Source organism: Sphingopyxis sp. LC363, from assembly GCF_000756385.1.
In the GTDB taxonomy this organism is placed as follows: domain Bacteria; phylum Pseudomonadota; class Alphaproteobacteria; order Sphingomonadales; family Sphingomonadaceae; genus Sphingopyxis.
Genome location: NZ_JNFC01000045.1, coordinates 114,078 through 210,812, shown reverse-complemented (window position 1 = coordinate 210,812; position 96,735 = coordinate 114,078). Strand labels below are relative to the sequence as shown.

Here is a 96,735-nt window from a genome sequence, read left to right as displayed (position 1 = left end):
GGGCAAGGGGGAAGGGGGATGATGGGTTTCGACCGGTTGCTGCCATTGAGAGAAGAAGGCCCCTCCCCTGAAGGGGAGGGGCTAAATTGCCGCAACGGCAGCTCCCCACCCAAAAGCCGACATCATTCTCCGCCCAGCCGTGCGAACCGCATATCGCCCTCGGCGCGGTGGAGCGTCAGGCCGCGCTCGGTCTTCTCCGCGCACGCGCCGTCGAAATCGACCACACCGATATCATTGGGCACGATGATCACGTGCAGCTTGCCGCCGTCGGCTTCGGTGAGCTCGTAGCGCGGCGCGATGATGCCGTAGATCGGCTCGCGCAGCTCGACCCAGCGCGGTATGCGCTTGTCGTCGTCGGGCATCGTCCAGCCATAATATTGGGTATAATCCTCGGTAGGATCGCCGCTGTCGAAGCCGATCGTGAAATCGACTCCGGGTACGCCTTCGCCGTCCGGCCAGGTGACGAGCAGCGTGGGGACGGCACCTTCGACCTCGATCAGCGGGGCCTTCTCCATCGCCGGCGGCACCGGCTTGGGATCGGTGGTGAGGCAGATGGCCTCGCCGCGGATCTCCCACCGGCCCTCGGCGCGTTCGTCGAGCGCGCCCGCAGCGAGCATATATTGAAAGCGACCGTCGTTCCGGATGAGGAGGCCGCCGCCGACATCGGGCCCTTCGGCGAGGCCATACTCGCCTACCCATGGCGATTCCTGTGCGGCGGCGGGAATGGCGGGCGCAGCGAGCAGGGCGGCGGCGAGGAGCAGGGTTCGCATGGCGCGATCATGCGTCCGCCGCGATCCCTGCGCCAGCCCCTTTCCACATCTCGCGCCACCTGCTAGGCGCCCGCGCCATGTCCAAGCACCCAGATCGCCGTACCTTCGCCATCATCTCGCATCCCGACGCGGGCAAGACGACGCTGACCGAGAAATTGCTCGTCGCGGGCGGCGCGATTCATATCGCGGGCGAGGTCAAGGCGCGCGGCGCCGCCCGGCGCGCCCGCTCCGACTGGATGAAGATCGAGCAGCAGCGCGGGATTTCGGTGACCTCGTCGGTGATGACCTTCGAACATGCGGGGCTGATCTTCAACCTGCTCGACACCCCGGGGCACGAGGATTTCAGCGAAGACACCTATCGCACGCTCACGGCGGTCGACAGCGCGGTGATGGTGATCGACGCCGCGAAGGGCATCGAACCCCAGACGCTGAAGCTGTTCGAGGTATGCCGCCTGCGTTCGGTGCCGATCATTACCTTTATCAATAAGGTCGACCGTGAGGGGCAGACGCCGTTCGAGCTGCTCGACGAGGTTGCCGACCGGCTCGCGCTCGACGTCTGCCCGATGAACTGGCCGGCGGGCATGGGGGGCCAGTTCGAGGGCATCTACGACCTCGTCGACCCGGCGCTGATGGTGCCCGGCGGCGACGCGTCGCGCATGTATGAGGGCGACCGGATCGCGGTCGAGGGTCTCGAAGACCCGCGACTTGCCGCGAAGCTCAGCGCGCCGGCGCTCGCCTTGCTCAAGGAAGAGACCGAGCTGGCATCGGCCTGCTACGCGCCCTTCGACGGTGCGGCCTACCGCAATGGCGACCTGACCCCGGTCTTTTTCGGTTCGGCGCTCAAGGAATTCGGCGTCGTCGACCTGCTCGCGGGGCTTGCGAGCCACGCGCCCGGGCCGCAGCCGCAGCCCGCCGAACCCGCGCCGGTCCGGCCCGATGACGATGCCGTCACCGGCTTCGTATTCAAGGTACAGGCCAATATGAACCCCGCGCACCGCGACCGCATCGCCTTCATGCGCCTCTGCTCGGGCAAGTTCGAGCGCGGGATGCGGCTGATGCAGGGCGGCACGGGCAAGGCGATCGCGATCAGCCGCCCGATGCTTTTCCTCGCGCAGGATCGCGAGATGGCCGAAGAGGCCTTCCCCGGCGACATCATTGGCATTCCGAACCACGGCATGCTGCGCGTCGGCGACACGCTGTCCGAACGCAGCGACATCATGATCACCGGGCTGCCGAATTTCGCGCCCGAAATCCTGCGCCGCGTCGCGCTGGTCGATCCGACCAAGACCAAGCAGCTGAGGAAAGCGCTCGACGACATGGCCGAGGAGGGGATCATCCAGGTCTTCTATCCCGAAATCGGCGCGAACATGATCGTCGGTGTCGTCGGGCAGCTGCAATTGGACGTGCTGATCAGCCGATTGGAGGCCGAATATAAGGTCGAGGCGAAGCTCGAGCAGTCGCCGTGGGACACCGCGCGCTGGATCGCGAGCGACGATGCCGCGGCGCTGAAGGCGTTCCAGGCCGACAATCGCGGCGCCGCGGCGACCGACCGCGACGGCGCGCCGGTGTTCATGGCGAAGGACGCGTGGGAGGTCGGCTATGTGACCCAGCGCAACCCGTCGATCCGCTTTACAGCGACGAAGGAGCGCGTGTTCGCCGACGCGGGTTGATCGAACCGCGCATCTGCTTCACCATGGCTGCCGGCTCGATGATTGTGGGGGTATCGATGCGCACATGGATTTTGGCGCTTGCGGCGATGGCGAGCAGCGTACCGGCGGCAGCACAGACGATTGCGATGCCGATCGACAGCGGCTTCTGGACGAACGACACCGAGAAATGCGCGACCGTTCATCACGGTTACGTCTTTGACGGCAAACGCTGGGGCGCCCTCTATTATTACGGGCCGGGCGGCAATATGGGACCGGCCGCCGAACTCGAGCCGATCACGCAAACGCGCGCGGTCGATGACGGCTTTACCCAGATGCAGTTCGGCGGCTACGACGGCGCAGGTTATTTCCGGGTGAAACCGGCGGGGACCGACCGCGCCCTCTACCGCGTCGGCGCGCCGTTCCGCGAAGAGATGCAGGTCTCCGACGAGCCGCTGATCCGCTGCGATTTCAAGACGCTGTCGCCGAAAATGCAGGCGGCGCTGCGGCGTCATGCGCCGGGGCTGGCGGTTAGATAAGGCTGAGCAGGTCGGCGGGCGGCGCGGCGCCCTCTTCGTCTTCATCCTCTTCGCCTTCGAACTTGCTCAGCGTCACGCCGAGCAAGCGGATGCCCTGTTCGGTAGGAAGCAGGGGGGCCAGGATCGCCTCGCCCGCGGCGAGCAGCGAATTGCCGTCGAGGATGGGTGCGGTGACCGATCTGGCGCGCGTGATCGTGCGGAAATCGGCGTAGCGGAGCTTGAGCGTCACCGTACGCCCGCGCGCGCCCTTCTTCGCGGCGCGGTCCCAGACGACGGTGCAGACATGCGCGAGCGCCTCGCGGATTTCGGTGTCGGTGATCAGGTCGTTGAAGAAGGTGCGCTCGCCGCCCAAGGACTTCAGCGGCCGGTTCGACTTGACGCGGCGATGGTCGATTCCGCGCGCCAGATTATAGAGCCATTCGGCGCTATTGCCGAAATTCTCGGCGAGCCACATCGGGTCTTTGGCGGCGAGATCGGCGCCCGAGAAGATGCCGAGCCCTTCCATCTTCGCCGCGGTCACCGGACCGATGCCGTGAAAGCGGCGGATCGACAGCGTCTGGACGAAGGCGGCGCCCTTGCCCGGAGGGATGATGGTGAGGCCATCGGGCTTGTTTTGGTCCGACGCGAGCTTGGCGATAAACTTGTTATAGGAAACGCCGGCGGAAGCCGTGAGGCCGGTTTCGGCGCGAATGCGCTGACGGATCAACTTCGCCGCCGCGGTCGCGCTGCCCAGCCCCGCCTTGTCAGCGCTGACGTCGAGATAGGCCTCGTCGAGCGACAGCGGCTCGACCTCGTCGGCGTAGTCGCGGAAGATCGCGCGGATCTGGTGCGAAATGTCGCGATAGACCTCGAAGCGCGGCGGCACGAAGATAAGGGCGGGACACTGGCGCTTCGCGGTGACGCTCGGCATCGCCGAGCGGACGCCGAACTTGCGCGCCTCATAGCTTGCTGCTGCGACCACCCCGCGCCGCGATGAGCCGCCGACCGCGACGGGTTTTCCACGCAAGCCCGGGTCGTCGCGCTGTTCGACCGAAGCGTAGAAGGCATCCATGTCGACATGGATGATCTTGCGGCCCACCGGCGTCGTATCGGGATCCACGGACAATCGCTTACCTCTGGGTCGAGATTAGCCGAGGATCGCGCGCAGCGCCAGCGAGAAGAAGAACAAACAGAGAATTTGCGTCGCTGCAAAATCGCCGCTCAAGCCTCGGTCTGGCCGGGCGCGAGACCGCGAGTTGTCGGACGCAGCGCAGCATATCGGGGCAGTCCGTCGATCGGAATCGCCCATTTGGGGGCCAAGTCCGCGTAAAGGTGAAAAGCCGGGGCGATCGCGTCAGGATCGTCGAGCGAGGCCGCGGCGATGTCGATTTCGCCGGGCTGATGCCGGACATGGATGGTGAGCGGCGAGCCGCAGTCGCGGCAATAGCCGCGTTCGCCGAACGGCGTCGATGCGAATTTCCCCAGACGCTCCTCGCCCTGTTCGATATGGAAGTGACGGAGTGCCGCCGTGGTGAACACCATGCCGCCCGATCCCGACACCCGACACCCGCTGGCAGATCCGGCAATGGCACCAGCCGGTGTCATAGGGTTCGGCGTCGATCCGGTAGCGGATCGTCCCGCATGCACAACTGCCCGTCAACATCGTCGCGTCCTTTCGTTTTTGCCCTTCGGCCTTTCGTCCGCCAGTTCGATCCATGCGGGCGCATGGTCGCTACTCTTTTCCCAGCCGCGCGGCCGCGTGTCGACTCCCGCCGCCTTCAGGCGTTTGGCGGCGGCCTTGTTGAGCAGCAGATGGTCGATGCGGATGCCCGCGTTGCGCTCATACGAGCGGCGCCAATAATCCCAGAAGCTGTAGATGCGCTCATCGGGATGGAGATGGCGGATCGCGTCGGTCCAGCCTTGGTCGAGGATGCCCTGAAAGGCGGCGCGGGCCTCGGGCGAAAACAGCGCGTCATCCTTCCAATTTTCGGGCTTGTAGACATCGAGGTCGGTCGGGATGACGTTATAATCACCGCACGCCACGACGGGCGCTTTCAGGTCGAACAGCGTTTCGAGATGCGTGTCGAGACGCGCCATCCATTGGAGCTTGTAATCATATTTTGGGCCCGGCCACGGGTTGCCATTGGGTAGATAGAGACCGGCGACGAGGATGCCGCCGACCGCCGCCTCGATATAGCGGCTTTGTTCGTCGCGCGGATCGCCGGGAAGGCCGCGGCGCGTTTCGTGGAGTTCGCCGATGCGGCTGAGCATCGCGACGCCGTTCCAGCGGCTCTGGCCGTGCCAGATGACGTCGTAGCCCGCGTCGCGGATCGGGGTTTCCGGAAATTTCTCTTGCGGCGCCTTGAGTTCCTGGAGGCAGACGATGTCGGGCTGCGCGAGCGCGAGCCATTTGAGCAGCACAGGCAAGCGGCCGTTGATGCCGTTCACATTATAAGTCGCGATCTTCACCGCAGGCTCCGGAAGGTGATCGACCAGCGCGCGGTTTCCATCGGCGCGATGCTATGCTCCCATTCGTGCCGGACTTCGCCCGTAAGATGATAGATCGAACGCGGCGCGAGTGGGAGCGCCGCGCGCTCGAACTTGGGGCCGGCGCGGCGGCGCAGGCGCAGCGTTGCGGGTGCGCCGAGCGACAGGCCGATCACATGGTCGAAGACCGGACGGTCGCGGTGCCAGCCGATCCCGGCGCCCGGCGCATAGGCGATGAGGAGCGCCTGGACGAGCTGTTCGCCCGCGATGCCGGCGAACTGTGCGGCCCGCTCGCGGCACCCGGTCAGCCACGCGGGGATGGGATCGGCCGGGGCGAAGCGGCCGGTGGTGAAATCATAGGTCCAGCCGAAGGAGCGCGTCCGGCGCTTGCCCGTCCACTGCTGGAAGCGGAAGGGCGCGAGGTCGGTTTGGCCGATATGGTGGATTAGGCGTTCTTCTTCCCCAAACCCGATCGCGTCCTCGGCATAGGCGAGCCCTGGCGGAAGCCAGGGGCCAAAAAGGCTCCGCTGCCCGGTCAATGCGCGGCCTCCGGCAAAATCTGGCGGATCATCGCCTTCAACGTCAGTGCGTCGTCGGTCGCGGCCGCTTCGGTATCGTTGTTGAAATAGGCCCAGACCGACCGTCCTGCGCGGGCTTGCTCCGCGATCCAGCCGGCCCAGTCCTGCAGCCGCTTTTCGGAATAGCGGCCGACATATTTGCCGGTGCCGCCGTGGAAACGGATATAGACGATGCCGCCCGAAACCCAGCGGGGCGAAGCTTTTTTGGGGAAATCATGCGTGACGAAGCCGGCGCCGAAACGGTCGAGCATGTCGAGCGTCGCGTCGATATACCAGCTGGTGTCGCGAAATTCGAAGACGTGCGACAGGTCATCGGGCAACAGCTTCAGAAAGGCTTCGAGCCGGTCGAGGTTCAGGTGCAGAGATGGAGGCAATTGATAGAGGATCGGCCCGAGCACCGGTCGCAGGTGGCGGGTCGGCGCGATCATGCGCGCGAGCGGCTCTTCACAATCCTTGAGCTTCTTCGCCTGCGTGATGAAGCGGTTGGCCTTGACAGCATAGCAGAAACCGGCGCGCGCCTGCTCGCGCCACGCGTCGAAGGTTTCGGGCTTGGGCAGGCGATAGAAGCTGTTGTTGATCTCGACCGTGTCGAATTGTTCGGCATAAAAGGCGAACCAACGTTTCGCCGGCAGGTCTTCGGGATAGAAGGCGCCGCGCCAGTCGCGATAGTTCCAGCCGGAACAGCCGATATGGACGCGGGAGAGGGACACATTCTTGGTCATGGGATCATGCAGAGCAACGCGCGGGCCGGGTCTTTGCTGCATAATCATTCCCGTCGTGGCCTCGGTATCCTTTGCCGGGGCGCCGATTTCCTATCCTGCGTCAATTTTCAGGCCATTCCATCAAACTCCGGTGGAACATCCGGACCTGTCTGGCGTCAGCTGGGGACAGTCCATGATGGAGATGTCCCATGTCGCGTCTTTCCTTGCCGATATTTCCCGCCGCCCGTCTTCAAGCTGCTTGTAGCGTTGCGCCCAGCCGGCCAGCACGACATGCAGCTTTTCCGGAACGGCGCCCTCGCGGACGAGATCGTCGTTTCGCGCATAATCGCGCGCATGGCGGACGAGGCTGGCTTCCCACCGCATGCGCTCGGCGGGCGGCGCCAGCCCGTTCAGCAGCTCGAAAAAAGGCATGGGCCTCTCCTCCGCGCGAAGCGGGTCCGCATGGCGTCCCGGGCCGTGATGTTTGCCTCAAACGGCAAGGGCCGGAGCTTTCGCTGTTCGAAGAAGCGGTGCCGTGCCGGCGACCCAAAAGGTTTCGGTCATCGCCTGATGGGCCAGATGAAAGGCAAGGATCGACTCGGCGCCGCAGTTGAGGTTGACGCCGCGCGGCGTAAGGCCGTCGAGGCAGCGTCCGCTCCGGACATCGCCGAGCGCGAGGCCGCGATCATTGTCGCCGAGAAACCAGCGCCACGCGATCTCGGCGCGCGCGCGCCAGACGGACAGACCGCTGAAGGCAAAGGCCGTCGCGCATGCGGCGATCGTCGCCCACGCCTCGATCGGTTGCTGATCGAAAGGCAGATATTCGCCCTGGCGCCCGAAACCTTCCGATCCCATCGGCCGGAAATGCCCGGCGGCCGCGGTCTGCTTGGCGCACAGCCAGTCGAGCGCGGCGAGCCCCGCCTCTTCGTGCGGAAGCGAGGGGAGGCGGCGGCCGGCGCGGATCAATGCTTCGGCCAGCCGGGCATTGTCATAGGCGAGCCCGGTCTCGAACCAGTCCCAGTCGGCGCGGCGGGCACTTTTCCAGAGTGCGGAAAGGAAAGCAGCGCCGCGCTCGACGATCGCGCGCGCCGCGGCGTTCCCGGGATCGCTTTCGAGCAGATGATCGGCGCCCAGCAGTGCGAAGGCGATGGCGCGCGGGCTCTTGAATTTCTGCGCCATCGGGGCGGCGCGCTCGAACCATCCGGCGGCCCAGCGGCGGAAATTGGCGTCGTGCGCCTTGGCCGCGCTGTGCCCGAGCGCCCACAGCGTGCGCCCGTTGCTGTCCTCTGAGCCCGCCTCTTCGAGCCAGCGGCGGTCATAACCCATGAAATTGCGAAAGCAGCCGTGCTCGGGGTTCCACGCATGCTGAACGAAGCTCGCAAAGGTCAGCATCCGCTGCTCGGCTTCGCCGCCGCCGGCGCGCAGACCGTGCACGAACATCAGCGCGCGGGCATTATCGTCGATGCAATAGCCGTGATTGCGGTCGGGCACGATCTCGATGCCGTGCTGGAGGATGCCGACGTCGTCGCACATCGCCCACAGTCCGGCGAGCGCCGGTCCGCGGCGCGTCGCTGGGACAGCCGAAGTCCGAGCGATCGTCTCTGAAATGAGCGCGGCGAAGCGGTCGGCGACGACGCTCCAAGTGGTCTGCCGGCCCCGCGCATAGGCCCGCTGTTGCAGCGCACGTCGTTCCTCGGGGACGGCGAGAAGCAGCAGCACCGCTTCGGCGATCGCGTTGCTGTCGCAGCCGGGCAGGAGGATGCCGACATCGCTCTGGAGAAGTTCGCGGGCGTGGACGAACGGCGTCGAAACGACCGCGCGGCCGAGCGCAACCGCATAAGCCAGCGTGCCCGAGGTGATCTGCTGAAGATTGGGATAGGGCGCGAGGTAGATGTCGCAAAGCTCGATCTGGTCGAGCAGGTCGCCGCTGCCGAGGAAACGGTTGTCCCACGCGATATTTCCGGTAACGCCAAGCTCCTCGGCCAGCGCTTTCAGGCTGTCGCGATACGCTTCGCCCTCGGCGGCGATCAGATTGGGATGCGTCGCGCCGACGATGCGGTAGAGGATGTCGGGATATTGGGCGACGATCGCGGGCAGCGCGCGGATGGCGGTTTCCAGTCCCTTGCCTGGCCCGATCAGCCCGAACGTCGACAATATCGGCCGGTCGCCGATCTTCAGCGTATCGCGTAGCGGCGACCGCGGGACGAACGGACGATCGGGCGTGCCATGCTCGATGACTTCGATCTGGGCGGCCTCTGCGCCATAAATGTCCATCAGCGCTCCGCGCCCGAATTCGCTCATCACGACCAGCTTCGACGCGCGAGCGACTAGCCGCGCCATCACGGCCCGCTGGTCGGCGCCGGGTTCTTCCAGCACCGTGTGAAGCGTGACGATCAGCGGCGCCGCGATCCGTTCGACGAGCTCGAGGATCATGTCGCCGGCCGGGCCGCCGAAAATGCCGAACTCGTGCTGCAACCAGACCGCGTCCGCTCCGCTTCCGTTGATGGCCTCGGCGGCGGCGCGATAGTTGGCGGCGTCCTGCTCGTCGATCGCCAGCCGCACATCGGGGTCGTCGGCGTCGCCGGCGCGGCCGCGCATCGCATAAATGTCGATGGCAAGGCCGGGCGTAGCGGTGCGAAGATGATCGAAGCTGTCGGCGGTGAACGTCGCGATGCCGCATTGGCGAGGGCGGAAGCAGCCGATCAGCGCCAGACGCCGCGCCTGAGGGGGCGTCTGGGTTTCGGCGGGAGGGGGAGGGATATCTTCTTCGGAAAGCTGGAAGAAAAACCGGTCTTCGCTGTCGTGCTTCATCGTCGATCCTTTAGTTACGTGCACGTCCGCTTGCTCGCACGGGTGCCCGCGCGGCCGGTTGGAGCCGAAAATCTGATCTTCACTTAGTCTTGCCAACGCGGACCGATGGCGCGAGTTGCCCGCCGCGCGTGTCCAGCAGCTCAAAATTCATCCAGGGTTAACCTAGGTTGCGAAATCGGCGCTCGCGCTTATTATTCAATCGAAGCTAGTCTACGACGAGCTGCCCGATTTCCCGCAGAACGGCGCCGGTGCTGAACGGTTTCGTCAGCCGAGGTACCGAACGAAAGCGTTCGGGCAGCGTGGCGCGATCGTAGCCGGTGAGGAAGAGGAAGGGCACGGCCCGATCCTCGAGCAGCTCGGCAACGGAATAGCAGTGTTCGCCGTTGAGATTGACGTCGAGCAGGGCGAGGTCGATGTGGTTTTCGCGCGCGGCTTTCATCGCCAGGACCAGATCGCAGAACGGACCCAATATCGTCGCACCCTCGGCTTCGAGCGCGCGGGCGAGATCGGCCGCGATGAAATATTCGTCCTCGACGATCAGAATATATTGTCCGACTAGCGAGCGCCCCATTGAACGACTTTCATCCCGCTGACGCCGCTCCGTCCTGCTCCCGTAGCGGTAAGGAAACAGAACAGCGCATCCCGCCGCCCAGAAATTCGACCTGGGTCTCTGCCCCTAGTCGATAGGGCAGCGCATCCATGATCAATTCCATTCCGAACCCGCGATAGGCGGGCCGAACGGGAACGGCGGGAACGCCCCGTTCGGTCCATGTAAGGTCGAGCAGGCGATCGCCGCTATAACCTATGTTGGTGGTCCAGCTTATGTTCAAATGGCCGCCCTGAACGCGAAGCGCCCCAAATTTGAGGGAATTCGTCGTGAGCTCGTGAAAGGCGAGCGCGAGCAATTCCGCCTGGACCGGGGTGAGCCCCACATCGGGGCCCTCGATCGAAAGCAGCGGGCCGTCCTGCACACCGGCGCTGAGCAATTCGTCGCGGATCAGATTCTGCAGGTCGATCGACCCCGCGGAATGCTGCGTCAGGATCACCTGCGCGCGCGCCAGCGAGTCGAGCCGTCCGCGGAAATGTTCGGCGATTTCCTCGATCGGGCGCTCGCCTTCGACGGTTCGGGAGAAGACCGACCGTACCACCGTCAATATATTGCGCGCGCGGTGCTTCAGTTCGCCCACGAGCGTCCGCAACTGCGCCTCGCTTTCGCGTAGCGCTTGCTCGGCCTTCTTGCGCACCTCGATGTCCATGCTCATGCCGGTCCAGTTGCGGATGCTTCCATCCGCGGCGCGGAGCGGCACGGCGTACAGACGGCTCCAACGATATTCGCCTCCGTCGACCTGGAGACGCGCTTCGATGTCGATGCTGGATCCGCGCGCTACGGCGGCGCGCCACTGGCGCCGGACATCGCGGCGCTGGTCGGGATGGATCGCCCCGACCCACCCATGCTCCAGAAATTCCGCCAGCGATTGACCGGTGTGGCGGCGCCAGGCGGGGCTGTCGGAAACGACGATGCCGCGCGCATCGGTCTCCCACACGGCCCGCGCGATCCCGTCGACCAGCGCCTTCGCGGCGGCGGCCGATTTGCAAGCCATGTCGCGATCGAAAGCATGTTCGGTCATGATCGCATAACCCGTTTCCAGAATAATATCGCGAACACCATGGGAGCGGGCTTTGTCGGTCGCGGCTAGGCGCCTGTCCTTGCGCCGCGATCGTGCATTACGGCATCCTGAGAGTGAAGATAGAGGTCGCTGAAGTCGGCGAGATCGCGAAGACGGTCGAGATTGCCGATGCGAATGCGCCGCCCCGACCGTGCGACGGCCCCCGCGCGCTCCAGTTCCTTCAGCGTTCGGTTGATATGCACGGGGGTGAGGCCGAGCAGGTCGGCGAGTTGTTCCTGCGTGACCGGAAGGTCGCTTTCGACCAGATTCGTGGCGCTGATCGCAAGGCGGTAATGGATTTCGCAGATGAGGTGGGCGAGCCGGGCGAGCGCGTTGCGCCGTCCGATGTTGAGCAACCATTCGCGGCCGATCGACGCTTCGACCAATATGTCGGTGACGATCGCCCGCGAGAGCGACGGACGCGCCACGATCAACCGCTCGATCTCCCGGTTGGGAACGACCGCCAGTTCGACCGGGTTGAGCGCCTGAACCGTGTGGTCGGCCTGGGTGAGAAAAAGCGACTGGAAATCTAGCGGGTCGCCCGGAAGCTTGAGCGCGACGATCTGCCGGCCGCCGTCGCCGGTCATCTTGTGCCGATAGGCGAAACCCGACAGGAGGATCGGGCAAATGTCGCATCGCTCGCCTTCGCGAATGATGAAGCCGCCCGCGTCAAAACGGCGCAGCGTGAAGGGAAGCGCGGCGATCGCATTCTGATCGTCGGTCGACAGAAGGCTGTGGCTTAAAAGCTTCCTCAGCAGGAGGTCGAGGGCGCGGGGGGCAAGTTCGGGCGGCATCACAGAATCCCGGCTCGCAGGCCGGAGGGGTTGCTTAAGGCTTCGCTGCCCGATCGATGGCTTCTCATGATGTGTCCTTCGCGCGTTACAGCCAAAGGACGCACGCGCTCGCGCGAGAGTTGCGGTGGACCGACGGGGGCGGCCGACTTTTTCGGCCGCGCTAATCCCAGATCATATTCCAGCGGCTTTCGCAGCAGACCCGGCCGCCATGATCGCCGCGACCTTCTTTCGCAGCGCTCGTTCGGACGTCGCTGCGCTCCACAGGCGGCCATTCCGGTAGCGCACTCCGCCCCGCAGGAGCCGCTGCCCGATCGCGATCCACGCCGTGACGGCGCGCTCCGCAACCCAGAGCGGCGCCCAGAGCGAAGCGGCGGGGGCGAAATATTTTCGGCCGCCACTCCTTCGCCGACCAATTTCAGCGGCCACGATCGCCGCAGCGGCCAGCGCGAATGCCAGCGGAATGCCGCAGATGACCAGCGCGGGCGCGATGGCGAGCTGCGCTGCGAAGCGCCGGGCGCGCGCCCATTCGTCATAGGCCTGACGAACGCGCTGCGAAAGAAAATGGCGGGCGTCTGGCGGACGGCGCGTGATGAACAGGCCGAGCGGCACCGCCTCTTGACCCTCCGCGGCCCTCACAGTGCGCACCAGTTCGAGATTTTCGAAAAGCACATCGCCCGAATAGCCGCCCGCGCTTCGCAGGACCGAGCGCCGGACGCCGAGCGTGCCCGGCCAGTCCCCCCCGGCGACGCGGCTGAGCAGGCTGCGCGCTGTGTCCCACTGCGCGTGCCAGGGCAGGGGATGGAAGTAGTTTTGCGGGCGCACGACGGCATGATCGTCGAGGAGGTCGAGCATCTGCTTCAGCTCAGCGCGGCGGTAGCGGACATCGTCGTCGGCAATGATGACCCGTTCGTGGGCCGCTTCATCGACGCCCGTCATCACGCCGCCGACCTTTCCGTTCGGCGTTCGCGCGGCGGGCGGGATGTGGCGGACGAAATCGCCCCATGCGCGGGCATGATCGGCAAAGACCTGCGGCGGCGAGCCGTCGACGACGATGACCTCATCGATCGTGCGTGACATGCGGGCGAGATAGCCGGCAAGAGCGCGCGCCTGCGACGTCTCGGCGGCGATCGGCAGAACATAACTGCCCGGTAGACCGGCGTCGCGAAGCGCGAAGGCGCGCGCAGCCGCGCTCATGGTTCAGCAGCCTCGATGGCGTAGTGGATCGGCTTGAACGTCCCGCCGCAACTGTCATAGGCCGAGCAGGCGGTGAGGCCGACGATCAGATCGGCGAGCGCGCGCAGCCGAATGAAATCCCCCGGCGCCGTCGTCGGCGGGTCCACCTTGATCCGGCCGTCGGCGCCGACGGGCACATTCATGAAGATATTGAACGCGGTCGGGATCGCGTCGGGCGCGATGCCATGCGGCATCAAGGCTTCGACCAGATTGCCGTGGCAGCCCCGATGAACGGGCTTTTCGGGATAGAAGTGGCGAAAGGTCGCCTCGCTGCACGGCGTCAGCAGGAAGTCGTGTACGCCCACGCTGTCCTCCACGATTTCGAGCATCGGACGCGAGCGGTTCGACCAGAGGCGATGGCCCGCGGTCAGCCGGATCGTCTCCTCATAATCGAAGGTCCGGCCGTTCGACAGCGCCTCGCACGGGTCGGCCGCCATGAAGGCGACCATGTCGCTGACCTGGCCGCCTTTGGGGTCGATGACCTTCAGAATGTCGCCGTGGCGCATGGTCAGCGCGGCACCGCTGCGCGGAGGAATTTCGACCGTCATGGGTCGGCCCTTGGATCGCGGAACGGGCATGTCCAGCCCTCTTCGACCATGCGGCCGCTATATTGCGCGGCTTCGCTCGCCTCGCCATGACGCGCGAGCATCGGATTGATGCTGCCCGCCAGTTCGAGGTCGCGGGCAAGGATGCGCTCCCGCATCCGTTCATACCGTCCTTCGGCCCGCAGCTTCTCGAACTGGTTGTGCAGATTGAAGACGAGCGCCGGCCTGTCGAAGCGGCGGGCGGGTCGCGACGCCCGCGGGTGGAGGCCGATGACGAAAAAGGCCTCGCCACCGAAACTCAGCGAAAAATGGGCGTTGTCAGGCTCCGCGCAAACGCGCGAGTCATAGGGCATCCCCTTCCAGGCATCCTTGTCCGCCAGACTCTGAATCCGGGCCCATAGCGCCTCCTCGAAGGCCAGTTCGTCGAGGCCGCCGGGTTCGCGAAAGACGACCACGAGGCTTCGCAGCCCCGTGGGGTCGGCCTTGTAGGCGCGAGCCCAGCCCAGCAGCTCGCGGTGGATCTCCAGATCATCCCATCCGCTCGTAAGATCGCGAGCCTCCACCACCCGCAACATGTCGTTCGCGAGCGCCGACTTCGCGCCCACGCAGGGGAAACCGCGATCGCCAATGAATCGCTGAAGCTGGTCGCGGAGGGAGATAGAAGATCCGGTTTCGGGTAGCGTACTGACCATAGGCGAGCGAACGCGCGCGCTTTCACAATCGCTCCGTGGCGATTTCGCGGAAACTCATGTGCATCAATATTTCGGAATGTTTTCCGCTCTCCTGGTCGTCGATGGGGCGCTCGGGGATGCGGTCGATGGTCGGAACTTCCGAAGGCGCGGGGCGCTTGTCGCACATGCAGGTCTGCCGTTTCGACACCTCCTCGATCATCGACCGCGCCGGCTATGACGATGAGACGCGTCTTTTGTGCCTGCGCTTCCTCGATACCGGCTGCTATTTCTATTTCGAAGTTCCGCGCAGCCTGTTCGACGCGCTGTGCGCGGCGGACTCGGCCGGGCAGTTTTTCAACGAACATATCAAGGGGCGCTTCCGCTTCGAACGCGACCCGGACCAAAAGCGCTTCGGCCCTAGACGCCGCGCATGAGCCCAGGCACGAGCGGAGGAAGCTCGCGCGCGAGAAAGCCGATCGGGCCCATCATCTCCGACAGGCGGCGACCCGCTTCGCCGTGCAGCCAGATGCCCCAGGCGGCGGCTTGAAGCGGCGGCAGGCCCTGCGCGCCGAGCGAGGCGATCAGCCCGGCGAGAATATCGCCCGAGCCGCTAACCGCGAGGCCGAGACCGCCCCCGGCATAGCCGAGGCGCGTATCGCCCGCCATCAGATGGCTGGTCGCGCCCTTGACCATCACCGTGCAGCCGAAGCGCTCCACGGCGACCGCAAGGGCGCTCGCGGGGTCGCGGGCGACCTCCTCGCGGTCGAGGCCGAGGAGCCCCGCCAGTTCGCCTTCGTGCGGGGTGAGCACGACATGATCGCGGCGCGCGCGAATCGCCTCGGCATGATCAGCGGCGGCGCGTAGCGCAAAGGCGTCGAGCAGCAGAAACATCTCCGGGGGCAGAGACGGTAGCATCGCCGCGAGCAACTCGCGGACGATTTGCTGGTCGATCATTGCGGGACCGAAGAGGATCGCGTCGTGGTCCGCCATTTCATCAAGGATCAACTCGGCGCTCGCGGGCGAAATCTCGCCGCCCGGCGTTTCGGGAAGCGCAAGGACCGCGCAGGCCGGAAAGGCGACGCCGATCGGAATCGCGGCGGACTCGATCGTTGCGATGGTCACCTTGCCCGCGCCGGCGCGGAACGCGGCTTCGGCGGTCAGCAACATGCCGCCGGGCACGCGCCGGCATCCGCCGATAACCAGCACGCGGCCGCGGCCATTCTTGTCGACATGGTCGTGATGACCGGGTAGCGGGTTCGCCTTCAGCCAGGCGCTGTCGAGCGGAACGGTTTCAGCCACGCGCGGCGACCATCGCATCGGGCTCGCGCGTTACCGGAACGTCGTCCTTCATCGGCGCGGTGACGTTATAGCGCGAGAGGACGAGATTGCCGTCGCGGCCCGCCTCGGGATCGAAACGATATTCAGTGATCGCGCAGTTGGCGACGTCGGCTTCGCGGTCGATCGCCAATATTTCGGATTCGTCCAGATTCTCGATGATCGTGCGCAGACACAGGACGACAACCTGATGCGCGACGATCATCACGCGCCGTCCGCCATAGTGAAGTGAAACGGTGTCGAGCAGCGAACGCAGGCGGAGGATCACGTCGCACCAGCTCTCGCCGCCCGGCGGGCGGTGGTAGAATTTGCCGAGCAGCTTGCGGAACTCGGCCTGTTCGGGATGCGCGGCCTCGATGCCGAAACGGGTCAGGCCGTCGAGGATGCCGAACTCCTTTTCGCGAAGCCGCTCGTCGATGCAGATGCGCTCATCGGCGTCGCAGCCGCCCGCGGCCCGAAAGATTCTGGCGGTCTCAACCGCGCGAACATAGGGCGAAGCGAGCATGATCTGGGGGCGACCATGCTCTTGCCCCTCTGCAAACCATTCGCCGAGCGCGCGCGCCTGTTCGCGGCCAAGATTTGACAGCGGGACATCGACGTCGCGGTGGTCGAGCGCGATGCGAAGGTCGCGCGCGGCGTCGGCCGCATCGCGGGCGACGTTGCCGGCGCTTTGTCCATGGCGGACGATCCAGAGCGTCGAGGGCCAGCGCGGGGTCATGATCCGCTAACGCAACGGGGGCGCGGCGGGTTGCTTCGACCGTGCGGGCCCGGTGCAATCGGTGCAAATATATAGGACGACATAATCAGTGACTTGCCCGCCGCCGCGGACTTTCCTTCGCGATTCATGACCTAGGTTAGGGCATTGTTCCGGAGACCATATATGATGACAATCGACATCTGCGGTTCCACCCAGATCGGCTTTCCTGGCTCCGGCACTAGCCGCAGTTTCCCGTTGTTACGGCCGGCCGATCGATGACATGCCGAGAGCCGGGTCGCACCTGCTCCCGACAATGAGGAGCAGAGCCATGCGTCCTTTTCATATGATTTTGCAGGATGCGGGCGGTGCCGAACTGCGGCGGATCGATTTCAACGCCGAGGGCCCCGATCACGCCTTCCAAATCGCCCGCAACGAGGGTGAGGGCGTTCATGTCGAACTGTGGCAGGGGGCGACCCTGCTGGCGCGGATGACCAAATCGGGCGCCAATATCTGGAAGCTGTTGCCGACCGTGGACGTGCTCGTCGGAAACGACCGGGCCGCGCCTCCGGGCGCACGCGTGGGCCTGTGAGGCCGGGACGTTTCCTAACCTGCATCAGATAATCGCGAAAAAGCCCGGCGCCGCTCGATCGGCGGGGAACTTCGCATCATTCCGGACGTCGCCGATGAGGGGGGCATAACCCCGCGTGGCGTGTGCCGGCGGGCAATAGGGAGCCCGAAATGATCGACGAACAGGATGCCCATACCGAACGGCCGAACCTCGACGGCCGCAAAGCGATCGTCACCGGCGGCACGACGGGCATCGGGCGCGCGATCGCAGTGCTTCTGGCAAGCTATGGCGTCCGCGTCTTCGTCTGCGGCCGGACGCCCGAACATCTGGACGATGCGCTCAAGCGCATCGACGAGGTCGGCGAGGGCGACGGCATCAATGTCGACCTGTCACTCGCCGAGGATGTCGACCGCTTTTTCGAAGCCGCGAGGGCCTATCTCGGCGAGATCGACATCGCGATCATCAACGCCGCGATTCCGGCCTCGGCCTTAGCCGACAGCGGCGAGAGCGAGGCGCGCTACCAGCTCGACACCGACCTCACCGCCTATCTGATCTGCGCGCAGGAAGCCGCGCGCTGCATGTCGGCCGGAAGCGACATCATCTTCATTGGATCGATGTCGGCGGTGTCGAAAGGGCCGGGCAGCTCGATCTATGTCGCGGCTAAATCGGGCATCCAAGGGTTCGTGCCGTCCTTTCGCAAGGAACTCGCCGAGCAGGACATCAAGGTCGGGCTGATCGAACCCGGATTTACCGGCGCCGATTTCCAGTATCCCGAATTTCCACCCGAAAAGCAGCGCGAACTGATCAACGCGCACAAGATGCTGCGCGCCGAGGACATCGCGGTCGCCACGCATTTCATGCTCACCCAGCCGCGCCGCACGGCGGTGTCGCTGATGCGCGTCGAGACGCGGCTGGAGCATCCGGGATGATGCGCATGGCCCCGACCGGCGCAAATACTGATCTATGTTTGCTTCCCGATAAATCCGCGCCGGGGCTGCGCCGAGCCGCGGAACTTTGGATAGGGGACCTCGTTGCTTGGTCGAGCGGGCGGGCAGGATTGGGAGACGTTCGTTGAAAAAAATCATTCTTCTGGCCGCCACCGCCATGCTTTCGGCTTGCGGCACCGGCGACACCGAGGCGCCCCCGGCCGATACCACCACGACCGACACCACGATGGCAACCCCCGCACCCGCGGTTGCGGCCGCAACGCCGACCGACGCGGCCGGCTATGTCGCCAAGGCGGGTGCGGGCGATATGTGGGAGATCGAATCCTCGAAGGCGTTGCGCGCCAAATCGCAGCGCGACGATGTGAAGGCCTTTGCGCAGATGATGATCGACAATCATGGCGAGTCGACGGCCAAGGTGAAGGCGGCGGCGGATGCCGCCTCGATCACCGTGCCGCCTCCCGCGCTCGATCCCGAACAGCAAAGGATGCTCGACGAGATCAAGGCGGCCGATGCGGCGAGTATCGATGCCGTCTATATTCGTAACCAGCAGGCGGCGCATGACGCGGCCCTCGCGCTGCATCGCGCCTATGCCACCGGCGGCGACACGCCTGGCCTGAAGGCGGCGGCCGGCGAGATCGTGCCGGTGATCGAAAAGCATATCGCCGAGCTGCAGAAGCTGGCGCAAGCGGAGCCGGACGATGCCGGGTGACGCGACCCCGCGTGGCCCGCTCGGTGATGCGCGCCCGGATGCTCAGGAGCGCCCGGCCGCGCCAACGCCGGGGTCGCTGAAACCCGAGAAGGTCGAAGACCGCGACAATGTCGGCATGGTCAGCCCCGAGGATTATCCCGAGGATCAGCGCGCCAAGCTCGATGAAGGCCAAGCGAACCGCGGCCATCGGCCGGGCAAGGGAAGCGGGCCCGTCACCGGAAGCGGTGCGGGTGCGGGCGGAAAGGGCAATCCCGAGGATTTCGATGCCGACCCGCAGGGCGGCGGCGGCCACGCGCCGACCCGCACCGACCGCGGTCCGAAGGAGGGCGCGGATGCGCCCATCGGCGGCAGCCGGTAGCGGCGTTTCGTCTCGCGCTTGGCTCGCCCTGTGCGGCCAGCGCGGAACGATCGAAGTTCGGGCACGTCGGTGACGCAATAGGGTTGGCATGATTGACGCGCCCGATCCCTAAGCGAGCGGCCCGATATGGGCGGCCATCAACGACGTCCGGCGCTCGCCGGGCGAGAGGAAGTCATGACTTATTTCAATGATCGATCGAACCCGGACCCGTTTCTGCTCGCCGCGGCGTGCGTCGGGCTGGCGGCGGCCGGAATCGGCCTCGCGCTTTGGCAGCGGCACCGGAATGCGGAAAAGTCCGCCTTTCCGACCGACGCGCCGCACTGGACGAAGGAGCGAAAGTCCGACCGCGCGCTTTTCGGCAAATCTTTGCTCGTCAACCGCCCGCGCGAAGAGCTGTTCGCCGCGTGGAATGTGAGGCGCTTCCCCGAGTTCATGGAGAATGTCGTCGCGGTCGAAGAAGCGGGCGACGGCGTTTCCAGATGGACGATCAAGGGACCCGCGGGACGCGAAGTCACGCTCGTTAACCGGATTACCGAGAAGGTGCCGGGCGAATCGATCTACTGGCAAAGCACTCCCGATTCCGACATCGCCAACAGCGGCGAGGTGCGCTTTGCCGACGCCGCCAACGGGCGGGGGACCTATGTCAGCCTGATCCTCGCCTATGAGCCGCCGGGCGGAACGCTCGGCCGTCTCGGTGCGAAATTGCTCCAGCGCGAGCCCGAGGTGCAGGCGCGGCGCGACCTCCACCGCTTCAAGCAGCTCATGGAAACGGGCGAGGTGACGAGCAACGCGTCGCCTTCGGCCCGCTCGTCCGAAAATCCTACACAGCCTCATATCTAAGGAGAAGGCCATGCGCGCCGTAACCTGGCAGGGACGCCACAAGATCAGCGTCGAAACCGTCCCAGATCCCGAAATCGTCAACCCGCGCGACGCGATCCTGCGCGTCACCTCGACCGCGATCTGCGGTTCGGACCTCCATCTCTACGACGGCTATATTCCGGGCATGCGTGCGGGCGATATCGTCGGGCACGAATTCATGGGCGAGGTTGTCGAAACCGGCGCCGGGTCGACATTGAAGAAAGGGCAACGCGTCGTCGTTCCCTTCACGATCAGCTGCGGCCAATGCTTCTTTTGCGAGCGGCAGCAATATAGCGCCTGCGACAACAGCAACCCGAGCGAGACGCGCGATGCGTCCGAACTGATGATGGGCCACGCAATGGGCGCCGCCTTCGGCTATGCGCATCTCACCGGCGGCTATGCCGGCGGACAGGCCGAATATGTGCGCGTGCCCTATTCGGACGTCGGTCCGGTCGTGATTCCCGACGGCCTGCCCGACGACGACGTCCTCTTCCTTTCCGACATTCTTCCCACCGGTTGGCAGGCGGCGGTCAACGCCGACATCGAGCCCGGCGATACGGTCGCGGTGTGGGGCTGCGGCCCGGTCGGGCTCTTCACCATCCAGTCGGCGCTGCTGCTCGGCGCCGGGCGCGTGATCGCGATCGATCATTACCCGACCCGCCTCGCACTCGCGCGCAAATATGGCGCCGAGGTGCTCGATTACACCGAGGTCAATGTGCGCGAGGCGCTCGACGAGATGACCGGCGGGATCGGGCCCGACGCCTGCATCGATTGCGTTGGCATGGAAAGCCATGGCTTCGCGCTCGACAATATGCTCGATCATGTGAAGGCGAAGCTATATCTCGGGACCGAGCGCCCGCACGCGCTGCGCCAGGCGATCCTCGCGTGCCGCAAGGGCGGGCGGCTTTCGATTCCCGGCGTCTATGGCGGCTTCGCCGACAAGTTTCCGCTCGGTCAGCTGATGGAGAAGGGCCTGACCGTGAAGAGCGGGCAGACGCATGTGCAGCGCTATACGGGCGAGCTTCTGGACATGATCCGCGACGGAAAGTTCGACACCGTCTCGCTGATTTCGCATCACGCCCCGCTCGAGGATGCCGCCGAAATGTACCGGCACTGGCACGACGAGCAGAACAGCTACACCAAGATCGTCCTCAAGCCCGGCCTTCAGAAAGGCACGATCGAGGCGGTGCAGGCGATGGAACATGCCTGAGCGCAAGCTGGCGATCGTCACTGGTGCATCGAGCGGCATGGGCCGCGAAATCGCAATGCTCGCGGCGACTGAGGGATATGATCTGGTCCTCGCCGCCGACGAACCGCTCGTCGATGCCGCCGCGGGCCTGCGCCGCAACGGCATCGAGGTCGAGGCGATCGAGGCCGACCTGTCGACCCCGACAGGTGTCGAGCGGCTGCTCGCGGCGGCGGACGGGCGCGACATCGATGTGCTCGTCGCCAATGCCGGGCACGGCCTCGGCCGTGCTTTTCTCGATCAGGATGTCGCCGCTTGGCGCCATGTGATCGACACCAACATCACCGGCACGCTGCTGCTGCTTCAAGCTGTTTTGAAGCGAATGGTCGCGCGCGGCGAGGGCAAGGTGCTGATCACCGGCTCGATCGCGGGGCATGTCGCGGGCTCGTTTCAGGCGGTCTATAACGGCAGCAAGGCCTTCGTCGACAGCTTCGCAGCCGCCATCGGCAACGAGCTCAAGGACAGCGGAGTCACCATCACCTGCCTGAAACCCGGCCCAACCGATACGCGCTTCTTCGAACGCGCGGGCATGCTCGACACCAAGGTCGGACAGGCGCCGAAGGACGATCCCGCCGACGTCGCGGTGACGGGATGGCAGGCGATGAAGGAGGGCGAGCATTCGGTCGTCCACGGCCTCAAGAACAAGGCGCAGCTGCTCGCCTCGGCGGTGCTGAGCGAAGCGGCGACCGCGGAAATGCACCGGAAACAGGCCGAGCCGGGCTCGGGCTAGCATAGCCGCCATCCCATGCTTTCAGGCCCCCGGTTGGGTTTTGGCTTGCTTATCCGCGCGCGGCAAAACATTCTGGGCTCCGGGGGGGGCAGATCAGGATTTCGCAGTCGCCCATGCTCAATTGCCGACCCGACCAAACACCGCTCCGAATCCTTGGCGAGAAGCTGACGGCGGACCCCTCGCGCGTCGTGCTGCGGCCGTTCCACCTCGCATGGCAGTCGAGGGTGTCGGAACCGTCGCGCTCGGCGCAACTCGTCCAGGATCTGTTGCGGCTCAACGAGGATCAGGCCGAACTCGAACTCGGCCTCGTCTGGAAGGATTTTTCGGAGCGGCACTGGCAGATCGGCCGCATTTTCGACGAACGCTTTGCCGAGATCGCCGAAGATCTGGGGTTGGACGCGGGCGCGATTTCGCCGATCAAGCGCCGGCTGATCGGCGCCTATTTCTGCCACGAATATAGCTATGCCGCGGCCGCACTGATGAATCCCAGCATCGTGCTGCACCCCGACCAGAGCGGGCTCGGGGGCGACGAGTTGCGCTTCGTCATGTCGATGCGCGCGGTGGGCGAGGGGCATATCAGCTCGATCGCATTCCGCGAGGGCATCGTCGGCCCCAACGGCGATTTCCGCCTCTGGCCGCAGTCGGGGCCCGCGATGGCCGCGGTCCCCGACGATCGCCATCATCTGGAGGCCTGGGATGCGGTGGCCGTTCACCGCCAGCCCGACAGCCCGATTTCGAACAGCGTGCTGTTTCCGGTCACCGAAGCGCAGCGCAACGGGCTCGAGGATCTGCGGCTGGTCCGCTTCGCGCACGACGACGGCAGCACCGAATATCTCGGCACCTATACCGCCTATTCGGGTCATTCGATCCGTTCAGAACTGCTGCGCACCAATGATTTCGCGAGCTTCTGCCTCGAACCGCTTTCGGGCCGCGCTGCGCGCAACAAGGGCATGGCGCTGTTTCCGCGAAAGGTCGGCGGCCGCTATCTGACGGTCGGGCGGCAGGACGGCAAGAATATCACCTTGCTCGCGTCCGACAGCCTGACCGATTGGGACGACGAGGGACAGCCGCTGCTGAGCCCCGCCTTTCCATGGGAATTCGTCCAGATGGGCAATTGCGGCAGCCCGATCGAGTGCGACGAGGGGTGGATATTGCTAACCCACGGCGTTGGCGCGATGCGCAAATACAGCCTCGGCGCGGCGCTGCTCGACAAGGATGACCCTTCGAAGATTTTGGGACGCACCGCTTGTCCGATCCTTTCGGCCGCCGAAAGCGATCGCGAGGGCTATGTCCCCAATGTCGTCTATACCTGCGGCGCGCTCGCGATCGGGAATGAGCTTTTCATTCCCTATGGCATATCGGACAGCGCGATCGGCTTCGCGACGACGACGGTGCCCGACCTGCTCCGGTTGATGGTTTAGCGGGGGCACATCGCCCTAATATTGCCGCAAGTTATAAAAGCCGATGGAAAAGCTTTACCGGGCTTCGATTTCGGCAACTTCCCGAAACGGCGGCGCGTTGAACGGCGGGGGCTGTTTCGACAGGAGACCATCATGCCGCAAGATACCGACGCCACTCATATTCTCGCCGCCGACCATCGCTCGGTCGAAGCCTTGTTCGAGGAATTCGAGAAAGCCAGCGGCGCCGATCGCAAGGCGAAGATCGCCGAGCAAATCTGCACCGAACTCAAGATCCACGCGCAGATCGAGGAAGAGGTCTTCTATCCGGCGCTGAAGGGCAAGGTCGACGACGATCTTCTGAAGGAAGCCTATGTCGAACATGACGGTGCGAAGGTGCTGATCAACGACATTCTGGCGTCGGGGCCCACTGACGAATATTTCGAAGCCAAGGTCACGGTGCTGTCCGAAGAGATCAAGCACCATGTGAAGGAAGAGGAAAAGCAGCACGACAATATGTTCCAGCAGGCGCGCGCGGCCGAGGTCGATCTCGACGCGCTCGGCGAACAATTGCTCGCGCGCAAGGAGGAACTGAAGCGCCAGGCCGAAACGGCGGGGCTGCCGCCCGCCGCGCTCGTGACGATGTAGCCATGAGTTCCGATCCCATCGGCGCGCGCCTTGCAGAACTGGCCGGGCGCGTTGCCGACGGCGATATTCGTTTCGCGACGGCGGAAAGCTGCACCGGCGGCCAGCTTGCTGCGGCGCTCGCCGGCCACAGTGCGCTCGGATCGCATCTAGAGCGCGGCTACGTCGTTTATTCGGTCGACGCCAAGTGCGAGATGCTCGGTATATCGCGCGCCTTGGCCGAACGGTCGCAGGGCGTTGGCACCAGTGTGACGGCGGCGCTGGCCGAGGCCGCGCTCGACAAGAGCCGCGCCGACGTCGCGATCGCGATCACCGGCTTTTGCGGCCCGCAGGAGGACGACGAGGAAGTCGGCCTCGTCCATCTCGCCTGCGCGGTACATGGGCGAGGGATCCTCAGCCGCACATGCCATTTCGGCGAGATCGGCCGCCGTGCCGTGCTCGACGTCGCGGTCGCCGAGGCGCTGACGATGCTGTGTGAAGCGGTGCCGAACGCGACTGTCGCCGACTGATGGATGAGTCGCCCGTCGATGCGTTGGTGATCGGCGCTGGACCCGCGGGCTTGACCGCCGCCCTGTATCTGACCCGGTTCAAGCGGCGGGTCCGCGTCGTCCATGACGGGACGGCACGCGCTTTGTGGGTGCCGCGCACGCGCAATGTCCCGGGCTTTCCCGACGGTATCGTCGGCAAGAAACTGATCGAGCGGATGACTGACCATGCGCTCCGCTATGGCGCCGAGATCGTCTTCGGCCGCGTCGCGGCGCTCGAGCGCGCGACGGGTCATTATCGCGCGACGCTTGAAGACGGCGCGGCCATCGCCGCCCGCGGCGTGATTCTGGCCACCGGCGTCGATACCAATCTCGCCCGGCTCGACGAGGGCGATCACATGACGGCGGTGCGTGATGGTGTGCTGCGCTATTGCCCGATCTGCGACGGTTTCGAGCATCGGGACGAGCGGATCGCGGTGCTCGGATCGGACCTCCACGGCGCCGCCGAAGCGATGTTCCTGCGGCAATTTTCGCGGCATGTGACGCTGATCCCGAAATGGCGGGTGGCGCTCAGCGACGCGCAACGCGAGGAGCTTGCTCAAAGCGACGTGATCGTTCTGGAGAGGCACGTCGAACGGCTCGTCGCCCACAGCCGCGATATCGCCGTCCAGATGCGCGGTGAGCCGGTCGCGCGCCGCTTCGATATTCTCTATCCGGCCTTTGGATCGCGCCCGCGCAACGAACTGGCAGCAGCCCTCGGCCTCTTGGCGGACGACGCGGACGCCGGGTGCATGCCCTTCCATGCCTTTTCCGACGGGCTTCTTCCCGGCCTTTATGCCGCCGGCGATGTCGTCGCCGGGCTTGACCAGATCAGCGTCGCGATGGGACAGGGCGCGATGGCGGCGACGCGGCTTCACAACTGGCTGCGCGAAGCCGAAGGCCATCTGATGGCGGATCAGGACTGAAGCCGGGAACATTGCCGCGGTTCGGGGCTTGATTCCGCATCGGTCCAGCCGAGGAGAAGGTCATGGATTTCGCAGTCGACCGGCTGGTGTTCGGTCCCGACGACGTCGATCTGTCGCGGTCGCCGCTCGCCGGCCATCTCGATGCCGAAACCTTCGTCCTCGGCGCCTTCAATCCGGGATTGGCGCGCCTGCCGAGCGGCAATCTGCTGATGCTCGTGCGCGTCGCGGAAGCGCTTCGCGAGCCGGTGGCGGACGGCCATGTCCACAGCATCCGCTGGGACGAGGGACGCTATGTCCGCGATGCCTGGCCGCTCGAATTGTGCGATACCGCCGACCCCCGCAAGTTCCTCGTACACGGCGGCAGCTGGCAGGTCATGGCGCTGACCTCGCTTTCCTGGCTGCTGCCGATCGAGCTGACTCCCGACGGGCTGGAGCTGGTCGCGGTGCATTATGACCGCGCCGTCGCGCCGCACGCTTCCTTTCAATGCTATGGCGTCGAGGATGCGCGGATCAGCCGGGTCGAAGACCGCTGGCTGATGACGAGCTGCTCGGTCAGCCCCGAGCGTCATTCGACGACGCTCTACAGATCCGACGACGGCCTCCGCTGGCGCTTCGAGGACATCGTGCTCGATCATCAGAACAAGGATATGCTGATCTTCGAAGGAAAGATCGCCGGCCATTATTGGGCGCAGACGCGGCCGCTCGGCGCGCTCTATTTCACCTATCCGCCGGGGAGCCAATGGCGCGCGGGTCCGTCAATCAATCTCGCTTCCTCGCCCGACACGCTGCATTGGAAGCCGCGGCGCGAGCCGGGGCTGCGACCGCATGCCGACACCGTCGCGACCGCAAGGATGGGCGGTGGAACCCCGCCGATCCTGACCGAGCGCGGCTGGCTGACCTTATGGCACGGCGTCGAGCCGAAGGAGATCGTCGGCATCTATCGCACTTATTGGTCGCTGCTCGATCCCGACGACCCGTCGCGCTGTCTCTACAGCGCGCATCAGCCGCTGCTCGAGGCAAACCCCGATCTCACGCGGTCGCTCGAAGATAAGATGTATGTGCGCGACGTCGTCTTCACGACCGGCATCGCCGACGCGGGCGACTATTTTATCGTCGCGTCGGGCGAGGCTGACCTAGCCTGCCGCATCACCCATATCCCCAAGTCGTATTTTGGTCTTTGAGACAAGAGGGCAATTGGTGGACTGAAACGTCGCCCCCTTTAATCCGTCATCCCGGCCGGAAGGTGTTCATGCACGTGACTCTGGAAGAGTATCTCGCCGCTGGGTCAGGTTGAAACGGCGAGATCCCGGCCTTCGCCGGGATGAAGATTCAGCGAGATTTGATCAGGCTTTGGGTTTCTTCCCGGCACGTCGGAGGAAGTGCAGGGGCAATCGTCCATGTCCCCCCGTTGTGCCCCACGCGGCAGACCGGTTGGCCGTCGCAAGCAAGCAGCGCCCAGCGGCCGTCGCATTCCCGCTCGGCGATTTCGAGCGCGACGCTCGCGCTCGCGGCTTCGAACTCCATCCGCTTGGCAAGGCCGACGCCGTCGTCCTCAAATTGAAGGCTGTAGCTGGTCCTCGGGGAAGCGTCCGGCATCGCCGCCGCCTCAATAGGTCGCCGGCGGGTCGCTTGCGGGAAAGGATTCATCTGACGCCTGATCGACGCTTTCCCACGGGCGCTTGACGTCGTCGCGCATGCCGTCCGGACCCGCCGAGCGCGTCTGGTCGAAATTCTCCGATTGGGTTTCGCCGTCGGCAAACGCCGCGCTATGCCGTTCTCCCTTAGCCGTCTGGGACGCGGATTTGCGGGTAAACCAGAAGAGCGCGCCGAGCGTCCCCAGCGCCAGAATCTTTCCCAATCCCGAATGTCTTTGTGCTGCGCTTGCCATGGTTTCATCCTTCGCTGTTCTTCCGGATCGACGCTTTCCGCCGCGCGGAGTTGCATGGCCGGATCGTAAACGCGCGGTTGATTTGGCAGCGCTTATCCCAGGTTAAGCGAACGGCGCCGCCTTCGCGGCGGCGCCGTCCTTCAATCCAGTTTTGGACTGACCACCCCCGATGTGTAGCGCAGATTATTCTGCACATGCTTCACGCCCGAAATCGCATCGACGCAGTCTTCGGCACGGCGCTTGGCGCGGCGGTCCTCGACGGTGCCCGACAGCGTGACCTCGCCCTGCTCGACCGCAACGTCGATTTCGGAGGCGTTGAGCCAGACGTCTTCGGTGAGGCGGTCGTTCACATCCTCGCGGATGCGCTCGTCCGACCGGGCATAATTTTTGGGGCCGCGACCACGATGATCCTGCTCGCGGCGGCGCCGCGCGTCACGGTCGCCGAACCACGACATGACTTCGTCTTCGGCGCGTTCGAAAAAGCCGCGATCGTCGTCGTCATAGTCGGCGCGGCGCGACCTTGGGCCCTCACCATAGGGCGAGTAGCCGCGGGCTGCGGGATAGCCGAACTCGCTCGGCCACAGCGAGCCGGGGCGTTCGCCGCGCCCGCCGCGCGCTTCACCGACCGCGTCGTAATAGCGCGAGCGGCCGCCGTCGCTTTCATAGGTGGGCCGGGCGCTTTCGCGGCCACCATAGGAGGGATGCCGATCGCCCGCGTGGCGATCATCCCATTCGTCGCGTCGATAGGGTTGTTCGCGGCGGGCTTCTCGTCCGCGTCCGCCACGACGTTCCTCCTCCTCGATCGCGGTATAGCCGCGCGCAGTATCCTCAGCGCGGCCGCGGTTCCAACCCGCTGTACCGCCACCGTCGTCGGGAATGCTGTTGTCGCGATAATCCCAGAGGGGCGTTCGGTCGTCGAACCTGTCCATTTTCCATCTCCATTGTCGGTCGGGCGGTCAGGCTGCCGCAAAGGTCGACAGCCCCCCGGCACCAGAGTGACGTCCGGAAGCGGGGGAAGTTCCGGCGTGTCCACGCGCGGTCTTGACGCAGGTTAGCGTTTCGGCCCGGCACATTCGGCGCGGCTGGCGCGTCTTTTCCTCGCCCGGTTCATCGGGCGAAGAGGAAGAGGATAAAGACATGCAGAATCAGCAGGACGACGGCCAGGGCCGCGCTCCCGGGCAAGCCCAGCAGCAGGACGGAACCCAGCAAGGCGGCGGCGGTCAGCAGAACCGCCAACAGGAGCAGCAGGACCAGGAGCAGCAGGACAAGCTCGACAATAATCGCGGCGGCGCCGATCCGACCGGCGGCCAGGCGATCGATCAAGGCCGCGGCCCCGGTGAAAATATCGCGCCGCTCTCCGGCGAAGGCATGGAAGAGGATGACGAGACAGCTGCCGGCGAAAGCCAGCAGGACGCGCAGCCCGGCAGCATGGGCCAGTCCGCCGAACAGCCTGCCGAAGGATGGCAAGACGAAGAGGATCTGGCGCGCCAGAACCCGGACTGACCGGCGCCCCGATACGCCCGAGGAGGTCCGCCATTCTGGCGGACCCCTTGTTGCGAAAAGCGGTGCGGCGCTGGGCGCAACTTGCGCCCGCTCCGTTCGTTCGTCGGGCGAGGGGCCGACACTGAGGACATGTTCACCAATGGGAAGGACGATCGCCGGCTGGAAAATCGACGCCGCAGAGCGCGACCGGCTGCTTGCGCGCTTTCCGCCGAGTTATGAACGTCCTATCGCGGATCATGTCACGTTCCGCTTCGGTACCGACGCGGACACGTCGCTTCCCACCGAAACCGAGGCCTATATCGTCGGCGAAGCCGATGACGGCGCGGGCGTCCAGGCGCTCGTCGTCGAAATCGACGGCACGACCGCGCGCGGCGACGGCAGCCATTTCCATATCACCTGGTCGCTCGGCGAAGGGCGCGCGGCGAAGGAAAGCAACGACGTGATCGCCGCGTCCGGCTGGATCGCCGTCGATCGCGTCCGGATCGCGCTCCAGCCGGCGCGCTGGAAGGGGTGACGGGTGCAACTCTATCTCGATTGCGACGGCGTATTGGCCGATTTCGACCGCGGCGCAACGAAGCTGCTCGACATGCCGCCGCGCATCTATGAAAAGCGCCACGGCATCGCGGCCTTCTGGCGCGAGATCGCGCGCCATCCCGATTTCTACGGCACGCTGCCGCTGATGCCCGATGCGAAAGAGTTGTTCGCCGCGGTTCGCCACCTCATCCCCGTGATCCTGACTGGCCTGCCGCGCGGCGCCTGGGCGGCGCCGCAGAAGATCCGCTGGGCGGCCCGGCATTTCCCCGGCACGCAGATTCTGACCGTGATGGCGGTCGACAAGCGCAACCATGCGCAGCGCGGCGATATTCTCGTCGACGATCAGATAAAGCACGCGCGCCTCTGGGAAGGCGCGGGCGGCATCTTCGTCCACCACCGCGACGCGGAAAGCACCATCGCGAAGCTGCGCGAACTGATTCCGGAAGAGATGGCGGCCAAGGCGTGAGCAACCTGTAGTGGGTAGCCGTCAGGCCGGCGACCCGCCGGCATATTGGACGACCGCATCCTCGCGCTTCTCGGGCCGGATATAGATCGAGCTGATCAGCGGCGACGCTGCCTTCAACTCGCCCTCGATCACTTCGATCAGCGCCTCGGCCCGTCCCATCCGCAGTGCATCCTCGAAATCGGCGCTGACCGCGACGAAGATGGAATCGGGGGCGGTGTGGATCGTGCGGACATGGTTGATCGCGCTGATTTCGGGATGGGCTTCGACGATGCGCCGGATCGTATCGATCAGCGCCGGATCGGCGGCCTCGCCGATCAGCAGCTCCTTCGCCTCGCGCGCGAGCAATATCGCGACGGCGGCGAGGATCAGGCCGATCGCGATCGACGCGATGCCGTCGATGCGGGCGTCGCCGGTGGCGTGGCTCAGCCAGATACCGACGGCGGCGATGATCAGCCCCGCGAGTGCCGCGCTGTCTTCGAACAGCACGATGAAGCCGGCGGGGTCCTTCGAGCGCCGGACCGCCTGCCACCAGCCAAGCTCGCCGCGCCCCGCGTCAAATTCGCGCACGGCAATCGCCCATGAGGTGCCCTCGAGCAGAAATGCGACCGCAAGCACGATATAGTTGATCGTCGGGTCGCGCAGCGGTTCGGGATCGTGGATATGAATCCACCCTTGATAGACCGAAATGCCCGCGCCGATCGCGAAGATCAGGATCGCGACGACAAAGGCCCAGAAATAAAGCTCGCGCCCGTAACCGAAGGGATGGCGGCTGTCGGGAGCGCGTTTCGCGCGCGCTTGGCCATAGAGCAGCAGCAGCTGGTTGCCGCTGTCGACGAGCGAGTGCACGCCCTCCGACAGCATCGACGACGATCCGCTGACCGCCGCGGCGATGAATTTCGCGACGGCGATGCCGAGGTTGGCGAACAGGGCGCCGTAAAGGACGATATTGCCCTTGATATGGCCGATGCGCTTGCTTCCGGCCATGTCGTTCACGGGAGCGCGTAGGCGATCACTTCATCGCCGATCGGCGTCTCCATGAAATGATGGCCGCCGGCATAGATGACGACATATTGCTTGCCGTTCGCCTCATAGATCATCGGCGTCGCCTGTCCCCCCGCGGGCAGAACGTCGGACCAGATCGTCTTTCCCGTTCTGAGGTCGATCGCGCGGATCAGATTGTCGGTCGCCGCGGCGATGAAGATCAGCCCGCTCGCCGTCACCACCGCGCCGCCATTGTTGGGCGTGCCGATGGTGACCGGCAGCATCGAGGGGATGCCGAACGGCCCGTTGGTGCGCGCGGTACCGAACGGGCGGTCCCAGATCGTCTTGCCGGTCGCGATGTCGATCGCGCGGATTCCGCCATAGGGCGGCTGCTTGCAGAGCAGGCCGGTGAAGGGCAGGCGCCAGCCCGCGTTGACGTCTATCGCATAGGGGGTGCCGGCCTGCGGATCGCCCGCGCCCTCGGCGCCGCCGATCTCGCCGCGCGCCTGATCGCGCGGCGCCCAACCCTGCTTGTTCGCTTCGGCGCGCGGCACGAGGCGGACATAATTGGGCATGTCGTTGTAATTGGCGACGATCACGCCGCGGACCGGGTCGACCGCTATGCCGCCCCAGTCGGTCCCGCCATTATAGCCCGGATATTCGATCGAGCGGCGCTCGCTCGTCGGGGGGGTGTAGAAACCCTTGTAACTCGCCTTGCGGAACTGGATGCGGCAGATCATCTGGTCGATCGGCGACATGCCCCACATGTCGCGCTCGGTGAGGTCGGGCATGCGGAGACTATGCCACAGCGAAACGATCTGCGTCGGCGACCGCTCGGCCGGCTCGACCCCGCCGCCCGGGACCTCGATCGTGCCCACCGGGGTGAGCGGACGCCCGGTGCGCCGGTCGAGAATATAGATGTCGCCCTGCTTGCTCGGCAGCACGAGCGCGGGGATCGCGCCCTCGGGGCCCGGATAGTCGATCAGCGTCGCCTGCGCGCCGAAATCATAATCCCAGACGTCCTTCTTCACCGCCTGAAAATGCCAGCGCGGCTTGCCGGTCGTCACGTCGAGTGCGACGAGCGAGGTCGCATATTCATTCTCGGCCGGGCGGCGCAGGCTCGAATAATAGTCGGCGGCGGCGTTGCCCATCGGCAGATAGACGAGGCCCAGCGCTTCATCGCCCGAGGCGATCGTCCACATGTTCGGCGTCCCGCGCGCCCATGCCTCTCCCGGCGGCGGATAGCCGCTCCAGTCGGGGTTCATCATGTCCCATGCCCAGGCGAGCTTGCCGGTGACCGCGTCATAGCCGCGGATCACCCCCGACGGCGCCCAGCGGCTCTGTCCGTCGAGCACCTGATGCCCGGTGACGACGATGCCGCGAACGATCGTCGGCGGCGAATTGATCGAAACATAGCCCGGCGAGGTCTTGCCCATGCCGATCTTGGTATCGACCTGTCCATTGGTGCCGAAATCCTGACACGGCCGTCCGGTCGCCGCATCGATCGCGAACAGCCGCGCGTCGAGCGTGCCGAAGATGATCCGCCGCGCACAGGCCTGATCCGCAGCGGCGCCGGGCAACGCATAATAGCTCACCCCGCGGCAGGCGGCTGTATAGGGGATCGCCTCGTCGGACACTTTGGGGTCGAAGCGCCAGCGCTGCCCCCCGGTCGCCGGATCGAGCGCGAGGACGATATTCTTGGGCGTGCAGACATAGAGGCTGTCGCCGATCTTCAGCGGCGTATTTTCGGCCCCATAGGTGCCATGCGCCGCCTTCGAAGGCAGATCGCCGGTTTGGATCAGCCACGCGCGCTCCAGCTTGCCGACATTGGCCGGCGTGATCTGGGTCAGCGGCGAATAGCGGCGGGCGCTGTAGGTGCCGCCATAGGCCGGCCAGTCGCTGCCCGCTCGCATCAGCGCGGGATCGGCCATCGCCCAGCGGCTCGCCGGAAGCTTCTCCAGGGGCCGGGGGCTGTTGAGCAAGCCGAGCATAGTGCCGCTCGCCACGGCGACGAGGACGACAAGGCCGCTCCCTGCGAGCGCCAGCCGCCAGCGGCGCGGCCGGGCGGAGAGCGCGGCCATCGCGAAAATCACGAGGAGGAGGAGTATGAGCGGCGCGACGACGCGCGGAACGAGCGCCCAGCCATTTCCGCCGACTTCCCACAATGCCCAAATCAGCGTGCAAAATACGACCGCGACGTAAATCCAGCCGCCCAATATCCGGCCGCGCATCAGCAGCAGGCCGGCCGCCAGCATCGCACCGCCGGCGATCAGATAATAGGCCGACCCGCCGAGCGCCGTCAGCCAGATGCCGCCGATCAGCAGGATGAGGCCGATCGCCGCCACCATCAGTCCGGTGATCAGGGGGAGGAGAGGGGCGGGGAAAATCTGGCGCAGTCGGCGCATCGGGGGCCTCCTTTTGATGCAGCGATTGTTCCTGCGAGCGCTGCCGCACCCCTGTTTCAAGGCATCGGGCGACGTCCGTCGAACGCCCTCCTTCGTATCGTTACCTGCCGGTGCGCGAAGGGGCCGGTCACTGCCTCCAACGCATAGCTCGGAAGAATGATGCGTCGGGTCCGTGTGGGCTAGGACACGGAACGGAATGGCAATGGCGCGCTTGACGGCGGCCGATCAAAATGGCAATCGCCGCCGGCCTTGGCGATGCGGGTATAGCATAGTGGTAATGCTCTAGCCTTCCAAGCTAGCTAGGCGGGTTCGATTCCCGCTACCCGCTCCAGGCCTTTCCCTGAAAATCAGCCCGCGGGCTCGATGCCGAGCAGTTCGACCGAGAACAGCAGCGTCGCGCCGCCCGGAATCGGGCCCTTTCCGTCGGGGCCATAGGCGAGCTGCCAGGGGATCGCGAATTCGACCTTGTCACCGACGCCCATAAGCTGGACGCCTTCCTGCCAGCCTTCGATCACGCGATTGAGCGGAAAGGTGGCGGGTTCGCCGCGCGCGACCGAGCTGTCGAACTCGCGGCCGTCGACGAAGGTGCCGACATAATGGACGGTGACTTCATCGGTCGGGCCGGGGTGGGCGCCGCTGCCGTCGCCTGCAACGCGCCGCCAGCGCAGCCCGCTTGGGGTCACGCGCCATCCGTCGGCGCCATGGCGTTCGGCGAGCGCTGTCATTTGCAGGTTAAGATATGCTGTGCCCTGTATCGGCGCAGCGTCGGTCGGCTGGGCGTGGGCTGCGGCGGATAGACACAAGGTGGCGGCGGCGGCGGCAAACAGCCGGTGCGGCGATGACATAGGCGTGAAACTCCCTCGAACGATGCCAGCATAAATGCATCGCGGGCTGGGTAGGCAAGGGGCTATCTGCCGGATGGCAGGAACTTTCGCGCGCCGCCGTCGTTCTGCATTCGTATCGACTATCAGATATTTGAGGCGCGGCCACCGGCCGTTTCCCCCTCGAAAGCCTTGCGCTTTCGAAGCCGGTGGCGCGCGCGAATGCAACGAATGCAAGGAGACGACAGATGTTCAAATGGGCTTTGATCTTCGCCGTGATCGCGCTGATCGCCGCGGTGCTCGGCTTTGGCGGCGTCGCGGGTGCGGCGGCGGGTGTCGCCAAGATCCTGTTCTTCGTCGGCCTCGCGCTCGTCGTGCTGTTCCTGATCCTCGGCTCGGCCGCGGCGCGCAAGATAAGTTAAAAAGATTCGGCGCGGCGGGAACCATCCGGGATCCGCCGCGTTTCATTTACCTGCTCGATCGAAAGAAAGAGTGGAATTTGACTTCTGTCTTCGGACGAAGTCTAGGGAAGCCCCGCCGCAGAAATGCGACGGGGCTTACTCTTTTCTAGGCCGGAAAGGCGGCAAGGACGCGGCGTTCGAGCACCGCGAGCGGGATACGCCCGGCGCCCAAGACCACATCGTGGAACCGCTTGATGTCATAGCCGGGGCGCTTCGACACCGCGTCGCGCGCGCGGCTGATCGCGATCTGCCCGACCTTGTACGAACAGGCTTGCCCCGGATAGACGATATAGCGGTCGATCTCGGTGCGCGACGCGCTCGGCGAGTTCGACGAATTTTCGACCATATAGTCGATCGCCTGCTCGCGGCTCCACCCCATCGAATGAAGACCGGTGTCGACGACGAGACGCGACGCACGAAAGGCATAGGAAGCGAGATAGCCGATCTTGCCGAGCGGATCGTCGTCATACATCCCAAGCTCGTCGGCGACCTGTTCGGCATAGAGACCCCAGCCTTCGCCATAGGCGGTGACCGATGCCGCCTGGCGATAGAGCGGCAACTCGCTGTCCTCGAACTTCAGCGCCCCTTCGAACAAATGCCCCGGCGCGCCTTCATGATAGGCGAGGGTGGGCAGCGTGTAGCGCGGCCATTCCGCGGTATCGCGCAGGTTGATGAAAAAGATGCCCGGGCGCGAACCGTCGGGGGTTCCCGCCTGCGCCGACCCGCCGGGCGCGCCGATCTCGATCTCGGGCGGGACGCGGCGGATTTCATAGGGCGCCTTGGGCATATGGCTGAACACCTGCGGTAGCCGCTCGCGCACCTTGACGAGCAAGCCGTTGAGATAGGCGAGCATTTCGGCGCGCCCCTCGTCGCTATTGGAGAACAGCTGCCCCTCGGCTTTGGCCAGTGCGTTCAGCCGGTCGCGGATGCTGCCTTTCGTATAACCTTGCGATTTGAGCAGTTCGTCCATCCGCGAGGTAAGGTCGGCGACCTGCTCGCGGCCGATGCGGTGGATTTCGGCGGCGCCGAGGCTGGTCGTCGTATGCTGCGCGAGCGTCGCGGCATAATAGGCCTCGCCGTCGGGCAGGCGCGCGACGCCGGCGGCGGTCCCCGCGCGGGGAAGCAGCGCGGTCAGGGCGTCGATCTGGCGGGTGAGTGCGGCGCGGATCGGGCCTGCGAAGACCGCGGCGGCGCGCTCGCCATAGCCCGAAAGGCCGATTTCCGTGCTGCGCTTCGCGATCGACGCGATGAGCGTCTTGCCCGCGACGTCGCCGTCGCGCAGGCGGCCAAGCTGCTGCAGCGCCTGGTCGATGATGAAGTGCGGCGCGATGACGCCCATCGCGGCGTTCGTCTTGACGATTTCGGTGTCGGCGTCGAACAGCGCCGGGATCGCCTGCAGCCGCACCATATAGGCGTCGGCGTCGGCCTTTGTCGCGACGGGGTGCTGGCTGTCGAGGAAGGTGCTGACCCCGGTGTAGAAGCCGCCGAGCTGGGTGACGCCATAGGGGCCGGGCCGATGCCCGAAGCCGCCGGTATGATAGGTGAAGCGCGCCAGCCGCTGGCGCGCCACAAGGTCGAATTCGGCGCTCTCGTGCGCGATTCGTGCCGCGTCGCCGAGCGTGTCGGCGTTGATCGCGCGGACTGCGGCGAGGTCGCGGTCGATCTGGCGCGCCCGCGCCGCGCGGGCGGCGGACGACCAGTCGGGAAATTGGGCCCGAAGCGCGGCGCGGGTGCCGGTATCGATCCCGAGCGAAGTTGCGCGCGTCGGCTCGTCGCGCAGTCCCTGTTCGAACTGTGCTGAGAGCAGCGCATCGAGGCGCGCGTCGGCGCTCGCTTCGGCCGCCGCGGGGCGGACGATGCCGACGACGGCAAGGCCGCCCATCGCGGCAAGGATGGTCCGCCTATCGGGCGTCGTGTCGGTCATGCGAGTCTCCCTCCTGTCATGCGACGGGAGCGTAGAGATGTGAGGTTGCTGCCGCAACATGCTGACGCGATTGTGAAACTTTCCGCTGCCGCGACGCGGCCTCGGCCGGTCGACCCGTCCGACTTCCACGATGAATGGCCTCTGGACGCGGATCAATGGCGGTCGCTCGGTCGTTACTCGGGGGGTAGGGACATGTCGAGCGACGGAGAATGAGATGAATATATTCAAGAAAACGGCGATATCTTTTGCGGCCCTGTCGGTCGTCGCAGCCCCGGTCGCGGCGTCGGCCGCAGCGAGCGCCCCGCGCGCGGCTTCGGTCGTCGACGGCGCGAGCGAGCTTGAGGGCAATTCGAGCTGGATCATCGGCTTGGTCGGCCTGCTGGTCGGCGTCGGCGCGATCATCCTCGTTGCCGATAATGACGAGGATTCGCCTGTCAGTCCCTGACAAGCCGGGAATTGAGCACCAGATCGGGGCCGGTCGCGCTTGGCGCGGCCGGCCCCTTCTGCTTGCGCCCTCATGAACGGCGCGCCCGTTCTGCGACATTTTGCGACATTTTTTCGGTCATCCGGCACCGGGCTGGGACAAATCGCGCCTAAAACGCCTTCATTGGGACGCGGCTCTCCCCGCAAAGGTCCCTCGAAGGAGTTCATTGCATGAACAGGAAGATCACGATTTTGACGCTGGGTGCGGCCTTGATCGCCGTGCCCGTCCTTGCCGCTCCCGGCAGCGGCGATCGGAACGCGACGCAGACCCGCGCCGAGGTGCAGACCAGGGCGGCGGAGATGTTCGCCAAGCTCGATGCCAACAAGGACGGCAAGCTCGACGCGACCGACCGCGCCGCCAAGCGCGCCGAGCGGCAGGCGAAGATGTTCGCCAAGCTCGACGCGGACGGCAATGGCAGCATCAGCAAGGCCGAATGGGACCAGCATGGTGCCGACCGTGCGGCCAAACGCGCCGAGCGCGGCGAAAAGCGCGCCGCGGCGGGCGAAGCCGGCGACGGCAAGCGCCACGCCATGCGCGGTCACCATGGCAAGCGCAGCGGCCATCGTAGCATGATGATGATGATGGGCAAGGTCGATACCGACGGCGACAAGGCGATCAGCCAGGCCGAACTCCAGACGGCGGCGCTCGCCCGCTTCGATGCCGCCGATGCGAACAAGGACGGTCAGGTGACGCCCGAGGAACGCAAGGCGCAGCGCGGTGCATGGCGCGCCAAGCGCGGCGCGGCGCCGGCGGCTCCCGCCGGCGAATAAGCGATTTGGCAGGGGTCTTTTTGGTAACGACAGGCCATCCCCCCTCCCGGCATTGCCTTTGCCGCCGGTCCCTGCCAGCTATCGCCCACCGGCCCCCACGGGCCGGTGGGCGAACTAGCATTTGACGGAAAAGAGATGACCGATAGCGATACGCCACGCATCCTGCTGATCGACGACGAACCGTCGATCCGCGAGCCGCTCGCCGAATATCTGACCGCGCAGGGCTTTACCGTCGTCGACGCGGCCGGCGCCGCCGAGGCGCGCTCGGTGCTGCGTGCGCAGACAGTCGATCTCGTGGTGAGCGATATCATGATGCCCGGCGAGGACGGATTATCGCTGACCCGCCATCTGCGCGAGACGAGCAGCATTCCCGTCATCCTGCTCACCGCGCGCGCCGAGGATACCGAACGCATCATCGGGCTAGAGATCGGCGCCGACGATTATGTCGTCAAACCCTTCAACCCGCGCGAACTGGTCGCGCGTATCCGCACCGTGCTGCGCCGGACGCAGGCGGGCGGGCGGGCGCTCGACAGCAACGGCACCAGCTATGCCTTTGGGCCATGGGTGCTGCGCGAGGTCGAGCGCGTGCTCGTCGACGAAGCCGGCGAGGAAGTCGCGCTGTCGTCGGGCGAATATCATTTGCTCCATGCACTGGTCCGGCATCCGCGCCAGGTGATGAGCCGCGACCGGCTGCTCGACCTCGTCCGCGGGCGCGAGGCCGACATCTTCGACCGCGCGATCGACAATCTGGTCAGCCGACTGCGCAAGAAGATCGAAATCGACGCCGCGCATCCGCAGATCGTCAAGACCGTGTGGGGCGGCGGCTATACGCTCGCCTGCGAGGTCAAGCGCATGGGTCCCGCCACATGAAATTCCGCCTGTGGCCGAGAAGTCTTGTCGGCCAGCTCGTCTTTGCCGTAGCGGTGATGCTGTTCGTCGCGCAGGCGATCAACTTTGCGCTGCTCGTGCGCGGGCAGAGGCAGCAGTTCCTTGCACATGGCGGCGGGATGGCGGTCGCACGGATCGTCGACGCCGTCGAGCGCGACCGGCGCGGCGAACTGCGGGGACGCCGCGACGACCGGGACGACGAACGGCGCGGCCGCGAGCGAAATCCCAAACAGGTGATTTCAGACATCCCGATCCCGGTTCCGGCCGGCGCGAAGCCGATTCCCGACCTTGCCGATTATGTATCGAGCCTGCTGCACGATGCCGATGTCCGGGCCGAGGCGGTCCATGCCTGGGCCTTGCCCGCCCGGCCGCGCGTGCCCCGTGCCGGCATTCGCGGGAGATCGGGTTTCCCGGGCCGGATCGTCGTCGTCTCGGCAAAGATCGACGGCCGCTATGTCGCTGTGCGCAGCCGGATTCAGGTCGGCGGCGACCGGTTGCAGGGCTTTCTCGTCTGGCAGACGCTCTCGCTCTACCTCCTTCTTCTCGTCCCGATCCTGCTGATCGCGTGGCGCGTCGCACGGCCTTTGCGCGACCTGACGCGCGCCGCGCGCACCAACCCCGCGCTACGCGACGCCACCCCGCTCGAAGAGGAGGGGCCGTCGGACATGCGCGACCTCATCGCCGCCTTCAACGCCTATCGCGCGCGGATCGCGACGATGCTATCCGACAAGGACCGGATGCTCGGTGCCGTCGGACACGACCTGCGCACCCCGCTCGCAAGCTTGCGGGTGCGCGTCGAGCAGATCGAGGACGCGGCCTTGCGGGGCAAGATGATCGTAAGCATCGAGGAAATGACCGCGATGCTGAGCGACATTTTGGCGCTCGCGCGCTCGGGTGCGGGAACCGAAGCGCAGGAGCGCATTCCGCTTCGCGAATTGATCGGCGAACTGGCGGCGGACTATCAGGAACGCGGTCAGGACGTCGCGATCGCCGACGTTGCCGATGTCGCCGTGCTGACGCGGCCGATGCTGCTCAAGCGCGCGTTGCGCAACCTCGCCGACAATGCCGTGGCTTATGGCGGGCGGGCGCGCCTGTCGGTTCGCGTCGAAGGAGAGACCGCGCGGATCGTGGTCTCCGACGACGGCCCCGGCCTGACCGACGAACAGATCCGGACGCTGATCGAGCCCTTTGCCCGCGGTGAACAGTCGCGCAATCGCGCGACCGGCGGCGCGGGGCTGGGTCTGTCGATCGCGCGCGACATCGCGGAAGGCGAAGGCGGCTCGCTGACCTTGTCCAACCGCCCCGGTGGCGGACTCGATGCAGTGATTGCATTGCCCGTTCAGGCGTAGATCGCGATCGCCTGGCTGCCGCTGAGGACCGGTTCGCCGGCGCGGTTCCACAGCATCATGTCCTGCACCGACAGGCCGTGGCGGGCATAGCCGGTCTTTGCCGACAGCAGCCACCAACCATCGTCGGTTTTCGGCGCGCCGGTGAGCATGTTGACCGTCCAGTTCATCGAACTGATCGGTCCGAACTGGCTGAACAGCGCCATCGCGGCGGGCGGCAGCGCGTCGCCCATCGCGAGCAGCGCGACCGCGGGATGGCACGCGGGCTCCTCGACGAAGCGCACCCAGGTCAGATATTCGCCGACCTCGCTTTTCCACGCAAAGCGCGGGCCGGTCGTCGGGCGCATGTCGAAATGGCGCGTGAAGGACGGGCGCGCATGATGTTCGGGCACCGGCGCCAGCGTTGCGGGCTCGGGCGCATCGGGCATCGCCAGCCGATTGTGATCGAGATGGCTTTGGCGATCGCCTGAAAAGGCGAAGACCGCGGCGGTGCCGAAGCCCTGATCGCTCGACACCCCCGCGTCGATGAACAGCGAGGATTTCGACTGGCGCAGCACGCGCGTCTCGACGGTGCAGTCGCCGCCGACGGGACCGATGAAGCTGATCTGCGCATAGCGAAGCGGCGTCTCGGTCGGGTGGAGCGCCATCGCGCCGGCTAGCGCGACCGCCGAGCTGATCCCGCCATAGGCGGTGCGCCCCTGCATCCATCCTTCGTCGATATGCGCGGTTGCGACATCGCCATCGACGCGCAGCGTGGAGAGCAGCGCGTCGAGCGCGCTGGGAGAGCTTGTCATCTCGTCTTCAGTCCTCGATCTGGAACGTCAGGCCTGCATTCGCGGTCAGCCGCGCGATCAGCGCATCGCCAAGCAGCGCGCCCGGAGTCCACACACCGCCCGCGCCCTTGTTTTCGAGCAGCGCCATCCCCGTTTCGGCGAGCATCTTCGAGGTCGAGCCATAGCCGGGGTCGCGGTCGCCCTGAACGCTCGCGCGAACGGTGGTGCCATCGGGATATTCGCCGATGAAGAGGATGTCGTAGAAGCCCTTCTCGCGCTCTTCCTTGCTCGGGCCCTCGCCGGGCTGGAGCGTCGACTCGCCAAAAGGATTCGCCTTCGCCATCGCTTCGGCCATCGCCTTTCCAGCGTCGCCGATCGTCGTCATCACCATCTCGTCATAGACCAGATCTTCGCCCCATTTGTGGCCGACCAAGAAATTGGTGCGGTGGACATTCTTGGTGTTGATCGGCGCCATGACGAAGGGCGCGGTCCATGTGCCGGTCGCGCCGTCATATTCGGGGATCAGCCCGGTTGGCTGCGAGGGTCCCTCGAAGCCGGGAGTCAGCGCGAAGCTCGACTTGAGCAGCAGCGCAAGCGAGGGCTTCTTGGCGATCGCCTTCAATGTTTCGGTGAGGCTCGCGATCGTGCCGCCCGAGGCGCCGCCCGCCATCTTGCGGACGCGGCCCTTGACGCGCGGTGCGGGTTTGCCGTGGCGCTTTACCGCTTCGGCCTGAAGGAAGAGGACACCGAGGTCGAAGGGGATCGAGTCGAAACCGCAACTGAAGGTGATGCGCGCGCCCGATGCCTTGGCCGCGGCTTCATGTTCGTCGATCATTTCGCGCATCCAGCCGGGTTCGCCGCAAAGATCGGCATAGGCGGTGCCCGCGCGGACGCAGGCGGCGACGAGTTCGCTGCCGTAAAGCTGGTAAGGGCCGACCGTCGTCAGCACGACTTTCGTGCTTTGCGCCATCTTGTCGAGGCTCGCGGGATCGCTCGCGTCGGCGACGATCAGGGGCGTTTCGGGGCTTGCGCCGATAAGGCCGCGAACCTCGGCCAGCTTGTCGAGGCTGCGGCCCGCCATCGCCCATTTGGGCGCGTCCTTGCGGCCCTTGTAGTGGTGCGCGAGATATTCGGCGACGAGGCGGCCGGTAAAGCCCGTCGCGCCGTAGACGACGATGTCGAAATCGCGGGACGCCATGGCAAAACCCTCCCTTTACGTAAACGTTAAGTGAAGGCTAGCGCAGACGCGCGGCGATGCCAAGCGCGAAGGTCTAGCGGCGCCAGAAGGGGCGACGCTTTTCGACGACCACCGGCGCTCCCGCTGCTTCGGCGCGACCTTCGGCGCGCGCGGCGCGCAGTTCGGCGTCGGTCGCGTGCTGCTGTGCGCGCTGCGTCGCCAGTTCGTCGCGGCGGCGCTGGCGCAGCGCATCATAGCTCCAGCGCGTGTTGCCATAGCCGAAGAGGCAGAGCAGGCCGCCCGCGATCGCGAGATTCTTCATCGCCGCCATCGCCTGCATCGGGTCGGTGAACTCGCGGTGGAAAAAGAGGATGGTCAGGAGAACGAACACCGCGAGCAGGATCGACCACAGCCGCGTCGCGATGCCGAGCGCAAGGCAGACGCCCGCGACAAGTTCGAAAAGGCCGGTCGGAATCGCGAGCCCGGCGGGCAGGCCAGCGGCGGAAATCATCGCGTCGGTATCGTTGACATGGATCAGCTTGTTGATCCCCGACACGATGAAAATCACCGCGATGAACAGGCGGCCGAAAAATACGGCGATCATGGACATGAGACATCCTCCACTGCACGCCCCTCCGCTTGTGCAAAGAGGACGCACATGGGAGCATTGGGTTCCGGCCATCGCGGCGTGAAGACGATCTCGGCGATCTCGCAGTCGCTGCAATCGAACGCGCGCAGCGTCGCGGTGCCGGGCCCGGCGGGCAGGTCGGCATCGGCGAGCGTTATGGTCTGCCATGCCGTCCCGTGCGGGATCGCGACGCCGCGTTCGTCGATGCCGATGCGGCCGCCCTTGGCCGAGCGCGCGCGTGCGCTGACGGTCCAGCGCCCCGCGCGGGCGACGTCGGCGCTGTAGCGCATATATTCGCCGCTGACGAAATCGGTGACATAGGGTGTACCATCGGGTTCGCGCGCGATGTCGACGCCGTCGTTGCGATAGGTCGTACCGTTGTTCCACGGCGTCCGCTCGCCGCCGGTCGCGACATGATAATTGGCGTCGACACTATCGTGATAGGCGGCGCCCGGCGGGCCGAGATCATAGTCGGCGGCGGCGATGGTCAGCGGCTTTGCGCCGAGCGTGCGGGACTTGAAAGCGCGATGGGCCGGGTCGTGCGGTTGACGGAGCATCGCGTCGATGACGTCGGGCTTGGGGATGTTGTTGTCGAAGCGGGTGTTTTCGGCGAGCTGCATCATCGCGGCGAAGGCTTCATCGGCGGCCGGCTTCGAGCCCTTGGCCGTCATCCATTGGACGATCTTCATCCAGCTATCGCCGGGCGTGATCTCGAGCGGCTGGTTGAAACCGATTTTCTTGAGCGGCCAGAAATTCCAGCCAATGCCCGCGCCCTCGACGAGCGCGATCGCGCCCTGATACCAACCATTGCTGTTCTCGCCCGACTCGCCGAGCCAGATCGGGCGGTTCGTGCGGGTGCGCAGCGCCTTGATCTCAGCGATGCTCGCCGCGTCGTTGCGGTTCCAATATTTGTGGAAGCTCAGCACCATATTGGCGTCCCATGCGGGCGGCAGGCCCTTGTAATTATTGCCCCAGCAATTGCCCTCGATGATCACGATATGCTCTGGGTCGACGTCGCGGATCGCCTTGGTGATGCGCTGCTGCAGCGCCCACACCGCCTTATTCTCGGTCTCGTCGCAGCCATTGCCTTTGCCGGGGGTCGCGAAGCTCCAGTTGGGCTCGTTGATCAGGTCATAGGCGCCGATCCACGGCTCGTCCTTGTATCGGGAAGCGAGCTTACTCCACAGCGCGACGGTCTTGCGCTGATTCTCCGCGCTCTCCCACAGCGACGGCTTCGCCGGATCGCGGTCGGAAATGGCGAGATCATTGCCCTGCCCGCCGGGCGCGGCGTGGAGGTCGAGGATCAGCCAGATGCGGTTCGCCTTGCTCCATTCGAGCAGGCGGTCGATGCGCTGGAAACCTTCTTCATGCCATGTATCCTCACCGGGCTTGGGTTCCTTGTCGGCGGGCAGGGTGAGCTGGTCGAAATGGATCGGCAGGCGTACCGAGTTGAAACCCCACTTCGCCATCTGGTCGATGTCGGCCTTGGTCGTGTGATTGTCGAGCCAGGCGCGGTAAAAGGCCGCGGTGCGCTCCTCGCCGACCAGTTCGACGAGCTTGGCACGGATTTTGTGCTGCTGCCCGACCTCGCCGAGCTTCAGCATATAGCCTTCCTGCAACATCCAGCCGCCAAGCCCCATGCCGCGCAGGATTACCGGTTTGCCCGATCCGTCGACGATCTGCGTGCCCTCGACCTTGAGGAAGCCTTCGGCGTGCGCGGTGGCGGAGGAGAGCAGCGCGGTGAGAGCGAGCGTGACCGTTCGGAATTTCATGACCTCATCCCCATTTTTTGATTTTTGGGAACGTTATCATTTTTCGCCGCGAGGACAAGCGCGATAGCGAAGCCGCGATATCAAAGCTTGGGAAGCGTCACGCCTTTCTGCCCCATATATTTGCCCGCGCGGTCGGCGTAGCTCGTCTCGCACGGCTCGTTGCCCTTGAGGAAGAGGAATTGGCACGCGCCCTCATTGGCGTAAATTTTGGCGGGCAGGGGGGTGGTGTTCGAAAACTCGAGCGTCACATGGCCTTCCCAGCCGGGTTCGAGCGGGGTGACGTTCACGATGATACCGCAGCGCGCATAGGTCGACTTGCCGAGGCAGATGACGAGCACATCGCGCGGGATACGGAAATATTCGACTGTGCGAGCGAGCGCAAAACTGTTCGGCGGGATGATGCAGACGTCGGTTTCGCGGTCGACGAAGCTGTTCGACGCGAAATCCTTGGGATCGACGACCGCGCTGTCGACATTGGTGAAAATCTTGAATTCGGGGGCGACGCGCGCGTCATAGCCGTAGGAGGAGAGGCCATAGCTGATGCACCCGTCGCGGCGCTGGGCCTCCACGAACGGCTCGATCATGCCCTGCGTCCGGGCGGCTTCGCGAATCCATTTGTCGGAAAGAATGCTCATGGCTTGTCTTGTCGGTCCTGCGGGTATTGCGCAAGCGGTCAGTCGATGAGCCCCAAATCCTTCGGCCCGAAAGCGGCGGGAAGCAGTTCGGAGAGTCTATAGCTCTTTACCGTCTTGCCATCGCCCGAGGCGCAATGGACGAGAATGTCGGTCTTCGACCGTTCGGCCGCCTCGTTGAGGATTTGGCGGCAGCGGCCGCACGGATGGACCGGATCGCTGCCGATCAGCGCGTCGCCGTCGGGACGGCCGCCAACGATCGCGACCTCGGCGAGTTCGCCGATCCAGCCTTCGTTGGCGATCTTGGCGACCGCCGCGTTTTCGGCGCAGAGGGTCAGGCCATAGCTCGCATTCTCGACATTAGCGCCCGTCACCACATCGCCATTCTTGAGCAGCAGCGCTGCACCGACATGGAAACCCGAATAAGGCGCATAGGCTCGGTTTGCCGCATCGCGCGCCGCGTCGATCAAGGTGTCGCGGGTCTCGGTCATTGCATCTCTCCTTGCGGGCGCAGCACGTTCCAGCCGACGGTGCCCTTGGCGCCCGACAGGCGGACATAGTCGTTCGCCTGCCACATAGCCCAGGGGTGCGCGCCGTAATCGGGTTCGAAAAAGTCGCGGCGCAGCCAGGTCGTGCGCGCGATCCCCCCCGTCACCCTGTAATCGCTCTCGAACGCCGGCCCGGGCGCGATCAGGCTCTGCTTGCCCATATGCGCCTCGATCTGGGCGAGGAAGGTCGCAAGTTCGGACAGCAGGAGCGCGCGCGTCGGCCGGTCGGGACAGCGATCGTCATAATCGAGCCAGACCACTGCGGGCAGCATATCGGCGCGGCGCGGGACATGGCGGATGAAATTGGCGGCCTGATCGGTCGCGAGTTGGCAGAGGCTATAGCGGTGGATCGCGCCCGCCTGCACCCCAGCGTCGCGCGCTTCGGCCAGGTTGCGGGCGAATTTCGCGTCGATTCCGCCCGATCCGTCGGTCGCTGCGATATAGGCGAATTCGGCGCCCGCGGCCTTGATCGAGCCCCAATGAACGTCGCCGTTTCCGGCGTCGATCGTCACGCCCTGCGTCGGATAGATGGCGCGGTCGGGCGTCCAGCGCGCCGCCCACCACAGCGCGAGGCCCGCAGCGAGGAGCAGCAGCACGATGGCGGCGCCGATCCGGCGCAGCAGACGTGCGACCCTTGCGCGCCACGCCGCCGCGGCCTGCGCCGCCTTGCCGCCCCTGATTGCCCCCGCCTTCATCGTCAGCCCTTGATGTGCAACACGCAGATCAGTGTGAATAATCGCCGTGCGGTATCGAAATCGACCGCAATCTTGCCGTCGAGCCGGTCCATCAGCATCTCGGCCGCCTCATTGTGCAGCGCGCGGCGCGCCATGTCGACGGTCTCGATCTGCTGCGCGGTCGAGGTCTTGATCGCCTGATAATAGCTGTCGCAAATCGCGAAATAATCGCGGATCGGACGGCGGAAGCGCCCGAGGCCAAGGATGATCGCCTCGAGCGGTGAACCATCTTCGCGTGATATTTCAAAGATCAGCCGGCCGTCCTCGACACGCAGCATCAAACGATAGGGTCCGGCATAGCCGTCGGGATGTCCGCGCTGCGGCACGAACTTATTATCCTCGATCAGGTCGAAAATCGCGACACGGCGTTCCTGCTCGACGTCGGGATTGCGCCAGACAATCGACCCTTCGTCGAGCTCGACCGAAATGATCCGCTGTTTGGAGGGGGCTGCGTCGCTCATGCTGCCTGTGCTTCTACTTGGCGCGCCGCGAAGGGCAAGGGCGACTTATTCACAGCAACCCACAGTTATGATAGCCTGTCCGGCATCACCTGTTGCGCCGTCCGAAGCGGCACCGCATGAAGGTCGCCATGCCTGAGCTAGCCCTGATCCCGACCCCGGCCAACACCGGGGACGAACGCCAATTACCCCGTAATATCGAGGCCGAGGCCGCGTTCCTTGGCGCGATCCTGATCGACAACCGAGTCGTCGAAGATTTGCCCGTCGCGCTGACCCCCGACCATTTCTTCGAACCGCTTCACGGCCGCATCTTTCAGCAGACGATGGCGCTCATCGAGCGCAACAGCATCGCGACACCGGTGACGCTGAAACCTTATTTCGAGGCCGACGAGGCGATGAAGGCGGTGGGCGGGGTCGGCTATCTTGCGCAATTGACCGGCAGCGGCGCGGGTCTGATCGGCGCGCGCGACTTTGCCCGGCAGATTTTCGATCTCGCGCTGCTTCGCGAACTTGCAGGGGTTGGGCGCACGCTCGTCGACAATGCGCTCGACACCAGCGAACGCGTCGACCCGCAGGCGCAGATCGAGGAGGCCGAAACCGCGCTCTACCGCGTTGCGGGCGGCGAGGCCGAGATGGGGTCGGTCAAGAATTTCAGCCAGGCGAGCCTGACCGCGCTGCAGGCGGCCGAGCGCGCCCTGAATTCGGGAGGTCACCTCTCGGGGATCACCACGGGGATCGCGAGCATGAACGCCAAGATCGGCGGCATGCACAATTCGGACCTGATGATCCTCGCCGGCCGTCCCGGCATGGGCAAGACCTCGTTCGCGACGAACATCGCCTATAATGCCGCCGAACGCTGGCGCCGCGACGAGGAAGACGGCATCCCGCCCGAGAAGAATATGGGCGCGAAGGTCGCTTTCTTCAGTCTCGAAATGTCGGCCGACCAGCTCGCGACGCGCGTGCTTGCCGAACAATCGGGGGTGTCGGGCGAAGCGCTGCGCATGGGCAAGATCAGCAAGGAGCAGTTCCAGCAGCTATCGCGCGCGGCGCAGGCGCTTCAGACGCTGCCCTTGTTCATCGACGATACGCCCGGCCTGACGATCGCGGGGCTGCGCACCCGCGCGCGCCGGTTGCAGCGCCGCCACGGCATCGGCTTCATCGTGGTCGACTATCTACAACTGTTGCAGGGCTCGTCGAAGAGCGGCGACAACCGCGTGCAGGAAATTTCGGAAATTTCGCGCGGCCTGAAGACCTTGGCGAAAGAACTTAATGTCCCTGTGATGGCGCTGTCGCAGCTCAGCCGCCAGGTCGAAAGCCGCGAGGACAAGCGCCCGCAGCTTTCCGACCTTCGCGAATCGGGTTCGATCGAACAGGACGCCGACATGGTGCTCTTCGTGTTCCGCGAGGATTATTATGTCGCGGCGCGCGAGCCCAAACGCCCGGTCGAGGGCGACGATGTGAAAATCCACGCACAGCATGAGGAATGGGCGGCCGAGATGGAGCGTGTCTTCGGCCTCGCCGAAGTCATCGTCGCCAAATCGCGTCACGGTTCGACCGGCAAGGTGCGCCTGCACTTCGAGGCGAAGACGACCAAGTTCAGCGACCTCGCCGACGACAGCATGGCGTATGACGATTATGAGTGAGGGCCACTGAAAACCGCCGTCACCCCGGCGAAGGCCGGGGTCTCGGCGTCGCGACATGATGAAACGGTGAGATCGTGTTTCAGAGTCACGTGCCTCTGAACACCCTTCGCCGGGACGACGGAAGGGTCAGAACGCCGGATCGTTCGCCGGATCGTCGTCGATCGGGGTGACCTCGCTATGGATGCCGCATTCGGTCTTGTCCCAGCCGCGCCAGCGGCCCGAGCGCGGGTCTTCGCCCGGCTTGACCTTCGATGTGCAGGGCGAGCAGCCGATCGACGGATAGCCTTCGGCTTCCAGCGGGTGGCGCGGTAGGTCGTGCGCGGCGAAATAATCGTCGAGCATCTCGCGCGTCCAGTTGGCAAGCGGGTTGAACTTGAGTCGGCCGGTCGAGCCGTCGAGCTCGAAGCGCGCGAGCCCCTGCCGCGTCGCGGACTGGAACCCCTTGCGGCCCGTGATCGAGGTGTCGAAATCGGTCAGCGCCTTTTCGAGTGGCTTGACCTTGCGGATTTCGCAGCAGCCGTCGGGGTCGTAGGACCAGCGCAGCTCGGTCGCGTCCTTTTGCGCGAGGTCTTCGGCATCGGGGGTCAGGTTGACGATGTTGAGATTCAGCTTCGCCGCCAGCTCGTCACGGTAAGCGAGAGTCTCGGGGAAATGCTTGCCGGTGTCGAGGAACAAAACCGGCATGCCGGGCGCAGTCTGCGCCACGAGATGGAGCAGCACCGCGCTTTCGGCCCCGAAGCTGGAGACGATCCCGGTTTCGCCGAGCAGGCCCGCACCGATCACGCTCGCGACGACTTCGGCGGCGTCCTGGCCGCGGAACAAATTGTTGAGCCGGATGACGTCGGCTTGCGTGAAGCGCGGCGCGACGTCGATGCGGTCGCGGGTGCGGTCTTCGCCGGCTTTGGGGAGAGAGTGTTTCACGTCAGCCATGCCTTAATTTCCATATCGGCACCGCACCGTCGGCGGCGCCCTGATAATGTTCGGGCCAGCGCGACAGCGCCGCCTCGACATCGGCGGGATTGAGCGCCTTTTCGGGCGCGAATGTGTCGAAGCCGCAGCGCTTCATATAGGCGATCTGGTCGACGAGGACGTCGCCCTGAGCGCGCAGTTCGCCGGTATAGCCCGCCTCGCGCAGGATGCGCGCCGACGAATAGCCCCGACCGTCGCGGAACTTCGGAAAGGCGACCTCGATCAGCGCAAGCCGGTCCAGATGCGGGATCAGCGCGCGCGCATCCTCGTCGGGCTCGAGCCGCACCGCGGTCGCGTTCGATTGCGACAGGAAAGCGTCGAGCGTGACGCAGGGTTCCTCACCCGATTGAAGGGCCGTATCGGTCATTCGCTTTCTCCCGGAATGCGCGCAATCACCTTGATTTCGAAGGTGAAGCCCGACAGCCATGTCACGCCCACCGCAGTGATGTTCGGGTAGGGTTTTCCGCCCCAGTTCGCTCCGAGCACCGGGAAGATCGTGTCGAAATTCCGGTCGGGATCGATCATGAACAGCGTCACGTCGACGACCTCTTCAAAACTCGACCCGGCGGCCTTCAGGATCGCGTTCAGATTGTCGAAGGCGAGCTGCACCTGCGCGGCAAGGTCGGGTTCGGGCGAGCCGTCGAGCCGCGCGCCGACCTGCCCCGACACGAACAGGAAGCCGTTGGAACGGATCGCGGGCGAATAGCGATGCGCCTCGTAGAGCGCATGGGGTTCGGGCGGGAAAACCGCGTCGCGCTCAGCCATAGATCGCCTCCTTGAAAGGGGCCATGCCGACACGGCGGAAAGTGTCGACGAAGCGCTCGCCTTCGGTCCGTTCGGCAAGATATTTGTCGGTGACACGCTCGATCGCGTCGACGATGCCGTCCTCGTCGAAGCCGGGACCGGTGATCGTGCCGAGCGACACATCCTCCGCACCCGATCCGCCGAGCAGCAGTTGGTAATTCTCGGTGCCTTTGCGGTCGACGCCGAGAATGCCGATGTGCCCGGCGTGGTGATGGCCGCAGGCGTTGATGCAGCCCGAAATCTTGAGCTTGAGCTCGCCGAGCTCCTTCTGGCGGTCGAGGTCCGAGAAGCGCGTTGCGATCTTCTGCGCGACCGGGATCGAGCGCGCGTTGGCAAGGCTGCAATAGTCGAGCCCGGGGCAGGCGATGATGTCGCTGATCAGGTCGAGGTTCGGCGTCGCGAGCCCGGCGGCGTCGAGCGCCTGCCAGATCGTGTAGAGATCGGCCTTGCGCACATGCGGCAGCACGATGTTCTGCGCGTGGGTGACGCGCAGCTCGTCGTGGCTGTATTTCTCGGCAAGGTCGGCCATCAGGTCGATCTGCGCCGATGACGCATCGCCGGGGATGCCGCCGACGGGCTTCAGGCTGATGTTGACGATCGCATGGCCCGGCACCTTATGCGCGGCGACATTCTGGTCGAGCCAGACCGCGAAATCGGGATCGCTGCGGTCGATTTCATCGGGTGCCGACGCGTCGAGCGCGGGCGGCGCGAATTGCGCGGCGATGCGGTCGAACTCGGCGTTCGGCGGGTCGATGCCGAGCGACTTCACATGCGCCCACTCTTCCTCGACCTGGCGGCGATATTCGTCGGCGCCGAGTTCATGGATCAGGATCTTGATCCGCGCCTTGTAGATATTGTCGCGGCGGCCGTAGCGGTTGTAAACGCGAAGGCACGCTTCGGCATAGCTCAGCATGTCCTCGAGCGGCACGAAATCCTTGATCAGCGGCGCGATCATCGGGGTACGGCCCATGCCGCCGCCGACGTAGAAGGCGGCGCCGTGGACGCCGTCCTTCTCGACGATCTGGATGCCGATGTCGTGGAGGCGCATCGCGGCGCGGTCTTCGTCGGCGGCGATGACAGCGATCTTGAACTTGCGCGGCAGATAGCTGAATTCGGGGTGGAAGCTCGACCATTGGCGGAGCAGTTCGGCCCACGGGCGCGGATCGGTGATCTCATCGGCTGCGGCGCCCGCCCACTGGTCCGAGCTGATGTTGCGGATGCAATTGCCGCTGGTCTGGATCGCGTGCATCTCGACCGATGCGAGCTCTTCGAGAATCGCGGGCGCATCCTCCAGCTTGATCCAGTTATACTGGATATTCTGGCGCGTGGTGAAATGGCCGTAATCGCGATCGTACTTGCGCGCGATATGCGCGAGCATCCGCATCTGGCGGCTGTCGAGCGTGCCATAGGGCACCGCGACGCGCAGCATATAGGCGTGAAGCTGGAGGTAGAGGCCGTTCATCAGCCGCAGCGGCTTGAACTGGTCCTCGGTGATCTCGCCCGCGAGGCGGCGGCGTACCTGGTCCGAAAATTCGGCGACGCGCGCTTCGACCATCGCATGATCATATTCGTCATATTTGTACATGTCAGATCACCCAGTCGCCGGCCGCGGGATCGGCGGGTTTCAATGTCAGGTCGGGGCGCACGGTCGGGCCCAACGCGCGGATGCGGTCCTTGATGTGCGCGGGGCGGGGCCCCTCGGGGGTTTGCTCGCCGGCGATGATATAGGGCGCGTTGACGCGGCGCGCGCCTTCCTCGGCGGCGAGGATCGCTTCTCCATGCTCGCCGACGTCGGCGGCGTCCTCGATATGGAGTGACCAGTCGCTGCCGGTCCACCAGGTGACAAATCCTGTTTTAAGGTCGTTGCCCGTAAGCAATTTCATGTGAAGTCCCTTATATTTTCTATCTTTGCGGCGACGCCGGGTGCGCCGAGGCAGTCGAGCGCGTCGGCGCGCGCCGCGACTTTGCCGACGATGATAAGCGCCGGACTCGCTATCTGTTCGCGCGCGACGAGGTCGCCGAGATCGGTGAGGAGCGTGCGGAGGACACGGGCATCCTTGGTGGTGCCGCGCTCGACGACCGCGACGGGGAGGCCCGGCGAGACGCCGTCGGCGATCAGCTTGTCGGCGATGGCGTGCGCGGTCGCGAGGCCCATATAGATGACGAGCGTGCGGCCGTGTCCCGCGAGCCCTGACCAATCCTGATCGGTCAGGTCCTTGCACTGGCCGGCGACGAAGCTCACCGCGCTCGCATCCTCGCGGTGTGTGAGGGGAAGGCCGGCCTGCGCGGCGCAGCCTGCGGCGGCGGTGATACCGGGGACGACTTCGCAGGCGATACCGGCTTCGCGCGCCGCATCGAGTTCCTCGCCGCCGCGGCCGAAGATGAAGGGATCGCCGCCTTTCAGGCGCACGACCTGCTTGCCGGCGAGCGTCTCGCGCACCAGCAATTCGTTGATCAGCTCCTGCTTCATCGTGTGGCGGCTGCGCTGCTTCGCGACCGAAATCCGCTCGACATGCGCCGGAATCAGCGCGAGCACGCCTTCGCCAACGAGCCCGTCGTGGACCACGAGATCGGCGCTTTCGAGCAGGCGCGCGGCGCGTAGCGTCAACAGGTCGGGATCGCCGGGACCGGCGCCGACGAGCCAGAGCTTGCCCGCAGGAGGGAGAGTCTTTGCCATGCAGGATAGATGATCGCGCGGGCCGCGATTGGCAAAGCAGGCTTTATTGACGGTGGTGAAGGTAAAATTGCACCCAATGACTCGTCACGCCGGACTTGATCCAGGGTTCATCACTTCGTTGCCGGAATGGATGCCGGATCAAGTCCGGCATGACGAGATAGGGTTACAGATATTTCTTCGTCACCAGCTGCGATCCCTCGGGATCGCGCAAGCCCACGCCGATCGCGGCGCGCATCGCATCGCTTTCCGAGCTTGCGACCGGATAGGCGCAATAGTCGGCGGCATAGAAGGCGCTCGGCCGATGATTGCCCGACAGGCCGATGCCGCCGAACGGGGCCGCCGACGAGGCGCCGTTGGTCGGGCGGTTCCAGTTGATCACCCCGGCGCGCGCATTGGCCCAGAACTGGTCGTAAAGCTGCGGCGTGCCGCCGATCAGCGACGCCGACAGACCGAAAGCGGTGTTGTTCGCCTCGGCGATCGCCGCCTCGAAGGTGCCGACGCGGACGACTTGCAATAGCGGGCCGAACAGCTCGATATCGGGGCGTTCGCGCATCGCGGTCACGTCGATGATGCCCGGGGTCAGGAAGGGGCGGTTCGCGACCGGCCGCGTCATGTGGCGGATCACCTGGCCGCCGTTCGACATCAGGATCAGAAAGCTTTCGGTGAGGCCGTCCGCCGCTTCATTGTCGATCACCGGGCCCATATAGGGGGCGGGATCGGCGTGCGGGTGATCGACGATCAGCCGGTTCGCAATGTTGCAAACCTCGTCGATCAGCGCATCGGCGAGGCCGTCCTTCACGATCAGCCGCCGCGCATTGCTGCACCGCTGCCCGGCGCTCAGAAATGCCGACTGGACGACGAGGATTGCCGCGGTACGGATGTCGGCGGTGTCCCACACGACGATCGGGTTGTTGCCGCCCATTTCGAGCGCGAGCATCTTGCCCGGCTGGCCCGCGAACTGGCGGTTGAGCGCAAGCCCGGTGCGGGCCGAGCCGGTGAAGAGCAGTCCGTCGATGCCTTCGTGCCCCGCGAGCGCCTTGCCCGTGTCGGGGCCGCCGATCACGAGGCGCAGCACTTCCTGCGGCACGCCCGCGCTGTGAAAGAGTTGGACGAGCTTCGCGCCGACCGCCGGGGTCTTTTCGGACGGTTTGAAAACCACCGAATTACCCGCGATCAGCGCCGGGACGATATGGCCATTGGGCAAATGCGCGGGGAAATTATAGGGGCCGAGCACGGCGAGCGTGCCGTGCGGCTTGTGGCGTACCGCGTTGCGCAGCCCCATCGCGCCCTCGATGCGGCGGTTGGGGGTGCGCTCGGCATAGGCTTTGACCGAAATATCGACCTTGTTCGCGACCGATTCGACTTCGGTGCGCGCTTCCCATAGCGGTTTGCCCGTTTCGTGCGCGATCAGGTCGGCGAGCGCCTCGCCCTCGGCCTTCACCCGGTCGACGAAGCGGCGCAGCGTTTCGGTGCGGAAGGTGACGGGCTTGGACGCCCATTCGGGCCAGGCGCGACGGGCGATTTCGACTTCGGCATCGACGTCGCTGACCGGCCCGCGCCAGAGCTCTTCGCCGGTTGCGGGTTCGAAGGAAATCAAAGGCTCGCTCATGGTCGCCCGCGTCTTATCGGCGAAAGCGGGCTGCGGCAACCTGTGCGGCACGGGCACCGCGCATTGCTTGCGCCGCCCGGCGTGGTAGACGGGGCCGAGTCCCGGACACGGGATGTGCGAGGCAATAGCGAGACAAACAAGGGGACGTGGCATATTGGCCCAGCAGGAAAACCGCAGCGACTGGTCGGACCAATATTGGTGGTCGCATGATAGCGTCCGCCTGCACGCGCGCGTCTATGTCGGCCCCCAAGGCAGCGAGGTCCTGCCGCCGGTTCTGTGCATGCCCGGCCTCGCGCGCAACGCCCGCGATTTCGAGGAATTGGCGCCGCATGTGGCGCGATATCGCAAGGTGATCGTCATCGAATTCCGTGGGCGTGGGGACAGCGCTTACGCCAAGGATCCGATGACCTATGTTCCGCTGACCTATGTGCAGGATGTCGTCGCGCTCCTCGACGAGTTGGGGATCGAGCGGTTCGCGGCGATCGGCACCTCGCTCGGCGGGCTCGTCGCGATGCTGATGGCGGCGACGCTGCCCGGCCGGATCGTCGGCGCGGTGCTCAACGATGTCGGCCCCGAACTCGAGACCGCGGGGATCGAGCGCATCCGCGACTATATCGGCGCGGGCGGCAGCCAGCCGACGTGGATTCACGCGGCGCGCGCCTTTGCCGAGCTCAACGGCGCGGTCTATCCCGCCTACGATATCCGCGACTGGCTGCGGCTGACCAAGCGTACGCACAAGCTGACCCCCGAGGGGCGGATCGTCACCGATTACGACAAGCAAATCGCAGCGCCGCTGCGCGTCCCGAATGGCGGCGATGCGGGTGTCGACCTGTGGCCGGCCTATCGCGCGCTCGCCGGCATTCCGCTTCTGATCCTGCGCGGCGAACTGTCCGACATATTGGCGCGGCCGGCGAGCGCGAAGATGGCGGCCGAACTTCCGGGGGCGCGGCTGGTCGAGGTGCCCGGGGTCGGCCATGCGCCGACGATGGACGAGCCCGAAGCCCGCGCGGCGATCGACGCATGGGTCGTGGAGCTTCCGCAAGCGTGAGCGCCGACGAGCCCGACACGCCCTGGCCGATCCGTATCCTGCACCTTCATTCGAGCTTTTCGCTCGGCGGCAAGGAGGCGCGCGCCGTCCGGTTGATGAACCTGATGGGCGATCGGGCGCATCACACGATCCTGTCTGCGATGCCCGACGCGCTCGGCGCGCGCGACGCGATCGATGCGGGGATTGTCGTCGATTTTCCTGAGGATGCGCCGCTGCTGCACGGCAAGCCGTCGCTCGCGCGCTACCGTGAACTTGCGGATTATATGACCCGGTTCGAGCTGGTTCTGAGCTATAATTGGGGCGCGATGGACGGGGTGATGGCGCGCCGGGTCCAGGTATCGCGCCGGTGGCGCAGCATGCCCGAACTGATCCATCACGAGGACGGGTTCAACGAGGACGAAAGCGTCCGGCGCAACTGGAAACGCAATCTGTTCCGCCGCGTGGCGCTGCGCACCGCACAGTCGGTCATCGTCCCGTCGACCTTGCTTCAGCGGATCGCGACCGATGAGTGGAAGGCGGGCGGCCGCATTCATCTGATCCGCAACGGCATCGACGTCGCCGCCTATGCCAAGGGGCCATCGGAGCCGATCCCGGGCTTCGAGCGGCGCGACGGCGAGGTGGTAATCGGCACCGTCGCCGGGCTGCGCAAGGTCAAGGACTTGCCGCGCCTCGTGCGCGCAGTGGCGGCGCTGCCGGCGAATGTCCGGCTCGTCATTGTGGGCGAGGGGCCCGAGCGTGCGGCGATCGTCGCCGAGGCCGCGGCGTGCGGGATGGCGGACCGCCTGATCATGCCCGGTTTCATGGCCGAACCCGCGCGCTGGATCGGCCATTTCGACCTGCTCGCGCTCTCGTCACTCAGCGAACAGGCGCCGATCGCTGTGATCGAGGCGATGGCGGCGGGGCTGCCCGTCGTCAGTCCGGCGGTCGGCGATGTCGCGGCGATGATTTCGGACGCCAACCGTTCCTATGTCGCGGCGGACGAATCCGCTTTCCGCGCGGCACTGCTTCGGATGACCAAAGATGCCGCGCTGCGGGCCCAAGTCGGCGCCGCGAACCGGCGCGCCGCCGTGCAACGGTTCGACGAATCTATGATGGTCGGCGCTTATGAAAAGCTCTATGCTCGCGCGCTGGAAGGTTATGGGCCGTTCAGCGGTGGCTGGGTCGGCTTCGATTGACAACGGGGGCCAATTTCCGCTTACGCAAGCGGGATTGGGGGCCGGTTCGCAGGCGTGGACCGGCGGAGAGAGAGAAGGTTTAGAGTGTTCAAAGGTTTGAAGCCCATCCTTTATGGCGGGCGTGAAGTTTGGCCGCTGGTCGAAGGCGGCAAGGGCGTGTCGGCGACCAACCATATGTCGAGCGGCGCGTGGGCCGCGGCGGGTGGCATCGGCACCGTTTCGGCGGTCAATGCCGACAGCTATGACGCCGAGGGCAAGATCATCCCGCAAATCTACCGCGCGTTGACGCGCAGAGAACGCCACGAAGAGTTGATCCAATACGGCATCGAGGGTGCGGTCGCCCAAGTCGAGCGCGCCTATGACGTGTCGGGCGGCAAGGGTGCGATCAACATCAACGTGCTGTGGGAAATGGGCGGCGCGCAGCAGATTCTCGAAGGCGTGCTCGAGCGGACCAAGGGCCTTGTCGCCGGCGTCACCTGCGGCGCGGGCATGCCTTACAAGCTGAGCGAGATCGCTCAGCGGCACAATGTGCTCTATCTGCCGATCATCAGCTCGGCGCGTGCGTTCCGCGCGCTGTGGAAGCGCGCCTATCACAAGGTGTCGGACCTGCTCGGCGCGGTGGTCTATGAGGACCCGTGGCTCGCCGGCGGCCACAATGGCCTGTCGAACGCCGAAGATCCACTGGTGCCGCAGGATCCCTATCCGCGCGTCAAGGCGCTGCGCGACACGATGCGCGCCGAGGGGATTTCGGACGATGTGCCGATCGTGATGGCGGGCGGCGTCTGGTATCTGCGCGACTGGGAAAACTGGATCGACAATCCCGAACTCGGCCAGATCGCCTTCCAATATGGCACTCGGCCGCTGCTGACCGAGGAAAGCCCGATCCCGCAAGAATGGAAGGATCGCCTCCGCACACTCGACGACGGGGACGTGCTGCTCCATCGCTTTTCGCCGACCGGTTTCTATTCGAGCGCGGTGCGCAACCCGTTCCTGCGCGACCTCGAAGCGCGCTCGGAACGCCAGATCCCCTATTCGAAGCAGGAAGCGGGCGACCATATCGTCCAGCTCGACGTCGGTGTGAAAGGCAAGAATTTCTGGGTCACGCCGCACGATAGGGCGCGCGCGCGCGACTGGTTTGCCGAAGGCTATACCGAGGCGCTGAAGACCCCCGACAATACGGTCGTCTTCGTGACTGAGCCCGACAAGGCGATGATCCGCAAGGATCAGGCCGATTGCATGGGCTGCTTGTCGCATTGCGGCTTTTCGTCGTGGAAGGACCATGACGATTATTCGACCGGCTACCTCGCCGACCCACGCAGCTTCTGCATCCAGAAGACGCTGCAGGACATCGCGCACGGCGGCGACGTCGAACAGAATCTGATGTTCGCCGGCCACGCCGCGTTCAACTTCAAGACTGATCCCTTTTATTCGAACAATTTCACCCCGACGGTGAAGCAGCTCGTGGATCGGATTCTGACGGGGGACTAGGACACTCCGCCCAAAGTAATCCAGAGCGGTATAGGCCGGGACCGGCGACCCTAGGCCCACCCTTCCAGCACCTGGTCGGGCGGGCGGTGGCCGTCGCACCAGGCACGGATATTGGCGATGACCTTCTCGCCCGAGGCTTCGCGGCCCTCGATCGTCGCCGAGCCGAGGTGCGGGAGCAGCACGACATTGTCGAGCGCGAGCAGCGCGGGGTCGACCGCGGGTTCGTGCGTATAGACGTCTAGCCCGGCGCCCGCGATGCGGCCCGTCTGCAGCGCCGCGATCAGCGCCTTTTCGTCGACGATCTCGCCGCGCGCGGTGTTGATGAGGTAGGCGGTCGGCTTCATTGCGCCGATGCGCGCCGCGCTCACCATCTCGTGCGTTTCATTGGTGTGCGGGCAGTGGATCGTGACGACGTCGCTGATGCGGAGCAGCGTGTCGACGCTCGCATGATAGCTCGCGCCGAGTTCCTCCTCGATCGCTTCGGGCAGGCGCTTTCGGTTGTGATAATGGATCGAGAGGCCGAAGGCGCGGGCGCGCCGTGCGACCGAGAGCCCGATGCGCCCCATGCCGATGATGCCGAGCAATTTGCCGCCGACCCGGTGGCCGAGCATCGTGCTTGGTGCCCAGCCTTCCCATTTACCCGATCGCATCAATTTCTCGCCCTCGGCTAGGCGGCGCGGGACGCTGAGGATCAGCGCCATCGTCATGTCGGCGGTGTCTTCGGTAAAGACGCCCGGCGTGTTCGACACCATGATGCCCTTGGCGCGCGCGGCGGCGAGGTCGATATGATCGACGCCCGCCCCGAAATTGGCGATCAGCTTCAGCCGTTCGCCCGCCGCGGCAATGACCTCGGCGTCGATCTCGTCGGTCACGGTCGGCACGAACACGTCGCAATCGGCGACCGCGGCCTTGAGTTCGTCGCGGGTAAAGGCGCGATCATGCGCCGACAATGCGACGTCGAACAATTCGGCCATGCGCGCCTCGACATGCGGCATCAACTGGCGGGTGACGATGACGCGCGGGCGCTTGGGGCGAGATGAATCGGGCATGGCGCCGATAGAGCGCGCCCGCGCACGGCGGTCAAGGGCCGCGGCGCGCAAAAAAGGCTGGGGATGAACGCAGCCTTTTGCGCGGTGAGCGGTTGAAATGCGAATATGAGTTTGACAAGGCAAAGCGATGACCAGCCGCCATATATTCGCCGCCGCCGTGCTGATGGCCAGTGTGGGACCGGCCGCCGCACAATCCCAATCCGATGTCGAAGTGCCCTATTGGGCGTCGATCAGCGTCGACCAGGCGCGGATGCGCAAGGGGCCGTCGCCTCATGTCCCCGTGATGTGGGAGTATCGGCGCAAGGATTTGCCGGTGAAGGTCGTCGCGCGCCATGAAAACTGGCGCAAGGTCGAGGATCCTGACGGGACGCAAGGCTGGATGGCGGCGCGCCTCTTGAGCCGCACCCGCACCGCGATCGTCACCGGCGAAATCCGCGCGATGCGCGAGGACGCCAGCGTGTCCGCAGCAGTCGCTTATCGCGCTCAGCCCGGCGTCGTCGGCCGGATCAGCGATTGCAAGAACGGCTGGTGCCTGTTCGACGTCCAGGGCCGCAAGGGCTGGATCCAGACCGACCATATCTGGGGCGATTGATCGGCCAATACGAAAAGGGCCGGACGATCGCTCGTCCGGCCCTTCCTGTCTTTAGCGGTTAGCGCCACCGGAAATGGTTGCGATAGACCCGCACGACCTTGCCGCTGCGCGTATTGACTAGCAAAAGGTCGTTATAGTGGCGGACATAGGTCAGGCTGCGACCCGCCCGCGGCACGCCCCAGCGGCTGTCCCAAGCCGGGCGATAGGCCGGTGCGTAATAGCTCGAACGGAGCGTCGAGCCGACGCGGAACTGCTGGTAGCGGAAGGGCGCGCGATAATTCTGGTAGCGCGTATCACGGCGCCAGTCGCGGACCTCGTCGCGATAGTCGCGCTTCGCATCGCGATATTCGCGGCGTTCTTCGCGAACGTCGCCGCGATCGCCATAACGCTGTGCGTCGCGCAGCTCGCGGCGTTCTTCGCGCACGTCGCGGCGCTCTTCGCGGATATCGCGGGTCTGTGCCTGCGCGACGGCCGGAACCATCATCGCGGCGATCAGGCCGGCGGCGAGAAATTTGGTCTTCTTCATTGTGCCATTCCTTTTTCATCCGTCAGGGGGAGGGGATCTGCCCGATGACAAGAAATGGTCTAGGCGATTCGATTTGAACCGACCCAGAATGCCGCGTTTATTTTCAGGTCATTACTGTCGCAATTTGTCGTGACCATAACGACGAAATGGCGCCGTCTCGCGACGGCGCCATGCAACTTTTCGCGGTTTCCGATTTAGAGCAGCTCGATCGCCACAGCCGTCGCTTCGCCGCCACCGATGCACAGGCTGGCGATGCCGCGCGTCTTGCCGTGACGCTGGAGCGCGGCGATCAGCGTCGTGATGATGCGCGTACCGCTGGCGCCGATCGGATGGCCCAGCGCGGTCGCGCCGCCGTGGACGTTGATCTTGTCGTGCGGAATGCCAAGGTCGTGCATCGCGAACATCGCGACGCAGGCAAAGGCCTCGTTGACTTCGAACAGGTCGACGTCGCCGATCGACCAGCCGGCTTTCGCCAGCACCTTGTTGATCGCGCCGACGGGAGCGACGGTGAAATCCTTGGGCTCCTGTGCGTGCGCGGCGTGCGCTACGAGGCGCGCGACGGGCTTCGCGCCCTTCGCCTCGGCGACCGACTGACGCGTCAGCACGACGGCAGCGGCGCCATCCGAAATCGACGAACTCGTAGCAGCCGTGATCGTGCCTTCCTTGGCAAAGGCGGGGCGCAGCGTCGGGATCTTGTCAGGCATCGCCTTGCCCGGCGCTTCGTCGGTGTCGACGACGATATCGCCCTTGCGCCCCGTGATCGTCACCGGCGCGATTTCGGCGGCAAAGGCGCCGTCCGTGATCGCGGCCTTGGCGCGGCTCAGCGAAGTCAGCGTATAGTCGTCCTGCGACTGGCGGCTCAGTTGATAGGCATCGGCGGTGTCCTGCGCGAAGGTGCCCATCGCGCGGCCCGCCTCATAGGCGTCCTCGAGCCCATCGAGGAACATATGGTCATAGGCGGTGTCGTGGCCGATGCGCGCACCCGAACGATGCTTCTTGAGCAGGTAAGGCGCGTTGGTCATCGATTCCATGCCGCCCGCGACGATCAGGTCGACGCTGCCCGCGGCAAGCGCTTCGGCGCCCATGATCACCGTCTGCATGCCCGAGCCGCAAACCTTGTTGACGGTCGTCGCCTGCACCGACTTGGGTAGACCCGCCTTGATCGCGGCCTGACGCGCCGGTGCCTGGCCGAGCCCGGCGGGCAGCACGCAGCCCATATAGATGCGCTCGATATCGTCGCCCGAAACGCCCGCGCGCTCGACCGCCGCCTTCACCGCGGTCGCGCCGAGGTCGGTCGCGCTCGCGTCCGACAGGCTGCCCTGCATGCTGCCCATCGGGGTGCGCGCATAGGAGAGGAAGACGACGGGATCGGTGGCGGTCATGGCAAAAGACTCCGTAGGGAAAACTGGTCGGCGGCCCGATTAGCGGCTTCGCTGCAATTGCGAAAGGGGTAGGGCAAAGATGGGGAGAGCGTTTCAACTTGCAACCGGCCTTGCGACATGATCAAACATCGCCGCCAAGCATAGGGGAGACGGGTCATGGCCACCGCGATCAAGCAGGATCTAGCCGGCGAAACGGCGCGCATGCACGAGGTGCTTGCTGCGCAAAAGGCGAGCTTCACCGCAGCCATGCCCGAAAGCCTTGCGGTGCGCACCGACCGGATCGACCGTGCGGTCGCGCTGCTCGTCGACCATGCCGAGGAATTCGCCAAGGCGGTGAGCGAGGATTTCGGGCATCGTAGCCGCGACCAGACGCTGATGACCGATATCATGCCGTCGGTCAGCGCGCTCAAGCATGCGAAAAAGCACATGGCGAGCTGGGCGAAGGGCGAGAAGCGCAAACCCACCTTTCCGCTCGGACTGCTCGGCGCGAAGGCCGAGGTCGTCTATCAGCCCAAGGGCGTCGTCGGGGTCGTCGCGCCGTGGAATTTTCCCGTCGGCATGGTCTTCGTCCCGATGGCGGGCATCCTCGCCGCGGGCAACCGCGCGATGATCAAGCCGAGCGAGTTTACCGAAAATGTATCGGCGCTGATGGCGCGGCTCGTTCCCGATTATTTCGACGAGAGCGAAATGGCGGTGTTCACCGGCGACGCCGAGGTCGGCATCGCTTTCTCGAAGCTCGCCTTCGACCATATGATCTTCACCGGCGCGACCAGTGTCGGGCGTCACATCATGCGCGCCGCCGCCGATAACCTCGTCCCCGTCACGCTCGAGCTTGGCGGCAAGTCGCCGACCTTCATCGGGCGCAGCGCGAACAAGGATCTCGTCGGCCAGAGGGTCGCGCTCGGCAAGATGATGAACGCGGGACAGATCTGCCTCGCGCCCGACTATCTGCTCGTCGCCGAGGATCAGGAGGGCGAGGTGATCGACAGCGTGACGAAGGGCGCGGCGGCGCTCTATCCGACCCTGCTCGCGAACGACGATTATACGTCGGTCGTCAACGGCCGGAACTATGACCGGCTGCAATCCTACCTCGCCGACGCGCGCGAGAAGGGTGCCGAGGTGATCGAGGTCAATCCGGGCGGCGAGGATTTCGCGAGCGCCAACGGCCACAAGATGCCGCTCCACATCGTCCGCAATCCGACCGACGACATGAAGGTGATGCAGGAGGAAATCTTCGGACCCGTGCTGCCGGTCAAGACCTACAGGAATATCGACGAGGCGATCGATTATGTGAACGCCAACGACCGCCCGCTCGGGCTCTATTATTTCGGGCAGGACAAGAGCGAGGAGGATCGCGTGCTCACGCGCACGATCTCGGGCGGGGTGACGGTCAACGATGTGCTGTTCCACAATGCGATGGAAGACCTGCCGTTCGGCGGGGTCGGGCCGTCGGGCATGGGCAATTATCACGGAGTCGACGGCTTTCGCACCTTCAGCCACGCGCGCGCGGTCTATCGCCAGCCCAAGCTCGATGTCGCGGGGCTCGCGGGCTTCAAGCCGCCCTATGGCAAGGCGACGGCGAAGACACTGGCGAAGGAGCTGAAGAAATAGCTCAATCCTTGCCGGCGATCCTGATCGGCTTGCCGAGCAGGGTCCTCACATAGATGCGCTGGACAAGGACATAGACGACGACGGTCAGCGGAGCTGCGAGCAGGACGCCGAGAAAGCCGAACAAGATGCCAGCGGCGACCACCGCGAACAGCAGGACCGCTGGCGGCACGTCGACCGCCTGTTTCTGGATCATCGGCTGCAGGAAATTGCCCTGCAACTGCTGGATCGCGAGGAACAGCAGGAGCGTCCACAGCGCCGTCATGGGCGACACGGTGAAGGCGAGCAGCACGGCCGGGACGCCAGCGATGATCGGCCCGATCATCGGGATGACGTCGAGCAGACCGGCGATCAGGCCGAGACCGCCCGCAGCGGGCACGCCGAGCAGCGCGAGCCCGGCCCAAGTCAGCGCCGCGACGACGAGCGACGACACCGCCTGTCCGACCATCCACCCCTTCAATCCGCGCGCCGCGTCGTCGAGCGCCAGTGCCCCCGTCTCTTCCGCGCGCGCCGGAAGCATGAGCAACAGCCCGCGCCGATAGGTCGCAGGGTCGCTGGCGAGGAAGATCGCCGCGACGAGCACGAGCACGAAATCGGCGATGCCGCTGCCCGCCGCGAGGGCATAGCCGCCCGCTTGCGATGCGAGGCGCGAGATATCGTCGCTGCCCACTTCGGCCAACTCGCGCACGCGTTGCCCCAAGCCATAGCGGTCGAGAAATGCTTCGACGCCGCGCAGGGCTTGCGGAATCTGCTCGCGAATCGTGTCGACCTCGCGCGCCAGCTGCGATCCGAACAGCATGAAGGCGCCCGCGAAGATCGCGACGATCCCGGCGACCGACAGCGCCAGCGCGACGCCGCGGCCGATCTTCATCTTGCGGCAAAGCCAGCTCGCGATGGCGTCGAAGATCGCGCCGAGCACGACCGCTGCGAAAACGAGCATGAAGAACCGCGTCAGTTCGATCACCAGGAGCGCGACGCCGACCAGCGCTAGCACGATCAGTGTCGCTCCCGCGATCCGGCCTGCGCCGAACGCGGGCGGCGGAGCGCCGACGGGCCTCGTTTTGCTCTGCGGTCGGGCGGGCGAGGCGGCGGGCGCCGGCGTCTTTTCGGTCATCGCACCACCTTATCGGCGGCGATGTTTCGCGCAACCATATGCTTCACCGTGATTCACGCTGGACGCGGACCGTGCTTTTGTGGCAACGGCTCCGCGTCCACGGGCCCCTGTGGTGAAATTGGTAGACGCGCTCGACTCAAAATCGAGTTCCGCAAGGAGTGCTGGTTCGAGTCCGGCCAGGGGCACCAAGGCAATCGATCGCGGCGAACGCCTATCGCGCGACGAAGGTCAGCGTCGAAATGTGGCACGTCTTCGCGACGTCTTTGCCGCCGAGCGGGCGAACGCCCTCGACATCGTGCGAGATCGACAGCAGGTAACGGCCGGAGCCTGTCACGGGCACGTCGATGCGGCCCTGATCGTCGGCGGCGAAGCTTTTTTGCCAGCGGTCGGCGTTGATCACCGTCACCTTCGCGCCGGGAAGCGGCTTGCCCATCCAGTGGACGACGAAGCTGTTCGCTTCGGCAGCGGTTGGAACGATTTCGAGGTCGAGCGCCGACCGCGTTTCGGTGCGTCCGGCGCGCGCATAATAGATCACGCCTTCCCATTTGCCGCCCTCGGCCTCCCATGGCGCGAACACATTGTCGTCGGTCAGGCGGACGTCGTCCGTGCCGGTCACCGGCGCTTCGATATGGTTCGCGCGACGGACCAGCGCCGCCGGCTTCGCGCCCTCGGCCGCGATCAGGCGCGGGGCGGTCAGCTTGGAAAATTCGGGGTCGCCGGCTTCGGGGACCGGATCGGCGGGCTCGCCGAGATAGATGCGTGCGGGGCCGCGCGCATCGCGTTCAATCCAGACCTCGTGAGCCGTGGCAGGTGACGCAAGGAAGCTGAAAGCCATCAGCACGGCCAAGGTCTTTTTCATCGGGCGTCCTCTTTCAAATATGCCGAAGCGGCGGTGGGGCTGCGGGGCAGCCCGTTGGAGGGTGTGTGTGACCTTGAACGCCATCTATTGCAAACGATTATTATTAGCTTGCTATTGCGACCTATTCGCTCTAGCTGCCGCCCCTAATTGAGATTGAGTCGCAAAAAGGGAAATGCCATGACCGTCCGAATGATCGCGCTCTGCGGAGCAGCCACGCTGGCTCTTGCCGCCAATCCGGCTTGGGCGGGCGAGGGGGCGGACGATGCCGCGTTCGCTGACGCAGCGGCCGAAGCCGATGCGGGCGCCGGCGAGGACGCGATCGTCGTCACCGGCTATACCGGAACCAAGACCGATACTGCGCTCACCGAACTGCCGCAGCCGATCAAGGTCTTCACCGCCGAACAATATGAAGCGCAGGGCGCGATCAGCATCAGCGACACGGTGAAATATGCCGCGGGTGTGCTCGCCAATCCTTATGGCCGCGACACCCGCGTCGACGGCTTCAACGTGCGCGGGCTCGATGCGCTGCAATTCCGCGACGGGATGCGTGACATCTTCAGCTACTATGCCTCGATCACGTCGGACCCCTATAATTTCTCGCGCGTCGAGATCGTGCGTGGCCCGGCCTCGGTGCTGTTCGGGCAGGGGTCGATCGGCGGCCTCGTCAACCTCGTCAGCAAGACGCCCGACTTCACCACGCGTGGCGAAGTGAGCCTCGTCTATGGCAGCTTTGACCGCAAGGAAGTGCTGGGAGACATCAACCTCGCCGCCTCCGACACGCTTGCCGTCCGCTTCGTCGGTCGCGCGCGCGATGCCGACACCTATGTCGACCACGTCCCCGACGACCGGGTGATGTTCGCGCCCTCGATCCGCTGGCAGCCAACCCCCGACACTGACGTCGTGCTGACCGGCCTCTATCAGGAGGACGACACCGGCTCGACCTCGCAATTCCTGCCGATTGTCGGCACCTTCCGCCCCAATCCCGTCGCCGGCGAGCGGCTCGACCGCTACACCTTCGTCGGCAAGCCCGGCTGGGACCGCTATGCCGGCCGTTCGCTCCAGGGCGGCGGATCGATCACCCACCGCTTCTCGGACAATGTGCAGCTCAGCCTCAAGGCGCGCTACATCGACAGCGACCTCGAATATAAGACTCACTATGCCGACAGCTATACGAACCCGCAGGACCCCTTCTCGGTCTATGGCACCGACGGGCGGACGATCGGCCTTTATGCCGACGCCAGCGACGCGCGGATGAACGTGTTTTCGACCGACAATAATCTCCAGTTCAATTTCAATACCGGCGCCGATATCGAGCACAAGCTGCTCGTCGGCGTCGATTACAGCTGGAACAAGGTGCAAAAGCGGGGGATTTTCGGTTTCGAGATCGTCGATCTCTACGACATCGATGGCGACGCGCTACTCGCCTACGAGCCCAGCGGCGACTTCGTCGCGGAAAGCCAGAAGCAGCTCGGCGTCTATGTCCAGGACCAGATCCGCTTCTTCGACCGCGTCTCGGTTGTGCTCGGCGCCCGCCGCGACCGCGTCACAGGCTCTTCGGGGCAAAAGGACAATGCCACCACCTTCCGCGCCGGCATCATCGGGGAGATCGGCGCGGGCTTCTCGCCCTTTTTCAGCTATACCGAAAGCTTCCTGCCGGTCGCCGGCCGCATCGACAATGGCGACGGCAGCTTTGGCGATCCCTATGTCCCGCAAACCGGCACGCAGTACGAAGCGGGCATCAAGTGGCAGCCGACGCCGAATACCCTCGTCACCGCCACCGCTTTCAAGATCAAGGAACGCAACCGCGTTCTCTATCTCGCCGCCGGCGGCACTGCCCAGTCGGGCGTGCTCGACACCAAGGGCTTCGAAATCGAGGCCAGCCACACGCTGTCGGGCAATTTCGAACTGCTCGCCAATTACGGCTATGCGAAGCTCAAGTCGGAAACCAACACCAGCCTCGACTATATGCCGCGCCACACCGCGTCGCTCTGGTCGACCAAGACCTTCGGGCTTCCGGAAGAAGCGCAGCTGCGTCTCGGCGGCGGCGTCGTCTATAGCGGTAAGAGCGTGTCGACGAGCGATGTCTGGTCGATCGTCACGCCATCGCGCACGACGGTCGACGCGCTGGCGGAAATCAACTGGAACAATTGGCGTTTCGCGGTCAACGCGACGAACCTGCTCAACAACAAATATTTCGCTTCCTGTCTCGCGCGCGGCGACTGTTTCGTCGGCGCGCCGCGCAATGTGATGGGAACGGTCGGTTATCGCTTCTGATACATATGGGATGGGCGCGAGGCTATTGCGAGTCAGTCGCAGTTTTGCGATAGGGACGCGATGAGCAGGGCGGTCCCAAAATTGCGCGGCGCGGGTGCGCGCGGCATTGCGGCGCGTGTGGTCGCCGCGGTGCCGCTCAACTATGCCGTAACGAGCGCGCTCACCATGCTCGTCGCGCGACTTCTGCCGGGCGATGCGGCACAGGCGTCGATCGGCGCGACCACGCTTTCCTTTGCGATTTTCGCAGGCCTTGCCATGACCGCCTTCGCGGTCCGCTCGGTCGCGAAGCTGTGGCTCGGCCTCGTTGCCACCGGACTCGTCGCGGGTGCCGCCGATTGGGCGCTGATCGCGGTCGGAGGCCGGCTGTGAAGAGCGGCTTCCGGCAATCGATGGCGTGGCTGCACACCTGGACCGGGCTGCTGCTCGGCTGGCTGCTGTTTGCGATCTTCGTGACGGGGACATCGGCCTATTTTCAGGAAGAAATCACGCGCTGGATGACGCCCGAAGTGCAGAGCGTCCCGGCCGACCGGGCGAGCGGCTTCGTCGCGGCGACCGAGTGGCTGAAGCGCGAGGCGCCCGGCGGCAGCGAATGGTCGATCTATTCGACGGGAAAGCGCGCCGCCGGCCTGCAGCTTTATTGGGTGAACGGCCCCGAGGCTCCCGCCGATGCGCCGACCAGCGCGCGGCTCGACGGCACAGGGACCAAGGTCTTCGCCCGCGAGACGCTGGGCGGATGGTTCCTCTACCGCTTCCACTACGATCTTCATTATCTAAACTGGTATTGGGCGCGCTGGCTGGTCGGCATCGCGGCGATGGCGATGCTGATCGCGATCCTCAGCGGTATCGTTACGCACAAGAAGATCCTGACCGATTTCTTCCTGCTACGGCTCGGGAAGGGCCAGCGGAGCTGGCTCGATGTGCATAATGCGTCGAGCGTGCTGTTCCTGCCTTTCATCCTGATGATTACCTATACCGGCCTCGTCAGCCTCGCGACACACTATATGCCGTGGGGCATTGCCGCCAATTACGCCAATCAGGACAAATATTTCGAAGCCGCTTTTCCCTGGCCCGTGCCGGCGGAAAAGACGGGGCCTGCGCCGCTTGCACCGATCGGGCCGATCGTCGAGCGCGCCGAACGAAGCTGGGGAGTCGCCGCCGGCAGCGTACGCATCCTCAACCCCGGCGATCGTTCGGCGCAGGTCATCGTGACGAGCGCGCCCGATGCGGGCATGTCGGTTCGCTTGCGCTCGCTGACCTTCGACGGGGTAACGGGCGTCCCGGTCGGTGCGTATGACCCCTCGGGCGCCGCGACCGCGACCGAGGGCACGATGATCGGGCTCCATGCCGGCCGCTTCGCCTCGCCTTGGCTGCGGGCGCTCTATTTCATGTCCGGGCTGGCGGGCTGCATCATGGTCGCGTCGGGTCTGATCCTCTGGACGGTGAAGCGCCGCGCCAAGCTTCCCGATCCCGATCGGCCGCATTTCGGCTTCCGGCTCGTCGAAAAGCTGAACATCGCGGCGATTGCGGGTCTGCCCTTCGGCATGGCCGTTTATTTCCTCGCCAACCGCCTGCTGCCGCTCGGCATCGCCGACCGCAGCGACCAAGAGATCGACACCATGTTTATCGCCTGGGGCGCGGTGGCGGTATGGGCGCTGGCGCGGCCCGCGCGGAACGCCTGGCTCGAAACATTGTCGGCAACTGCGCTTGCGTTCGCGTCGGTGCCCGTCGTCAACGCCCTGACCACGGATCGGGGCTTCTTCACCAGCCTTGCCGCGGGCGACAGCGTCTTTGCCGTGTTCGACGGCGCGATGATCCTTATTGCCGCCGGCTTTGGTTGGGCAGCGCTGAAAGCTGCGCGGAGGGGCAGGGCGCAAGGCGGCAGAGCCATGGCGCGCCGTTCGCCCACCGATGCGATACCGGGCGTGGAGGCGGCATGATCCATGCTCTGCTCTTCCTGCTCGCCTTTTCAGGTTTCGTGCTGCTTTGCGCCGCGCGCGACCGGCACCAGCGCGATCTTCTGGGCCGCAAACTCCCCGCAGGGGCGACCGCCCGTCTGCGCCGGGGCGGCTTGTTCCTCCTGCTGTCCGCTTATCCGGTGGCGGGCCTCGCGCTCGGTTGGGGTTATGGCGCGATCGAATGGCTCGGGCAGCTTAGCGGCGGCGCACTGCTCACCGTTCTGCTTCTCAACCGCCTGTCGGCCCGCGGAACCGCCGGCCGCTGATCCTGCGAACGAAGGCGTCGTCGGCCGAACTGGACGCGTTTCTTCGCGAACTCTAAGGGATTCATGCCCTTGGCGGTTCGGGAGAGGCTGGCAGGTTCGATGACACATAAGCGCGCCATCATCATATCAGCGGAATTCGCCAGCTTCGTCGGGCGCGGGCGCGTCGATCCGGCGTGGCTGCCGCCCGAGCCGATCGTCATCGGCTTCGGCGATATGGGTGAACCCGCGGTCAGCATATTGGCGAGCGAGAATGTCGATCACGGAGCGGGCGGCCATATTCTGCTGTTCGCGATCAGCCGCGCCGCCTGCCTGCGCATGTTCGGCCTGCTGCCGAGTGTGGCGGGAAGCTGGTATCTTTCCGCCGACCTGCGCGAGCTTGGTCGCGCGCTCGTCGCGGTCGAGGGGGAGAGCGAAGTGGCGGGCATGCTCCGCGTCGGGCGCAGCCTCGAACTGCTCTGCCGGCTGTTCGAGGCGCTCGAAGAGCATCGGATGGTCGAATTTCACGGCAAGACGTCACTGAGCGAGATCGATGCCAAGCGCGTCGCTGCCGCGCATCAGCTGGTGAGCGAAAGCTGGCGCGAGCCATTGACCGTGGCGGAGGTCGCGCGGCGGTCGGGGCTCGGCAAGGCGAAGCTGACGCAGGGTTTTCGCGAGATGTATCAATGCACCGTTGCAGAGGCGGTGAGCGAGCGACGGCTGTCGCACGCGCGCACCCTGCTTTCGCTGAGTGACCTTCCGATCTCCAGCGTCGGTTATCGCTGCGGCTATCAAAGCAACGCCAGCTTCACGCGCGCCTTCGTGCGCCGGTTCGGCACGACGCCGACCGACCTGCGCCGGCGCGAAAAGGGAAAGGATGGACCGGCTGCGCCTTTGCCGTGATGCCTGTCGTGGTTTCCGAGAAGCGCCGGTGGAAGTTTCATGATACCCGCCAGCGACGCGGCATAAAATCCCGGCGTCGCCAAGCGGCGCCGGGAAGGATCGGGTTCATACCGCCAAGGGCGCGGTACTCGCCGTCGGCGAGTTGGCTTCCTCCTTTTCTGTCCGCCCATGGACGATGCGGTAGAGCGCCGGCAGGACGAGCAAGGTCAGGATCGTCGACGAAACGATCCCGCCGATCACCACCGTCGCGAGCGGGCGCTGTACCTCGGCGCCCGCGCCGACATTGAACGCCATCGGCACGAAGCCGAGGCTCGCCACGAGCGCGGTCATCAGCACCGGACGCAAACGGGTGAGCGCGCCTTCGCGGATCGCCTGTTCGAGCCCGCTTCCGCTTTCGCGGAGCTGCTTGATGAAGCTCAGCATCACCACGCCGTTGAGTACCGCAACGCCGGAGAGGGCGATGAATCCGACTCCCGCCGATATCGACAGCGGCATGCCGCGGATCAGGAGCGCGGCAACGCCTCCGGTGAGCGCCAGCGGCACCCCCGAGAAGACGATCGCGGCGTCCTTGCCCGACCGGAACAGCGCATAAAGCAGGCCGAAGATCGTCAGCAGCGCCGCGGGCACGACGAGCTGGAGTCGCTTCGCGGCCGAGATCAGCTGCTCGAAGGTGCCGCTGTAGCTGACCCAATAGCCGGACGGCACCTCAACTTCCGACCCGACCTTGGTCTGCAGCTCCCCGATGAAGGAGCCGAGGTCACGGCCGCGGACATTGGCGGTCACCACGACACGGCGTTTGCCATCCTCGCGGCTGATCTGGTTGGGGCCGATCACGACCTCGACCTTCGCGACCTCGGCGAGCGGCACGAAGCCGCGCATCCCCGCATCGGGCGCACCGCCAAACGTGACGTCGGGCGAAAAGCCGTTTGCCGGAAGCGGAATGCGCAGGCGGCCGATCTCGTTGACCTGCTCGCGGATAGTCTCGGGCAGGCGCACGATGATCGGAAAGCGCCTGTCGCCCTCGAAAATCTGTCCCGCTTCGACCCCGCCGACCGACACGGCGACAACATCCTGAATGTCGCCGACATTGAGACCGAAGCGCGCGAGCGCGGCGCGGTCAGGCGTGATCTGCAGCACCGGCAGGCCAGTGACCTGCTCGACGCCGACATCCTGCGCGCCTTCGATACCCGAGGCGACACTCTCGACCTGCTGTCCGATCTCGTGAAGCGTGTCGAGATCGTCGCCGAAGATCTTGATCGCGACGTCGGCGCGCACGCCCGAGAGGAGTTCGTTGAACCGCATCTGGATCGGCTGGGTGAACTCATAATTATTGCCCGGAATCTTTGCGACCGCCGCCTGCATCTCGCGAACGAGCTGGCCCTTGAGTTTGCGCGGATCGGGCCAATCCTTGCGGTCCTTCATGATGATGAAGGTGTCGGCAACCGAGGGCGGCATCGGGTCGGTCGCGACCTCGGCCGTCCCGATCTTCGCCACCACCCGGTCAACCTCGGGGAACTGCTTGATCCGTGCTTCGAGCGCGGTCTGCATGTCCACCGCCTGGGTGAGGCTCGTGCCCGGAATGCGCAGCGCGTGGAGCGCGATATCGCCTTCGTCGAGATTGGGTACGAACTCCGATCCCATGCGGCCGGCCGCGAACCCCGAAACGAGGACGAGGCCGACCGCAGCCGCGATGAAGGCAGTGCGCAGGCGGATCGCCTTGTCGAGCGCGGGCGCGTAGATCTTGCGCGCCCAAAGCATGAGCCGACTTTCCTTCTCCTCGACCTTGCCTGTCACGAACAGCGCGACCGCCGCCGGCACGAAGCTCAGCGACAGGATTAACGCCGCGGTCAGCGCCATCACGACGGTGATCGCCATCGGATGGAACATCTTCCCCTCGACGCCCGTGAGCGCGAAGATCGGCACATAGACGAGCGCGATGATCAGCACGCCGAACAGCGATGGCCGGATGACCTCCGAGGTTGCGGAGGCGGCGAGCCCGAAGCGTTCGTTGCGATCGAGCAGGCGACCGAGATTGTGCTGCGCTTCGCCAAAGCGCCTGAGGCAATTTTCGACGATGATAACGGCGCCATCGACGATGAGGCCGAAGTCGAGCGCGCCGAGGCTCATGAGGTTTCCCGACACGCCGCCGCGCACCATGCCGGTGATCGTCATCAACATCGTGATCGGAATGACCGCCGCCGTGATCAACGCGGCGCGGACATTGCCAAGCAACAGGAAGAGCACGACGATGACGAGCAGCGCGCCTTCGAGAAGATTTTTCTCGACGGTCCAGATCGCGCGTTCGACAAGGTTGGTGCGATCATAGATCGGCACGGCCTTGACGCCCGCAGGAAGCGCCTTTGCCGCTACTTCCAGCCGTTCTGCCGCGGCGCGCGCGACGATCCGGCTGTTCTCGCCGGCGAGCATGAAGACGGTGCCGAGCACGACCTCCTTGCCATTCTCTGTCGCGGCGCCGGTGCGCAGTTCCTCGCCCATGCTGATGTCGGCAACGTCGGCGACGCGGATCGGCACGCCGTTCCGGTTGCTGACGATGATCATCCCGAGCTCGTCGGGCCCCGCAGCCTGGCCGGGGGTGCGGACGAGATATTGCTCGCCGTAGCGCTCGACATAGCCCGCGCCGCGATTGTCGTTGTTGCGTTCCAGCGCCTGCACGACATCCGCCAGCGTCAGGCCATAGGCCGAAAGCCGCGCCGGGATCGGGGTCACATGATATTGGCGCTCGTAGCCGCCGATGCTGTTGACCTCGGTCACCCCCGGCGTGTTGCGAAGCTGAGGCCGGATCACCCAGTCTTGTAGCGTGCGCAAATCCTCGGGCGTATAAGCACTGCCGTCGGGCTTCTTCGCCCCCGGATCGGCCTCCAGCGTATACATGAAGATCTCGCCAAGGCCGGTCGCGATTGGTCCCATTTCGGGGGTTACGCCGGGCGGTAGCTGTTCGCGCGCCGATTGCAGCCGTTCGTTGATGAGCTGGCGCGCGAAATAGATGCTCGTGCCATCTTCAAACACCGCAGTGACCTGGGAGAGGCCATAGCGCGAGACCGAGCGGATGTATTGGAGCCCCGGCAGGCCGGCGATCGCCCTCTCAACCGGGAATGTGACGCGCTGCTCGGCTTCGAGCGGGGAAAAGCCCGCCGCCTCGCTATTAATCTGGACCTGGACGTTGGTGATGTCGGGCGTGGCGTCGATCGGCAGGCGCTGAAAGCTCCAGACGCCGATCGCGCAGAGCAGGACAACAACTGCGATGACCGACAAGCGGAAGCGAATTGCGGCGGCGATCAGCCGTTCAAGCAGGGGAGGCCTGCCCGCCGGCGCGCTTGCGTCAATGGTCATGGCTGGCCCCCGACTTCTCGATGTCGGCGCGGATCAGGAAGGCGCCGTCGATGACATAGATTTCGCCGGGCGCGAGTCCGCCGAGGACTTCGGTCCATTCGGGGGTGCGGCGACCGATTTCCAGCATCCGCACCTCATAGGTGTTGCCGACCTTGGCGAAGACGACCTCGAAGTCTCGGAAACGCTGGATCGCCTTGGTCCGAACCGCGAGCGGGACATTCGCTTGCGACACGGCGAAGCTGCCTTCCACGCCCATCCCGGGCCTGAACTCGCGCGACGCGACCGGCGGCAGATGGACATGCGCGAGCATCGTCTGGCTCGCGACATCCGCCGTTGGCAGCACCGCCTCGACCTCGGCCTGAAAGCGCGCTTCGCCCGAAACGCTCTTGAGGCTCACCGGCTGCCCAACCCGCACCCGCTCGGCATCGCGCGGATAAACGAAGAACTCAGCGTGGAGTTTGGTCGGATCGGCAATCACAAACAGCGCGCGGTCACCGGTCGTGTCGCCCACATTGACATTCTTCTCGACGATCGTGCCGCTGATCGGGGCGGGCACCGTATAAATCTGAAGCGAATGGCTCGATTCCACCCGGGCCAGCACTTGGCCGCGGCGGACCTGCTGACCAAGCTTGCCGTTCAGCGACATGATCAGGCCCGGAAGCCGCGCGCGGACATCGGCCTTTCCTTCGGGCGTGATTTCGATCCGGCCGCCCATGTCGATGAGGTCGCTGACCGTCGCCGGTCCTGCGGCCTCGACCTTCACGCCGCCGGCCTTCGCCGCCTCGGGCGCAATGACCGTGCGGCCTTCATAGGATTGATAGGCCCATTTGTGATTGCGGCCGCCTTCGGACGCCGTCACCCGGACGTCGAAGCTATGCGGTTCGGCGACCACCCCGCTGCCGCGCAGGAAATCGTGCTGCCGGGTGAAACTGAATCGGTCGATCCTGCCGCCGAGGCGACCGAGTTCGATCGCCAAAGCCACTTCGGTCGGCTTGACCGGCTTGTCGTCGCGATAGGCGTAGACGCGGAGCTCGGGATCGACGCCATCTTCGAAGATGGTAATCTCAAGCGCGAAGGGACCGCTGCGAAGCATGCGTCCCCCGTGCGGGCCACGTTCATATTCGCTCGCAGCGGCCGCCGCGTTCCCCTTTTCAGGCGTCGCTGTTTCGCCGCATGCGGCAAGCATGGCGAGGACCACGACCGGTGCCGCCCCCAGCAGATATATTCTCATCGGATTGTCTCCATTTTGGCAAGCAGCGGCGCGTGGCGACCGAAAAGCCGGTCGAGCCGCACGCCGAGCAAATGAAAGCGCCTGAGCAGCTCGATCCGCCGCGATTGCGCTTCGTTGGTCGCCGCTTGCGCCTGCGCATATTCCAGGAAGGTGAAGGCGGTGCCGCCGCGTGCGAGACCGTCGCGAATCAGCCGGACGGCGCGGTTGGCGCTCGGGAGCACGTCGGCGTCGATCCGCTTGATTTCGGTCGCGATCAGGCGCCGGTCGGCAACGAGTTTGTCGATCTCCCGCTCGATCTCGATCCGCGCTACCGCGATATCGGCCTCAACCGCGCGCTGATCGGCTCGAGCCCGAACGACATTGCCTCGGTTCGCGGATTTGGTGCCGAGCGGGATCGATCCGCCGACCATGATCGCAAGGTCGTTGCCGTCCCCGAAATAGCGGAGACCGACACGCCCGCTGGGATCGGCGATATTGCCGGTCTCGGCGAGCTTTGCCTTGGCCTCGGCCGCATTGAGCTCGGCAGTAAGAACAGCGATATCGACCGAGCCACTGCGGGGAGGCGCTGGGACATCGAGCACGAGCAGGGCGGCCGGATCGAGCTTGAAATCACCGCCGCCGCCCCACCATGCGGCGAGGCTGGCCCGCGCAATCCGGGCATTCTCTCGCGCCTGGTCGGCGGCGATTTCTGCTTGGGCGACATTGGTGCGGGCACGCTCGGCAGCGAACCAGGGATCGAGTGCGCCGGTGACCCGCTTTACCACCTCCAGTTCAACGCGTTTCACCTCGGCAAGACGGGACTCCGCGACAGGAACCGCCGCTTCCGCGGCAAGTGCCTCAACCCAGGCCGCCTGCACGCGAGCGAAACGGTCGAGCAGGCGAACCCGGTTCTGGGCGCCGACGACGGCCGCGTCGGCGCGCGCGGCACCGATACGCGCCTCGCGCTTGCCGCCGCGCTCCCATGTCCGCTCATACCAGCCGGTGGTCTGCGGTCGGCTCAGCGGCGAATAGGGACCGGTGCCCGCGAAATCCTCGAGATCGATCCCGACCACGTCGCGCGGCCGGACATCGGCCTGCAGGATGACGGCATCCGCGGCTTCGAGGCGCGCGATGTTGGCGGCCAGGGCGGGATCGCTTGTCGCGACCCGCGACAGCGCTTCTTCCAGACTTAAATTTTGCGCCCAAACAGGCTGCGCGGCGGCAGCCAGCAGGACGCCGCCGCAGAGCATGGCTCTGCGGATAGCGTGCGCGCCGGAGCGCGCGCGAGATCGGGAAAACATGTGATAACAGCCTCGCTGAATGGCGTGGAAAACCTCCCACGCCTACGAGGCGCAGGAACTCAAACGGTCAGCGAGTGGGGTCGGGGAGGGCGCTCGGGGCCAATGGATCTGCGACCCGCGATTTGCCTGTCGTTGCCAATCCCATGCAGACTTCCGATCGGCGCAATACCGGAGGCGGTCACGGCATTGGGGACGAGCAGGTTAGGTCCTGTGTCGCCGTGGTGGTGATGCCCGCCGGCGAGATGGTCGCCGGGCGTGCTTTCGTCATCCGCCGGCGCATTGTCGTGATGGTCCGCATGTTCGGCTGGGCTATCGTGCACCGTGTCGACCGCGAAATCGGCCAACTCACCATGCTGGTGCGAGATCATGAATACCGGGCTGTGCTGGATCTGATCGGCGGCTTTGGCGGGTGCAGTCGCCGCATAGAACAGCATCAAAGCGACACACAGCGTGCCGATCAGACGATCAAAGCGGGAGGAAACGGACGAGAGCACGAAGCTGCGTTTAATTTGCGGCATTTCGGTTGGCAAGCCGAACGGCCTCCTATTGTTCCACAAGGCCGGAAGCGGATGCCTTTTTTATAAGGAGAAATGGTGGACGCACTAGGGCTCGAACCTAGGACCCGCTGATTAAGAGTCAGCTGCTCTACCAACTGAGCTATGCGTCCACTGCCGGTTTCCGGCGCTCACGCAGCCTCGGAAAAGCCCTTGGCGTCGTGAAGAGAGCGGCCCGCTATCATGGTGCCAGACCCTTGGCAATGGCCTTGCCGAATTTTTTTATCAATGAAAGCGGCGGCTGCCGGTTTTGCTGTCGTTTTCGATCGCGAGAATGATACCGACGCACGTCATGATCGTGAGCATCGACGAGCCGCCATAGGAAAAGAGCGGCAGCGGAATGCCGACGACGGGCGCGAGCCCCATAACCATCATCAGGTTGATCGCGATATAGAAGAAGATCGTCATCGTGAGGCCCGCGGCGGTCAGCTGGCCAAAGCGCGTGCGCGCCTTGAGCGCGACGCGCGTCGACCAGCGGAGCAGCAGGAAAAAGCCGAACAAGAGTGCCAGCCCGCCGATCAGCCCCCATTCCTCCGCCATGGTGGCGAAGATGAAGTCGGTATGTCCCTCGGGCAGATAGTCCAGGTGGCTTTGCGATCCGTTGAGGAAACCCTTGCCGCCGATACCGCCCGACCCGATCGCGATTTTCGATTGGCTGATGTGATAGCCGGCGCCCAAGGGATCGCTCTCGGGGTCGAGGAAGATCAGCACGCGTTTCTGCTGATAATCGTGCAGGAAGGAGAAGAGCACGGGCAGCGCCGCGAGCCCCGCGACCGCGGTGCTGCCGAACCACCAGAAGGGGAGGCCCGCGACGAACATCACCACGACCCCGCCGATCGAGATGGCGAGCGCGGTGCCGAGGTCGGGTTGCAGCATCACCAGCGCGGCGGGCAGCCCGATCATCACCAGCGCGGGCCAGAGCGCGGTGAAGGTGCGCGTGTTTCCGGGCGGCAACTGGGCGTAGAAGCGGGCGAGGGCGACGACGACCGCGACCTTCATCAGTTCGGATGGCTGGAGGTTGATGAAGCCGAGGTTCAGCCATCGCTGGCTGCCCCCGCCGACGAAACCCAGAAGTTCGACGGCGAAGAGCAGGACGAGCACGCCGATATAGGCGATATAGGAGAAGTCCTCGAAGATGCGGATCGGGAAACGCCCGATCACAAGCGCGGCGCCGAGGAAGACGAGGAAGCGCACCCCCTGTTGCCACGCCCACGGTGACCAGTTGCCGCCCGCGGCCGAATAAAGAACGAGCAGCCCAAAGCCGGTGATCCCGCCGAGGATGGCGATCAGTTTCCAAGGGATGCGCTGGATCGCGGGCGGGACGGGAATCATTGCGGCACTCCGGGCTCGGGGTCGCTCGACGCGCCCGATTTCCATGCGGCATAGTCGCGGTCCATACGATCCTTGATCGGCCCGCCCCAGCCGGCCTCGAGCGTCTCGAGTGCCTCCATTCCCTTTTCGCGGTCGAACAGATAGGTCATGAAATCCCTTGCGACGGGCGCTGCGGCGCGGCTGCCGCCCATGCCGTGCTCGATCACGATCCCGGTGGCGTAACGCGGATTGTCGACCGGCGCGAAGCCGACGAACAGCCCGTGATCGCGAAATTTCCACGTTCCGCTTGAACCGTTGCCAGTGCGGAGCCCGCGCACCTGTGCGGTGCCCGTTTTGCCCGCCATGGTGATGCCGTCGAGCGGCAGGCGGCTGCGCACCGCTGTGCCGGCGCCATTAACCACGAGGTCCATGCCCTGCCGCGCGACGGCGAGCGCTTCGGGCGAGAAGGGCAGCGGTTCGTTCCCGAACTCGCGGTTGATGAGGCGTGGATAGAGGCTGCGCCCCGATGCGATCCGCGCCGCCATCACCGCGAGCTGGAGCGGATTGACGCTGACATAGCCCTGTCCAATGACCGCGTTGAGCGAGTCCGACGCCGACCATTGCTGATCGTATTTCCGCATTTTCCACGCGCTGTCGGGGATGGTGCCATAGCGCTGGTTACTCCCCGCCAGCCGGAACTCCTCGCCGAGCCCGAGCAACCGGGCGGTGGGGGCCATGGCATCATAGCCGAGCCGGTGCGCGAGCCAGTAGAAATAGCTGTTGCAGCTTTTCATGATCGCCGACGGCATGTCGAGGCTGCCATGGGTGCCGAGACAGCGGAAGAAACGGTTGCCGAGACGGTAGCCGCCGATGCAGGTGTGGCGCTCGCTCGGGTCGACGCCATGTTCGACCGCGGCGATCGCGGCCATCGGTTTCAGCGTCGATCCGGGCGGATAGAGGCCGCGCGTCGCCTTGTTGATCAGCGGCTGGTGATCGTCGGCGCGCAGCCACGCATATTCGCTGGTGCTGATGCCGTCGGAAAAGCTGTTCGGGTCGAAGCTCGGCATCGATACGAAGGCGAGGATGTCGCCATTGTGGCAGTCGATGACGACCGCCGCGCCCGATTCGCGCCCCATGCGCCGCGCGACATATTCCTGCAGGCCGGCGTCGATCGTCAGATGGACGGTCTTGCCCTGTACGTCTGGCTGCGTGGAAAGATCGCGGACGACCTTGCCGCGCGCCGTCACCTCGACGCGCCGCGCGCCGGGCTGGCCCTTCAGCATCTCCTGGAAATATTTCTCCAGCCCGTCCTTCCCGATCTTGTAGCCGGGCGTGATGTACAGCGGATCCTTGGCTTTCTGATACTCCTCGGCGTTCGGGGCGCCGACATAGCCGATCAGGTGGCCGACCGCGGCGCCGGTCGGATAATTGCGTGCAAAGCCGCGCTGCGGCGCGATGCCGGGCAGTTCGGGCAGGCGGACGAGGATCGAGCTATATTCGGCCTCGGTCATGTCCTCCTTGACCGCGACCGGCTGGAACCCCGATGCCGCCTTCAGGTCGCGATTGATCCGCTCCATCGCATCGCCATCGAGCCGGAGCAGCGTCTGGAGCTGCCCCAGCACCATCTCCTTGTTGTGCAGACGGTCGGGAATGAGGTCGATGCGGAGCGAAACGCGATTGTTCGCGAGCGCCGTGCCATGGCGGTCGACGATCCAGCCGCGGCGCGGGGGGATCAGCGTCAAATTGACGCGGTTGCTTTCCGATTCGAGGACGTAGCGATCATTGTCGATCACCGAAATATAGGTCATGCGCGCCGCGAGCGCGACGCCGACCGCCGCCTGCGCCCCGCCGACGACGAGCGCGCGGCGGGTGAAGGTTATGCCCCTCCAGGCTTCGGTGATCGGCGGACTCTTCTTCTTCGGCATCGGCGGATTGGAACCAGTTTATCGGCGTTTCAGGCGGAAATTGTCAAACGCGCCGGTCAGGCGCATGAACAGCGGCACGAGCAGCGCCGAGATGATGATCTGCGGCACGACGAGGCCGAGCACCAGCCGGGTGTCCGCCTGTGGATGGGTAATCAGCGCTGCGAGCGACTGGATGATCGCGATCAGCAGCGCCGCGATCGCCCAATCGTGTAAAAAGCCGCGCCAATAGATGCGCTGCGACGAATAGGCGATCGCGATGCTGGCAAGCGTCCACAGCCCGACCGCGGTGCCGATCGGGGCGCCGCTGAACAGGTCGTCCCACAGGCCGAGCGGTAGGCCGATCCACACCGGCCACATTTCGGAGCGGAGCAATTGCCAGCACAGGAAAAACAGCAGGCCGAGCGGCGGCAGCACCGGCGAGTTGGCGATCAGCGGCAGCATCAGCGGCACCGCCGACGCGAACATCACGCTCGCGATCGGAACGATGCGCATCCGCCACAGCGATGCCGGTTCGCCGAGGCGCGGCCCCTTCTGCTTCATGGCGCGCTGGCGGGGGCGGGAAGCGGCGCGGGCGCCGGGCGGCCCTGCGCCTCGATATTGTCGGGCGTATAGGGGCGCAGCACCGCCACTGCATCGACCTTGCCCGGATCGGCGAGTGGGCGCGCGAGCGCGCCGTCGTGCTGGCGCCTTACCACGATCGCGACGGGGATGTTCGGCGGATAGAGCCCGCCGGTGCCCGAGGTCACGAGGATGTCGCCCGGCTTGAACGGGTTGTTCGCGATGTTGAGCGTGCGGACGTCGAGATCGCCGTTGCCGCGGCCGCTGGCGAGCGCGGGCAGGCCGTCGCGCGCGCGCCGGACGGGAACGATATTGTCGACGTCGGTGAGGAGCAGCACCTGCGACACTGACGGTCCGGAGGTCAGCACGCGGCCGATCAGCCCGTCGGCGCCGCGCACCGGCTGGCCCGCGGCGACGCCGAGATTGCGTCCGATGCTGAGCAGCGCGATGCGCTTGGCGCTCGTCGACGTCGAGGTGAGCAGATACCCGTTGGCGAGCGCGGTCTTGTCGGTTTCCTGCAGTTTGAGCAGCGCCTTCAATTGGCGATTCTCTTCCTGCAGCGAGCTGGTCGCGACGAGCTGGCGGCGCGTCTCGGCGAGTTCCTTGCGCAGCCGCCGGTTTTGCGTGCCCGCGCCGACATAGGCGCCGACGCTGTCGTCGATACCCGAAAGCGATCCGGTCACCGACCGCGTCACGCGCGCGATCGGCGCGGTGATTTCCTGGCTCGCCACGCGCAGTTGGGCGAAGCCGACGGGATCAACGACCGACAGGATCGCCAGAAGCAGACCTGCCACCGCGCCAGTCACCGCTATGACATAGGCTACGAACAGGCTGTACTGAGCCTTTCGGGATTGCCCCGGACGTCGATGTGCCGGGCGGACCATAGTGAAGCGCTACCGTCCGATCAGGCTTGCTGGAGCACGCCGCGGAAGGCGGGATCTTCCATCGCGCGGCCGGTGCCGATCGCGACGCAGGTCAGCGGATCTTCGGCGACGGTGACGGGCAGGCCGGTCGCGTCGCGAAGTAGTTCGTCGAGCTCGGCGATCAGTGCGCCTCCGCCCGTCAGGACGATGCCCTGGTCGACGATGTCGGCGGCGAGTTCGGGCGCGGTGTTCTCGAGAGCAATCCGCACGCCCTCGACGATCGTGCCGATCGGTTCGGAGAGGGCTTCGGCGATCTGCGCCTGATTTATCGAAATTTCCTTGGGCACCCCGTTGACGAGGTCGCGGCCCTTGATGTGGATCGTCAGGCCCGTGCCGTCGGCGGGAATGCGTGCGATGCCGAAATCCTTCTTGATCCGTTCGGCGGTCGATTCGCCGATCAGCAGGTTATGGTGGCGGCGGACGTAGGAGACGATGGCTTCGTCCATCTTGTCGCCGCCCGCGCGGACCGAGGTGGTGTAGGCGAGACCGCGCAAGCTGAGCACCGCGACTTCGGTGGTGCCGCCGCCGATGTCGACGACCATCGATCCGATCGGTTCGGTCACCGGCATGTCGGCGCCGATCGCAGCCGCCATCGGTTCCTCGATCAGCCACACTTCGCTCGCGCCGGCGTTCGACGCGGCGTCGCGGATCGCGCGGCGTTCGACGCTGGTCGAGCCCGAGGGGACGCAGATCACGATTTCGGGGCTGCGGAACGCGTTGGGCTTGCCGCCGTGCACCTTGGTGATGAAGTGCTTGATCATCTGCTCGGCGACGTCGATGTCGGCGATGACGCCGTCACGCAGCGGCCGGATCGCCTCGATGCTGTCGGGGGTTTTGCCCATCATCAGCTTGGCGTCGTCGCCGACGGCCTTCACCCGCTTGATCCCGTTCAACGTTTCGACCGCGACGACCGACGGCTCGTTCAGCACGATGCCCTTGCCGCGCACATAGACCACGGTGTTGGCGGTGCCGAGGTCGATTGCCATGTCTTGCGAGTTGAATTTAAGCCAGCGAGAAAAGAAGGACATCGATACTGCTTCCTGTCATCGAAGCCGCGCCCCTGACGGACACGCCCCCTGTCGTGATTTCACCCGCGCGTCCGGCCGGCGACAGCTACAATCAGGGGGAGATTCCGGCTCGTCCACGGAGGGTGGCTGGACAAAATGATCAGGGCTGTGCGGATGGGTCGCGATTTGCGTTCGACTGCGCTAGGAGAGCGGCCATGTCAATACGTCGCCTGCCGGAAAAGCTCGTAAATCGGATCGCAGCGGGTGAAGTGGTTGAAAGACCCGCCGCGGCGCTCAAGGAACTGGTTGAAAACGCCATCGACGCCGGTTCGACTCGCATTTCCGTGCGAATCGCCGAGGGCGGGATTTCACGCCTCGAAGTCGAGGATGACGGCTGCGGAATGACCGCCGCCGAGATGCCGCTCGCGCTCGAACGCCATGCGACATCGAAGCTGCCGACGGACGCGATCGAGGATGTCGTAACGATGGGCTTTCGCGGCGAGGCGCTGCCCTCGATCGCGAGCGTCGCGCGACTGACACTCGAAAGCCGCGTCGCGGGCGGCGACGGCTGGAAACGCGTCGTCGACAATGGCGCGGTGGTCGCCGAAGGCCCCGCGGCGCTCGCAAAGGGCACGCGCGTGATGGTCGAGGATCTGTTCGCGCGCGTGCCGGCGCGGCGCAAATTCCTGCGCAGCGCACGCAGCGAATATGCCGCCTGCCTCGACGCCGTGCGGCGGCTCGCGATGGCGCGCCCCGATATCGCTTTCGTGGTCGAGCATGACGGGCGCCGCGCGCTCGATGTGCAGGGCGGACAGGACCAGCTCACGCGCGTCGCGGCGCTGACCCAGCGCGAGCTCGCCGCGAACAGCATCGGGATCGATCTCGACCGCGGCGAGGTGCATCTGGGCGGGGTGATCAGCCTGCCGACCTACAATCGCGGCATCGCCGATCATCAATATCTGTTCGTCAACGGGCGCCCTGTGAAGGACCGGCTGCTCGTCGGCGCGCTGCGCGGTGCCTACGCCGATCTGCTCGCGCGCGATCGCCATCCGGTTGTGGCGCTGTTCCTCGATGTGCCGACGAGCGAGGTCGATGTGAACGTCCATCCGGCGAAGACCGAGGTGCGCTTTCGCGATCCGCAGCTCATTCGCGGGATGATCGTCGGGGGCCTCCGCCGCGCGCTCGACGAGCATGGCTTCCGCAGCGTCCAGCGCCCTCCCGAGGCCGCGCTCGCCGCGTGGCAGCAGGAACCGGTCGCGCCGCAGCCGCCGGCGCCAAACTTGTTTGCGCCGCACCCGGCGCACTCGCAAAGCCCGGCCACATCCATGTTCGGTGCTGCCGATGCCGGGACGACCGCGCTGCTGCACGACCGCATCGTCGATTTCGCGCCGCCGCGCGATGCGCTTCCGATGGGCCGCGCCGAGCCGGCGATCGCGCCGGTCCCCGGAGCCGAGGCGCATCCGCTCGGCATCGCGCGCGGCCAGATCGCAAAAACCTATATCGTCGCCGAGGCCGAGGACGGGCTCGTCATCGTCGACCAGCACGCCGCCCACGAGCGGCTCGTGCTCGAGCAACTCCGCCGCGGGATGAGCGGGCAGGCGGTGCCGTCGCAAGGCTTGCTGTTGCCCGAGGTCGTCGAGATCGACGAGCCCGCGTGCGACCGGCTCGAAGCCGCCGCGCCGCAGCTCGCCGCGCTCGGCGTCGAGCTTGAGCGTTTCGGTCCCGCCGCGGTGATGGTGCGCGCGACCCCGGCGATGCTCGGCGCCATCGACTGCCACAAGCTTGTCACCGACATCGCCGACGATCTTGCGGGCTATGACGCCGCGCTCGGGCTGAGCGAGCGGCTCGAACTCGTCGCCGCGACGATGGCATGCCACGGTTCGGTGCGTGCGGGGCGGACCTTGAGTGTCGCCGAAATGAACGCACTGCTCCGCACGATGGAGGTCACGCCGCATTCGGGCCAGTGCAACCACGGGCGGCCGACCTGGGTGAAGCTCGACCTAAAGAATGTAGAAAAACTTTTCGGGCGGAAGTGAGCAATCTGTATGAGTTATTTCGTTTATCATCGATACGGTCGGTGCGAGACTAATCTCCCGATTCCTGCCTTTCCTAATTTACTCGACGAACTCGACGACAGGCCGGAGGATGAGGAGCACGGATCGGTGTCGCTAATCCATGAGAGTCAGTGGGGATTGGGTATTCGGCGGAACGGCTATGTTGATTTTGAGAATGTCGAGGCTGACGATGAACCGCGACATATGGAGAATGTGCCGCGAGCCAAGTTATTGGAATTGATGGAAGCCTTGGCGCGTGGGGATTTGGTTGCGTTGGAAGCGGAGCCTTGGGTTGCCGGTTATTGATCTTGAAGACCAAGAGTTCGTGACTTTGGTGAAGCTCGCGATGGAGGATGTCGAAAAATTGTTCGGGAGGAAATAGGATGGGGTTCCGGATCATCGCCATATCGCTCGCCGCGGCCTTGCCAGTGGTGGCCCACGCGGCGCCCGCCGCGCCCGCCTGTCCGACGGCGCCCGTCCTCCCGCCCGAACTCGCCGGCTGGTCGCGCGATGCCTCGAGCCGGACGATCTATGCCTATGGCGACGACCTCGGCGCCGACTGGTTGCCGCTCGGCGCGGCGCGGACCGCGTTGCCGCTGCACAGGTTCGAAAGCCTGCGCTACGGCGTCGCACCCGAGCATAAACCCGACGTCCACAAATTCGGCGGGATGATCCCGATCGAGGTGAAGCGGGCGGGGCGTCTGATCGTCGCGCTCGACGTGGGCGCGTGGATCGACCTCATCCGCGACGGCGCCGCCGTGAAATCGGTCGCCCACGGCCATGGTCCCGCCTGTTCGGGCATTCGCAAGATGGTCGAATATGACGTGGCGCAGGGGCGCTACCAGCTCCAGATCGTCAATGCGCCCACCGCTTCGATCCACGCGATGGCGGTGCTGCGCGACTGATCAGGGCAGCCGCTTGGCGAGTTCGCCAGTCGCGTCGCCCGGCAGCGGCGCGACGCCGAGAAGCAGCATCAGCAGCGGATAGACTTCGATATTGTCGATCGTCCCGACGTCGCCCTTCAACCCCGTGCCACTCGCGACGAAAAGCGCGAGCATCTGGGGGTCCTGATTGTCATAACCGTGCGCGCCGCCCTTCACGGGCCAGCTCGGCGTGCCCGCGATGATCGACCAGCCGGGCTCGGCGATACAGATGATCGCGGCGACGCGCGGATTCCGGCCGTAATGCAGCCGCTCCGGCAGCTCTTCGCGGCGGTTGCAGTTCATATGGTCGTGCGGTTTCAAGAGCGCGTCATAGACCCGGTTGTCGGTGCCCGCTGCGGGCTCGACCGCCGCATAGGGGCCCGTTTCGACCGCTATGATGCTGGGCAGGTCGACGAGGTCGGCGAGCTGGATCACGCGACTCTCGTCGATCGCGCGCATCCCGTGGTCGGCGACGACCAGCAGGCGCGCGGGCTGGCCTATCGCGGCGAGGCCGGCGGTCAGGTCGCCGATGCGCTTGTCGACTTCGGTGATCGCGGCGTTCACTTCGGCGCTGTCGGGACCGAAGCGGTGCCCGGCATCGTCGACCGCCTCGAAATAGAGGGTGACGAAGGCGGGGCGAATGTCTGAGGGGCGGCGCATCCAGTCGAGGATCGTGTTGACGCGCTGCGCATAGCCGACATGCCTGTCGTAACGCAGCCAGTCGGGCGGCCGCTTCTCGTGAATCGCGACCTCGCTTCCCGGCCAGAACATCGTCGCGCTGCGCACGCCGGCCTTGTCCGCGGTAATCCACGCCGGTTCGGCCTCATCCCACCAGAAGGGATCGAGCGATTGCTTGGGATCGCCGAGGCTGAACGTCACGTCGGGACGCCGCGGGTCGATCATATTGTTGCCGACGATCCCGTTGGTGTCGGGGCGCTTGCCGGTGACCATCGCATAATGATTGGGAAAGGTCTTGGTCGGGAAGGAAGGACGCAGCTTGCCATGCGCGCCCTCGGCGGCGAGGCGCGAGAGGTGGGGGGTGATGCCCCGGTCCAGATAGTCGGCGCGAAAGCCGTCGATCGAGATCAGGATGGTAACGGGCTTGCGGGTATCCTCCTGCGCCTGCGCGGCGAAGGGAAGGAAGAGCGCGAGCAGCAGCGATAGGACGCGGTTCATGCGCGCTCCGCTATGGCGCATATGTGACAGTCCGACGACACGTCACGCCATCTTGATCCCGGCGACGTTGCGCTCGACCACCCCGGTTGCGCGCTTCGACAGCGTATTTACCGGCGCCGTCACCTTGTCGACGACCATGAAATGCGTCTGCCACGCTTCGCGGCCCACTTCGCAGACGACATAGCCGCGCTGGTCGTTGGCGAATTTGAGTTCGGGGTTCTGGCGCAGGAAGACGTCGGTGCCATTGCGCTGATCGCTGCCGTCGCCGCCGCTCGAAATCGAGGTCGCGACGAATTCGGCACCGACGACCTTGTCCTTGAGGACGAGATCGCCGCAGAAATTCTGGTGCTCGTCGCCGGTCAGCACGACGACATTCTTAAGCCCGCCGAGCCGTGACAACATGCGTTCGCGCGGCGCTTCGTAACCCGCCCAGCTGTCGAGGTTGAGAATCTTCTTCGGCTCGTCGGGGCGGCGCCGCCGGTCGAGCGACATCATCGTCACCTGCTGCGCCAGCGTGTTCCACGTCGCGCCGCTTTCGCCCAGATTGCGGTTCAGCCAATCCTCCTGCGCCTTGCCCAGCACCTCGGCCTTCTTGTCATAAACGCCCGGACAGGCGGGTTTGAAGCCGTCCTCGCACGGCTGGTCGCTGCGATATTGCCGCGTGTCGAGCAGTTGCATCGACATGAGGTCGCCATAGCGAAGCTCGCGGTTCAGCGCGACCATGCCGCCGCGCGGCAACATCGAACGGCGGACGGGCATATGTTCGTACCACGCCTGCATCGCCGCCTGCTTCTTGAGCATGAAGATATCGGGCGGCGGTGCGTCGGGGTCGTTGCCGTCGAGCCCGAGCTTCCAATTGTCGATGTCGGACACCCAGTCGTTGCGGATCTCATGATCGTCGAAGCTCGACAGAAAGGCGTGGGTGCAGCGCGCCGCCTGCAGGTCGATGTCGCCGAGCTGCTGCGCATAGGCGAGGCGGAAGTCGCCGAGGTCGATCAGATTACGGAACGCATGTTTGCGCACCGGCCGCGTCGGCAGCCCCGCGTCGAACAGATAATCCTGGCTATATTCATAGATGAAGTCGCCATAATGATAGACGAAGGCAAGGTCTTCGCGCGCGAGGTGGCGATAGGCGCCAAAAAAGCCCGATTCAAAATGCTGGCAACCGCAGACGCCGAATTTCAGCGCTTCGGTCGGCGCGCCCACGCGGGGGAGCGTACGCGCGCGGCCGCGCAGGCTGCGCTCGCCGCCGGCGGTGAAGCGATAATAATAGGGACGATCGGGCTGAAGCCCCGCGACCTCGACATGGACGCTGTGCCCGAGTTCGGGGCGCGCGAGCTCGGTGCCCTTGGCAACCACGTCGCGAAATCCGGCGTCGCTCGCGACCTCCCAGTCGACCGGGAAGTTCGCCAGCGGCATCCCGCCGTGGCGCTCCATCGGTTCGGGCGCGAGCCGCGTCCAGATGACGAAGCCGTCGCTCGCCGGATCGCCCGCCGCGACGCCGAGGCTGAACGGGAATTCGCGAAAGAACCCGCCCTCGGCGCGCAGGATCGCCGGGGCGGCAAGACCGGCAAGCGTGGCCCCGGCGAGGAAGTGGCGGCGGTCGAACATGGCTGGCTCCCTGGGGACGAATCACCGCCCCTGATAGCCCAGTCCCATGTTTCATCAATGACGGATGCGCGGCGTTACAGCCACATCCGCGCCATCCACAGCGCCATCGCGACCATCATCAGATTTTCGGTCAGCGACACAAAACCCAGCGGCACCTTGCTGCTGCCGCCGACGCAGGCGCATTTGATGTCGCGCTTGTCGATATAGACCGCCTTGAACACCGATATCGCGCCGATGCCGCCGATGAACAGCGCGACCGGGATCGACAGCCAGTCGAGCGCGTGCGCGGTCATCAATACGCCGGCGAGACCTTCAGCAAAGGGATAGATGCTCGCATAGGGCACCCAGCGCCGTGCGAGGAGATCGTAATTGAGGAACATCGTCGCGAATTTGTCGACGTCTTGCAATTTCAGCAGCGCGAGCACGATCATGCTGAATGAGATGAACCATTCAGCGGCGCGGAGGGTGAAAATCTCGCCATAGACCGAAAAGCTGGTCGCGAGCGCCATCAGCGCGGTCATCGCGAACAGCGCGATGACGGGGGTGTAGCTCGTCGCATCGGGATCGGCGACCTTCAGCCCGAAATGACCACGCAGGTCGTCGTAGCCGCCGATCCGCTTACCGTCGATGAAGGTCTGCGGCGTCGTCTTGACGCCATGCTCGGCCTTGAATGCGTCGGTTTCTTCGCGCGTCGTCAGCCAGCGGTCGTCGACCGCGAAGCCGCGGCTTTCGAGCAGATGTTTTGCCTTGAGGCCATAGGGGCAGATATGCCCCGGCATGACCATGCGATGGAGGATTGCCTGTTTTGCCATGAACCCCATATAGGCTCCGTACCATAGTACGGAGTCAAGCGATGCAATTGACGATCGGAAAATTGGCAGCGGCGGGTGATGTCGGGGTCGAGACGGTGCGCTATTACCAGCGCCGCGGCCTGATGGGCACGCCCGCGCGCAGCGGCGGCGACGGCTGGGGCGGCGGTGTGCGGCGCTATGACGAAGACGATCTTCGGCGCCTCAAATTCATCCGCGCGGCACAGGGTGCCGGCTTCACGCTCGACGAGATCGGCGAGTTGCTCGCGCTCGAAGCGAGCGACGACCGCGTCCGCGTCCGCACCCTCGCGCGCCAGCGGATCGATGTCCTCGACGAAAAGATCGCACAGATGACCGCAACGCGCGCCGCCCTCGCGCGCCTCGCCGACCAATGCGCCGCGAGCGACAAGGGTCCGTGTCCGATATTGGCGGCGTTCGAGCCAACCTGACCCCTCCCGCCTGCGGGAGGGGAGGCTCAGCTATGCAGGAAGTGCATCACGTCGCCGTCGCTCACGACATAGGCCTTGCCTTCGGCGCGCAGCTTGCCCGCCTCGCGCGCCTTCGCTTCGCCGCCGAGCGTGACATAATCGTCATAGGCGATGGTTTCGGCGCGGATGAAGCCCTTCTGGAAATCGCTGTGGATCTCGCCCGCCGCCTCGGGCGCGGTGGCGCCGGTGTGGACTGTCCAGGCGCGCGCTTCCTGCGGCCCGACGGTGAAGAAGGTGATGAGGTGGAGCAGTTCGTAGCCCGCGCGGATAACACGCGCGAGGCCGGTTTCGTGGAGGCCCATCTCTTCGAGGAATTCGAGCCGGTCGGCCATGTCCATCGTGACGAGCTCGCTCTCGATCGCCGCCGAGACGACGACGGCCTGCGCTCCCTCGGCCGCCGCCTTTGCGAAGACCTTTTCGGAGAAGGCGTTACCGTTCGCGGCGCTGCCTTCGTCGACGTTGCAGACATAGAGGACGGGCTTCGAAGTCAGAAGCTGCGCGGTGCGCAGCACGCGGGCTTCCTCGACGTCCTTCGGTTCGACGAGCCGCGCGGGCTTGCCTTCGCGCAGCAGGTCCAGCGCCTGGCCGAGCACCGAGGAGGCGATCTTCGCTTCCTTGTCGCCCTGTGCGGCTTTCTTGGCAAAGGCGGGAACGCGCTTTTCGAGGCTTTCGAGGTCGGCGAGCAGCAGCTCGGTTTCGACAGTTTCGGCATCGGCGACGGGATCGACCTTGTTCTCGACATGCTGGATGTCGTCATCCTCGAAACAGCGCAGCACATGGACGATCGCGTCGACCTCGCGGATGTTGCCGAGGAACTGGTTGCCGAGCCCTTCACCCTTCGACGCGCCGCGCACGAGGCCGGCGATGTCGACGAAGGCGAGCTGGGTCGCGATGATCTTCTTGCTGCCCGCGATCGCCGCGAGCTTTTCGAGCCGGGCGTCGGGCACCGCGACATTGCCGATATTCGGCTCGATCGTGCAGAAGGGATAATTCGCCGCCTGCGCCGCCGCCGTCTCGGTCAGCGCGTTGAACAGGGTGGACTTGCCGACGTTGGGCAGGCCGACGATCCCGCATTTGAAACCCATAAAAACTCCGTGAGGTCCGGCCGCGGTTGAAGGAGCGCCGGTATCGCAGCGCCCCTAGCGCCAAGTCGCGCCCGATGCCAGTCTTTGCCGTTGCGTGCCGTTCAGACTTGCGGCTTTATCGCGCCAACCATGATCAAAACCCGCCTTGTCGCCGCCGGCTTCCTTCTCACCTTCGGCGTGACCGCCGCCGTTGCCGCACAGGACCGGTTCGAGGAAGGCGTCTTCGCCGAACTCAACCGCTTCCGCAGCGATCCTGCGGCCTATACCGAATATCTCAGCGACTATCGCCCGCGTTTCGAGGGCAAGCTGCTGATCGGCAACGACGACAGCGAGATCGATATCATGACGCGCGAGGGCGTCGCGGCGGTAGACGAGGCGATCCGCGACCTGCGCCGCGAAAAGCCGCTTCCGACCCTGGAATGGAGTGATCCGCTCGCCCGCGCTGCGGCGGATCATGTCGCGGTCCAGTCGCGCTCGGGCGCGGTCGGCCATTATACGCGGGGCAGCGGGCCGGGCGAACGGATGCGCGCCCGCGGCGGCGGGCCCTATGTCAGCGAGGTCATCACCTACGGCCATCATACGCCTGAAGGCGTCGTCGACCAGCTGTTGATCGACGATGGCGTTCCCGGTCGCGGCCATCGCCACAGCCTGCTGCGCCCGACGCATCGTTATGCCGGGGTCGCGTGCGGCCGGCATCCTGTGCACCGGACGATGTGCGTGACCTTGATGTCGCAAACGCGCGACGGCTCCCCGCCGCCCCCGCCTAGGCGGGCGGCGACGAAGGCCGAATAAGCGCGACGGGGCCAGCCGCGAGCGACCGGCCCCGGGCGTCGTCAGTTGCCGACCGGCTGATTGTCGGTCCGCCGTACCACGATCGTCGACGATCGCGGCGCTTCGCCGGCGACCGGCCACTCGCCGGTCGGATGCTGGATGTTGACGAAAAAGGTCGTGAGGTCGGGCGTATAGGCCAGACCCGTGATCTCGCAGCCGAGCGGCCCGACGAGGAAGCGTTTCGACTGCTTGTTCTGCTGATCGACATAGAACATCGCATTATGCCCGAACGCCTGGTCGATCGTCGTGCCGTCGAGGCCCGAATTGCCCGGGACGCTGTGATCGGTCTGCACCCACATGCGGCCCTCGGGATCGATGCGCAGGCCGTCGGGGCTGGAGAAGGTGTCGCCGTCGATGTCGCCGACCAGGTTGCTGCCGCCCGCCGCGAGCGACGGATCGCCGGCGGTCAGGAAGATTTCCCAGCTGAAGCTGGTCGCCAGCGGCGAATCGCCTTCCTCGCTGAACTTGATGATATGCCCATGCAGGTTGCGGATTCGCGGGTTGGCGGCATCGGTGACCGCGCGGCGGCTGTTGTTGGTCAGCGTGCAGAACACCGCGCTGTTGTCGGGCGCGACGGTCAGCCATTCGGGGCGGTCCATCACCGTGCCGCCGGCGACGCGCGCCGCCTGTTGGCATTTGATCAGCACGTCGGCCTGATTGTTGAAATCGATCGTCGTCGGCGCCGGCGGGGTCGTGCTCTGGCTGACATTGCCCGGATCGGAGGCGCCCGCCGTCAGGCCGTTCTCGCCGACGACCAGCGCGCGCCATTCGCCCGTGCCGTCGCCGTTGAAGCGTGCCACATAGAGCGTGCCGTAATCGAGCAGGTCGGTGTTCGCGGCGCGGTTGGTGTCGCTCCAGGCGCGATCGGGGACGAATTTATAGATGCAGCCCGGCGTCGAATCGTCCCCCATGTAAAAGGCGACGCGACGGTCGCCGCTCGACATGAAGGCGACGTTTTCATGGCTGAATCGACCCATCGCGGTGCGCTTGGTCGGCTGCGCCAGTTCGCGCAGCGGATCGATTTCGACCACCCAGCCATAATTATTCTCGGGCTGCGTCGGGTCGAGATAATTGTCGGTCGTTTCTTCACAGGTCAGGTAGGTGTTCCACGGCGTCCGGCCGCTCGAGCAATTGTTGAGCATGCCCTTGATGCTGCCCGACAGCAGGCCCGCTGCAGGCCCGCCGGCGCGATAGCTGCTGTTGCCGGAGTAACGGCGGTTATAGGTCGATCCCGCCTGCACGGTCCATTTGTCGTCGCTGCCCTTGGCGACCTCGACGACGCCGATGCCGACGGCCGAGAGCGCGATGGCCTTCTGGTCGGCGCTCGCCGTCGCGGGGTCGTAGCCGTCCGCCATCAGGATGTTGAAGTCGGGATATTCGTAATTCATCGCGAGCAGGCCGCGGGTATTGGCATCGACGTTGGGGAGCGCGAAATATTCCATGCCGTCGTGATTGCCACCGGCCCATTTCTCGGCGACCGCGGGGCTCGCGGGGAAACTGCCCGAATAGGCGGTGCCGGCTTCGACCGAATCGCCCGCTTTCAGCAGCACGTCGACGGTATAGCCCTCAGGCACCGTCACCCCGTCGTCCTGGTTCGCGGCGACCGCGGCAAAGGTGGCGGCGAAGCTCGGCGGCGGTGTCGGGGTGGGGGTCGGCGTCGGTGTCGGCGTCGGCGGGACGGTCACGATCGGTTCGCCATCGTCGTCACACCCGGCCAGCGCCATCGCGGGGATCACGGACAGGCCGAACAGGCCGTTCCGCAGCAGCGTGCGGCGCGTCGGATTCTCGGCGACGATCGCCTCGAGGCTGTCGGGACCCAGAAGGCCGCCGGTTTCGCCGCGATAAGGCGCACGGGCTTTGTCGGTAAGATGTGACATGCAGTTCCCCTGTTTTTCGGTTGAGCCCCGGGACTCGATTGTCCCGGTTGGGAGGTGGCGCACCGATTGCAGAGGATGATGTCAGCCGCGTTGCTCGAACGCGTCGGAATGCAATGACTTATATGACGGCCATGTGACGCCGGCTTCTATTGTGCAGACCGGTACACCTTGGATGATGGCAGTCAAGCATCGCAGCGGTCGATGTCGATGGCCAGATAATCGAAATTTCGCGGCAGTTCGATGCGGACGACGGCTCCGTCGCGAACGAGGTCTGCGATTACGGGAGTTTTGCACAATCCGGCCGTCATCATCCGCGCCAGCTCGTTATCGGTCAGGCCGCCCGTCCTTATAGCTTTGTGACGGATGATCAGCCGGTTGCCTTCAGCACGTACGGACTCGACCGTGCCGACTTTTACCTCGTCCATATTTTCGGCAGTGCGCGCGACCCGGTCTTCCGGGCTACTGCAGGCGGTCAGCGACCCAGCGGCGACGCTCAACGCCATGACCGATCGAGCGAGGATCATGCACAATCCTCTATCTTTACGCTCCTATGTTCGCCAGCACCGGTGAGCTCGATCCTGATATCGACTTCCTTGTCGATCACGCCACGGAATCCGGGGTCATTACAGATTGTCGCCCGCAGTTCCCGATCGAATTCGGGCAATTCGAACTCGCTGGCGTGTATGCCCGTAAAGGCCAGGGTCACCGTTCCTCCATCGGCCTTCGCCGAGGCCATGGTAACGCCCGCGCCCAAATCCTTGGGCGTGATGGCATTGACGCCGGCCGCGAGAATTTCGGCACGCGCGGCGGCTTCGCTTTTTGGCGGTGTGCAGCCGATCAGCGAACCGGCCATCGCCAGAAGGAAATATAAACGCATGATGCCCCCAACTATTCCGCAGTGCCGGAGGTATGGAGGGCAGCGATTGATATTGTATAAATGTTGGTCGGCGCGCCGCTATTGCTGCAAGCGCAGCGCCAAATCGCTCTGAAACCGCACATCGTCGCCGCTGGCGAGCCATTTCGCTTCGGCGGCAATCGCGCCGAGCAGGTCGATCAGCGGCCCCATCTCGCTCTTGTGATAATTGCCGAGGACGTGGCCGGTCACGCGGTCCTTGTGCCCCGGATGGCCGATGCCGATGCGCACGCGGCGAAAATCCTCGCCGATGTGGCTGATCATGCTGCGGATGCCATTGTGACCCGCCGCGCCGCCGCCCTGCTTCACCTTGACCTTCATCGGGGCGAGGTCGAGTTCGTCGTAAAAGGCGGTGACGTCCTGCGGCGTCAATTTGTAGAAATCCATTGCGGCGCGCACGCTGCGACCGCTTTCGTTCATGAAGGTGCCGGGTTTGAGCAGCAGAATGCGCTGCGATCCGATGCGGCCTTCCTGGATCCAGCCCTGGAATTTCTTGGCGGGTGCCGGAAAGTCGTAAAAGTCGGCGATGACGTCGGCGGCCATGAAGCCGACATTGTGACGGTGCATCGCATATTTGGGCCCGGGATTGCCGAGACCGACCCAGAGTTGCATGGTCCTGCCTTTCCCGGGTCCTGTCGTTGCGGCCCCTTTCCGCGCGGAAAGGGGCCGTCCGAACGATATTAGGCTTTGTCGCCTTCGGCGGCGGGCGCTTCGCCTTCGGCAGCTTCGCCTTCGTCCTTCGTCGTGTCGCCGTCGCTCGACTTGAGCGCCGACGGGGCGACGATGGTGGCGATGGTGAAGTCGCGGTCGGTGATCGCGCTTTCGACGCCCTTCGGCAGGGTGACGTTGCTGATGTGGATCGAATCGCCGACGTCGAAACCGGTGACGTCGATCGCGATCTCGTCGGGGATCTTGTCCGCGTCGCAGACGAGTTCCAGCTCGTGACGAACGATGTTCAGCACGCCGCCGCGCTTCAGGCCCGGCGAGGCTTCCTCGTTCTGGAACGAGACCGGCACGGCGACCTGGACGGTGGCGTCCTTGGCGATGCGCAGGAAGTCGGCGTGGATCGGGCGATCTTTGACCGGGTGGAAAGCGACGTCCTTCGGCAGCGTGCGGATCTGCTTGCCGCCCACGTCGATCATCACGACCGAGTTCATGAAGTGACCCGTCATCAGCTGCTTCATCAGCAGCTTTTCTTCGACGTGGATCATCAGGGGTTCTTCCTTGCCGCCATAGACAACGGCGGGGACACGACCTTCACGACGCAGTTCACGCGAGGCTCCCTTGCCTCCGCGTTCGCGCGTCTCGGCCGTCAGCGTCAGCTGATCGCTCATCATATTTCTCCGAGATTCGGTTACACAGTTCCGCCACGCCTCCAGGGATGACCATGACGGAAGCCGCGGCGCTTAGCGGGGAAGCGGCGGAATTGCAAGCGCGACGCGCTTATTGCACCCGCGTTACCTTGAACCCGTCGGCCGCGACCATCGCCGGCACGCCGTCGGCGCCGACCAGATGTCCCGCGCCCACTGCCACCAGTACGGTCCCCCGCTGCGTCATCCGCCGTTTGATCCACGCGCTCCAGCGGCGGTTGCGGTCGGTGATGATCGCCTTGCGCGCGGCGGGCACGCTGTCGATATCCTCGTTGATCACCTTTTCGAGTGCCGCGACGTCGCCGCGGCCCCATGCCGCGGTCAGTGCGCCGACCTCCTTCACCGCATCGCCCGCCTCCTCGGCGGCTCGCGTGAGCAGGATGCGCTGAGTCCGCGGATCGAGCGTTTCGAACAGCATCAGCTGCTCGCGCGCGGTCTCGAAGCCGCCGATCGGCTTGCCTGCGGCCTGGAACTTCTCCGTGAGGCCTGTTTCGACGCCGTCGGCCGATGACAGGCCCGCATTTTGCGCGACGCGCTGGCCCATCAGAACCATCACGGCCCAATCATCAAGCCCGTCCTCGCCGAAGCTACGGCCGCTCGCTTCGAGCGTGCGAAAGCCGGTCAGCGCCTTACCCGAGAGGCGCGCTTCGATCGCGAGCGGGGCGTCGCGCGGCGCGAGTTTCCGGAACATCTCGCCCACGGCCGCAAGTTCGGCAGGCGACAACTCCATCATCAACTCGTCGGCCGCCGCGGTCGCGGTCGCCACCCGGCCTTCGTCCCAGTCGGTGCCGCGCGGCAGCGCGTGCATTGTGCCGAGAATATAGATTTTCGTATCGGCGTCGGCGACCAGCCACATCGCCGGCCGTGCCTCGGGCCCCGTCTCGGCGGCCCCGCAGGCGGTCAACAGCAATGGCGAAAGGGCGGCCGCGATGCGACCACCCCATCGTCCGGATCGAGACGCCGGTCGCCTCAATATTCGACCCGTTT

Annotated in this window: 102 protein-coding genes, 3 tRNA genes and 1 pseudogene (1 of these 106 cut by a window edge); 41 read left to right on the top strand and 65 right to left on the bottom strand. The window is 65.3% G+C overall.

Features of this window, described 5'->3' with window-relative positions:
• Nucleotides 1-122: 122 nt before the first annotated feature.
• A complete protein-coding gene (locus FG95_RS16135) occupies nucleotides 123-770 on the bottom strand; it encodes a hypothetical protein (protein WP_037557142.1) in 648 nt (215 codons plus the stop codon).
• 77 nt (nucleotides 771-847) lie between these two features.
• Here FG95_RS16135 and FG95_RS16130 point away from each other — a divergent pair, with 77 nt between their 5' ends.
• On the top strand, nucleotides 848-2,440 hold the full coding sequence (locus tag FG95_RS16130) for a peptide chain release factor 3 (protein ID WP_037557141.1): 1,593 nt from the start codon (nucleotides 848-850) through the stop codon (nucleotides 2,438-2,440).
• A gap of 56 nt (nucleotides 2,441-2,496) precedes the next feature.
• A complete protein-coding gene (locus tag FG95_RS16125; protein ID WP_152567682.1) occupies nucleotides 2,497-2,955 on the top strand; it encodes a hypothetical protein in 459 nt (152 codons plus the stop codon).
• Here the strand turns inward: FG95_RS16125 and dinB are convergent.
• The 14 genes and pseudogenes from dinB to gntA all read right to left on the bottom strand — a co-directional run bounded on the left by dinB (nucleotide 2,948) and on the right by gntA (nucleotide 14,442).
• The gene (gene dinB / locus FG95_RS16120) at nucleotides 2,948-4,060 is read right to left on the bottom strand and encodes a DNA polymerase IV (protein ID WP_052182440.1); all 1,113 of its coding nucleotides are present in this window, start codon (nucleotides 4,058-4,060) and stop codon (nucleotides 2,948-2,950) included. The genes FG95_RS16125 and dinB overlap by 8 nt on opposite strands.
• A 95-nt stretch (nucleotides 4,061-4,155) precedes the next feature.
• Nucleotides 4,156-4,539 carry a GFA family protein gene (locus FG95_RS16115; RefSeq protein WP_081933205.1) on the bottom strand — a complete coding sequence of 128 codons (384 nt, stop codon included), beginning with the start codon at nucleotides 4,537-4,539 and terminating at the stop codon, nucleotides 4,156-4,158.
• A gap of 13 nt (nucleotides 4,540-4,552) precedes the next feature.
• A pseudogene (locus FG95_RS21385) lies at nucleotides 4,553-4,597 on the bottom strand (hypothetical protein); the annotation flags it as partial.
• Nucleotides 4,591-5,403 (bottom strand): exodeoxyribonuclease III, encoded by an 813-nt coding sequence (gene xth / locus FG95_RS16110; protein WP_037557137.1) that lies wholly within the window; start codon nucleotides 5,401-5,403, stop codon nucleotides 4,591-4,593. The gene xth and the pseudogene FG95_RS21385, both read right to left, overlap by 7 nt.
• Nucleotides 5,400-5,960 (bottom strand): alpha-ketoglutarate-dependent dioxygenase AlkB, encoded by a 561-nt coding sequence (locus tag FG95_RS16105; RefSeq protein WP_037557136.1) that lies wholly within the window; start codon nucleotides 5,958-5,960, stop codon nucleotides 5,400-5,402. The genes xth and FG95_RS16105 overlap by 4 nt, the downstream gene beginning before the upstream one ends.
• Complete coding sequence (locus FG95_RS16100; protein ID WP_037557134.1) at nucleotides 5,957-6,721, bottom strand: DUF72 domain-containing protein; 765 nt, start codon at nucleotides 6,719-6,721, stop codon at nucleotides 5,957-5,959. The genes FG95_RS16105 and FG95_RS16100 overlap by 4 nt, the downstream gene beginning before the upstream one ends.
• Nucleotides 6,722-6,841: 120 nt before the next feature.
• Nucleotides 6,842-7,132 (bottom strand): hypothetical protein, encoded by a 291-nt coding sequence (locus tag FG95_RS16095; protein ID WP_037557132.1) that lies wholly within the window; start codon nucleotides 7,130-7,132, stop codon nucleotides 6,842-6,844.
• Nucleotides 7,133-7,189: 57 nt separating this feature from the next.
• Nucleotides 7,190-9,511 (bottom strand): glycosyltransferase family 4 protein, encoded by a 2,322-nt coding sequence (locus FG95_RS16090; RefSeq protein WP_081933204.1) that lies wholly within the window; start codon nucleotides 9,509-9,511, stop codon nucleotides 7,190-7,192.
• 205 nt (nucleotides 9,512-9,716) lie between these two features.
• Nucleotides 9,717-10,082, bottom strand: a complete 366-nt coding sequence (locus tag FG95_RS16085) for a response regulator (RefSeq protein ID WP_037557131.1) — start codon at nucleotides 10,080-10,082, stop codon at nucleotides 9,717-9,719.
• Nucleotides 10,083-10,092: 10 nt separating this feature from the next.
• Nucleotides 10,093-11,139, bottom strand: coding sequence for a sensor histidine kinase (locus FG95_RS16080; RefSeq protein WP_052182438.1), 1,047 nt, complete (start codon nucleotides 11,137-11,139; stop codon nucleotides 10,093-10,095).
• 65 nt (nucleotides 11,140-11,204) lie between these two features.
• Complete coding sequence (locus FG95_RS16075; protein ID WP_037557129.1) at nucleotides 11,205-11,972, bottom strand: Crp/Fnr family transcriptional regulator; 768 nt, start codon at nucleotides 11,970-11,972, stop codon at nucleotides 11,205-11,207.
• A 171-nt stretch (nucleotides 11,973-12,143) separates the two neighbouring features.
• Nucleotides 12,144-13,166, bottom strand: a complete 1,023-nt coding sequence (locus FG95_RS16070; RefSeq protein ID WP_052182437.1) for a glycosyltransferase — start codon at nucleotides 13,164-13,166, stop codon at nucleotides 12,144-12,146.
• Complete coding sequence (locus FG95_RS16065) at nucleotides 13,163-13,753, bottom strand: DUF1989 domain-containing protein (RefSeq protein WP_037557127.1); 591 nt, start codon at nucleotides 13,751-13,753, stop codon at nucleotides 13,163-13,165. Before FG95_RS16065 ends, FG95_RS16070 begins: the two co-directional genes overlap by 4 nt.
• Nucleotides 13,750-14,442: a guanitoxin biosynthesis heme-dependent pre-guanitoxin N-hydroxylase GntA gene (gene gntA, locus FG95_RS16060; protein ID WP_052182436.1), complete on the bottom strand. Its 693-nt coding sequence runs from the start codon at nucleotides 14,440-14,442 to the stop codon at nucleotides 13,750-13,752. The genes FG95_RS16065 and gntA overlap by 4 nt, the downstream gene beginning before the upstream one ends.
• Before the next feature lie 125 nt (nucleotides 14,443-14,567).
• On the opposite strand from gntA, the gene FG95_RS16055 reads away from it, so the two are divergent.
• Nucleotides 14,568-14,855: a KTSC domain-containing protein gene (locus tag FG95_RS16055; protein ID WP_235211595.1), complete on the top strand. Its 288-nt coding sequence runs from the start codon at nucleotides 14,568-14,570 to the stop codon at nucleotides 14,853-14,855.
• Here FG95_RS16055 and FG95_RS16050 read toward each other — a convergent pair.
• Nucleotides 14,839-15,720, bottom strand: a complete 882-nt coding sequence (locus FG95_RS16050) for an NAD(P)H-hydrate dehydratase (protein WP_037557198.1) — start codon at nucleotides 15,718-15,720, stop codon at nucleotides 14,839-14,841. The genes FG95_RS16055 and FG95_RS16050 overlap by 17 nt on opposite strands.
• Complete coding sequence (locus tag FG95_RS16045; protein WP_037557125.1) at nucleotides 15,713-16,474, bottom strand: histidine phosphatase family protein; 762 nt, start codon at nucleotides 16,472-16,474, stop codon at nucleotides 15,713-15,715. The genes FG95_RS16050 and FG95_RS16045 overlap by 8 nt, the downstream gene beginning before the upstream one ends.
• Nucleotides 16,475-16,781: 307 nt before the next feature.
• Between FG95_RS16045 and FG95_RS16040 the strand changes: the two genes are divergently transcribed.
• From FG95_RS16040 to FG95_RS15985, 12 genes are all read left to right on the top strand, one after another.
• A complete protein-coding gene (locus tag FG95_RS16040) occupies nucleotides 16,782-17,042 on the top strand; it encodes a hypothetical protein (protein WP_152567681.1) in 261 nt (86 codons plus the stop codon).
• A 149-nt stretch (nucleotides 17,043-17,191) separates the two neighbouring features.
• The gene (locus tag FG95_RS16035; RefSeq protein ID WP_037557121.1) at nucleotides 17,192-17,950 is read left to right on the top strand and encodes an SDR family oxidoreductase; all 759 of its coding nucleotides are present in this window, start codon (nucleotides 17,192-17,194) and stop codon (nucleotides 17,948-17,950) included.
• Between the two features lie 142 nt (nucleotides 17,951-18,092).
• Nucleotides 18,093-18,677 carry a DUF4142 domain-containing protein gene (locus FG95_RS16030; RefSeq protein ID WP_052182435.1) on the top strand — a complete coding sequence of 195 codons (585 nt, stop codon included), beginning with the start codon at nucleotides 18,093-18,095 and terminating at the stop codon, nucleotides 18,675-18,677.
• Entirely contained in the window at nucleotides 18,667-19,035 is a 369-nt protein-coding gene (locus FG95_RS20865) for a hypothetical protein (protein ID WP_037557119.1), read from the top strand. Before FG95_RS16030 ends, FG95_RS20865 begins: the two co-directional genes overlap by 11 nt.
• 174 nt (nucleotides 19,036-19,209) lie before the next feature.
• Nucleotides 19,210-19,875 (top strand): SRPBCC family protein, encoded by a 666-nt coding sequence (locus FG95_RS16020; protein WP_081933202.1) that lies wholly within the window; start codon nucleotides 19,210-19,212, stop codon nucleotides 19,873-19,875.
• A gap of 10 nt (nucleotides 19,876-19,885) precedes the next feature.
• A complete protein-coding gene (locus FG95_RS16015) occupies nucleotides 19,886-21,103 on the top strand; it encodes a zinc-dependent alcohol dehydrogenase (protein WP_037557117.1) in 1,218 nt (405 codons plus the stop codon).
• Nucleotides 21,096-21,869 carry an SDR family NAD(P)-dependent oxidoreductase gene (locus FG95_RS16010; protein WP_037557115.1) on the top strand — a complete coding sequence of 258 codons (774 nt, stop codon included), beginning with the start codon at nucleotides 21,096-21,098 and terminating at the stop codon, nucleotides 21,867-21,869. Before FG95_RS16015 ends, FG95_RS16010 begins: the two co-directional genes overlap by 8 nt.
• 113 nt (nucleotides 21,870-21,982) lie before the next feature.
• Nucleotides 21,983-23,290, top strand: a complete 1,308-nt coding sequence (locus FG95_RS16005) for a glycoside hydrolase family 130 protein (protein WP_037557113.1) — start codon at nucleotides 21,983-21,985, stop codon at nucleotides 23,288-23,290.
• Nucleotides 23,291-23,422: 132 nt separating this feature from the next.
• Nucleotides 23,423-23,914, top strand: a complete 492-nt coding sequence (locus FG95_RS16000) for a hemerythrin domain-containing protein (RefSeq protein ID WP_037557111.1) — start codon at nucleotides 23,423-23,425, stop codon at nucleotides 23,912-23,914.
• Between the two features lie 2 nt (nucleotides 23,915-23,916).
• A complete protein-coding gene (locus FG95_RS15995) occupies nucleotides 23,917-24,420 on the top strand; it encodes a CinA family protein (protein ID WP_052182434.1) in 504 nt (167 codons plus the stop codon).
• Entirely contained in the window at nucleotides 24,420-25,361 is a 942-nt protein-coding gene (locus tag FG95_RS15990) for an NAD(P)/FAD-dependent oxidoreductase (protein ID WP_037557110.1), read from the top strand. The genes FG95_RS15995 and FG95_RS15990 overlap by 1 nt, the downstream gene beginning before the upstream one ends.
• Nucleotides 25,362-25,423: 62 nt before the next feature.
• Nucleotides 25,424-26,542, top strand: coding sequence for a glycosidase (locus FG95_RS15985; RefSeq protein ID WP_037557108.1), 1,119 nt, complete (start codon nucleotides 25,424-25,426; stop codon nucleotides 26,540-26,542).
• 148 nt (nucleotides 26,543-26,690) lie between these two features.
• On the opposite strand, the gene FG95_RS15980 is transcribed toward FG95_RS15985, so the two are convergent.
• The 3 genes from FG95_RS15980 to FG95_RS15970 all read right to left on the bottom strand — a co-directional run bounded on the left by FG95_RS15980 (nucleotide 26,691) and on the right by FG95_RS15970 (nucleotide 28,178).
• The gene (locus tag FG95_RS15980) at nucleotides 26,691-26,957 is read right to left on the bottom strand and encodes a hypothetical protein (protein ID WP_037557107.1); all 267 of its coding nucleotides are present in this window, start codon (nucleotides 26,955-26,957) and stop codon (nucleotides 26,691-26,693) included.
• A 10-nt stretch (nucleotides 26,958-26,967) separates the two neighbouring features.
• The gene (locus FG95_RS15975; RefSeq protein WP_037557106.1) at nucleotides 26,968-27,249 is read right to left on the bottom strand and encodes a hypothetical protein; all 282 of its coding nucleotides are present in this window, start codon (nucleotides 27,247-27,249) and stop codon (nucleotides 26,968-26,970) included.
• Nucleotides 27,250-27,389: 140 nt separating this feature from the next.
• A complete protein-coding gene (locus FG95_RS15970; protein WP_052182432.1) occupies nucleotides 27,390-28,178 on the bottom strand; it encodes a BON domain-containing protein in 789 nt (262 codons plus the stop codon).
• A 208-nt stretch (nucleotides 28,179-28,386) separates the two neighbouring features.
• Between FG95_RS15970 and FG95_RS15965 the strand changes: the two genes are divergently transcribed.
• The 3 genes from FG95_RS15965 to FG95_RS15955 all read left to right on the top strand — a co-directional run bounded on the left by FG95_RS15965 (nucleotide 28,387) and on the right by FG95_RS15955 (nucleotide 29,752).
• On the top strand, nucleotides 28,387-28,752 hold the full coding sequence (locus FG95_RS15965; RefSeq protein ID WP_037557105.1) for a hypothetical protein: 366 nt from the start codon (nucleotides 28,387-28,389) through the stop codon (nucleotides 28,750-28,752).
• A gap of 139 nt (nucleotides 28,753-28,891) precedes the next feature.
• Complete coding sequence (locus tag FG95_RS15960) at nucleotides 28,892-29,266, top strand: hypothetical protein (RefSeq protein ID WP_037557104.1); 375 nt, start codon at nucleotides 28,892-28,894, stop codon at nucleotides 29,264-29,266.
• 3 nt (nucleotides 29,267-29,269) lie between these two features.
• Nucleotides 29,270-29,752, top strand: coding sequence for a 5' nucleotidase, NT5C type (locus FG95_RS15955; protein ID WP_037557103.1), 483 nt, complete (start codon nucleotides 29,270-29,272; stop codon nucleotides 29,750-29,752).
• 21 nt (nucleotides 29,753-29,773) lie between these two features.
• On the opposite strand, the gene FG95_RS15950 is transcribed toward FG95_RS15955, so the two are convergent.
• Both FG95_RS15950 and FG95_RS15945 read right to left on the bottom strand, forming a co-directional pair.
• Nucleotides 29,774-30,736 (bottom strand): cation diffusion facilitator family transporter, encoded by a 963-nt coding sequence (locus FG95_RS15950; RefSeq protein WP_037557102.1) that lies wholly within the window; start codon nucleotides 30,734-30,736, stop codon nucleotides 29,774-29,776.
• A 5-nt stretch (nucleotides 30,737-30,741) separates the two neighbouring features.
• A complete protein-coding gene (locus FG95_RS15945) occupies nucleotides 30,742-33,138 on the bottom strand; it encodes a membrane-bound PQQ-dependent dehydrogenase, glucose/quinate/shikimate family (RefSeq protein ID WP_052182431.1) in 2,397 nt (798 codons plus the stop codon).
• Between the two features lie 257 nt (nucleotides 33,139-33,395).
• On the opposite strand from FG95_RS15945, the gene FG95_RS15940 reads away from it, so the two are divergent.
• A tRNA-Gly gene (locus FG95_RS15940) sits at nucleotides 33,396-33,469 on the top strand.
• A gap of 16 nt (nucleotides 33,470-33,485) precedes the next feature.
• On the opposite strand, the gene FG95_RS15935 is transcribed toward FG95_RS15940, so the two are convergent.
• A complete protein-coding gene (locus FG95_RS15935) occupies nucleotides 33,486-33,863 on the bottom strand; it encodes an FKBP-type peptidyl-prolyl cis-trans isomerase (protein ID WP_235211594.1) in 378 nt (125 codons plus the stop codon).
• A 344-nt stretch (nucleotides 33,864-34,207) separates the two neighbouring features.
• Here FG95_RS15935 and FG95_RS20325 point away from each other — a divergent pair, with 344 nt between their 5' ends.
• Complete coding sequence (locus tag FG95_RS20325) at nucleotides 34,208-34,381, top strand: DUF1328 domain-containing protein (protein ID WP_037557099.1); 174 nt, start codon at nucleotides 34,208-34,210, stop codon at nucleotides 34,379-34,381.
• 145 nt (nucleotides 34,382-34,526) lie between these two features.
• Here FG95_RS20325 and FG95_RS15925 read toward each other — a convergent pair whose 3' ends face one another.
• Nucleotides 34,527-36,344, bottom strand: a complete 1,818-nt coding sequence (locus FG95_RS15925; protein WP_037557098.1) for a DUF885 domain-containing protein — start codon at nucleotides 36,342-36,344, stop codon at nucleotides 34,527-34,529.
• Between the two features lie 214 nt (nucleotides 36,345-36,558).
• Here FG95_RS15925 and FG95_RS20835 point away from each other — a divergent pair, with 214 nt between their 5' ends.
• From FG95_RS20835 to FG95_RS15905, 4 genes are all read left to right on the top strand, one after another.
• On the top strand, nucleotides 36,559-36,789 hold the full coding sequence (locus FG95_RS20835) for a hypothetical protein (RefSeq protein ID WP_037557096.1): 231 nt from the start codon (nucleotides 36,559-36,561) through the stop codon (nucleotides 36,787-36,789).
• A 209-nt stretch (nucleotides 36,790-36,998) separates the two neighbouring features.
• Nucleotides 36,999-37,598, top strand: coding sequence for an EF-hand domain-containing protein (locus FG95_RS15915; protein WP_037557095.1), 600 nt, complete (start codon nucleotides 36,999-37,001; stop codon nucleotides 37,596-37,598).
• Nucleotides 37,599-37,733: 135 nt separating this feature from the next.
• Entirely contained in the window at nucleotides 37,734-38,468 is a 735-nt protein-coding gene (locus FG95_RS15910) for a response regulator (RefSeq protein WP_037557093.1), read from the top strand.
• The gene (locus FG95_RS15905; RefSeq protein WP_037557092.1) at nucleotides 38,465-39,835 is read left to right on the top strand and encodes a sensor histidine kinase; all 1,371 of its coding nucleotides are present in this window, start codon (nucleotides 38,465-38,467) and stop codon (nucleotides 39,833-39,835) included. The genes FG95_RS15910 and FG95_RS15905 overlap by 4 nt, the downstream gene beginning before the upstream one ends.
• On the opposite strand, the gene FG95_RS15900 is transcribed toward FG95_RS15905, so the two are convergent.
• From FG95_RS15900 to FG95_RS15865, 8 genes are all read right to left on the bottom strand, one after another.
• Nucleotides 39,826-40,626, bottom strand: coding sequence for an acyl-CoA thioesterase (locus tag FG95_RS15900; protein ID WP_037557090.1), 801 nt, complete (start codon nucleotides 40,624-40,626; stop codon nucleotides 39,826-39,828). The two genes, FG95_RS15905 and FG95_RS15900, sit on opposite strands and share 10 nt — an antisense overlap.
• Before the next feature lie 7 nt (nucleotides 40,627-40,633).
• On the bottom strand, nucleotides 40,634-41,803 hold the full coding sequence (locus FG95_RS15895; RefSeq protein WP_037557089.1) for a saccharopine dehydrogenase family protein: 1,170 nt from the start codon (nucleotides 41,801-41,803) through the stop codon (nucleotides 40,634-40,636).
• A 73-nt stretch (nucleotides 41,804-41,876) separates the two neighbouring features.
• The gene (locus FG95_RS15890) at nucleotides 41,877-42,386 is read right to left on the bottom strand and encodes a DoxX family protein (RefSeq protein ID WP_235211593.1); all 510 of its coding nucleotides are present in this window, start codon (nucleotides 42,384-42,386) and stop codon (nucleotides 41,877-41,879) included.
• Nucleotides 42,383-44,182: a cellulase family glycosylhydrolase gene (locus FG95_RS15885; protein WP_081933200.1), complete on the bottom strand. Its 1,800-nt coding sequence runs from the start codon at nucleotides 44,180-44,182 to the stop codon at nucleotides 42,383-42,385. The genes FG95_RS15890 and FG95_RS15885 overlap by 4 nt, the downstream gene beginning before the upstream one ends.
• Before the next feature lie 80 nt (nucleotides 44,183-44,262).
• Nucleotides 44,263-44,817, bottom strand: coding sequence for a dCTP deaminase (gene dcd / locus FG95_RS15880; protein ID WP_037557087.1), 555 nt, complete (start codon nucleotides 44,815-44,817; stop codon nucleotides 44,263-44,265).
• 38 nt (nucleotides 44,818-44,855) lie between these two features.
• Nucleotides 44,856-45,305, bottom strand: a complete 450-nt coding sequence (locus tag FG95_RS15875; protein WP_037557085.1) for a cytidine deaminase — start codon at nucleotides 45,303-45,305, stop codon at nucleotides 44,856-44,858.
• Complete coding sequence (locus tag FG95_RS15870; protein WP_037557083.1) at nucleotides 45,302-46,057, bottom strand: glycoside hydrolase family 25 protein; 756 nt, start codon at nucleotides 46,055-46,057, stop codon at nucleotides 45,302-45,304. Before FG95_RS15870 ends, FG95_RS15875 begins: the two co-directional genes overlap by 4 nt.
• A gap of 2 nt (nucleotides 46,058-46,059) precedes the next feature.
• The gene (locus FG95_RS15865; protein WP_037557082.1) at nucleotides 46,060-46,557 is read right to left on the bottom strand and encodes a UPF0262 family protein; all 498 of its coding nucleotides are present in this window, start codon (nucleotides 46,555-46,557) and stop codon (nucleotides 46,060-46,062) included.
• A 128-nt stretch (nucleotides 46,558-46,685) separates the two neighbouring features.
• Here FG95_RS15865 and FG95_RS15860 point away from each other — a divergent pair, with 128 nt between their 5' ends.
• Entirely contained in the window at nucleotides 46,686-48,197 is a 1,512-nt protein-coding gene (locus tag FG95_RS15860) for a replicative DNA helicase (protein WP_037557188.1), read from the top strand.
• A 126-nt stretch (nucleotides 48,198-48,323) separates the two neighbouring features.
• On the opposite strand, the gene FG95_RS15855 is transcribed toward FG95_RS15860, so the two are convergent.
• The 7 genes from FG95_RS15855 to astD all read right to left on the bottom strand — a co-directional run bounded on the left by FG95_RS15855 (nucleotide 48,324) and on the right by astD (nucleotide 54,256).
• Nucleotides 48,324-49,127: a phosphoadenylyl-sulfate reductase gene (locus tag FG95_RS15855; RefSeq protein WP_037557081.1), complete on the bottom strand. Its 804-nt coding sequence runs from the start codon at nucleotides 49,125-49,127 to the stop codon at nucleotides 48,324-48,326.
• Nucleotides 49,120-49,533, bottom strand: coding sequence for a DUF934 domain-containing protein (locus tag FG95_RS15850; RefSeq protein ID WP_037557079.1), 414 nt, complete (start codon nucleotides 49,531-49,533; stop codon nucleotides 49,120-49,122). The genes FG95_RS15855 and FG95_RS15850 overlap by 8 nt, the downstream gene beginning before the upstream one ends.
• Nucleotides 49,530-49,931: a RidA family protein gene (locus tag FG95_RS15845; RefSeq protein WP_037557078.1), complete on the bottom strand. Its 402-nt coding sequence runs from the start codon at nucleotides 49,929-49,931 to the stop codon at nucleotides 49,530-49,532. The genes FG95_RS15850 and FG95_RS15845 overlap by 4 nt, the downstream gene beginning before the upstream one ends.
• On the bottom strand, nucleotides 49,924-51,555 hold the full coding sequence (locus FG95_RS15840; protein ID WP_037557077.1) for a nitrite/sulfite reductase: 1,632 nt from the start codon (nucleotides 51,553-51,555) through the stop codon (nucleotides 49,924-49,926). Before FG95_RS15840 ends, FG95_RS15845 begins: the two co-directional genes overlap by 8 nt.
• Nucleotide 51,556: 1 nt before the next feature.
• A complete protein-coding gene (locus tag FG95_RS15835; protein WP_037557075.1) occupies nucleotides 51,557-51,853 on the bottom strand; it encodes a DUF2849 domain-containing protein in 297 nt (98 codons plus the stop codon).
• On the bottom strand, nucleotides 51,850-52,647 hold the full coding sequence (gene cobA, locus FG95_RS15830; protein WP_037557074.1) for a uroporphyrinogen-III C-methyltransferase: 798 nt from the start codon (nucleotides 52,645-52,647) through the stop codon (nucleotides 51,850-51,852). Before cobA ends, FG95_RS15835 begins: the two co-directional genes overlap by 4 nt.
• Before the next feature lie 163 nt (nucleotides 52,648-52,810).
• Nucleotides 52,811-54,256 (bottom strand): succinylglutamate-semialdehyde dehydrogenase, encoded by a 1,446-nt coding sequence (gene astD, locus FG95_RS15825; protein WP_037557185.1) that lies wholly within the window; start codon nucleotides 54,254-54,256, stop codon nucleotides 52,811-52,813.
• Nucleotides 54,257-54,368: 112 nt separating this feature from the next.
• Here astD and FG95_RS15820 point away from each other — a divergent pair, with 112 nt between their 5' ends.
• The 3 genes from FG95_RS15820 to FG95_RS15810 all read left to right on the top strand — a co-directional run bounded on the left by FG95_RS15820 (nucleotide 54,369) and on the right by FG95_RS15810 (nucleotide 57,967).
• Complete coding sequence (locus FG95_RS15820; RefSeq protein ID WP_081933199.1) at nucleotides 54,369-55,304, top strand: alpha/beta fold hydrolase; 936 nt, start codon at nucleotides 54,369-54,371, stop codon at nucleotides 55,302-55,304.
• Nucleotides 55,301-56,479, top strand: coding sequence for a glycosyltransferase family 4 protein (locus tag FG95_RS15815; protein ID WP_037557072.1), 1,179 nt, complete (start codon nucleotides 55,301-55,303; stop codon nucleotides 56,477-56,479). The genes FG95_RS15820 and FG95_RS15815 overlap by 4 nt, the downstream gene beginning before the upstream one ends.
• Before the next feature lie 84 nt (nucleotides 56,480-56,563).
• Nucleotides 56,564-57,967 (top strand): NAD(P)H-dependent flavin oxidoreductase, encoded by a 1,404-nt coding sequence (locus FG95_RS15810; protein ID WP_037557071.1) that lies wholly within the window; start codon nucleotides 56,564-56,566, stop codon nucleotides 57,965-57,967.
• 50 nt (nucleotides 57,968-58,017) lie between these two features.
• Here FG95_RS15810 and FG95_RS15805 read toward each other — a convergent pair whose 3' ends face one another.
• Nucleotides 58,018-59,016, bottom strand: a complete 999-nt coding sequence (locus FG95_RS15805; RefSeq protein ID WP_037557184.1) for a 2-hydroxyacid dehydrogenase — start codon at nucleotides 59,014-59,016, stop codon at nucleotides 58,018-58,020.
• Nucleotides 59,017-59,143: 127 nt separating this feature from the next.
• On the opposite strand from FG95_RS15805, the gene FG95_RS15800 reads away from it, so the two are divergent.
• Nucleotides 59,144-59,608 (top strand): SH3 domain-containing protein, encoded by a 465-nt coding sequence (locus FG95_RS15800; RefSeq protein ID WP_037557070.1) that lies wholly within the window; start codon nucleotides 59,144-59,146, stop codon nucleotides 59,606-59,608.
• A gap of 58 nt (nucleotides 59,609-59,666) precedes the next feature.
• On the opposite strand, the gene FG95_RS15795 is transcribed toward FG95_RS15800, so the two are convergent.
• The gene (locus FG95_RS15795) at nucleotides 59,667-60,134 is read right to left on the bottom strand and encodes a hypothetical protein (RefSeq protein WP_037557069.1); all 468 of its coding nucleotides are present in this window, start codon (nucleotides 60,132-60,134) and stop codon (nucleotides 59,667-59,669) included.
• Between the two features lie 194 nt (nucleotides 60,135-60,328).
• Complete coding sequence (locus FG95_RS15790; protein WP_037557067.1) at nucleotides 60,329-61,516, bottom strand: acetyl-CoA C-acyltransferase; 1,188 nt, start codon at nucleotides 61,514-61,516, stop codon at nucleotides 60,329-60,331.
• Between the two features lie 156 nt (nucleotides 61,517-61,672).
• Between FG95_RS15790 and FG95_RS15785 the strand changes: the two genes are divergently transcribed.
• A complete protein-coding gene (locus FG95_RS15785) occupies nucleotides 61,673-63,127 on the top strand; it encodes a coniferyl aldehyde dehydrogenase (protein ID WP_037557066.1) in 1,455 nt (484 codons plus the stop codon).
• A 1-nt stretch (nucleotide 63,128) separates the two neighbouring features.
• Here the strand turns inward: FG95_RS15785 and FG95_RS15780 are convergent, their stop codons facing one another.
• Complete coding sequence (locus tag FG95_RS15780) at nucleotides 63,129-64,238, bottom strand: AI-2E family transporter (RefSeq protein ID WP_052182428.1); 1,110 nt, start codon at nucleotides 64,236-64,238, stop codon at nucleotides 63,129-63,131.
• 103 nt (nucleotides 64,239-64,341) lie between these two features.
• On the opposite strand from FG95_RS15780, the gene FG95_RS15775 reads away from it, so the two are divergent.
• A tRNA-Leu gene (locus FG95_RS15775) sits at nucleotides 64,342-64,426 on the top strand.
• 23 nt (nucleotides 64,427-64,449) lie between these two features.
• On the opposite strand, the gene FG95_RS15770 is transcribed toward FG95_RS15775, so the two are convergent.
• Nucleotides 64,450-65,097, bottom strand: a complete 648-nt coding sequence (locus FG95_RS15770) for a DUF4198 domain-containing protein (protein WP_037557065.1) — start codon at nucleotides 65,095-65,097, stop codon at nucleotides 64,450-64,452.
• A gap of 177 nt (nucleotides 65,098-65,274) precedes the next feature.
• On the opposite strand from FG95_RS15770, the gene FG95_RS15765 reads away from it, so the two are divergent.
• The 5 genes from FG95_RS15765 to FG95_RS15745 all read left to right on the top strand — a co-directional run bounded on the left by FG95_RS15765 (nucleotide 65,275) and on the right by FG95_RS15745 (nucleotide 70,471).
• Complete coding sequence (locus tag FG95_RS15765) at nucleotides 65,275-67,371, top strand: TonB-dependent siderophore receptor (protein WP_037557064.1); 2,097 nt, start codon at nucleotides 65,275-65,277, stop codon at nucleotides 67,369-67,371.
• Nucleotides 67,372-67,431: 60 nt separating this feature from the next.
• The gene (locus FG95_RS15760; RefSeq protein ID WP_052182427.1) at nucleotides 67,432-67,740 is read left to right on the top strand and encodes a hypothetical protein; all 309 of its coding nucleotides are present in this window, start codon (nucleotides 67,432-67,434) and stop codon (nucleotides 67,738-67,740) included.
• Nucleotides 67,737-69,308 carry a PepSY-associated TM helix domain-containing protein gene (locus tag FG95_RS15755; RefSeq protein WP_037557062.1) on the top strand — a complete coding sequence of 524 codons (1,572 nt, stop codon included), beginning with the start codon at nucleotides 67,737-67,739 and terminating at the stop codon, nucleotides 69,306-69,308. Before FG95_RS15760 ends, FG95_RS15755 begins: the two co-directional genes overlap by 4 nt.
• Nucleotides 69,305-69,592 carry a DUF3325 domain-containing protein gene (locus FG95_RS15750; protein WP_037557061.1) on the top strand — a complete coding sequence of 96 codons (288 nt, stop codon included), beginning with the start codon at nucleotides 69,305-69,307 and terminating at the stop codon, nucleotides 69,590-69,592. Before FG95_RS15755 ends, FG95_RS15750 begins: the two co-directional genes overlap by 4 nt.
• Nucleotides 69,593-69,691: 99 nt before the next feature.
• Nucleotides 69,692-70,471, top strand: coding sequence for a helix-turn-helix transcriptional regulator (locus FG95_RS15745; RefSeq protein ID WP_052182426.1), 780 nt, complete (start codon nucleotides 69,692-69,694; stop codon nucleotides 70,469-70,471).
• A 105-nt stretch (nucleotides 70,472-70,576) separates the two neighbouring features.
• Here FG95_RS15745 and FG95_RS15740 read toward each other — a convergent pair whose 3' ends face one another.
• The 10 genes from FG95_RS15740 to FG95_RS15695 form a co-directional block, all read right to left on the bottom strand.
• The gene (locus FG95_RS15740; RefSeq protein ID WP_052182425.1) at nucleotides 70,577-73,822 is read right to left on the bottom strand and encodes an efflux RND transporter permease subunit; all 3,246 of its coding nucleotides are present in this window, start codon (nucleotides 73,820-73,822) and stop codon (nucleotides 70,577-70,579) included.
• Nucleotides 73,812-75,053: an efflux RND transporter periplasmic adaptor subunit gene (locus FG95_RS15735; RefSeq protein WP_037557060.1), complete on the bottom strand. Its 1,242-nt coding sequence runs from the start codon at nucleotides 75,051-75,053 to the stop codon at nucleotides 73,812-73,814. Before FG95_RS15735 ends, FG95_RS15740 begins: the two co-directional genes overlap by 11 nt.
• Nucleotides 75,050-76,282, bottom strand: coding sequence for a TolC family protein (locus FG95_RS15730; protein WP_235211592.1), 1,233 nt, complete (start codon nucleotides 76,280-76,282; stop codon nucleotides 75,050-75,052). Before FG95_RS15730 ends, FG95_RS15735 begins: the two co-directional genes overlap by 4 nt.
• 110 nt (nucleotides 76,283-76,392) lie before the next feature.
• The gene (locus FG95_RS15725; protein ID WP_152567680.1) at nucleotides 76,393-76,863 is read right to left on the bottom strand and encodes a hypothetical protein; all 471 of its coding nucleotides are present in this window, start codon (nucleotides 76,861-76,863) and stop codon (nucleotides 76,393-76,395) included.
• A gap of 61 nt (nucleotides 76,864-76,924) precedes the next feature.
• Nucleotides 76,925-77,000, bottom strand: a tRNA-Lys gene (locus FG95_RS15720).
• Nucleotides 77,001-77,112: 112 nt separating this feature from the next.
• The gene (gene rodA, locus FG95_RS15715) at nucleotides 77,113-78,219 is read right to left on the bottom strand and encodes a rod shape-determining protein RodA (protein ID WP_037557057.1); all 1,107 of its coding nucleotides are present in this window, start codon (nucleotides 78,217-78,219) and stop codon (nucleotides 77,113-77,115) included.
• Nucleotides 78,216-80,123, bottom strand: a complete 1,908-nt coding sequence (gene mrdA, locus FG95_RS15710; protein WP_037557056.1) for a penicillin-binding protein 2 — start codon at nucleotides 80,121-80,123, stop codon at nucleotides 78,216-78,218. Before mrdA ends, rodA begins: the two co-directional genes overlap by 4 nt.
• An 18-nt stretch (nucleotides 80,124-80,141) precedes the next feature.
• Complete coding sequence (locus FG95_RS15705; protein WP_037557055.1) at nucleotides 80,142-80,663, bottom strand: hypothetical protein; 522 nt, start codon at nucleotides 80,661-80,663, stop codon at nucleotides 80,142-80,144.
• A complete protein-coding gene (gene mreC / locus FG95_RS15700; protein WP_037557054.1) occupies nucleotides 80,660-81,565 on the bottom strand; it encodes a rod shape-determining protein MreC in 906 nt (301 codons plus the stop codon). The genes FG95_RS15705 and mreC overlap by 4 nt, the downstream gene beginning before the upstream one ends.
• Nucleotides 81,566-81,585: 20 nt before the next feature.
• Nucleotides 81,586-82,632: a rod shape-determining protein gene (locus FG95_RS15695; RefSeq protein WP_037557053.1), complete on the bottom strand. Its 1,047-nt coding sequence runs from the start codon at nucleotides 82,630-82,632 to the stop codon at nucleotides 81,586-81,588.
• Nucleotides 82,633-82,826: 194 nt separating this feature from the next.
• On the opposite strand from FG95_RS15695, the gene mutL reads away from it, so the two are divergent.
• From mutL to FG95_RS15685, 3 genes are all read left to right on the top strand, one after another.
• Nucleotides 82,827-84,647, top strand: coding sequence for a DNA mismatch repair endonuclease MutL (gene mutL / locus FG95_RS15690; RefSeq protein ID WP_037557052.1), 1,821 nt, complete (start codon nucleotides 82,827-82,829; stop codon nucleotides 84,645-84,647).
• 9 nt (nucleotides 84,648-84,656) lie between these two features.
• Nucleotides 84,657-84,971 carry a hypothetical protein gene (locus tag FG95_RS20605; protein WP_152567679.1) on the top strand — a complete coding sequence of 105 codons (315 nt, stop codon included), beginning with the start codon at nucleotides 84,657-84,659 and terminating at the stop codon, nucleotides 84,969-84,971.
• A 77-nt stretch (nucleotides 84,972-85,048) separates the two neighbouring features.
• Nucleotides 85,049-85,570, top strand: a complete 522-nt coding sequence (locus FG95_RS15685; RefSeq protein ID WP_037557051.1) for a hypothetical protein — start codon at nucleotides 85,049-85,051, stop codon at nucleotides 85,568-85,570.
• Here FG95_RS15685 and FG95_RS15680 read toward each other — a convergent pair whose 3' ends face one another.
• The 3 genes from FG95_RS15680 to FG95_RS15670 form a co-directional block, all read right to left on the bottom strand.
• Nucleotides 85,571-86,764: a nucleotide pyrophosphatase/phosphodiesterase family protein gene (locus tag FG95_RS15680; RefSeq protein ID WP_037557050.1), complete on the bottom strand. Its 1,194-nt coding sequence runs from the start codon at nucleotides 86,762-86,764 to the stop codon at nucleotides 85,571-85,573.
• Between the two features lie 42 nt (nucleotides 86,765-86,806).
• Nucleotides 86,807-88,375, bottom strand: coding sequence for an alkaline phosphatase D family protein (locus tag FG95_RS15675; RefSeq protein WP_037557049.1), 1,569 nt, complete (start codon nucleotides 88,373-88,375; stop codon nucleotides 86,807-86,809).
• 74 nt (nucleotides 88,376-88,449) lie between these two features.
• Complete coding sequence (locus tag FG95_RS15670; RefSeq protein ID WP_152567678.1) at nucleotides 88,450-89,187, bottom strand: glutaredoxin family protein; 738 nt, start codon at nucleotides 89,185-89,187, stop codon at nucleotides 88,450-88,452.
• A gap of 41 nt (nucleotides 89,188-89,228) precedes the next feature.
• Between FG95_RS15670 and FG95_RS15665 the strand changes: the two genes are divergently transcribed.
• Nucleotides 89,229-89,633 (top strand): MerR family DNA-binding protein, encoded by a 405-nt coding sequence (locus tag FG95_RS15665; protein ID WP_037557047.1) that lies wholly within the window; start codon nucleotides 89,229-89,231, stop codon nucleotides 89,631-89,633.
• 26 nt (nucleotides 89,634-89,659) lie between these two features.
• On the opposite strand, the gene ychF is transcribed toward FG95_RS15665, so the two are convergent.
• A complete protein-coding gene (gene ychF / locus FG95_RS15660) occupies nucleotides 89,660-90,757 on the bottom strand; it encodes a redox-regulated ATPase YchF (protein ID WP_037557046.1) in 1,098 nt (365 codons plus the stop codon).
• 129 nt (nucleotides 90,758-90,886) lie between these two features.
• On the opposite strand from ychF, the gene FG95_RS15655 reads away from it, so the two are divergent.
• Complete coding sequence (locus tag FG95_RS15655) at nucleotides 90,887-91,549, top strand: CAP domain-containing protein (RefSeq protein ID WP_052182424.1); 663 nt, start codon at nucleotides 90,887-90,889, stop codon at nucleotides 91,547-91,549.
• 41 nt (nucleotides 91,550-91,590) lie between these two features.
• On the opposite strand, the gene FG95_RS15650 is transcribed toward FG95_RS15655, so the two are convergent.
• From FG95_RS15650 to FG95_RS15620, 7 genes are all read right to left on the bottom strand, one after another.
• Nucleotides 91,591-93,465: a PhoX family protein gene (locus tag FG95_RS15650; protein ID WP_037557045.1), complete on the bottom strand. Its 1,875-nt coding sequence runs from the start codon at nucleotides 93,463-93,465 to the stop codon at nucleotides 91,591-91,593.
• A 182-nt stretch (nucleotides 93,466-93,647) separates the two neighbouring features.
• Nucleotides 93,648-93,989 carry a hypothetical protein gene (locus FG95_RS15645; RefSeq protein WP_037557044.1) on the bottom strand — a complete coding sequence of 114 codons (342 nt, stop codon included), beginning with the start codon at nucleotides 93,987-93,989 and terminating at the stop codon, nucleotides 93,648-93,650.
• Nucleotides 93,986-94,342, bottom strand: coding sequence for a hypothetical protein (locus tag FG95_RS15640; protein WP_037557043.1), 357 nt, complete (start codon nucleotides 94,340-94,342; stop codon nucleotides 93,986-93,988). The genes FG95_RS15645 and FG95_RS15640 overlap by 4 nt, the downstream gene beginning before the upstream one ends.
• 78 nt (nucleotides 94,343-94,420) lie before the next feature.
• Entirely contained in the window at nucleotides 94,421-94,990 is a 570-nt protein-coding gene (gene pth / locus FG95_RS15635; RefSeq protein WP_037557042.1) for an aminoacyl-tRNA hydrolase, read from the bottom strand.
• Nucleotides 94,991-95,058: 68 nt separating this feature from the next.
• Nucleotides 95,059-95,712 carry a 50S ribosomal protein L25/general stress protein Ctc gene (locus tag FG95_RS15630; RefSeq protein ID WP_037557177.1) on the bottom strand — a complete coding sequence of 218 codons (654 nt, stop codon included), beginning with the start codon at nucleotides 95,710-95,712 and terminating at the stop codon, nucleotides 95,059-95,061.
• A gap of 109 nt (nucleotides 95,713-95,821) precedes the next feature.
• Nucleotides 95,822-96,652, bottom strand: a complete 831-nt coding sequence (locus FG95_RS15625) for a TraB/GumN family protein (protein WP_235211591.1) — start codon at nucleotides 96,650-96,652, stop codon at nucleotides 95,822-95,824.
• Nucleotides 96,653-96,717: 65 nt separating this feature from the next.
• Nucleotides 96,718-96,735, bottom strand: the final stretch of a protein-coding gene (locus FG95_RS15620; RefSeq protein ID WP_037557041.1) for a TraB/GumN family protein. Its footprint extends 930 nt past the window's final position; 18 of the gene's 948 nt are visible here — the last part of the coding sequence; its start codon lies beyond the right edge, outside the window; it ends in the stop codon at nucleotides 96,718-96,720.

Bases quoted from the DNA above. Each gene is read 5' to 3' on its own strand.
- FG95_RS16135 (WP_037557142.1), bottom strand. From the start codon at position 770: ATGCGAACCCTGCTCCTCGCCGCCGCCCTGCTCGCTGCGCCCGCCATT.
- FG95_RS16130 (WP_037557141.1), top strand. From the start codon at position 848: ATGTCCAAGCACCCAGATCGCCGTACCTTCGCCATCATCTCGCATCCC.
- FG95_RS16125 (WP_152567682.1), top strand. From the start codon at position 2,497: ATGCGCACATGGATTTTGGCGCTTGCGGCGATGGCGAGCAGCGTACCG.
- FG95_RS16115 (WP_081933205.1), bottom strand. From the start codon at position 4,539: ATGACACCGGCTGGTGCCATTGCCGGATCTGCCAGCGGGTGTCGGGTG.
- FG95_RS16100 (WP_037557134.1), bottom strand. From the start codon at position 6,721: ATGACCAAGAATGTGTCCCTCTCCCGCGTCCATATCGGCTGTTCCGGC.
- FG95_RS16095 (WP_037557132.1), bottom strand. From the start codon at position 7,132: ATGCCTTTTTTCGAGCTGCTGAACGGGCTGGCGCCGCCCGCCGAGCGC.
- FG95_RS16090 (WP_081933204.1), bottom strand. From the start codon at position 9,511: ATGAAGCACGACAGCGAAGACCGGTTTTTCTTCCAGCTTTCCGAAGAA.
- FG95_RS16085 (WP_037557131.1), bottom strand. From the start codon at position 10,082: ATGGGGCGCTCGCTAGTCGGACAATATATTCTGATCGTCGAGGACGAA.
- FG95_RS16080 (WP_052182438.1), bottom strand. From the start codon at position 11,139: ATGACCGAACATGCTTTCGATCGCGACATGGCTTGCAAATCGGCCGCC.
- FG95_RS16075 (WP_037557129.1), bottom strand. From the start codon at position 11,972: ATGCCGCCCGAACTTGCCCCCCGCGCCCTCGACCTCCTGCTGAGGAAG.
- FG95_RS16070 (WP_052182437.1), bottom strand. From the start codon at position 13,166: ATGAGCGCGGCTGCGCGCGCCTTCGCGCTTCGCGACGCCGGTCTACCG.
- FG95_RS16065 (WP_037557127.1), bottom strand. From the start codon at position 13,753: ATGACGGTCGAAATTCCTCCGCGCAGCGGTGCCGCGCTGACCATGCGC.
- gntA (WP_052182436.1), bottom strand. From the start codon at position 14,442: ATGGTCAGTACGCTACCCGAAACCGGATCTTCTATCTCCCTCCGCGAC.
- FG95_RS16055 (WP_235211595.1), top strand. From the start codon at position 14,568: ATGGTCGGAACTTCCGAAGGCGCGGGGCGCTTGTCGCACATGCAGGTC.
- FG95_RS16045 (WP_037557125.1), bottom strand. From the start codon at position 16,474: ATGACCCCGCGCTGGCCCTCGACGCTCTGGATCGTCCGCCATGGACAA.
- FG95_RS16040 (WP_152567681.1), top strand. From the start codon at position 16,782: ATGCGTCCTTTTCATATGATTTTGCAGGATGCGGGCGGTGCCGAACTG.
- FG95_RS16035 (WP_037557121.1), top strand. From the start codon at position 17,192: ATGATCGACGAACAGGATGCCCATACCGAACGGCCGAACCTCGACGGC.
- FG95_RS20865 (WP_037557119.1), top strand. From the start codon at position 18,667: ATGCCGGGTGACGCGACCCCGCGTGGCCCGCTCGGTGATGCGCGCCCG.
- FG95_RS16020 (WP_081933202.1), top strand. From the start codon at position 19,210: ATGACTTATTTCAATGATCGATCGAACCCGGACCCGTTTCTGCTCGCC.
- FG95_RS16015 (WP_037557117.1), top strand. From the start codon at position 19,886: ATGCGCGCCGTAACCTGGCAGGGACGCCACAAGATCAGCGTCGAAACC.
- FG95_RS16010 (WP_037557115.1), top strand. From the start codon at position 21,096: ATGCCTGAGCGCAAGCTGGCGATCGTCACTGGTGCATCGAGCGGCATG.
- FG95_RS16005 (WP_037557113.1), top strand. From the start codon at position 21,983: ATGCTCAATTGCCGACCCGACCAAACACCGCTCCGAATCCTTGGCGAG.
- FG95_RS16000 (WP_037557111.1), top strand. From the start codon at position 23,423: ATGCCGCAAGATACCGACGCCACTCATATTCTCGCCGCCGACCATCGC.
- FG95_RS15995 (WP_052182434.1), top strand. From the start codon at position 23,917: ATGAGTTCCGATCCCATCGGCGCGCGCCTTGCAGAACTGGCCGGGCGC.
- FG95_RS15990 (WP_037557110.1), top strand. From the start codon at position 24,420: ATGGATGAGTCGCCCGTCGATGCGTTGGTGATCGGCGCTGGACCCGCG.
- FG95_RS15985 (WP_037557108.1), top strand. From the start codon at position 25,424: ATGGATTTCGCAGTCGACCGGCTGGTGTTCGGTCCCGACGACGTCGAT.
- FG95_RS15980 (WP_037557107.1), bottom strand. From the start codon at position 26,957: ATGCCGGACGCTTCCCCGAGGACCAGCTACAGCCTTCAATTTGAGGAC.
- FG95_RS15975 (WP_037557106.1), bottom strand. From the start codon at position 27,249: ATGGCAAGCGCAGCACAAAGACATTCGGGATTGGGAAAGATTCTGGCG.
- FG95_RS15970 (WP_052182432.1), bottom strand. From the start codon at position 28,178: ATGGACAGGTTCGACGACCGAACGCCCCTCTGGGATTATCGCGACAAC.
- FG95_RS15965 (WP_037557105.1), top strand. From the start codon at position 28,387: ATGCAGAATCAGCAGGACGACGGCCAGGGCCGCGCTCCCGGGCAAGCC.
- FG95_RS15960 (WP_037557104.1), top strand. From the start codon at position 28,892: ATGGGAAGGACGATCGCCGGCTGGAAAATCGACGCCGCAGAGCGCGAC.
- FG95_RS15950 (WP_037557102.1), bottom strand. From the start codon at position 30,736: ATGGCCGGAAGCAAGCGCATCGGCCATATCAAGGGCAATATCGTCCTT.
- FG95_RS15945 (WP_052182431.1), bottom strand. From the start codon at position 33,138: ATGCGCCGACTGCGCCAGATTTTCCCCGCCCCTCTCCTCCCCCTGATC.
- FG95_RS15935 (WP_235211594.1), bottom strand. From the start codon at position 33,863: ATGACAGCGCTCGCCGAACGCCATGGCGCCGACGGATGGCGCGTGACC.
- FG95_RS20325 (WP_037557099.1), top strand. From the start codon at position 34,208: ATGTTCAAATGGGCTTTGATCTTCGCCGTGATCGCGCTGATCGCCGCG.
- FG95_RS15925 (WP_037557098.1), bottom strand. From the start codon at position 36,344: ATGACCGACACGACGCCCGATAGGCGGACCATCCTTGCCGCGATGGGC.
- FG95_RS20835 (WP_037557096.1), top strand. From the start codon at position 36,559: ATGAATATATTCAAGAAAACGGCGATATCTTTTGCGGCCCTGTCGGTC.
- FG95_RS15915 (WP_037557095.1), top strand. From the start codon at position 36,999: ATGAACAGGAAGATCACGATTTTGACGCTGGGTGCGGCCTTGATCGCC.
- FG95_RS15910 (WP_037557093.1), top strand. From the start codon at position 37,734: ATGACCGATAGCGATACGCCACGCATCCTGCTGATCGACGACGAACCG.
- FG95_RS15905 (WP_037557092.1), top strand. From the start codon at position 38,465: ATGAAATTCCGCCTGTGGCCGAGAAGTCTTGTCGGCCAGCTCGTCTTT.
- FG95_RS15900 (WP_037557090.1), bottom strand. From the start codon at position 40,626: ATGACAAGCTCTCCCAGCGCGCTCGACGCGCTGCTCTCCACGCTGCGC.
- FG95_RS15895 (WP_037557089.1), bottom strand. From the start codon at position 41,803: ATGGCGTCCCGCGATTTCGACATCGTCGTCTACGGCGCGACGGGCTTT.
- FG95_RS15890 (WP_235211593.1), bottom strand. From the start codon at position 42,386: ATGATCGCCGTATTTTTCGGCCGCCTGTTCATCGCGGTGATTTTCATC.
- FG95_RS15885 (WP_081933200.1), bottom strand. From the start codon at position 44,182: ATGAAATTCCGAACGGTCACGCTCGCTCTCACCGCGCTGCTCTCCTCC.
- dcd (WP_037557087.1), bottom strand. From the start codon at position 44,817: ATGAGCATTCTTTCCGACAAATGGATTCGCGAAGCCGCCCGGACGCAG.
- FG95_RS15875 (WP_037557085.1), bottom strand. From the start codon at position 45,305: ATGACCGAGACCCGCGACACCTTGATCGACGCGGCGCGCGATGCGGCA.
- FG95_RS15870 (WP_037557083.1), bottom strand. From the start codon at position 46,057: ATGAAGGCGGGGGCAATCAGGGGCGGCAAGGCGGCGCAGGCCGCGGCG.
- FG95_RS15865 (WP_037557082.1), bottom strand. From the start codon at position 46,557: ATGAGCGACGCAGCCCCCTCCAAACAGCGGATCATTTCGGTCGAGCTC.
- FG95_RS15860 (WP_037557188.1), top strand. From the start codon at position 46,686: ATGCCTGAGCTAGCCCTGATCCCGACCCCGGCCAACACCGGGGACGAA.
- FG95_RS15855 (WP_037557081.1), bottom strand. From the start codon at position 49,127: ATGGCTGACGTGAAACACTCTCTCCCCAAAGCCGGCGAAGACCGCACC.
- FG95_RS15850 (WP_037557079.1), bottom strand. From the start codon at position 49,533: ATGACCGATACGGCCCTTCAATCGGGTGAGGAACCCTGCGTCACGCTC.
- FG95_RS15845 (WP_037557078.1), bottom strand. From the start codon at position 49,931: ATGGCTGAGCGCGACGCGGTTTTCCCGCCCGAACCCCATGCGCTCTAC.
- FG95_RS15840 (WP_037557077.1), bottom strand. From the start codon at position 51,555: ATGTACAAATATGACGAATATGATCATGCGATGGTCGAAGCGCGCGTC.
- FG95_RS15835 (WP_037557075.1), bottom strand. From the start codon at position 51,853: ATGAAATTGCTTACGGGCAACGACCTTAAAACAGGATTTGTCACCTGG.
- cobA (WP_037557074.1), bottom strand. From the start codon at position 52,647: ATGGCAAAGACTCTCCCTCCTGCGGGCAAGCTCTGGCTCGTCGGCGCC.
- astD (WP_037557185.1), bottom strand. From the start codon at position 54,256: ATGAGCGAGCCTTTGATTTCCTTCGAACCCGCAACCGGCGAAGAGCTC.
- FG95_RS15820 (WP_081933199.1), top strand. From the start codon at position 54,369: ATGTGCGAGGCAATAGCGAGACAAACAAGGGGACGTGGCATATTGGCC.
- FG95_RS15805 (WP_037557184.1), bottom strand. From the start codon at position 59,016: ATGCCCGATTCATCTCGCCCCAAGCGCCCGCGCGTCATCGTCACCCGC.
- FG95_RS15800 (WP_037557070.1), top strand. From the start codon at position 59,144: ATGACCAGCCGCCATATATTCGCCGCCGCCGTGCTGATGGCCAGTGTG.
- FG95_RS15795 (WP_037557069.1), bottom strand. From the start codon at position 60,134: ATGAAGAAGACCAAATTTCTCGCCGCCGGCCTGATCGCCGCGATGATG.
- FG95_RS15790 (WP_037557067.1), bottom strand. From the start codon at position 61,516: ATGACCGCCACCGATCCCGTCGTCTTCCTCTCCTATGCGCGCACCCCG.
- FG95_RS15785 (WP_037557066.1), top strand. From the start codon at position 61,673: ATGGCCACCGCGATCAAGCAGGATCTAGCCGGCGAAACGGCGCGCATG.
- FG95_RS15780 (WP_052182428.1), bottom strand. From the start codon at position 64,238: ATGACCGAAAAGACGCCGGCGCCCGCCGCCTCGCCCGCCCGACCGCAG.
- FG95_RS15770 (WP_037557065.1), bottom strand. From the start codon at position 65,097: ATGAAAAAGACCTTGGCCGTGCTGATGGCTTTCAGCTTCCTTGCGTCA.
- FG95_RS15765 (WP_037557064.1), top strand. From the start codon at position 65,275: ATGACCGTCCGAATGATCGCGCTCTGCGGAGCAGCCACGCTGGCTCTT.
- FG95_RS15760 (WP_052182427.1), top strand. From the start codon at position 67,432: ATGAGCAGGGCGGTCCCAAAATTGCGCGGCGCGGGTGCGCGCGGCATT.
- FG95_RS15750 (WP_037557061.1), top strand. From the start codon at position 69,305: ATGATCCATGCTCTGCTCTTCCTGCTCGCCTTTTCAGGTTTCGTGCTG.
- FG95_RS15745 (WP_052182426.1), top strand. From the start codon at position 69,692: ATGACACATAAGCGCGCCATCATCATATCAGCGGAATTCGCCAGCTTC.
- FG95_RS15740 (WP_052182425.1), bottom strand. From the start codon at position 73,822: ATGACCATTGACGCAAGCGCGCCGGCGGGCAGGCCTCCCCTGCTTGAA.
- FG95_RS15735 (WP_037557060.1), bottom strand. From the start codon at position 75,053: ATGAGAATATATCTGCTGGGGGCGGCACCGGTCGTGGTCCTCGCCATG.
- FG95_RS15730 (WP_235211592.1), bottom strand. From the start codon at position 76,282: ATGCTCTGCGGCGGCGTCCTGCTGGCTGCCGCCGCGCAGCCTGTTTGG.
- rodA (WP_037557057.1), bottom strand. From the start codon at position 78,219: ATGATTCCCGTCCCGCCCGCGATCCAGCGCATCCCTTGGAAACTGATC.
- mrdA (WP_037557056.1), bottom strand. From the start codon at position 80,123: ATGCCGAAGAAGAAGAGTCCGCCGATCACCGAAGCCTGGAGGGGCATA.
- FG95_RS15705 (WP_037557055.1), bottom strand. From the start codon at position 80,663: ATGAAGCAGAAGGGGCCGCGCCTCGGCGAACCGGCATCGCTGTGGCGG.
- mreC (WP_037557054.1), bottom strand. From the start codon at position 81,565: ATGGTCCGCCCGGCACATCGACGTCCGGGGCAATCCCGAAAGGCTCAG.
- FG95_RS15695 (WP_037557053.1), bottom strand. From the start codon at position 82,632: ATGTCCTTCTTTTCTCGCTGGCTTAAATTCAACTCGCAAGACATGGCA.
- mutL (WP_037557052.1), top strand. From the start codon at position 82,827: ATGTCAATACGTCGCCTGCCGGAAAAGCTCGTAAATCGGATCGCAGCG.
- FG95_RS20605 (WP_152567679.1), top strand. From the start codon at position 84,657: ATGAGTTATTTCGTTTATCATCGATACGGTCGGTGCGAGACTAATCTC.
- FG95_RS15685 (WP_037557051.1), top strand. From the start codon at position 85,049: ATGGGGTTCCGGATCATCGCCATATCGCTCGCCGCGGCCTTGCCAGTG.
- FG95_RS15680 (WP_037557050.1), bottom strand. From the start codon at position 86,764: ATGAACCGCGTCCTATCGCTGCTGCTCGCGCTCTTCCTTCCCTTCGCC.
- FG95_RS15675 (WP_037557049.1), bottom strand. From the start codon at position 88,375: ATGTTCGACCGCCGCCACTTCCTCGCCGGGGCCACGCTTGCCGGTCTT.
- FG95_RS15670 (WP_152567678.1), bottom strand. From the start codon at position 89,187: ATGGCAAAACAGGCAATCCTCCATCGCATGGTCATGCCGGGGCATATC.
- FG95_RS15665 (WP_037557047.1), top strand. From the start codon at position 89,229: ATGCAATTGACGATCGGAAAATTGGCAGCGGCGGGTGATGTCGGGGTC.
- ychF (WP_037557046.1), bottom strand. From the start codon at position 90,757: ATGGGTTTCAAATGCGGGATCGTCGGCCTGCCCAACGTCGGCAAGTCC.
- FG95_RS15655 (WP_052182424.1), top strand. From the start codon at position 90,887: ATGATCAAAACCCGCCTTGTCGCCGCCGGCTTCCTTCTCACCTTCGGC.
- FG95_RS15650 (WP_037557045.1), bottom strand. From the start codon at position 93,465: ATGTCACATCTTACCGACAAAGCCCGTGCGCCTTATCGCGGCGAAACC.
- FG95_RS15645 (WP_037557044.1), bottom strand. From the start codon at position 93,989: ATGATCCTCGCTCGATCGGTCATGGCGTTGAGCGTCGCCGCTGGGTCG.
- FG95_RS15640 (WP_037557043.1), bottom strand. From the start codon at position 94,342: ATGCGTTTATATTTCCTTCTGGCGATGGCCGGTTCGCTGATCGGCTGC.
- pth (WP_037557042.1), bottom strand. From the start codon at position 94,990: ATGCAACTCTGGGTCGGTCTCGGCAATCCCGGGCCCAAATATGCGATG.
- FG95_RS15630 (WP_037557177.1), bottom strand. From the start codon at position 95,712: ATGAGCGATCAGCTGACGCTGACGGCCGAGACGCGCGAACGCGGAGGC.